This is a genomic window from Mycobacterium paraffinicum (assembly GCF_025822865.1).
GTDB lineage: Bacteria > Actinomycetota > Actinomycetes > Mycobacteriales > Mycobacteriaceae > Mycobacterium > Mycobacterium paraffinicum.
On record NZ_JACKUR010000016.1, the window covers coordinates 281,181 to 393,038 of the forward strand.

Here is a 111,858-nt window from a genome sequence, read left to right on the forward strand (position 1 = left end):
GTGACCGCACCGCGCCTGGTCAGCTTTCGCAGTTCCTCCAGCGCCGGGCTACCCCGCAGTTCCGCCTTGTGCCGCGAGGCGAATTCGTCGAATCGTTCGGGCCGGTGCTGATACCACTCGCGCAGGTCCTTCGATGGTGCGACGTCCTTGCACCAGGTACCCACCCGCGGGTCCTCCTTGCGCACTCCGCGCGGCCAGACGCGGTCGACCAGCACGCGCTGACCCTCGTCTGGGGTGACGTCTTCGTAGACTCGCGCCACCCGGATCCGACTCTTGGCGCTCATACTCGCCAGCGTAGCGACGAGGGGTTTGTCGGTGACCCGGTTTACAATCGAACGTATGTTCGAATACTTGGTGGAGCTTGACCCCGCGGCAGACGAATCGGCGCTGATAGAGCGCATCGCAGAGCTGGAGACGGTCAAGAGCGCGGCCGCCGCGGGCCAGGCCCGGGCGACTGCCGCCCTGGACGCGGCTCGTCGCACCTCCGAAGCGGCCGCGGGGGTCCCAGCCGCGCGGCGCGGACGCGGCGTGGCCGGCGAGGTCGCGCTGGCGCGACGCGATTCCCCCTCGCGGGGCGGCCGGCATCTCGGCTTCGCCAAGGCCCTCGTGCACGAGATGCCGCACACGCTGGCGGCGCTGGCATGCGGGGCGCTCTCGGAGTGGCGCGCGACGCTGATCGTGCGAGAGAGCGCCTGCCTGGACATCGAGGATCGCCGCGCGTTGGACGCCGAACTGTGCGCCGACCCGGCGAGCCTGGCCGGCATGGGCGACGCGCGAGTGGCCGCGGCCGCGAAAGCGGTCGCCTACCGGTTGGATCCACACGCCGCCGTCGAGCGGGCGGCCAAGGCCGAGCAGGAACGCACGGTCACAATTCGGCCGGCACCCGACACGATGACCTACCTCACCGCGTTACTCCCTGTGGCCCAGGGTGTTTCGGTGTACGCAGCGCTGCGGCGCGAAGCGGATACCCGCGGCGACGGGCGCTCACGCGGACAGGTGATGGCCGACACCTTGGTCGAGAGGGTCACCGGCCGCAGCGCCACGATCCCCACTCCGATCGCGGTCAACTTGGTGCTATCGGACGAGACGCTGCTCGGGGGCGACGATGCTCCGGCCGACATCTCCGGCTACGGTCCCATCCCAGCCGCGGTCGCCCGCTCGATGGTCAGCAGGGCTGTCACCGACCGACGCTCGCGCGCGACGCTGCGCAGGCTTTATGCGCATCCCCGGGCCGGGGCGCTGGTGGCGATGGAGTCGCGGGCACGCATCTTTCCTCGTGGGCTGGCCGAATTCATCGGGTTACGCGATCAGCGTTGCCGCACTCCGTATTGTGACGCGCCGGTCAGGCACCGCGACCACGCACAGCCGTGGGCCGACGGCGGCCCGACCACCGCGGACAACGGTCTGGGACTCTGCGAAAGCTGCAACTACACCAAGGAAGCCGCGGGCTGGCGGGTCAGCACCGTGATCGACGAAAACCACACCCATAGAGCACTATTCACGACGCCGGCCGGCAAGACCTACCGATCGACGGCCCCGCCGCGCGCCCCCGCGATCACGGTCAGCAAGGTGGAAATCCGTATCGGGGTATCACTCGCGCGACATGCGGCCTAGGTCCCTTGGTCGGTGAACCGCGAGACATCGATGACTTCACCGCGATTGATGCTGACCCAATCGCGCCCGCCGAGGTAGGGACGCAGACTTCGACCGATCAGCTCGACATCGGCCGCGGACTTGGGCCGCTGCAGCTCGTACACATGGGGCAACTCGGCCATGCCGGTGACGACATTCCACAGCGTCAAAGCCTTTGGCCCGGTTGGCGGATCCACCAGGACCGGACCAAACAGGCATTGTCCCAACAGGAACAGGGTCGGCACCCCGTAGCCGCCGGCATCGATCACCCGTTGGTGGTCCCGGTGTATCTCGTCGTGTGTGGTCGGATCGCTCAGCGCCGCATCGAAAACCGATGTCTCGACGCCGATGTCGCTCAGCAAGCGCCGGGCGACCGCGGGATCGTGCGGCTTGCCGCCGAGCGTGTGCAGTTCATGTCCGATGGCGGCGTACCAGCGATCCAGCAGCGACATGTCCGTTCGGCGCAGTAGTGCCCCGATGCGCATCAATGACCATCCATAGGACCACTCCCGCTCCCACGGGTGCTTCTGGCCCTCTGACCGGTTGACCTCCTCGAGGCTGAAGAATCGCCAGTCGACGGTAATGCCCAGTTGCTCGCGAACGTCGCGGATCCATAACGAGGTTTGGTAGGCGAATGGGCACATCGGGTCGAAATGGAAATCCACCACAATGCTCATCTCGGACCCGTTCCGCCGCTCAGTAGTGATAGGTGTCCGACGGCGCGGGGGAATGATCCCGTTCTTCGTCGTCGAAGTCCGACGATTCTATGTCGTAGGCGCGAGCCAGCTCGAGGATCTTGGTGGCCCTGGCAATCCGCGGCAGGTCGGAGCCGTTGCGGATCTCTCCCCCGTCGCGTTCGAATTCGGCGAAAAACTCCTTGGCCCAGGAAATTTCGTCCTGCGACGGCGACAGGCCCTCGTTCACCACGCCGCATTGGTCCGGGGTCAGGCAGATTTTGCCCGTCATCCCGAACTCCACGGAGACGGCGGTGGCTTCGATGAGTTTCAAAGCGTTGGAGCCGATCGTGGGTCCGTCGATCGCGCTGGGCAGGCTGGCCGCCTTGGCGGCGATGGTGAAGCGCGACCGGGCGTACGCCAGCGTGCCTGGGTCTTCCCCGAAACCGGTATCGCGGCGGAAATCACCGATGCCGAAGGCGAGCCGGAAGGTGCCCTTCGCCGCGGCTATTTCGGTGATGCGTTCCAGACCGCGCGCCGTTTCCACCAGCGCCACGATCGGCACGTTCGGCAGCCGTTGCGCGGTCTCGGTGACGTGGTCGACCGATTCGACCATCGCCAGCATCACCCCGCCGACCGGTGTGCTGGCCAGCGCGGCGAGGTCGTCCGCCCACCACGGGGTGCCGAAGCCATTGATGCGGACCCAGTCGGTGTTACCGGCGCCCAGCCAACTCACCACGTTGTCGCGGGCGGTGTGCTTGTCTTTCGGCGCGACGGCGTCCTCGATGTCGAGTACGACGATGTCGGCCCGCGAGTGCACCGCGGACTGGAACCGGTCGGCGTGGGCACCGTTCACCAGCAGCCAACTCCGGGCCAGCACGGGATCGATGCGGTAGCCGATGACGTCGTCGGGCTCCGTCGCGCTGCTATTGACCTGGTCGTACATATTTAGCTGATCAGCCGTCTTTCGTATCGCCAACGTGGGGTTAGTGCCTTAACCGTAGCGATATCCCCAAAAGCGCGGTTGGGCATGCCCCGGGAAAGCCGAGACGCGCGAGACCCATAGCCCTGGCGGGCCCAATGGCCAAGGCCGCCCGGGCGGTGAGAATCCCCGCCCGGGCGGCCTTACCTATGATTTCGCCTGATCGGCTAGTTGATGCCGACGACCTCTTGCGCGATCGCGGCAACACGCGTCTGTGCGGCCGACACGACCCGCTGGCGGTTCTTGTTCGCCTCTTCGTAGGCGATGATCGCCCGTACGTCGCTCGGGTTGGTGAGATCCTTCACCTCGGCGACGGCCTCGCTGACGTTGAGCTCGTCGTAGTTGGCGATGGGCAGCTCGTCGGCGTCGAGCACCCCCACTGCGGCGCGTGCCGCGTGCAGGGCGTCGGCGGTCTGCCGGGCCCCCTCGTTGCGGGTGACCTTCTCGGCCGCCTCGAGAGCGGCGTTCCGCGACGCAGCGAGCGCACGGGTCGCCACGTCACCGGCGTACGCGCCCCGGCTTACCAGCTCGTTGAACGTCGGCCGGGCCGAGCGCAGCGCATCCGCGGCCCTGTCCACACCCCGGACCGACCACTCCACCGGCAGGTTCACCAGTTTCACCGCGGTCCCGGCCGCCGCCTGCAGCGGAGTCCGGCGCAACGCGGCGGGGCCGCCCAGAGCATCCTCGGCAAGCACGGTCGTCAGCCAGTCGACGGTCGCCGAATGCGCCGTGATCAGCCGCGTCGCCAGGCTCTCGATTTCGGGAAGCTCGGCCGCGACGGCCAGAGCTTTGAGGTAGCGGGCGCGGTCCAGCAACTGGTCCTCCAGCGCCAGGTCACCCAGAAGCGCCTCGTCGAACGGCTGGGCCTGTTCGGTCAGGGCCTTGACCGCCGCAGCGGCGCGGCCCAGGAAGGGGCCGAGAATGTCCGGGACGCCGCCGAGCTCACGAATCGCCTTCTCTATCGCCTCGGATCGCTCGCGCGCGTTCGACGCGTTCTGCGTCAGCTCGCGCTCGACCGCCTCGGTACGCGCTTGTGCGATGCGGGTTTCGGCGACCTGGATCTCCGTGTTGGTCAGCTGGTGGAGCGCACGCAACTGCGCCAGCACCGTCGTCTTGTCCGATGAAGTCATCGAAAAATTCGCCTCCTGCGTTGATTATTTGGATCGGCACGAAAGCGCCTCTGTTGCGGCTACCCATTCGGGCGCCGGCAGATAACATCGGCCTCCGCCATGTGATCCAGATCGCTTTCGCGGCGAGCTCATCCCGGCGGAGCAAACAAGTCGATGTCCCTAAAGAGTTTCACGCCCGCCCTGCGGGGTAGCCATGCCTTGCCACGCCGCCGCTTCGGTGCAGCGTCGCTTTCCGCGAGGACTAGAGCACCCTGGTCCTTCAACTGTGCCTCGGCACCCTTCAGGGCTACGACCGAGGCAAACCACTAGGAGTACACATGCGTAGGACTATTGCGATCGTTTCGGCCACCGGGGCGCTGTTGTTCGGTGGGGCAGGCGTCGCCAATGCCGCCGGGCCAACCACCCCCGCGCCGACGTCCACCACAACGACGTTGGCGGACAACGACAACAACAACGGCCAACACAACGACAAGACGGGGCTGTGGGGCCTGCTCGGCCTCCTCGGCCTGGGCGGACTCGCCGGACTGAAGCGCCGCAAGGACGCGGTCACCGGCACCGGCGTCGGACCGGCCGCCACCGGCGACCGTCGCGTTTAGTTCATTGGCTCGGCTTCAGATCCCCGTCAGGCGCAGCGCCTGGCGGGGATCTGGCTCGGCGCCCGAACAGAAAAAGGCTTGTGCTTCAAACGATTCCCTGGGCCACCCGCGCCCGCGTGGCCTCGTTTAGGGGCTTGTACAGCGGGTATGCCTCGTCAAGCCGCACACAGCCCATAGTGCGAGTCCCAATTCCCCGAGAGAACAGTGAGGTATGGCGATGGCCGACATGATTGTCCAATCGCCCGACGAAGTCGTCGCATTTTTGAAAGCGCAGCACAACCTCATCGAGGACATGTTCGACGAGGTGCTGCACGCGTCAGATCCGCAGGCGCGCGAGAAGCCGTTCTCGACGCTGCGTCAGCTGTTGGCCGTCCACGAGACAGCCGAGGAAATGGTGGTACACCCGCGCGTGCGCCGCGAGGCCGACGCCGGTGACGCGATCGTCGACGCCCGGCTCAAGGAAGAACACGACGCCAAGGAACTGCTGTCGCGCATCGAGAAGCTCGACGTCACCTCGAGGGAGTTCATCGACGAGGTCACCAAGCTTCGGGAAGCCGTGCTCGACCACGCCAAGCAGGAGGAGAGCGAAGAGTTCCCCGTGCTGCAACGCGAGGTCGACGACGCCGACCTCAAGCGGATGGGTGCGGCAGTGCGGGCGGCCCAGGCCATCGCGCCCACCCACCCGCATCCCGGCGTGGAATCGGCCAAGCTGAACTTCGCTCTGGGACCGTTCGCGTCGATGCTCGATCGCGCCCGCGACCTCATCGGGCAGGCCCTGGGCTCGTAGGACTACTTCCGTAGGCTCGTTGAGGTGAGTGTCGCCCGGGATCTGACCGTTGCTCTACAAGACCGGTTCTTCCGCGAACTGCCGGAAATGGCTATCCGCTGGAAAGCTGAGGCGCCCGCCGATTTGCGGCTGCTTGCCCTCAACGAGCGGCTTGCCGCCGAACTCAGCCTGGACTCCGGCTGGCTGCGCAGTTCCGATGGGATGCGATTCCTGGTGGGCGACTTGGTCCCCAGCACCGCCGTTCCGGTGGCCCAGGCCTATGCAGGGCATCAGTTCGGCGGCTTCGTCCCCCGGCTTGGGGACGGACGCGCACTGCTGCTCGGGGAGCTCGTCGGCGACGACGGGCACCTGCGCGACGTCCACCTGAAAGGCTCGGGGCCGACGCCGTTCGCCCGCGGCGGGGACGGCCTGGCGGCCGTCGGGCCCATGCTGCGCGAGTACATCGTCAGCGAAGCGATGCATGCGCTCGGGGTGCCGACGACGCGATCGCTGGCCGTGGTGGGTACCGGCCGCCCGGTGCTGCGTGAGGCGGAGCTGCCCGGGGCCGTGCTGGCCCGCGTGGCCAGCAGCCACCTACGGGTGGGCAGCTTCCAGTTCGCCGCGTCCACCGGCGACGCGGGCCTGCTGCGCCGCCTCGCCGACCATGCGATCGCCCGCCACCACCCCGAGGCCGCGGACGCCGAACGCCCCTACCTCGCGTTGTTCGAAGGGGTGGTCGCCGTGCAGGCATCGCTCATCGCGCACTGGATGCTGATCGGATTCGTCCACGGGGTGATGAACACCGACAACATGACGATCTCCGGCGAGACGATCGACTACGGACCGTGCGCCTTCATGGAGGCCTACGACCCCGACACTGTCTTCAGCTCGATCGACTTCTGGGGCCGCTACGCGTACGGCAACCAACCCCTCGTCGCCGGCTGGAACCTCGCCCGTTTCGCCGAGACGCTGCTTCCGCTGCTGTCCGACGATCCCGACGAGGGGGTCGCGCTCGCGGAGAATTCGTTCGGGGTCTTCCAGCGCGAGTACGACGCCGTGTGGTCGTCCGGGATGCGCGCCAAATTGGGATTGCCTGCGGACGTCGATGCCCAAGAGCTGAAGGCACTTTGCGACGAGCTGCTCGCCTTGCTCAAGGACAGCCACGTCGACTACACCTCGTTTTTCCGCCACCTCGGCCGCGCGGCGCGAGGCGATGCCGAACCCGCGCGCGGCTTGTTCATCGACCTCGCCGGGTTCGACGCGTGGCTGTCGCGGTGGCAAACCCTGCGGCCCGACGCCGACGCCATGGATCGGGCCAACCCGATCTACATTCCGCGCAACCATCTGGTCGAGGAAGCTCTGGCGGCCGCCACGGCGGGCGATCTCCAGCCGCTCGACCAGCTGCTCGCCGCGGTCACCGCGCCCTACGACGAGCGAGCGGGCCTGGAACGTTACGCCAATCCGGCCCCCGAGGACTTCGGTAAGTACCAAACATTCTGCGGCACTTAGCTTTACGCGAGCTTAGCGAATTCAGCCTGCAGCTCGTCGAGACGGCGAAGGGTTTCGTCGCGAGGCTCGGTGGGCAGTTCCACCAGCAGGTGCTGCAACCCGAGAGCGCGGTAGCCCTCCAGATCTTCTGCCGTCGGCGCGCCGCCGTGAAAGCTGATCACCGGCACGTCGTGACCGGCCAGGTCGCGCAGTTGCTCCAATTGCGGCGCCAGGGCCCGCGCCGACGGTGTCATCGACAGCCAGTCGGCGCGCAGCCTGGCGATGCGTTTGAAGCCGGCCGGTCCGCCGCCGAAGTACAGCGGCGGGTAGGGCTTCTGCATCGGCTTGGGCCAACTGTAGATGGGGCCGAAGTTTACGAATTCGCCGTGAAATTCCGCTGTTTCGTGTGTCCAGATCTCGACCATCGCGTCCAGTCGTTCGTCTACCACTCGTCCGCGGACCCCGGGATCGACACCGTGGTTGGCGATCTCTTCGCGCAGCCAGCCCACACCGACACCGAACCGGAATCGTCCTCGCGACACCAGATCCAGCGACGCCACTTCTTTGGCCGTGTGAATCGGATCGCGCTGGGGCACCAGCGCGATACCGGTGCCCAGGACCAGCCGTTCGGTGACGGCGGCCGCGGCGGTCAACGCCACAAACGGATCAAGGGTGCGGTAGTACTTCGGCGGGATCGGACCGCCCGCCGGGTAGGGGGTTACGTCGCCCGCCGGGATGTGGGTGTGCTCTGCGAGGAACAGCGACTCGAATCCACGCTGCTCGAGCGCCTGCCCCAGCTCCATCGGGCCAATGCCCTCATCGGTTACGAATGTCAGTACACCTACGCCCATGGTCTCAGTCAACCGCATCGGGCTCGTTCCGGCGACCGCGTGACTGCGATCGGGCCGCGCCCCAGAGCCCCACACCGATGCCGATGACGGCGCCGCCCAAGCCGATGATCCGTTGCGAGGGCTTCAGCTCGTCATGGACGCTGATGCCGCCGAGCAGGTCGGCCGCGTCGGCACCGCCGGATGCCAGGAACCAGCCGCGGGTGTTCTTGCCGCGCAACGCCGCCGTCGCGAGCATGCCACCGATCAGCGCGTCGCGATATCCCATGGACCGCAACAACAGTCGGGCCGTTGGCGGCGGCTCCCCGGGATCTCCCCAGAACCGGTTCGCGGTCAAGGGGTCGACGAGGAACCACACGCCGGAGGTGAGTCGGATGCTGCCCGCGAGAAGTGCCGCTCGGTCGATTGACATGCTCGGCAGCCTAGGAGCAAACCGCGCTCCCGCGCACGGCTTCGCCCCAAGAGCCCGTCACGGGGCGGGGCACGCGTGGGCGATTTGTATGGAGGCCGGCCACAATGCCGCGGTCAAACCGAAGGCCACGGCGTCGGCTCCGGTCGGGAACACGGCCTCCACCCGAGTCTGGATCAATCGAGCCTCTTCGCCGTGAAAAAGCGTCCACACGAACCCGATACACAAGTACGGGATCGCCAGCCACAACGCCAGTTCGATCAGTGCGCCGACCCTGACTTGGTAGCGCATCGCGCGCCGAACTACGTCCATCACCGCACACTCCTAGGTTCCCACCGGGTCAGTCCAGCGCGGGATCGGTCAGCCCGCACAGCTTGCACAGGGTGGCGAGGCCGTCGGGCGTGCCGGGCCAGTGCTTGGCAAGCACGCCGGGTCCCGCTGTGCGGCTGATCCAGCGCAGCACCAGACCAACGATGATCACGTCGTCGGCGAATCCGATGACCGGGATGGCGTCGGGTATCAGGTCGATGGGCGACACGACAAAGGCGATCAGTGCCACCAATGCAATCCGGATCCGCCACGGCAGGTCGGTATCGGCGGCGAGGCGCTTCAGCAGCCGGAGCACGTCGGGCAGGAGGCGCACCAGGTCCTGCATTTTGGCCTCGGGTCGCATCAGCCAGAAGGTGACAGCGAGGATCAGCCAGATCACCGCGAACGCAACCAGGATGCCGACCGCGATCATCCACCAGTCAGGCCACACCGTGTTCATCTTGGTCGATCGGGCTCGGGCATGCCAGCGCCGGCGGGTTCCTTTAAGCAGCCCCTGGCGGCGGAAATGGAATCCAGGGAATCGTCCAGATAGCGGACGGAGGTGGCGGTGGCTCGGTCGTCGGTTCCCCGATGTGCTGGGGGCAGTACGCGTTCACCGCGCTGATCGTGAAGTGGGTCGCGTCCGCCACCGTGAAGCCATTCTCCGACGACACGCTCTGGATGACCGCGGCTTCGGAGTGACCCTGGTCCATCAGCTCGCAGGCCTTCCTGCCGACCTGAACGGCAACGGCGCCGTTCTTGTAGGGAACGCCGGCCTGATCAAGCGCCGTCAAGAAGTTCGCATCGGGGTTGCCGGCCGGTTCGGCCTGCGCGGGCGTGGCCGCGCCGATCGCGACGGCGAAGCTCGCAAGCACGAGGGGCATCCGCACCGCTTGATCCTCGTACAGCTGGCGCGAATTGTCCTGTCGGCCCGCGCGAACTCGGCTTAGTGTGGTTGGCGGGATGAAGGACGAGTGCCAATGAACATCGACGACGAAACCGTCACGACGCTGGAAGACCTCAGGGGCGATCTGGCGCAGCGGTACAAGCGGACGGCGAGCGGTGGAAGCTCCGTCGACAGCGCGATCGTCGACGCCGACATGGCGGCCCTCGACCGCGACGGCTACGTCATTTGGAAAGACCTGCTCACACCGGAGCAGTGCCAGCAGATCCGCGAGGTCGTGCGCCCGTGGCTGGGGCACACCGGGCGCAACTCCTTCGAGGGGCGGCGCACCCAGCGCATCTACAGCCTGCTGAGCCGGACGCGGGTGTGCGACGGGATCGTCGCCCATCCGCGGGTACTGGCGGTGCTCGATCGGCTGCTGATGCCCAACTACCTGCTTTCGGCATTGCAGGCCATCAACATTCAGCCCGGGGAGGCCGCCCAGCTGGCTCACCACGACGACGGGTTCTACCCGGTCCCGCGTCCGCGAGAACCCTTGGCGGCGGCGACGATCTGGGCCATCGACGACTTCACCGCCGACAACGGGGCCACGGTCCTCTACCCCGGCAGCCACCGTTGGGGCAAGCGCCGCCCGGGTCCCGGTGACCAGGCCGTGCCGGTCGTCATGCCCGCCGGCTCGTGCGTCTTCTTCGTGGGCACCCTGTGGCACGGCGGGGGCGCCAACAACACCGGCCACGACCGCCTTGCCGTCACCGCCCAGTACTGCCAACCGTGGCTGCGACCAATGGAAGCCTTCACGCTGTCGATATCGCGCGACATCGCCCGTTCGGTCTCCGACGACATTCGCCGCATGCTCGGCTACAGCATCCACCCGCCGTTCGTCGGCGCGGTCGACGGTCTGCACCCGCTCCGCTTGTTGGAAGCCGCGCAGGATTCGTAGGTCTTAGTTTGGTGTTCCGCTGACACCCGCCCACCGCGCGGTGGCGACGGGCGTGGACTGTTGCGGGCTGCCCACTTCGATCGCCTGGCTGCGGCTCAGCGCGATGGCGGCGGCCCCCATGCCCCAGACGGCGACCGCCAAGGCCAGCGCCGTCGAGCGGCCCACCGCCAGGTGCTCACCTAGCACCCCGACGCCGAGCACGACCGCGACAACCGGCTCACCGACCAACATGATCGGCACCGACGCCTGCAACGCGCCGGCGTGAAAGGCCGAGTTCTGCACGGCCGTTACCGCGACCGCCAGGCCGACCAAGACGTACGGCGCGGGCACGGTGAGGAGTGCGTGCCAGCCGCCGACGGCGTAGCGGTGGGTGCAGATCTTCGTCAGGACGGCGATCATGCCGAGCAGGACCGCGACGGCCACGCCCAGCAGCATGGCGCGCATGCGACCCGCGGCGCGGCCGGCTGCCGTCACGCAAACCACCAGCAACGGCAGCGTCACCAACAACGCCAGTGTCCACGCCGGTACCGCAGGGCGGACTTGGCCTTCGCGCGGCTGGCCGACGAGCACAAAAACCGTCAGCGCGCCCGTCAACAGCGTCGCCCAGCCCCACTGGACCGCACTGATGCGCTGGTGGCAGAGCCGCGCGCTCAAGGGCAACGCGAACAACAGCGACGAGACCAGCAGCGGCTGGATGAGCAGCAGGGATCCATGCGCCAGCGCCACCGCCTGAAACACGTAGCCGGCGACGGCGGCGATGGTGCCCGCCCACCACAGCGGTCGCGTCGCAAGGGTCGTCACCATCGTTCCCGACATGCCCTCATCAGCCGGAACGTCCTGGGCGGCTCGCTGCCGAACAACAATGCCCACCGCGGTCCAGAACGCCGAAAGCAATGCCGAAAAGATTGCGACCGCGTGCGATTCCACCCACCCCATGCCCGTGCGGATACCCCGGACGTCCGCGCGGCTAACTGGGCTCGGCACGAACGCGCAGCGGTTCGCGCGGTGGGTTTGTTTGTGACTCACCACACATTTATGCTGACGGTGTATTCCAGGTCACAACTTGGTAGGAGCTTTAATGGCCGCTGCCCATGGCTCGAGCAAGCACGTTGTCGTCGCACCGCGTCCCAGCGGGGTGGTCCATTCGCACCGGATACTGCTGGCCGTGTTCGTGGTCATGGCCCTCATCGCTGCGATCACCGGCATCGTCGTCGCCGCGTCGACGGGGCACACCACTGCCGCGCTCGTTATCGCCCTGGTGGCCGGCGGGTGGTTTTCCGCCGCCCTCTGCTAGGGGTAGGCAGTCGAAAAGTTTTGTCCCGACATGGAGGCCGCGTTCGACCGCTGGGCCAACACCTGAGGGTCAACTGGCGACTGCGCCGGGGCAGTACTTGATTCGGCCCAGGTCCACCCACATGTTGGCCCGCTTGGCGGCTTGATCCGGGTTCAGCCCGGTCACGCTCTGGTTGTTCGCCTGTTGCATCGCGCCGACGATCTGCGCGCGCGACCAGCCCTGCGCCATGGCATTGCACATGGTCTGTTCGGTCTGCATCTCGTAGAAGGGCCAGTCCGGCGGGAAGCCGATCGGGTCAGCGTGGGCCGTGGCAAAGGCGCCCGGCATTGCAGCCGGAGCGATCAACGCGATGACGAATGTCAGGGCGAGAAGCAGCTTTCTCGTGACTGATAGTGAGAGCGACTGTTGCACGGGAACTTCTCCTCGACTCGGCGCCTCGATGATCTGGAGGTCGACATGCTATGACCCCGCCTACCAATGGTAGGGCCTCGGCATCGTCCACCGTTCGAGATGTCAGGTTCATCTATGATCCAAAGCGCCTTCTGGCGAGGGCTCGAGTACGACGGCACGGGCCGACATGAGGAGAATCAACATTGAGAGCCCTCGTTGCGGGCGCCGCCGGGTTCTTGGGGTCGCACCTCTGCGACCGTCTTCGCCACGACGGCATCGAGGTCGTCGGGCTCGACAACTTCTGCACCGGTGGTCGCGAGAACTTAAGGCAACTCGAGGGAGACCCGGGCTTTTCTTTTGTCGAGCACGACATCACCCGGCCGGTAGGCGTGGCCGTCGCCCGTCCGGTGGATGTCATCTTCAACTTGGCATGCCCTGGGTCGCCGCGCGCCTACCAGCGGGACCCCTTGTTCACCCTGGAGACCAACTACGTCGGTACGAGGAACCTGCTGGAACTGGCACGCGAGGAGCGGGCGACGATTCTCCAAGCTTCCACCAGTGAGGTTTACGGGGATCCCCTCGTCCACCCCCAAGCCGAGAGCTACCGGGGCAATGTCAATTGCTTCGGCGTGCGGAGCTGCTACGAAGAAGGCAAGCGGATCTCGGAAACTCTGATGCTCGAGTATGGCCGTCGCTACGACGTACGAATAAAGGTTGTCCGCATATTCAATACCTACGGTCCGAGAATGGACATGGAGGATGGTCGAATCATCCCCTCGTTCATCGTCCAGGCGCTGCGGGGGCAACCGATCACCGTGTTCGGGGACGGCAGCCAGACCCGCTCTTTCTGCTATGTCGACGATCTCATCGAGGGTCTTGTGCGGATGGCCGCGAGCGAACCCTCGTTCACGGGCCCCGTCAACCTCGGCAGTCCGACCGAACTCACCGTTCTCGAGACGGCGAGCATTATCGGCGAGATAACCGGGTCGGCCTCGGAAACCGTGTTTCGGCCCCTGCCGCCGGATGACCCCAAGAGGCGCAAACCGGATATCAGCCTCGCCGAGTCCACGCTCGCCTGGAGGCCACGGGTCCCTTTCGAAGAGGGCGCCGCGCGAACTGTCGAATACTTCAAAGGAATGATCGGATGAGCCCGTCAGGGAGCACCCACACGCAACGGACTCGCCCGTCGACCACGATTGACGAATGAGGGTCATGGCTCATCAAGGCTCACGACCGCGCTGCACACTCAGGTCACCCGACGTTGGGCTGCGGCAATGAGATTCGTGCTGGCAACCTTGGGGACTCGGGGTGATATCGAGCCGTGCGCGGCCATCGGTCGAGAACTGCAGCGTAGAGGTCACGATGTACGAATGGCGGTGCCCCCGAACTACATCGGCTTCATCGAGTCGGCGGGTCTTGCCGCGGTCGCACACGGCCCGGATCAGGTCCGGCAGAACAGCGATCTCGAACGCAAATACGGGACGATGCCGAGCCCCGTCCTCATGGCGTGGGAGATTTTCCGGGATCTCACTCGACTCTGGCCGGAGCTGGGTACGGCGCTCACGTCGCTTGCCGACGGGGCCGACCTGCTATTGACGGACGCAAGCGAGCAAGGGCTGGCCGCCAATGTTGCGGAATACTATGACATTCCGCAGGCTGCGGTGCACATCTACCCGATCCCACCGGGTACGCATTCACGAATAACCAGTGACGCTGAAGACGTCCAGCGCCGGACACTGGGCCTGCCAGAGGAAATGGGACCATCGACGCGACAACCGCTGGAGCTCCAGGCATACGACGAACTCTTCTTTCCCGGGCTGGCAGCCGAATGGGCGGAACACGGCCTGCGACGACCTTTCGTTGGCGGGCTGACCCTGGAGCTGCCGACGCAGGTCGACGACGAGGTCTCGTCGTGGATTGCGGCGGGAACGCCGCCGATCTACTTCGGCTTCGGCAGCAGTGCACGAGTCGCATCTCCCGGCGACGTGATCACGATGATCAGCGCGGCGTGTGCGCAGCTCGGCGAGCGCGCGTTGATTTGCAGCGGCGTGAGTGACCTCAACAAGCTCCGGGATTCCGCCCACGTAAAGGTTGTGAGCGCGGTGAACCACTCGGCCGTCTTTCCCTTTTGCCGCGCGGTGGTCCACCACGGTGGCCCCGGCACCACGTTCGCCGGCATCCGGGCCGGAGTTCCCACGTTGGCCCTTGCCGTCTCGGTGGATCAACCGATGTGGGCGGCCGCGGTCAATCAACTCGAAGTAGGCATCGGACGGCGCTTCGACGAAACCACCCTGCATTCGCTGGTCGCGGATTTGCGGTCCATCCTCACTCCGCACTGCGTCACGCGAACCCAAGAGGTCGCCGCCCAGATGTCGACGCCCGCGGAAAGCGCCTCCACCGCAGCCGATCTCCTCGAAGACGCTGTCCGTGTCGGCCCGCTGGCAAATCGACAAACGCCGCCGACCGCGGACTAACCGGCGCCCACCACTTGGTCACCGCGGCTGTCAGTGCTCGGCGACCGAGTGGCGAAGTTGCGCGGCCGAGACGCTTCGATACGACGGCAAGTCAAAGTCGGGCAAGGCGCAGATGTCAGCCGAATCCCGGACCCGCTCCAACCAGTAACTCTGATCAGCGGCCGATGTGCAGGCGTAGATCTTCATATACGTGGCCGCGAACGGGAACAAGACGCCATTGCCAACGGCCTGCCAGACGGCTGCGGCCACCCCGGGGGTTTCGACGCCTCGGTAGTCGTCGATCGCAATCAAGCCACGCTCAGCCGTGTGGGTCGCGGCGAGGTTGATGTCGTTAGCGACGCACTGGTAGCTGTGACAACCGTCGATGTGGATGAAGCGGAGCACCCGTTCTCCGAGGTCGAGCTCTGACGATTCGCAGACTTCAAGCGTTGGCCGGCGATGGTGGAAACGATCCCAGTTGGCCAGGAACTGCTTCTGGTCAAGACCCGAATACTGCTGGCGTGGGACCAGTGACATGTCTGCGTGATCCATCACGGCGTCGAACAAATCGCAGATCACCAGTTCTTCATCATCGCGAAGGCCGTAACCCATCAGGATGGCGGACTTGCCTTGATACGTGCCGATCTCCAGCATGTCGCCCGTTATGCCTTCGGCAGTCTGGCGGGAGAGCAGATTGCTGAATAGCGAGACATCGGCCTCGAAGAACCAGCCGTCGACGTTTTCCATCTGCTCGGCATAGAGGGTCCAGGCGGCGTCGGTCATGAGGCGCTCTCGTGCATGAACTCCTCCGGGGAGGTCAGTAGTGGCCGTTCGAAATGTGCGCCGTATGGATCCTGACCCACACCCCACAGAAGCTTAGGGCGTCAGTCGCATCACATCGAGCGCAATTGTCCGCGAGCGGCGATCGTGCATGGCCTCAAGCGCCGCCGCGTCCGCCAGCGGGCGTTGGCCGCTTCATCGGTGTCTTTGGTCCTTCGGCTTGCATCGCTTCGGCCCTGACAATCGCGGCCGCCTTGGACGATCCTGCCGATGGGTACGCAGCCGATCAGAAACGAGCCGAAATGTGGGAGCCACCACGTGGCGCGATCTTGGTGGGCGTTGACGGCTCGGTAGCGGCGCTGGGCGCCGTCCGGTGGGCGGCCCGCGATGCCGCGCTGCGGAATGCGCCACTGGCCCTGGTGCATGTCGTCGACGCCCCCTTACCGGGGTGGTTCCAGGTCACCGCCCGGACGGACTTCAGGCCATGGCGTGGGCGGCGGGCACGCGGACTCATCAAGTCGGCGATCAAGGTCGCCGAAGAGAACGCTGGCGAGTGCGGCCCGGTGAAGATCGAGGGCAAGGTGCTTTATTCATCCGCCGTCCCGACGCTGGTTGCCCTCTCCAAACAGCTGGAGATGGTTGTGGTGGGCGATCGGGGACGTGGCGGTGTCTTGGCCCGCGGCTCGCTTGGCTCCGTGAGTTCGAAATTGGTTTATCAGGCGCACTGTCCAGTCGCCGTGATTTCCGACGAGCACGCGCAGGTCGGCAAGGCGCACGCGCCGGTGCTGGTCGGCATCGACGGCTCGCCGGCGTCGGAGGCAGCGACTGCGATCGCATTCGAGGAAGCGTCACGACGGCGTGTGGGCCTGATGGCTTTACACGCCTGGGCTGATCCCCGGGCGTCCACCTCCAGAACGGTGTTCCAGGACGCCAAATGGGACGCCCAGCTATCCGAGGAGGAAGAGGTGCTGGCCGAACGGCTGGCGGGTTGGCATGACCGCTATCCCGACGTGGGGGTCCACCGCAGGGTCGAGATTGGCGAGCCGGTGCGCTGGCTGCTCGAGGCGTCCGAGAAGGCGCAACTGCTTGTGGTCGGCAGCCACGGCCGTGGCGCGCTCGCCGGCAGGGTGCTGGGCTCGGTCGGTGCGTCGGTGGTCAACAGGGCCAAGATTCCAGTGATCGTGGCGCGATAGACACTGGCAGTCTGACCAACCCATTCTCAGTGGAGCGAGCGGTGAGGACTCATCCCAGTTGATGCCCTTCGAGCGGCGGGGTGCCGTGGTGGCCGGATTGCTCGCAGTGTGTCTTGTGCTGGTGCAGTGCACAGCGGCGCAGCCACCGCCGGCGACGGCACCATCGGGGTCTGCGACACCGCCGCCGTCGGCCGCGTCGCCCAGTGCGCCGTCAACCCCTCCCGGTGACAGCGTGGAGTCGGTCACTGCCGCCGAACTCGGCGAGAGCTGGCGACCGGGTTGCCCGGTCGAGCCGGAGCAGCTGCGACGGGTCAACGTCGACCACATCGGTTTCGACGGCCAGATGCACCGCGGTGAGCTGATCGTGCATCAAGACCTGGCGCCGGAGGTCATCGCGATCTTCGAGCGGCTGCACCGGCTTGGTTACCCAGTCGAGAAGATCCGCACGGTCGACCACTACCCGGGCGCCGACGACGAGTTATCCATGGAGGACAACAACACTTCGGCGTTCAACTGCCGACGCATCCCCGGAACCAACGAATGGTCTCCGCACGCCTACGGTCGGGCTATCGATCTCAATCCGCTCATCAACCCGTGTCTTTACGCGACCGGGTATTTCGAACCGCGGAACGCGGCCGCCTACCTGGACCGCAGCCGCAGCGACCCGGGACTCTTACACGACGGCGACCCAGCTGTGCGCGCCTTCACAGAGCGTGGCTGGCGGTGGGGCGGCGAGTGGACGGGCCCCCTCGACTATCAACACTTCGAGCGGCCTTAGAGACGGAGGGCCTGTGCCGTCGCGGTTGCGACCTCACCTCGCAGATTCGACATCGGCGGACTGCCCCGGGTGTGGATCGAGTTCGAGAGCAGGACGACGTAGGTATCTGAGCGTGGGTCCATCCAGACCGATGTTCCGGTGAAGCCCGTGTGGCCGAAGCTACCGATGGGGAAGATCGCGCCTCGCGGCGTGGACTGGCCCGTATCGATGTCCCAGCCAAAGCCGCGCAGGTTCTGCCCCGCGATCGCGGGATAGCGCGGAGCGAGCAGCGGATATGTTTTGTTCGGCCGCTTTGCGACGGCTTCTCGGGCCGCATCGTTGGCCGCCTTGAGTTGCGTCAGCGTATGTCCCGGCTGCTGCGGACTCGTCATCAGCTCGAGAGTTGTTTGCGCCAAAGGAAATTGGCTGGGCCGGCCCGCGAGCCGGTCCAGTAATGCCTGCGAAAACATGCTGACATCGTGAGCCGTCGAGAACACGCCGGCATGCCCGGCCACTCCACCCATGCGCCGCGCCGTCGTGTCCTGCACGGTGCCCCGAAGCAGGTGATCGAGATCGGGATTCTTAGCCGGGTCGGCTCTGCCCTCTTCGTCACGTGCCGTCGGTGCGATGCGCGGCAAGAGCCCGGTGCTCCATGTGCCCGCGGGACACACGTCCGGCGTCCGGTCTTGCGGCGCGGGAGCCCAGGCGAGCGCTGCTCCCAACGTCGCGTGCGAACCACACGCTTGCGCGGGTGGAAGGTAGCGGGTGTCTGCCATGCCGAGCGGCTCGAACACGTGTCGCTGAACGTATGCGTCCAGGGATTCACCGGTGACCTTTTCGATCAGCGCGCCAAGCAGGATGAAGTTGATATCGGAGTACCGGAAGCCGCCACCGGGAGCCGACTCCAGCGGCGTGGTGAGCGCACGATGAAGCCCCTCCCCTTTGTCGGCATGGTCGAGTCCCCACGGGTCCCCCAGGTTGACGTCCCCGGTTTCGCCGGAGGTGTGCGTAAGGAGCATCCGAACGGTCACCTGTGCGCGGCGCGGATCGTTCGCGGTGTTGAAGTCGGGCAGGTAGTGCTGCACGAGATCGTCGAACGCAACCGTGCCCTGCTCGTAGAGCTGCATGACGGCAGTCGCGGTTGCGAGGCTCTTCGTCAACGACGCCAGGTCGAAGATCGTGTCCTCGGTCATCGGCTCCGCGGGGGCGGGCGAGCCGTCCAGTCCGGGTTCGCCTGCAAGCTTGCGCGAACCGAAGGCCTGGTGGAATACGACCTTGCCACCGTGCCCGACGACAACCACCGCGCCCGGCAGCTTGTTCGACGCAATCGCATCGTTGATCAGCTTGGAGACCTTCGCGAAATCAACTGCGGGAACCGGGCCGGGCGGTTTGACGACTGTCGCGACATCCGGTCTGGGAGCGGGGGCGCTTGCACCCAACACCGGGCGTCCCGCGTCGCCACCCGAGCAAGCCGTGGTTATCGCAAGGATGGCGGTCCCGGCGGCAATGGCGGTTCGCATCGCACCGCGGTAGCCCGCGGCGACCCGTCGATTCATGGTGGAGCTCATCTCGTTACTGCGATCTTGTTTTCGGATCTCGACGGCGTCAAGAGAGGACGACGAAACGCATCCCGCGCCCCCGCATCAAGCCCGTATCGTGAGGGCGGTGTGCGAGCCTGCGCCCGGCCGGCCCCATGAATCGCCAGCCGTTGTCAACCGCCGCCAGCTCTTGGGGGTGGCCGGCAGCGTGGGGCTGGGGTCCCTGATCGGCCGCAAGCCACGTTCGGTCCCGCCTCCGACGTCGACGACCAGCGTCAGCCTCACCGCGACCACTTCGGCGTTGTCGCTGTGCCGAGACGCCTGGGGCGCGCGACCGGCCCGCCCCGGGGGGAAGCGCCACACCATCACGCGGATGACCCTTCACCACGAGGCTGTCGTCCTTGGCGACAACCGCAACGCCCCAGCGCACCTTCGGCAGGATCAGCGGTACCACCAGGATCAGCACGGGTGGATCGACATCGCCTATCACGTCGGCGTCGACCGCAACGGCAACATCTACGAACTCCGGAGCACCGAGATCGCGGGCGACACCGCGACCGACTACGACACAACGGGTCACTTCCTGGTCCTCTGCGAAGGAGACTTCGATCAAGAGCCTGTATCGGAGGCCCAGCTTCAGGGGGCAGCTCGCGCGTTCGCTTGGGCCGCCCAGAATTTCCGCATAGTGAGCGCCACGTTGGCGGGCCACCGCGACTTGGCCCAGACGTCTTGCCCTGGCGCAAACCTGTACGCCCACCTCTCCTCGGGCGACCTGAAACGCCGCATCGACGATCTGCTGGCCGCGGGCGGAGTGGACCTCCAGCGCTTCTGTGGATCCGACGCGGCCGCGCGAGTCGCCGCAATCGAGGCGGGCGACTGACCAGCGCTCACCGCCGTGGTCCCGGCTTGTCCGGCGGCAATCGACCGCAGCCGGAATTTTTACAAGCGCGGTTGTGTAAAGGCAGGTACCAGGTATAGAATTCTGGGGCGTTACTACCCCAATTCGGCTGGACGTAGGCGTCCGGAATTGGGTCTAAGTCGGTCAGGACGTGGGCGTCCGCGGCACATATGGCCGATGTTCAAGTCCTTTCAGAGCCAGAAGGCCCCCATGGAACAACTGTGTGACGACCTAACCCGATTCGCTATCCAGGTGCGCCAGATCGGATATTCGGTCAACGGCGGCGTTGGAGAGCGGGAATGCCTGGATCTCAGCGCACGCATGCTCGCCGCGGTCAAGCAGGCTCAGGCCAGGACCGCTCAACTACAAGCGAATTGATCCCGAGCGTGAGGTGTGCAGCCCGGGTGGGCCACCTCATGCAGGACGTCGTCACCGGACGTTATCCGGAGCCGCCGGGGTCGTGGAAGTCGTTGGGGTCGTGGGAGTCGTTGGGGTCGTAGAAGCCGTTGGACTCACGGGGCTCGTTGAAGTCGCAGGACTCGTCGAGGTCGCGGAGCTGGTAGGCCGCACCGGGCTGGTAGGGCTGGTAGGGCTCGTAAGGCTCGTAGGGCTGGTAGGAGTCGTGGGACTTGTCGGGCTCGTGGGAGTCGTGGGCGTGGTACTCGCAAGGCCTGGGCCTTCGCCGCACCAGTCCGCCACATCTTTCGGGTATTGCTCGAGCGGTGGAGGACACCGCTGCCCCGGCGGGAAATTGGCGCCGGCATTGAGCAAATCGCAGGGCACGTAGACCTGCTTGCCCTTGGGAGTGTTGGTCAGACACTTCGTCGGCGGCTCGCCGTGGGCCTGGACGGGAATGATGGCCGCCGCCACCACCGCGCCGAGCGCCCAAGCAAGACGGCGGTAGGTCATGAGAGCTCCTCGTGATGCGGTGTCGGCGTGCACAACGGGATATCGCCGTCGTATGACGCTACAACCGGCCCGCGGCGAATGTCGCTGCCTGGTTTGTCATTCCCGACTGAATGTACTGACCATGCGGTGCCATGCTCACACCGCGCGTGCAAATCGGATCCCCGGGCATACACATGTCGATCGTTTTCGCGGCGTATAGCGGGCCAATGGTGGGAAGCGCGCCGGCCGCCATTGTCCGCGCGAATGTGCCCGATGCCGACGGATTTCCGAAGACAGCGACGGCGGCGACATGATTGGCGACATCGGCTGGCATCTGCGTGGTGATGACGTCGACCACGGCCGCACCCTGGGAGTATCCACCGAGGACCACCCTGGTGTTGGGACAGTTTGCCGCCATGGACTGGACATGAGCGCTCGCGTCATTGGCACCGGCAGCGATGGAACTACGGAAATTGTTGGTGGCGGGATAGTTGACCGGATAGACGCTGACAGTCCGCCGTCCTACTCGCGAACGCAACGAATCGACAAATGACTGTCCGACTCCCCCGACGCCAGGGGGCTCGGTGGTGCCCCGGGCGAACACCACGTCGACGTCGGAGCAGGGAGCCGCGGTGGCGGATGGCAGGGACGAGGCGGCGGTCAGCGACGCCCACGCTGCAACGACAGCCGCGCCGAGCAGACCAGAAATCGGACGTGCGGTCACGGCTTGCATGTCATGTTGTCGCTTCGAAGTCGATTTCGGAGCGACTCCGTGGGCCGCCTTGACGGCCCGGACGCGCCGGTCCGACGATGAAAGCTCATGGTGGTTGCCCTTGGTGTAGTCGCCGCCCGGTTGGCAGCTCTCCTACGTAGGAGCAACGACGCCGGTCCCAGGGGACACTTTTTTCGCCGCCTACGACGGGGCGACGTCAGCGCGCGAAAGTTGGGTGGACGCCGAAGATTGCTTGCCGTCCAGGCCGATACAGCAACATCAGTGGCCGGGCCTTGGTGGCGCTGACCAGCTAGTTCTGGTGGAGCTGCCGGGAATCGCAGACGCCTCAAAATCGCGCTGACCCGCAGGAATGCGGAATTTCGATACATGAAACGACGCGAAAGTGCGCGAATGACCTGCGCGCACCGGCGCCTATGCGGCGCCGAAGGCAAAAGCCGTTGTCGAATCGTAGGTCTGGCCCGGGTTGAGGGCGGTGGTCGGGAAGTTCGGGTGATTCGGCGAGTCGGGGTAGTGCTGAGTCTCCATCGTGAATCCCGCGCCCTGCCGGTAGATGTGGCCGCTGGTGCCCGTGAACGCCCCCTCGACGAAGTTGGATGTGTAGAACTGCACACCGGGCTCGGTTGTGGAGACAGTCAGGGTGCGCCCCGTCTGCGGGTCCTCGGCCCTGGCCGCTTGCACCAGCCCGGTGTTGTTGCCGCGGTTGATCACCCAGTTGTGGTCGTAACCGTGGGCCAGCAACAGCTGCGGGTCATTGGCGGTGATATGCGCGCCGATCGCGGTCGGTGATGTGAAATCGAACGGGGTGCCCTTCACCGGGGCGATCTGCCCGGTCGGGATCTGTGTGGGGTCGGTTGGCGTGTAGTTGTCGGCATGGATGGTGACCTTCTGGTCGTAGACGTTGAGCGTGTCCTCACCTGCCAGGTTGAAGTAGCTGTGATTGGTCAGGTTGATCACGGTCGGCGCATCGGTGGTCGCGTGGTAGTTGATGCGCAGTTCGTTCTTCTGGTTCAGGCTGTAGGTGACGGTTGTCATCAGCGTCCCGGGATAGCCCATTTCGCCTGCGGGACTTATATATTGGAGCTTCAGGCCCACGCTGTCGCTATCGTTCTGCTGGCCGGACTGCCATACCTTGGTTTCAAAGCCCGCGGTGCCGCCATGCAGGCTGTTGCCGTTATTGTTGATCGGCAAGTGATACTCGTTGCCGTTCAGCGAGAAAGCCCCCCTGGCGATCCGGTTGCCATAGCGGCCGATGATCGCGCCAAAATAGGTCTTGGCTGATCCCGTGTTGTTCAAGTAGCCGTCCAGGGTCGGAAAGCCCAGCACCACATTCCCGACATGTCCGGCGCGGTCGGGGACCTCAATCGACTGAATGATGCCGCCGTAGGTCAGGATTCGCACGCGCATGCCGTGCCCGCTGGTCAGCGTGTGACGACTCACCGGCGTGTCGCCCAGCTGGCCGAACGGCTCGCTGGTGATTGACGGCGGTTCTGCCGGTACCGATGCATTGCCGCTGTCCGTGGTGGAGCTGCATGCCGTCAAGCCCGCTACACCGGCGATAGGGATCAGTTGAAGTAATCGTCTGCCGCGCATCGGCGCTCCTCGCACTCGTACCGAACTACCTGCGGCGCGGTATTGCCGCCTGTGCTGAGTAAAGGATCGTCCATTCGGAGCAAAGGGTCGAAGCATTCGATCCAGACAAACGAAAGGACCGCCGAGCGGCGGCCCTTTCCAGTGGAGCTGCCGGGAATCGAACCCGGGTCCTACGGCATTCCCTCAAGACTTCTCCGTGCGCAGTTCGCTATGCCTCTACTCGGATCTCCTGGTCACGCGAACCAGCCAGGATGACGATCCCAGTCGCTGTTGGTGTCCCGATGAGTCCCGCGACCGAACTCATCGGTTGATCCCTCTAGCTGACGCCAGGGTCCGGGTCGAGGGCTTTCCCGGTCTGACGGACTAGCTGTCGCTTAGGCAGCGAGAGCGTAGTCGCGCTGATGTGAATCGGCGCTTATATGGTTGCAACGACGCTTACGGTGGTCTCTTGCCTGCACCGGCACGCTTCCCTTGATTCGATGCGCGAAGTCGAAACCGTTCAGCCCCTCGCATCCCCGCCGATTTTCGGCAGGACAATCTATGGTACGCCGTAATCAACGCGCGGCAACGGAGTTGTGTTCCGGTCCGCCGCTGCGATCAGATGACGAAGTTCAGCCGCTCGACGACCTGGGCGGCCACATCCTTGTCGCCGCCGAGGTCTATGTCCTGCGACCGGGACGGGCACATCGGCCGCCCGCCGGCGAGCCGGGTGAACTGCAGCCCGTCCAGCCGGATCGTCACCGTCGGCTCCTGGCCTGCGAAGTCGTCGACCAGTTGGGCGCGGCCATCGACGCTGACACGGATGTTGCGGGAAAGCGGGCCGGTCAGCTCGAACAGGACCCGCGAACCCTCTGGCGCTTTGGCCCGCTTGCCCACCACGTAGCCCATCGTGCCGGCGATCTCGTCGAGGGAGAGCTCCGACGCGGCCCCGACAAGCTGGTCGTCCGACGGCGGCCGCCGCAGCGCCTCGCGGATGTCCTGCTCGTGCATCCAGCAGTCGAACACCCGGACCCGCATGAAACGCCCGTAACTCTCCGGACCCACCGGCGTCAACGTCACGGCGTCCCACTCCTCGGCGGACATGCCCGTCAGCGCCTTGCGCCGGTCGTCGGTGATGCCCTTGAACTGGTTGAGCACGTCCTCGCCGGATTCGGCCGCCAGGTGACGCACCCAGCACTCGTTCATCACGCCGATGTCGTTGTGGACATGCTCGAGCGCCGAGACGTCGATCTCGGGTTGGGGCGCCGGCACGCCGGCGAGGAACGACTCGGTACCGATCATGTGCGCCACCAACGCCTTGACGTCCCAACCCGGCAGCGGGCTGGCCGCCTTCCATTCCGCTTCCGGCAACCCGTCCAGCAGGGCGGTGATGTCGTCCCACACCGCGAACAGACCGGCGAGCACTTCGGACTTGTCGAGCTTGGTGACGGGGCGATCGGCCATGGTCGGATAGTAAGCCGATGGGTTACCTCATCGACAGGCGCAGCCGTCAGCTGGCCGCGATCATGGCCACGGATCCCATGGCCATCACCATGCCGAACCCCTGCCAGCGGGTCAGTCGCTCGCGCAGCACGACCATCGCCAGTACGACCGTGGCCGCCGGGTAAAGCGAGATCATGATGCTGGCCAGCGACAGCAACCACGTGTGCAGCGCCAGCAGCATTGTCACGTTGGCGCAGATGTCCAGCACCGCCACGGCCCAGGCCAGCTTCAGCGGCTTCCCGCGCGGCGCCCGCAGGTTCTTGCTGGCCGCGGCCATCACGAAGATCACGACGGTGGCCGAGAGCCGGGCGAATACCAGCGGCCAAAGTTTGCAGGCGTGCGGCGCCTGATGGAGAAAGACCAGGTTCAGCCCCATCGCCGAGCCGGCCAGCAGCGTGAGCCACGCCACCTTCGGGGTGAATCGATACGGCGTGACACCTTGGGACGTGGCCTCTCGGCTCACCAGCATGACCGCGATGAGAGCCAGCACGACGCCCACCGAGGCCCCCGGGCCCGGCCGCTCCCCCAGCGCCACACCGACCGCCACCGGCACGGCGGCGTTGAGGACCGCCGCCAACGGTGAGACGACCGAGATGGGGCCTGCGCCCAGCGCGGCGAAGAACGCCCACATGCCGACGGCCATTCCGACGCCGTAGAGGCAGCCCCAGAAGACGGCACCGCCCGATATCGGCCCGCCCACGGCGAGCGCCAGCGCGCCCAGCAAGATTGTCTCGATCGGATAGACCACCAGCATCACGCGCAGCGCGGCTACCCGTCGAGCGGCTACACCGCCCACAAAGTCGCTGACGCCGTACGTAACGGCCGACAGCTGGGCGTAAGCGGCCCCGATCAGTTCATGCCCTTGGCTCGGCGACCCAATTCACGGACCACTTCGCGCTGGGCATCGCGGCGGGCCATGTCCTGACGTTTGTCGTGCGCTCGCTTGCCGCGCGCTAACGCGAGCTCGACCTTGACCTTTCCTTCGGAGAAATACAGAGACATCGGCACGAGGGCGAGGTTACCATCTCGTATCTTCCCGACCAGGCGGTCGATTTGTGCCCTATGTAACAACAACTTTCGATTGCGACGGGGCTCATGGTTGGTCCAGCTACCGTGCTGATACTCCGGAATGTGCAAGTTGCGCAACCACACTTCGCCGTCGTCGACGGTTGCGAACGCGTCGGCCAGCGAAGCATGGCCCTCGCGCAGGCTTTTCACCTCTGTACCCTGCAAAGCCACTCCGGCCTCGAACTCCTCGAGGATCGAATAGTTATGCCGTGCTTTGCGATTGGTGGCAATGATCTGTTTGCTGCCGCGCTTGCCGCCCGCCGCCTTGGCCCGGCCGGGATCTTTGGCCACAGCTACCGCCGGATGTAAAGGCGCAGCGTCGCGTAGGCGGTCAGGCCGGCCATCGACACGCCGAGCAGGAACAACCACGGCGCGATGTAGAGGATGTCGGCATAGTCGACCTTCGCGATCAAATGAGCTTGGTAGAACTGGCTTAGCGCGTTGTCCAGGAACCACGCCCGCACCAGGACCAGGCCGACGACCGCGATGGCCACACCGATCGCCGCGGCCAGCATCGCCTCCACCAAGAAGGGCAGCTGGGTGTACCAGCGGCTGGCGCCGACCAGCCGCATGATCCCGATTTCGGTGCGTCGCGTGTACGCGGCGACTTGGACCATGTTGGCAATCAGCAGGATTGCCCCGACGGCCTGCACCAGGGCGACGGCGAACGCGGCGTTCCGCAAACCGTCCAGAACGGCGAACAGCCGGTCGATCAAATCCTTTTCGTTGAGGATGCTGCGCACGCCGGGCTGACCCTGCATCGCCGCATCGAACTCCGAATGTTGTTCGGGGTTGTTGAGCTTGACGATGAACGAGGCGGGAAACGATTCCTTGCCGGCCACGTCCTTGAACTCCGGGAACTTCTTGATCGCGTCGTTGTAGGCGTCCGGCCGGTTGACAAAGCGCACCGATTTGACGTCTTGCCGAGCATCGATCTTGTCCCGCAGCGCTTTACACGGGCCGGACGCGCACGTCGCGTCGTTGGCGGAGATGTCGTCGGTGAGAAACACCTGTGTCTCGACCCGGTCGAGATAGATCTCTCGCGAGTTGTCGGCCAACCGGACCACCAGCAGACCCCCGCCGAACAGGCCGATGGAGATGGCCGTCGTGAGGATCATGGCGGCCGTCATCGTGACGTTGCGACGCAGCCCAGTCAGGACCTCGTTGAATAGGAACCCAAAGCGCACTTAGCGGTCCATCCCGTAGATGCCGCGCTGCTCGTCACGGACCAGGCGTCCCAGAGACAGCTCCACGACGCGCTGACGCATCGAGTCGACGATGTGGTGGTCGTGGGTCGCCATCAGCACCGTCGTGCCCGTGCGATTGATCCGCTCCAACAGATCCATGATGTCCTTACTGGTATCCGGGTCGAGGTTGCCGGTCGGCTCGTCGGCCAGCAGCACCAGGGGCCGGTTGACGTAGGCGCGCGCGATCGCCACGCGTTGCTGCTCGCCACCGGACAACTCGTGTGGCAGTCGGTTGGCTTTGCCGGACAGGCCGACGGTTTCGAGCACCTCGGGCACCACGCGGTTGATCGCGTCCGTCCGTTTGCCGATCACCTCCAGCGCAAAGGCGACGTTCTCGTAGACAGTCTTCTGCTGCAACAGGCGAAAGTCCTGGAAGACCGTTCCGATCACCTGACGCAGCTTTGGCACGTGACGACCGCGCAGCTTGTTGACGTGGAACTTCGACACCCTGATGTCACCGGTGGTCGGGTTCTCCTCGCCGAGCAGCAGCCGCATGAACGTCGACTTGCCGGAGCCCGACGGGCCGATCAGGAAGACGAATTCACCCTTGTCGATTTTGACGTTGACGTCCTCCAACGCCGGACGCGCCGACGCTTTGTACTTCTTACTGACATGGTCCAGGGTGATCATCACGGCACGCCAGTGTAGCCGTGAATTTCGCTGGCGAGCCAAGTCAACTGGCTGGCGGCGGTGAACTAGGCGCCGGTCCGGGTCCCGGCTGCGGTAGCTGAGGCGGCGGTGTGGTGGCGCTCGTGCTGGGTGGGCAGAAGGGCGGCGGCAGCAGGCAAGGCAGCTGCGGCAGCTGCACCGGGGGCGTCGTCGTGGTCGTCGTCACCGGCGGTGGGGGCGGTGGTGGCGGCGGTGTGCTCGTCGGGGTCGGCGTGTACGTGGCGGTGGGCGGCTGCTGCACACGGCTGCGCGGCACCCAGGTGTAGTTGGGGTCGGGCACGAAACCGGGCGGCACCACTTGCTGCGCCGGTGGCTTGGGCGCCGGTTCCGGACGGTAGGTGTCGTAGACCCACCACACGACGAAAAAAGCGACGATCAACACCAAGGTCGACGTGCGAACTCGCCCGCCGAACATGTATTGCGGCCAGCGACGGTCCGCATCGGAGTCCTCGCTGCGCTTCTCGAAGATGCTCAGGGTGAACTTCAACGCTTCTGCACCGCACCTTGCACGTCATTGTCGATTCGCTCTTCGGCGGCCTGGGCGGCCGGGACCGACGGGTCTTCCACCAGGCCCACCGTTGCGTCCGCCGCGGTCACGATGCCGACGCGGGCCAGCGCCCGAATGACCAGGACACGCAGTTGCCTGCCCGCCTCGAACTGCTTCCCGGGCAGGGTCCGGGCCACCAGTCGCAGGGTGACGGTGTCGACTTCGATGCTCTCCACGCCCATCACGGTGGGGGCGTCCAAAAGCAGGTCCCCCAGCAGCGGGTTGTCCATGGCACGATCGCATTCCTGGTGCAACACCTCGTTGACCCGGTTCAGGTCGGCGTTCGTGGACACCGGGATGTCCACCACCGCGCGCGCCCAGTCCTTGGACAGGTTGACCACCTTGACGATCTGCCCGTTCGGGATGGTCAACACCTCGCCGTCCGGCGAGCGCAGCCGGGTCACCCGCAGCGTCACGTTCTCGACGGTTCCGCTGGCTTCCGTCGCGGAAACGACGGTAAGCGTGACCAGGTCTCCGAAGCCGTACTGCCGCTCGGCCAGGATGAAGAAACCCGACAGCAGGTCTCTCACCAGCTGCTGCGCGCCGAAACCCAGCGCGGCGCCGACCACGGTGGCCGGCGCGACCAGCCCCCCCACCGAGAACTGCAGCACGTCGGCGATCTGCATCATCACCCAGATGCCGATGAGCACCACCGACACCCAGGAGATCACCGACGCCATAGCCTGGCGATGCTTCGAGGCTTCCGAGCGGACCAGCGCGTCGCTCTCGGCGAAGCCCAGGTTGAGCTGACGGGTCACCTGCTGCGCGACCCAGTTGACGAACCGGGCGGCCAACACCGCCACGATCAGCACCATCACGATCCGTAGACCGCGGGTGATGATCCATTGCCCGACGTCACCACGCCAGAAGTCGTGCCAGCCCAGCGCCTTTATCGACGCGGTCGAGGCGAGAAGAGTTGTGTTAGTCGTCATCTTTTCGGTTGCGCCACCGGATTCCCGCTTCCAGGAACCCGTCGATGTCTCCGTCCAGGACGGCCGCCGGATTGCCGACCTCGTACTCGGTCCGCAGATCCTTGACCATCTGATACGGGTGCAGGACGTAGGAGCGCATCTGGTTGCCCCACGAACTGCCGCCTTCGCCTTTCAATGCGTCCAGCTCCGCGCGTTCTTCGGAACGCTTGCGCTCCAACAACTTTGCTTGCAGCACGCGCATCGCCGAGATCTTGTTCTGCAGTTGCGATTTTTCGTTCTGGCAAGTCACGACGATACCCGTTGGGATGTGGGTTAAACGAACCGCCGAGTCGGTGGTGTTCACGGATTGGCCGCCCGGACCGCTGGAGCGGTAAACATCCACGCGCACATCGCCTTCCGGAATGTCGATGTGGTCGGTGGTATCCACCACCGGAAGAACCTCGACTTCGGCGAACGACGTCTGACGTCGACTTTGGTTGTCAAACGGGCTGATCCGCACCAACCTGTGGGTGCCCTGCTCGACGGACAACGTGCCGTAGGCAAACGGAGCGTGCACCGCGAAGGTCGCGCTCTTGATGCCCGCCTCCTCGGCATAGGAGGTGTCGAACACTTCGACCGGGTACTTGTGCTGCTCGGCCCACCGGATATACATCCGCATCAGCATCTCGGCCCAGTCGGCGGCGTCCACCCCGCCGGCGCCGGATCGGATGGTGACCAGCGCCTCACGCTCGTCGTACTCCCCCGAGAGCAGGGTGCGCACCTCGGTGGCCTCTATATCGGCGCGCAGCGCCTTCAGCTCGGCGTCCGCCTCGGCAAGCGCGTCCGCCGCACCCTCCTCGGTCGCCAGCTCGTAGAGCACCGGCAGGTCGTCGAGGCGTCCGCGTAACTCCTCGATCCGGCGCAGCTCCCCTTGGGCGTGTGACAACTCACTGGTCACCCGCTGCGCGCGGGCCTGGTCATCCCACAATTGCGGATCGGACGCCTCGTGTTCGAGCTTCTCGATGCGGCCGCGCAGACCGTCCACATCGAGCACCCGCTCCACCGTGGTCAGGGTGGAGTCAAGGGCGGCGATGTCGGCTTGACGGTCGGGTTCCACAGCGGACAACGTTACCGGGACCCGCCAAGCGCATCGGCTCCCGGCGAGTGCTCAGGCCACGACCAGCGGTCATGCGTTTAGCATCGAGTCACGATCATGTGCACCCCGCGCTGCGCGCCGACAGTCCCCCGCGCGCTAACCGGGCACGAATAGAAGGTCGAGTATGCGCCCATATCACGTTGCAATCGTCGGCTCCGGACCGTCGGGATTCTTCGCCGCGTCATCCTTGCTGAAGGCGGCCGATGCGTCCGAGGACATCGAGGTAGCCGTCGACATGCTGGAGATGCTGCCCACCCCGTGGGGGCTGGTGCGCTCCGGCGTGGCTCCCGACCACCCGAAGATCAAGTCGATCAGCAAGCAGTTCGAGAAGACCGCCGAAGATCCCCGCTTCCGGTTCTTCGGCAACGTGGTGGTCGGTGAACACGTGCAGTCCAGTGAGCTGGCCGAACGCTACGACGCCGTGGTGTATGCCGTCGGGGCGCAGTCCGACCGCGCGCTCAACATCCCCGGCGAGGACCTGCCGGGCAGTGTCGCCGCCGTCGACTTCGTGGGCTGGTACAACGCGCATCCCAACTTCGAGGAGGCGACGCCCGACCTCTCGGGCGCCCGCGCCGTGGTCGTCGGCAACGGCAATGTGGCGCTCGACGTGGCGCGCATCCTGGTCACCGATCCCGACGTGTTGGGCGTCACCGACATCGCCGATCACGCGCTCGAGTCGCTGCGGCCGTGCGGCGTCGAGGAAGTGGTGGTCCTCGGCCGGCGCGGCCCCCTGCAGACCGCCTTCACCACGCTCGAGCTGCGTGAGCTGGGCGACCTCGAAGGGGTTGACGTGATCGTCGACCCCGCCCAGCTGGAGGGAATCACCGACGAGGACGCCGCCGCGGTCGGCAAAACGGCCAAGCAGAACATCAACGTGCTCCGTGGCTATGCACAGCGCGACCCGCGCCCCGGGCACCGCCGGATCGTGCTCCGATTCATGACCTCGCCGATCGAGATCAAGGGCGAGGACAAGGTGGAACGCATCGTGCTCGGCCGCAACGAATTGGTGACCGACGAGAACGGGCGGGTGTCGGCCAAGGACACCGGCGAGCGCGAGGAGCTGCCGGTTCAGCTGGTGGTGCGGTCGGTCGGCTACCGCGGTGTGCCGACCCCGGGGCTGCCGTTCGACGAGAAGAGCGCGACGATCCCCAATACCGCGGGCCGGGTGGAGGGCAGCCGCAACGAATATGTCGTCGGTTGGATCAAGCGCGGGCCGACCGGTGTCATCGGCACCAATAAAAAGGACTCCCAGGACACCGTCGACACCCTGCTCGCCGATCTGGACCGCGCGAAAGAAGAAGGTCTGGCCGAGTTCCCCGAGGACCACACCGAAAAGCTGGCCGAGTGGCTCACCTCACGCCAGCCCAAGCTGGTGACCTCGGCGCACTGGGAGATCATCGACCGCCATGAGCGTGCGGCCGGCGAGCCGCATGGGCGCCCCCGCGTCAAGCTGCCCAACCTGGCCGAGATGCTGCGGATCAGTCACGGTTGATCAGGAGGCGACGGTGGCGAGCAGCTCCGGCGCGTCGAGCCCGGTCAGCCGGCGGTGCATGGCCCAGGCAATCCTGGCGGCCTGAACCTTCGCCCGGTCCGCGGCCGGTCCGCCGTACATGTCGTCGACCGTGTCGTGCCAGATGGTGAGCCAACGCAGGAAGTGGCGGTTGGACAGCGGGGTCCGGCGGTGAATGTCGCGGTGCGGCTGCAGCGCACTACCGCGGTAGCGTCCCGCGCGAAAGAGCACCGTCTCCCAGAAATCGCACATCGTCGGAATGTGTGAGTCCAACCCGACGGCGCGCAGTTCGGCGAACGGCTCCGCCAAAACCTCGTCGTTCAGCGCCCTTCCGTAAAAGCGGCGCAGCAACGCCTCAACGTCGGCGCGGTCGATCAGATCCGCCCTCGTTTCAGCCATCGCCACACCCTGGGTTCGTCACAGGTTGCTGCACCGGATCGCCAGCACGGAATGCGCCGCGTTGCTGGCCTGCTCAGCGGTATGACAGTCGGTGACCAGCAACTGGCCCGCTTCGGGATGGGCGCGGATGTACTGCTCCACACTGCCCCGCACGATCGCGGACTCGACCCGGACGCCGGGATACAGCCGCGTCCATCGCGCGAGCCGTCGACTCAATTGCGCTTGCGCCGAACGCGTTCCGTCGCCGGCATCGTGCGCGTCCTCACCCTGGCACACCCAGAGCGCGCGCAGTGTGGCCGCTCGCAGCCTCGCCTCTTCGAACGCGTGCGGCAGCACCATGCCATTGCCGGCGTCGACCACGACGCTGCCGACCTTCGGGGTTGCCGACCGCCTCGCCGGCTCATGGATCACGGCCACCGGGCACTGGGCCAAGCGGGCCAAGGAGATTGCGACGGAGGTTTCGCCATGACAGGCATGGTTGAGTCCAATCGAACCGATACACATCATGGCCGCCGACCTCGACTCCTCGATCAGCTTGGTCAGCGGCCTCCCGCAAACAATCTCGGTTTCGACCTTGACGGGAACGCCGGTGGCGTCGACGGACCGACGGGCGTCGGCCAGCGCCGTCCGCGCGGCGGCTAGACGCGTCTCGCAGGCCTGTGCCGTGGAGGCCTCCTGCGGATCGACGACACAGACCAATCGCATCGGGATGTCCCGACTGGCCACCTCATCGACCGCCCACAGAGCCGCCTGCCTCGCCGCCCTCGACCCGTCCACGCCTACGACGATTGCCGGACCCGGATAGCTATTGCTCATCGCGGTCTCCTCTGCTGAGCTGTACGCGGGGAACCTTCACGTCGCTCAGCCACGACGGTATGACCGGGAATGCCTCTGTCCCAGGGGCATTGGTCCCGAAATCGAGGCCATTGGCCCCTAGGGACCGGCGAAGGCGATGTTGGCCTTCCCCGGCACGACAACCGAATACAAGCTTGAAGACTGGAGACTCGCAGATGGCCGCTCAACAGACCGCTCGACAGGCATCCTCGCAGCCCCTGGTAGGCAAAGGCTGGATTCAGGGCGTCGCCCTGGTGATGATCTTCGGCTTCCTGGTCATGGGCATCCTGGCCTACCGCACGTACTCGGCGTCGATGCCAATGCCGGACAAGGTCGTCAATGAGTCGGGCCAGCTGCTGTTCACCGGCGACGACATCACCCGGGGGCAGGAGCTCTACCAGACGCGCGGCCTCATGGAATACGGCTCGGTGCTGGGGCATGGCGCGTACCTGGGACCCGACTACACCGCGGAATACCTGCGGATGGCGACGCAGGACGTCGGCGATCAGCTGCGGGCGCAGGGGCTGGCCGATCCGCGTGACCGGGTGGTCACCGAATTCCGCACCAACCGCTACAACGGCACCACCAAGACATTGGTGTTCACCGACCGGCAGGCCGCGGCGTTCGACCACATTCAGCGTCACTACGCCGCCTTTTTCGGCGAGAATTCGACCAAATACGGGCTGCTGCCCCAGACGATCACGGACAAGGCGCAGATTCACGATCTGACCGCGTTCTTCGCGTGGACGGCCTGGGCGGGCGCGGCCGAACGCCCCGGCCACAAGTACAGCTACACCAACAACTGGCCGGCCGAATCGCGCGTCGACAACGGGCCCACCGCGCCGGTGATCGTGTGGTCGGCACTGTCGCTGATTGCGTTGTTGGGCGGGATCGGCGTCATGTTCGCGGTCTACGGGCGGTGGAGCCAGAAGGTCGGCTGGCACGGCGCGGAGTCGTCCACGCTTTCCTTCCGCCAACCCGGCGAAGTCAGCCTGACACCCGCGCAGCGCGCCACGATCTGGTTCTTCGCAATCGTGTCGGTGTTGTTCCTGGCTCAGACGCTCCTGGGCGCGGCGGCCGAGCACTACCGGGCCGACTTGTCGAACTTTTTCGGGCTGGATCTGGCCCGCGTGCTGCCGTACAACCTGGCCCGCACCTGGCATGTGCAACTGTCACTGTTCTGGACCGCGGCGGCGTTCCTGGCCGGCGGCATCTTCCTGGTGCCGTTCATCGCCCGCCGCGAGCCGCGCCGTCAGGGCTTGCTGGCCTACGTGTTGCTGGGCGGGGTCGCGGTGGTGGTGTTCGGATCGCTGATCTGCGAGGCACTCTCCATCTACGGAGTGATCCCGCATGGGCTGCTGTCCCAGCAGTGGGAGTATCTCGACCTGCCGCGGCTGTTTCAGATCCTGCTGATCATCGGCATGTTCGTGTGGATTGCGATCATCTTCCGGGGCATGCGTGCCCGGCTCAAAGGCGAATCGAAGATGAACATGCCGTGGTTGTTCTTCTTCTCCGGGCTGGCGATCCCGGCGTTCTACACCGTCGGGCTATTGGCCAGCAGCGGCACGCATTACACCGTCGCCGAATTCTGGCGGTTCTGGGTGGTGCACCTGTGGGTCGAGGACTTCCTCGAGCTGTTCACCACGGTGATGGTGGCCTACATGTTCGTGTTGCTCGGCGTGGTGCGCGAGCGGATCGCGCTGGGCGTGATCTTCCTTGACGTCATCCTGTACTCCGCGGGCGGGGTCATCGGCACCATGCACCACCTGTACTTCTCGGGAACCCCGGTGGAACACATGGCGCTGGGCGCGTTCTTCTCGGCGGCCGAGGTCATTCCGTTGACCTTCCTCACCGTCGAGGCGTGGGCATTCCTGCAGCTGGGTTCGCGGCAGCAGTCCGGCGACGCCAAGCCCTTCCCGCATCGCTGGGCGGTCATGTTTCTGGTCGCCGTCGGATTCTGGAACTTCCTGGGGGCTGGCATCTTTGGCTTCCTGATCAACCTGCCGATCGTGTCCTACTACCAGATCGGCACCGCACTGACCGCCAACCATGCCCACGGCGCGATGATGGGGGTCTACGGCATGCTCGCCGTCGGCCTGGCCATGTTCGCGTTCCGCTACGTGATCCCGGCCGACAAGTGGCCGGAGAAGCTGGCGCGAACCTCGTTCTGGTGCATGAACATTGGTCTCGCGTGGATGGTGTTCGTGACTCTGCTGCCGCTGGGCGTGCTGCAGCTCTACCACTCGGTCAACGACGGCTACTTCGAAGCGCGCTCCCTGGGCTACATCACCAGGCCCGGCAACGCCGTCCTGGAATGGCTCCGGCTGCCCGGCGACGTCATCCTGATCGTCGGCGGCGTGCTGCCGTTCGTTTGGATCGCGTGGACCGCCTTGCGGAATTTCCGGACGGGTTCAACGGTGCAGGAGTTGCCCGAACATCCGCTGTACGTCGAAGTCCCGACCGAGCCGGAGACCGGTGCCGCGGTGTCGGCGAAGGACTGACCGGTGACTCAGCCGGCTGCCTCCGTATGGCTGATCGCCGGGTATTCCCTTGCCCTACTGGCCATCGGGTGGAGTTTCGACTCGATGGCCCGACGGGCGTCGGCGCGCGCGGCCCGTTGGCGCACAGGCCAATTCACCTACCGGCCCGACCATGACGCCTGGGTGTGTCCACAGGACCACTGGCTGTGGCCGACTTCGTTCGATCCGCGGCACCGGGTCATGCGATATCGCGCCCAACCGGTGGTGTGCAACAGCTGTCCCGTCAAATCCAGCTGCACGACGTCCGATCACGGCCGGGAGATCAGCCGCGAGGTGGACCCATGGCCGCACTCGGATGCTGGGCGGTTCCACCGCGGGATCGCCTGCTGCGTGGCCGCCTTCGGAATCGTGTTGCCGCTGGCCATGTTGGTCGCCAACCACTCGGGTGCCGAGGTGTTGGTCTTGACCGGCACCATCGGGGTTGTCGCCCTGCTCGGCCTGCCGCTGGTCCGCCACTTGTGGAACACCCCGGCCAATGCGCCGGAGCACCTTCCGCACCGCACCGCGCTCGAGGACCAGGCGGCCGCCGCGGTAGACAGGTATTCCACTCGCTGGGGCGGCTGGGAAAGCAAGGAGGGCAAGCCAACATGACCACCGTTGTGATCGTCGTCGTCGCCGGGATTGTCGCGCTTGCCGTGCTCGCGAGGTGGTCGCTGGCCGTGCTGCGCGAGTACGAACGCGGAGTCGTCTTCCGGATGGGGCATGTGCGCCCGCTCTACGGTGCCGGGCTTCGTCTCCTTATCCCCTTTCTGGACAAGATGATCCGCGTCGACCAGCGGTTGGTGACGCTGACCATTCCCCCTCAGGAGGTGATCACCCGCGACAACGTGCCGGCCCGGGTCAACGCCGTCGTCATGTTCCAGGTGATGGAGCCGCTGAAAGCGATTCTGGCGGTGGAGAACTACGCAGTGGCCACCTCCCAGATCGCGCAGACCACGCTGCGTTCGCTGCTCGGCCGCGCCGACTTGGACACCCTGCTGGCACACCGGGAGGACCTCAACAGCGATCTGCGCACGATCATCGAGAAGCAGACCGAGCCGTGGGGCGTGCAGGTCCGCGTCGTGGAGATCAAAGACGTCGAGATTCCCGAGTCGATGCAGCGGGCGATGGCCCGCGAGGCCGAGGCCGAACGGGAACGCCGCGCGAAAGTCATCAACGCCCGCGGGGAACTGCAGGCCTCCGAGGAGCTGCGTGAAGCGGCGGAGACACTCTCGAAAAGCCCCGCCTCGCTGCAATTGCGTTATCTGCAAACGTTGTTGGAATTGGGCGCGGACCAGAATTCGACCGTCGTCTTCCCGCTGCCGGTTGACATCATCACGCCGTTCTTGCGGCATCCGGAGGCACTGCAGGGCATCGTCGACAACTTCAACAATCGCGGGTGAATCCCGCCGCCGCGGCGATTGCCTGAAGCGCGCCCCGGGAATCAGCGGGAACGCTATGCCCGGGGCATGCGCATCGCCGGTCAGCAGGCACCCCGGCCAGCGACCATCTCACACGCACCGCGCACATGCTCCGCCCGGGCGACGAGTTGACCGGATCGCGGACCGGCATGCCCGGCCTCCCGCGGGCACCGTGTGTCGCGCCTCGGAAGTCGTCCCGCGCTACGGCGTTCGGATCACGGTCATGGCGCGCCCGCCGGCGGCCGGCTGACGGGGCTACACCGGGGGCGGCTCGGGCGGGGCCAACCTCCAGTTGTCCGGATTCTTCGGCGAGTACACCACCGGAAACAACTGGCCCATGGTCGGCCATTGGTCGACGTCGACGGCCATCCGCTGATACACCGCGTGCTCGCTGACGGTCGGCCCGTTGATCACACCGGCGATCGTGACGAACTGTTCACCGGTGGCCTCCGGGCGCGGACTCACGCCGGTGACCAGCAACGTACCGTTCAGCACCTCGCCGCGCGGGCCGCGTGGCAGGAACCGCTGGGCAAGAGCAACCGCCAAGACGGCCACCAACAGGAACAGCACACCGAATTCCCACACGCCGCCATGGTAGGGCCGTGATAGGACTGCGTCATGAGCCGGGACGATCTGACGTTGGCGCTGACGCTGGCCGACCGCGCCGACACGCTGACGTCGGCGCGGTTCGGGGCGCTCGACCTGCGCGTTGACACCAAGCCGGACCTGACCCCGGTCACCGACGCCGATCGCGCGGTGGAGACCGAGCTGCGCGAGGCGCTGGGCCGCGAGCGGCCGCACGACAGCATCGTCGGCGAGGAGTTCGGCGGAACCACCACTTTCACCGGACGCCAGTGGATCATCGACCCCATAGACGGCACCAAGAACTTCGTGCGCGGGGTGCCGGTCTGGGCAAGTCTCATCGCGCTGCTCGAAGACGGTGTGCCCACGGTCGGCGTCGTCAGCGCCCCCGCCCTGCAGCGTCGGTGGTGGGCGGCGGGCGGCGACGGCGCCTTCGTCGCGGTCGACGACGCACCGCCCCGTCGGCTCGCGGTTTCCTCTGTGACACAACTCGATTCGGCCAGCCTGTCGTTTTCCAGCCTGTCCGGCTGGGCGCAGCGCGGCCTACGGGAACGCTTCATCTCGCTGACAGACGCCGTCTGGCGGGTGCGCGCCTTCGGCGACTTTCTCTCCTACTGCCTGGTGGCCGAAGGGGCGATCGACATCGCCACCGAACCCGAGGTGTCCGTCTGGGACCTCGCCGCCCTCGACATCCTGGTGCGCGAGGCGGGCGGGACGCTCACCGGCCTGGACGGCGTCGCGGGACCGCACAGCGGCAGCGCGGTGGCGACCAACGGGCCACTGCACGAGCTCGTGCTTCGCGGCCTCGATGCCGGCGGTCTGTGAATTAGTTAACAACTGTTCTCTGTGATCTTACTCCGGAGTAAGATAGGCTTATCCGCACTGCCCCAACTACTACAGGCTGCCGACATGACCGACACTGGTTCCGGTTCAAAACAGAGTTCGAAGTCCGCCCGCTCGCGTCGCAAACGAAATGACCAGCAGAGCGGGATCGGGCTGCGACCCCACAAGCGCACCGGCGTCGACATCGCCATCGCGCTGCTCACCCCGCTGATGGGCCAGGAATTCCTCGACAAGTACCGCCTGCGCGACCCTGTCAACCGGGGGCTGCAGTACGGCACCAAGACCGTCTTCTCCACCGCCGCCGCCGCCTCCCGCCAGTTCAAGCGGTTGCAGAATCTGCGCGGCGGACCGACCCGACTGAAGTCGAGCGGCAAGGACTACTTCGACCTGACGCCCGACGACGACCAGAAGATGATCGTCGAGACCCTCAGCGAATTCGCCGAGGAGATGCTGCGGCCCGCGGCGCACGACGCCGACGAGGCGGCGGCCTACCCGCCCGACCTGATCGCCAAGGCCGCCGAGTTGGGCATCACCGCGATCAACATCCCCGAGGACTTCGACGGCATCGCCGCCCACCGCTCGAGCGTGACCAACGTGCTGGTGGCCGAGGCGCTCGCCTACGGTGACATGGGTCTCGCGCTGCCGATCCTGGCCCCCGGGGGCGTGGCCGCCGCGCTGACCCACTGGGGCAGCGCGGACCAGCAGGCCACCTATCTGCACGAGTTCGCCGGCGAGAACGTTCCCCAGGCCTGCGTCGCGATCGCCGAGCCGCAACCGCTGTTCGACCCCACCCGCCTGAAGACCACCGCGGTGCGCACACCGAGCGGCTACCGCCTCGATGGCGTGAAGTCGTTGGTCCCGGCGGCGGCCGATGCCGAGTTGTTCATCGTCGGAGCGCAGCTCGACGGCAGGCCCGCCCTGTTCATCGTCGAGTCGTCGACGAATGGCCTTACCGTCAAGGCGGATCCGAGCATGGGTATCCGCGCGGCGGCCCTGGGCCACGTCGAGCTGTCCGGCGTCACGGTCCCGCTGAGCGCGCGGCTGGGCGAGGACGAGGCGACCGATGACGACTACTCGGAGGCCATCGCGCTGTCCCGCCTGGGCTGGGCGGCGCTGGCGGTGGGCACCTCGCACGCGGTGCTCGACTACGTCGTGCCCTACGTGAAGGAGCGCGAGGCCTTCGGCGAGCCGATCGCGCATCGTCAGGCCGTCGCGTTCATGTGCGCCAACATCGCGATCGAACTGGACGGACTGCGGTTGATCACCTGGCGCGGCGCGGCCCGTGCCGAACAGGGCCTGCCCTTCATTCGCGAGGCGGCGCTGGCCAAGCGGCTGGGCGCCGATAAGGGGATGCAGATCGGCCTGGACGGCGTGCAGCTGCTCGGTGGCCACGGCTTTACGAAGGAACACCCGGTCGAGCGTTGGTATCGCGACCTGCGGGCCATCGGCGTGGCCGAGGGCGTCGTCGTCATCTAACTCGTCATCCAACTCAAAGCTGAAAGACCAATCATGGCAATCAATCTGGAACTGCCCCGCAAGCTGCAAGCGGTGGCCGTCAAGACCCATCAGGGCGCCGCGGAGTTGATGCGGCCGATCGCGCGCAAGTACGACCTGAAGGAACACGCCTACCCGGTCGAACTCGACACGTTGTACAACCTGTTCGCGGGCGCGTCGGAATCCATCGAATTCGCCGGTGCCGACAACCTGGGCGACGAGAACCGGGACCGGGACCAGAATCACAACGGCGCCAACATGGCGGCGCTGCTGCAGACCCTGGAGGCTTGCTGGGGCGACGTCGCGATGATGCTGTCGGTCCCCTATCAGGGCTTGGGCAACGCGGCCATCTCCGCCGTGGCCACCGAAGAACAGCTGGAACGCCTGGGCAAGGTGTGGGCGGCGATGGCCATCACCGAACCGGGCTTCGGCTCCGACTCGGCGGCGGTGTCGACCACCGCGAAGCTGGACGGCGACGAGTACGTCATCAACGGCGAGAAGATCTATGTCACCGCCGGTTCGCGCGCCACCCACATCGTGGTGTGGGCCACGCTGGACAAGTCGCAGGGGCGCGCGGCGATCAAGTCGTTCATCGTCCCGCGCGAGCACCCCGGCGTCACGGTCGAACGGCTCGAACGCAAGCTCGGCATCAAGGGCTCCGACACCGCGGCGATCCGGTTCGACAACGTCCGCATCCCCAAGGAAAATCTGCTGGGAAACCCGGAAATCGAAGTCGGCAAGGGCTTTTCCGGCGTGATGGAGACCTTCGACAACACCCGGCCCATCGTGGCCGCCATGGCCATCGGGGTGGGTCGCGCCGCCCTGGAGGAGATCCGCAAGATCCTCACCGAGGCCGGGGTGGAGATTTCCTATGACAAACCGTCACACGCCCAGAGCGCGGCGGCCGCCGAGTTCCTGCGCATGGAGGCCGACTGGGAGGCCGCCTATCTGCTGGCGCTGCGGGCTGCGTGGCAGGCCGACAACAGGATCCCCAACTCCAAAGAGGCGTCGATGAGCAAGGCCAAGGCCGGCCGGATGGCCAGCGACGTCACCCTCAAAACCGTCGAATTGGCGGGCACCGCAGGCTATTCCGAGCAATCGATGCTGGAGAAGTGGGCGCGCGACTCCAAGATCCTGGACATCTTCGAGGGCACCCAGCAGATCCAGCAGTTGGTGGTCGCCCGCCGCCTGCTGGGGCTGTCGTCGGCCGAGCTCAAGTAGGCCCTGTAGACCCACCGTTTGCGCCGAACGTGCAATCACTGCGGAATTTCGGCGTGTTTTTCGCACTGGGTACACGTTCGGCGCGAACTACTCGGCGACCGCGTTCAGCTGCTCGCGCACGTCGCCGTCGAGTTCGATGGACGCGACGTCCAGGTTCTCCTCGAGATGTCGCACCGACGACGTTCCCGGGATCAGCAGCACGTTGGGCGCCAGGCTCAGCGTCCACGCCAACGCGACCTGCGCCGGCGTGCGCCCCAGCCGCTCGGCGGCGTCGACCACGAGTTGGTGAGTGAGTACCGGGTTGGGCCGCATGAATGCGGCCCCCAGGGGGAAGAACGGAACGAACGCGATCCCGCGCGCCGCGCACTCGGCGAGCACCGGCGCCGACTCACGCTGAACCAGATTGAACGCGTTTTGCACACAGGCGATTTCGGTGCGCTCGCACGCATGCAGTAGATGATCGCGGTTGACGTTGCTCAGCCCGATGCCGCCGATCAGACCCTCGTCGCGGGCCTCGATCATGACTGACAGCTGGTCGTCGAACAGCTGATCGGGCCCGTCGCTTTCGAACACGCGCAGGTTGACCGCGGCCAGCTGGTCGACACCGAGGGCACGCAGGTTCGTCTCGATGTCGCGGCGCAGGTCGGACGGCGCGTCCACCGGCAGCCAGCCGCCGCTGTCGTCGCGACGCCCGCCCACCTTGCTCACCAGCGCCAGGTTCTCCGGATAGGGATGCAACGCCTCGCGGATGAGCTCGTTGGCCACGTCGGGACCGTAGTACTGGGCGGTGTCGATGTGGTCGACGCCGAGTTCGACCGCCCGCCGCAGCACGGCCAGCGCCTCGTCGCGGTCCCGGGGCGGCCCGAACGCGTTCGGACCCGGCAACTGCATGGCGCCGAAGCCCACCCGGCAGACCGAAAAGCGACCGAGTGGAAAGGAATCCATACCGTGAGGTTAGCGTCGAGGCATGGACACGTTTCAAGCGCTGGTCGCTCGCGAGGATGGCGACCGGATAACCGCGTCGGTCGAGACTTTGAGCCAGTCGGACCTGCCGCCCGGTGAGGTGACGATCCGGGTGCTCTATTCGAGCGTCAACTACAAGGACGCGCTCGCGCTTACCCCCGGTGGCGGCGTGGTGCGCGGCTACCCCGTGGTGCCGGGTATCGACCTGACCGGCGAGGTCGTCGAGTCACAGTCACCCGAGTTCAGCGTCGGCGAGAAGGTGCTGGCCCACGGGTACCAGATCGGCACCGGCCACCACGGCGGCTACGCCGAATTGGCCAGGCTGCCGGCCGATCAGGTCGTCGCCCTCGGCGCGTTGAGCCCGCACGAGGGCGCCGCGATCGGCACCGCCGGCTTCACCGCCGCGATGAGCGTTCAGGCGCTGATCGATTGGGGCACCGAGCCCGGCGCCGGGTCGGTGGTTGTCACCGGCGCCTCCGGTGGTGTCGGCTCGGTCAGCGTGGACCTGTTGGCCGCCAAGGGCTATCGGGTGGTCGCCTCGACCGGCAAGGAGGGGGCGGCCGGGCTGCTGAAAGAGCTTGGCGCCGCAGAGGTTATCGGGCGGCTGCCGGAAGACCCCGACGCCAAACCTCGGCCGTTGGCCAAGGCGCGCTGGGCGGCCGCGGTGGACTGCGTCGGCGGTGCGACCCTGGCCGACGTGCTCAGCGCCGTCGACTACGGCGGTGCGGTGGCCTGTAGCGGCCTCACCGGTGGCCCGGGATTGAAGACCACCGTGATGCCGTTCATCCTGCGCGGCATTGCGCTGCTGGGGATGGATTCGGTGCAGATGCCGATCGGCCCACGCCGCAAACTGTGGGCGCTGCTGGGCGATTCGTTGCGGCCGCGCCATCTCGACGCCCTCACCAGCGACGTCGACATCAAAGATGTGCTCGATGTGCTGGATCAGGTGCGCGCCGGCAAGTTCACCGGGCGGGCGGTGGTGCGGGTCGCGGGCGGATTCTGAGTCGGCAGTAGGCTGACCGACCATGCGAGCTGCACGGGTGATTCGGCTGGACGGTCCGGACGCGATCGAGGTGGCGGAGGTCGACGAACCCTCGGGTGACGGCGTGGTCGTCGACGTGCACGCCGCCGGTGCCGCCTTCCCAGACGCCCTGCTGACCCGGGGTCTGTATCAGTACCGCCCCGAACCGCCGTTCGTGCTGGGAGCCGAGATCGCCGGTGTGGTGCGTTCGGCGCCGGATGGCGCACACGTGCAGGCCGGCGACCGGGTCGTCGGACTGACGATGCTGTCCGGCGGCATGGCCGAGGTCGCGATCCTGCAACCCGACCGGGTGTTCAAGCTCCCCGACAACGTGAGTTTCGAGGCGGGCGCCGGCCTGCTGTTCAACGACCTCACGGTGTACTTCGCCCTGACGGTGCGCGGCCGGCTGGCCCAGGGCGAGACCGTGCTGGTGCACGGCGCCGCCGGCGGCATCGGGACATCGACGCTGCGGCTCGCAGCGTTGCTCGGGGCGTCACGCACCATCGCGGTGGTCAGCACCGAGCAGAAGGCGGACGTCGCGACCGCCGCCGGGGCCACCGATGTGGTGCTGGCCGACGGGTTCAAGGACGCGGTCAAGGAGCTCACCGGCGGCCGCGGCGTCGACGTCGTGCTCGACCCGGTCGGCGGCGACCGGTTCACCGACTCGCTACGCTCGCTCGCCCCCGGCGGGCGGCTGCTGGTCGTCGGCTTCACGGGCGGCGAAATTCCCACCGTCAAGGTGAACCGGTTGCTGCTCAACAACATTGACGTGGTCGGCGTGGGCTGGGGCGCCTGGACGGCGACGCATCCGAACGCACTGGCCGAGCAGTGGGCGGGACTGGAGAAGTTGCTCGCCTCGGGTCAGTTGGCTCCGCCCAATCCGGAGGTCTATCCCCTGGACGACGCCGCCGCAGCGGTCGCGTCGCTGGAGAACCGCACCGCCAAAGGCAAGGTCGTGGTGCGCGTCCGCGACTGACGCGATGGGCGGTTGATCGGCGGTTGATCGGCGACACATAAACGTCAGTGAAGACACGCCGAAGCGGGTCGCAATGGATTATGTCTCGCGGACCGGCGACGGCCCTTGTGCGGCCCCGGAAACAAAAAGTAATGTCACTTTCAGTTTTATCCGCCGTCCGAGCCGGAGGTCAGCCATGGAATCCTTCGTCCACTTGCGAAAAGGGAGGACACCGCGCCGCCTGCACGCCGACCTCGACGGGCTCAAGGACGACGAGCTGGGCCGCGGCGGATTCACCGGCCGCACGGCGAACCTCTACCGCCGCCACGACCCCACCGCCTACCGGTCGGTCGGCCCGCTGCGCCCCGTCGACGTGCTGGCCGGCGAGCTGAAGCCCAGCGATGCCGCCGACGCCGGCGGCGGTCCCCTGCTGATGTTCAGCAACGCCGACTGCCGAATCCTGTTGAGCCGCCGCCACGAGCCGATGCCGTTCTACACCCGCCACGTCGACGGTGACCTGCTGTGCTTCGTCCACCAGGGCGCCGGCCTGTTCGAAACGGAGTTCGGGCCACTGCGCTACGCCGACGGCGACTGGGTCTACATCCCGAAGGCGTGCACCTGGCGGCAGGTGCCCGATAGCGAAACCACCCTGCTGATGGTCGAGGCGACCGACGAATTCCGGGTGCCGCCGGCCGGGCCGCTGGGCCGCCACTTCCCTTTCGACCCGTCGCAGATGACCATCCCGGACCCGGCACCCATCGAGGACGACGGCAGGGAAGAGTACGAGGTCCGGCTCATCCATGAAGGTGGCCCCACAACGCTTTTCTACCAACACAATCCGCTCGACATCGAAGGCTGGCGCGGCGACAACTTCCCGTTCACGTTCAACATCTCCGATTACAACGTGGTCACCTCCGACAGCGTCCACCTGCCGCCGACGGTCCACCTGTTCATGCAGGCCACCGGCGTCTACGTGATGAATTTCCTGCCGAAGCCCGCCGAAGGTGTCGCCGGCACCGAGCGCACACCGTGGTACCACCGCAACGTCGACTATGACGAGATCGCCTTCTTCCACGGCGGCTCGCTCTACGGCATCCCGATGCCGCCCGGTCTGATTTCCCATGCGCCGCAAGGCGTCCACCACGGCGCACCGGAGAAGGCGCGGGAGCGGGCGCGCCGCAAGTTCGACGATTACTCCCGCGTCGATTGGCAAGTGATCGCCGTCGATACCCGCCGACGCCTGACCCCCTCGCCCGAGGTGCTGGCCCACGACCTAGGACAACACTGACCATGACGACCCGCCACGAATACGAGCGAATCCCCTATCTTGTTGCCTTCCAGAACAATTCCGCCGTCCGAGACGTCTACGGCGGCCTGGCCGAGATCACCGTGCTGGAGAGCTACCTGCTCAGGCCGGTGGACAAGCCGTCGGACACCGTGCTGGTGTTCATGCACCCGATCGGCGGCGGGGCCTATCTGCCGATGATCAACGCGCTGGCCCGGGCAGGCCATCACGTCATCTACTGCAACAGCCGGTTCCGCGGCACCGACTCGGCGCTGCTGATGGAGAAGGTGGTCGAGGATCTCGGCGAGTGCATCAAGGACGCCAAGAAGCGGCTGGGTTACCAGAAGGTGGTGCTGGCCGGCTGGAGCGGCGGCGGCTCGCTGTCGGTGTTCTACCAGCAGCAGGCCCAGCACCCGACCATCACCTCGAGCCCGTCCGGCGATGGCCCCGACCTGACGGCCCTGGACCTGATCCCCGCCGACGGCATCATGCTGCTGGCGGCGCACATCAGCCGGCACGGCACGCTGACCGAATGGCTCGACGCCTCGATCCTCGACGAATCCGACCCCGCCAAGCGCGATCCCGAGCTGGATCTGTACAACCCGGACAACCCGAACCAGCCGCCCTACACCCAGGAATTCCTCGCCCGCTACCGCAACGCGCAGATCGAACGCAACCGGCGCATCACCGCGTGGGTCAAAGGCAAGCTCGCCGAACTGAAGGCCGCCGGACGCCCGGACGAGGAGTTCTGTTTCGTGGTGCACGGCACCATGGCCGACCCGCGTTGGCTGGACCCGACCGTCGATCCCAACGAACGCATCCCGGGAACCTGTTACCTGGGGGATCCTCAGGTGGTGAACATGAGCCCGGTCGGGCTGGCCCGCTTCTCCACGTTGCGCGGCTGGCTGTCGCAGTGGAGTTACGACGACGCCCGCGGCGACGGGGTGGCCTGCGGCGCCGACATCGCCGTCCCTGCGCTGGTCATCGGCAACCTGGCCGACGACGCCTGCACGCCCAGCCACACCCGGCGGCTCTTCAACGCGATCGGGCATCATGACAAGGAGATGCACGAAATCCCCGGCGCCACCCACTATTACGCGGGCCCCGATCAGCGCGACAAGCTGCGCGCGGCCGTCGACATCGTGACCGACTGGCTGGTCCGCCACGACTTCGCGGGGGCGCAGTGACACCCACCGGACCGCTGGACGGGGTCCGGGTGCTCGAGCTGGGCACGCTGATCGCGGGCCCCTTCGCCGGGCGACTGCTGGGCGACATGGGCGCCGACGTCATCAAGGTGGAACCCCCCGGCGCCCCGGACCCGTTGCGCACCTGGGGCCAGGCCGAGCTCGACGGGCAGCACGTCTTCTGGACGGTGCACGCGCGCAACAAGAGAGCGATAACCCTGGACCTGCGCCGGCCACGTGGCCGCGAACTGTTCTGCGACCTCGTCGAGAAGTCCGACATCATCGTGGAGAACTTCCGCCCGGGGACGTTGGAGAAATGGGGCCTGGGTTACGACGTGCTGAGCGCCCGCAACCCGGGCATCATCCTGGTTCGGGTGTCGGGCTACGGCCAGACCGGCCCCGACGCACACAAGGCCGGGTATGCCTCGGTGGCCGAGGCGGCCAGCGGGCTGCGCTATCTCAACGGTTTCCCGGGCGGCCCGCCGCCCAGGCTGGCGCTCTCGCTCGGCGACACCCTGGCCGGGATGTTCGGCGCCCAGGGTGCCATGGCCGCGCTGTATCGCCGCAGCATCACCGGGCAGGGCCAGGTGGTGGACGTCGCGCTGACCGAATCATGTTTGGCCGTCCAGGAATCCACCATCCCCGACTACGACGTCGGCGGCGTGGTGCGCGGGCCGTCGGGCACCCGGCTCGACGGCATCGCGCCGTCGAACATCTATCGCAGCGCCGACGGCTCGTGGGTGGTGATCGCCGCCAACCAGGACACCGTCTTCGCCCGGCTGTGCAAGGCGATGGGCCGCCCGGAGCTGGCCATCGACGACCGGTTCGCCACGCACGTTGCCCGCGGCCGCAATCAGGACGAACTCGACGAGATCATCGGCGCGTGGGCCGAACAACGCCAGCCGGGCGACATCATCGAAACCCTCAGCGCCGCAGGCGTGATCGCCGGGCCGATCAACACGGTCGCGGAGGTGGTCGACGACCCGCAGCTGCGGGCCCGCGGCATGCTGGTCGAACACTTCGACGAAAGGCTCGGGCGGGACGTTCTGGGGCCGGGCATCGTGCCGGTGCTGTCGGAATCGCCGGGCCGCGTGCGCAACGCCGGGCCCGCCCGTCCGGGCCAGCACAACGACGACGTCTACATCGCGCTGCTGGGCAAGACCGCGGCGGAGCTCGAGGAGCTGCGGGCCGAGGAGGTGCTGTGAACGCACACGTGGTCATTCGCGAGGTGGCGCTGCGCGACGGCCTGCAGATCGAAACGCCGATTCCGTTGTCGGCCAAGCTCGAACTGCTGGCCGCGATCGCTGCGACCGGGGTCCGCGAGGTGGAGGCCACGGCGTTCGTCTCGCCGTCGAAAGTGCCGTCGATGGCCGATGCCGCCGAGCTCGCCGCCCACCTGCACGACTACCCCGACATCGAGTTCTCCGCCCTGGTGGCCAGCCCGAACGGCGCCAAGCGGGCCGTCGCGGCGGGGCTGCGCTCGATCGAGTACGTGATCGCCGCCGACGACACGTTCAGCCAGGCGAACGTCGGGCGGACCAGCGCCGAGGCCACCAAGGCGATCGACGAGATCGTTGCGATCGCGCACCACGGCGACGTCACGGTCGAAGTGGTGATCGCGACCGCGTGGGACTCACCGTTCGAAGGCCCCACCCCGCCCGAGCGAGTGCTCGACATCGCCGCGGCCGCCCGCGAGCGCGGCGCCGACCGCCTGTCCATAGCCGACACGATCGGCACCACCACCCCGGGGCGCGTGAGTTCGCTTATCGCGCAACTGCGTCCGGTGATCGGCGACCTACCGCTGGGCGGACATTTCCACAACACCCGCGGCTCCGGGCTGGCCAGCGCCTACGCCGCGGTCAGCTCCGGGGTGACCCGGCTGGATTCCTCGGTCGGCGGGCTGGGCGGCTGCCCGTTCGCGCCGGGTGCCACCGGCAACATCGCCACCGAGGATCTCGTGTACCTGCTGCGCGACAGCGGCGTCGACGTCGACGTCGACCTGCAGGCCGCCATCGCCGCGGCGGACGTCGCCAAATCCGTTGTCGGCCACGATCTGCCGAGCGCCCTGCTGCGGGCAGGCGACCGGATGCGGACCTGATGCCCGCACCGGAGGCGCGCACCGCCAAGGGCCGCCAGACCAGGCAGGCCATCGAGCTGGCCGCCCGAAAGCTGTTCGCCGAGCGCGGCTTTCACGGGACCACGCTGGCCGACATCACGTCGGCGGCCGGCAAGTCGCCCGCCGTTTTCTACCGGTATTTCGCCGACAAGGAAGACCTGCTCGCCGCCCTCGCGGAGTCCTTCCTGCACGATGTCGTGACACCGTCGGGGTTGAGCCTCGACTTACCGGCCTCTCCGGAGGACGACGCCTTCTTCACCTCGGTGGTCACCGGGTACTGGAACATGTTCAAGCAGAACATCGGCATCATGATCGCCGTGGCCCAGCTGGCCGCCACCCAGCGACGCTTCGCGGCCGTCCAGAACGAATTCCGCCGCTTCGGCATGGACATCGTCGCCGCCTCGGTCCGCCGCGCCCAGGAGCAGGGCTACGGAACCGAGCTCGACCCGCAACACACCGCGGCGGCCATCGCCCTGCTGTTCGAGAACTTCACCACCGTCTTCGTCGGTCCTTCCAACCTGGGCATCAAGATCAGCGACAAGGACGCCATCGCCACCCTGTCGACGATCTGGAAGAAAACCCTGTACGGCGCTTGAGCCCCTTCAAAGGAGATAACCGTGGATTTCACACTCCCCGAACACCTTCCGGGTCTGCTCGCTCAGATGGACGAGTTCATCGAGGCGGAGATCAAACCGCTGGAGCGCGACCACATCCAGTACTTCGACAAGCGCCGCGAACATGCCCGCACCGACTGGGACAACGACGGCATCCCGACGCGCGAATGGGAGGATCTGCTCGCGGAGATGCGCCGGCGGGCCGACAAGGCGGGCTGGCTGCGGTACGGGCTGCCGGCGTCGCTGGGCGGCCGGGACGGCACCAACGTCGACATGGCCGTCATCCGGGAGCACCTGGCGCACAAGGGCCTCGGCCTGCACAACGACCTGCAGAATGAGTCCTCGATCGTCGGCAACTTCCCGCAGGTGATCATGATGGAGCGCTTCGGCACCGACGAGCAACGACGGCTCTGGTCCGAAGCGCTGATCACCGGGGAACGTTCGATGGCGTTCGGACTGACCGAGCCCCAGCACGGCTCGGACGCGACATGGCTGAAGACGCGCGCCCAGGCCGACGGCGATGGGTGGGTGATCAACGGCGCCAAGCGGTTCAACACCGGGGTCCACCGCGCGACCCACGACCTGGTGTTCGCGCGCACCTCCGGTGAGCCCGGCCAGGCGCGGGGCATCACGGCGTTCCTGGTGCCGACGGATGCGCCCGGGTTCACCGTCCCCTACTACTGGTGGACGTTCAACATGCCGACCGACCATGGCGAAGTTCAGTTGACCGACGTCCGGGTCCCCGCCGACGCGGTGCTCGGAGAGGTGGACCGCGGCCTGGAGGTCGCGCAGACGTTCCTGCACGAGAACAGGATTCGGCAGGCGGCCAGCAGCCTGGGCGCGGCCCAGTACTGCATCGACCGCGCCGCCGAATACGCCGGCAAACGGACCGTCTTCGGCAAGCCGCTTTCGGTCAACCAGGCCGTGCAGTGGCCGCTGGCCGAATTGCAAACCGAAGCCCAGATGGTGCGGCTGCTGGTGGCCTATGCCGCCTGGCATCTGGACCGGGACCACCACATGGAAGTGTCGGACAAGGTGTCGATGGCCAACTACCGCGCCAACCGACTCGTCTGCGACGCCGCCGACCGGGCCATGCAGGTCTTCGGTGGCCTCGGCTACAGCCGGCACGAGCCGTTCGAGCACATCTATCGCCACCACCGCCGCTACCGGATCACCGAGGGAGCGGAGGAGATCCAGATTCGCCGGGTGGCGCAGCGGCTGTTTAAGTTTGGCAAGTGACATCGACGGAGGAGTTGGCCCCCCAGATCGCCGCCGTGCTGGCGCCGCTCCTCGGTGCCGATGTGGCGATTGAGAACCTGCGCGTGCTGACCGGAGGCGCCAGCCGCTCCACGTGGGCGTTCACCGCCGTCGCCGGCGAGCGACGCCACGCGCTGATCCTGCGCACCGGCGCGCCAGACGACGTGCACGCCGGCATGGAGCTGGAGGCACGCGCCCAGGCCGCCGCCGCGGCGGCGGGCGCACCGGTCCCCCACGTGCTCATCGCCCACGATTCGCCTGCCGCACTGGGCAATCCGTTTCTGATCTGCGACGAGATCGCGGGCGAGACCATCGTCCGGCGCATTCAGCGTCAGCTCGAAGCCGCGGGCGGGCAAGCGGCCCGTGGGGAGCTGCTGCGGCAATGCGCGCAGGCCCTGGCCGCCATCCACCGCGCCGACCCGAGCATCCCCGGTCTCACGCGCGAGGACCCGCTCACGCAGTGGCGGGAGCGGCTCGACGCCATGGGTGACACCACGGCCACCTTCGAATGGGCGTTTCGCTGGCTGGGCGCCAACCGGCCCGAACCGTCGGCGGACGTTCTCGTGCACGGGGACTATCGGATGGGCAACCTCATCGTCGACGGGTCCCGCCTCGCCGCCGTCCTCGACTGGGAGCTGGTACACCGCGGCGACCCGTTTGACGATCTGGCCTGGTTCTGCATCCGCGCCTGGCGCTTCGGCGCCCCCGCCAGCCTCGGCGCCGGTGGCCTCGGCAGCGTCGAGAATTTCCTGCACGCCTACGAGCAGGCCGGCGGGACTAGCGTCGACCGGGTGGCGTTTCACTGGTGGCTGGTGCTGGCCACGCTGCGCTGGGGCGTCATCTGCCGCTACCAGGCGGAGCGGCATTTGAGCGGTCAGTTCCGCTCGGTGGAGCTGGCCACGATCGGCCGCCGCGTGTGCGAGACCGAATGGGACCTGCTCGACCTGCTCGAAGAGGTGCCGGAATGATCGGCCCGTACGGGCGCCCGCTCGCCGCCGAGCTGGTGGCCGCGGTGGCCGAATTCCTGGAGAACGACGTGCGGGCCGCGACCAGCGGGCAGGTCAACTTCCACGCCCGGGTGGCCGCCAACGCGCTGCGCATCGTCGAGCGCGAACTGCTCGACGAGAGCGAGGCCGAATCGCGCGAAGCGCTGGCCGACCTGGGATTCGCCGACGAGGAAGAGCTGGCCGCCGCGATACGCGCGGGCGAGCTGGACGGGCGGGCCCGGGAGGTCACCGCCTGCCTGCGCACGTTGGTGCGGCGCCGGGTGGCCGCCGCCCACCCCGGATACGACAGCGATTAGCTCGGCGACGATGCGGGCCGCGAAGCGGCGCGAGGAGGCGCCGGGCAATCAGAATAGGAGCGAGATCATGGCCGATGTGAGCGCGGAAATCGTTGCCGACGCGGCAGACCGCCTGTTCACGGCGATCGAAAAGGGTGACTCCGCGGCGGTTGACCGGATGTGGAGCGACGACATCGCGGTCTGGCGAGTCGGCGCGGGCCGCGATGACGGCAAGGCCCGCGCGCTTCGGGTCATCAACTGGTTCATCACCGCGACCACCGAGCGCCAATACGAAATCCTGGACCGGCGATTCTTCGAGGGCGGCTTCGTCCAGCAGCACATCCTGCACGCCACCGGCCATGCCGGCCAATCGATCTCGATGCGGGTGTGCATCGTGATCAGGGTGGCCGGCGACGGCCGGCTGGACCGGATCGACGAGTACTTCGACCCCGCCGAGATCGCGCCGTTGATGGACTAGGCGTTAGATTCGCAACGAGAGATGGGGGTGACGATGACGACTTTGGAAACACTTCTGAACGATCCCGACCTGGCCGGCGTGTGGAACCTCGTCCCCGACCGCTCGGAGGTCACCTTCAAGGTCGCAAACATGTGGGGCCTGCTGAAGGTCAAGGGCCGCTTCACCGAGTTCAGCGGCGACGGCCAACTGACGGCGAAGGGGGCGGTTTTCGGCCGCCTCGACATCCGCACCGCGTCCCTGGACACGGGGATAGGCCGTCGCGACAAGCACCTGCGCTCGCCCGACTTCTTCGACGTCGAGCGCTTCGGTGAGATCAGCATCGTCGTCACCGCCGTGCACCCGACCAAAGGCAAGGCCGCAGACCTCCGCGCCGACTTCACCATCAAGGGCATCACCGCGCCGCTGCCCCTGTCCGCCACGATCACCGAGCTCGACGACGGCTCGATCCGGATCGCCGGGGAAACCAAGGTGGATCGCACCCAGTTCGACCTGGGCTGGAACCGGCTCGGCATGATCGGCTCGACGGCGAAGGCGGCGGCCGAGGCCGTCTTCGTGCGGGCTGCCCAGTGAAGCCGGTGCGACACCAGTAGCATCTGCACCGTGTCCGACTCCAGCCCCGAATCCAGCGTTGCTCTGCGGATCCTGGTCTACAGCGATAACGCCAAGACCCGCGAACAAGTCATCCGGGCACTGGGCAAGCATCTGCATCCGGACCTGCCCGAGCTGACCTACCTCGAGGTGGCGACCGCCCCGATGGTGGTGCGCCAGATGGACGAGGGCGGCATCGACTTGGCCATTCTCGACGGGGAAGCCACGCCCACCGGCGGCATGGGAATCGCCAAACAACTCAAAGACGAACTCGCCACGTGCCCACCGATCCTGGTGCTCACCGGCCGCCCGGACGACGCCTGGCTGGCGAACTGGTCGCGGGCCGAAGCCGCGGTGCCGCATCCCCTCGATCCCATCGTGCTGGGCCGCACGGTGCTCGGGCTGCTCCGCACACCTACGCGCTAGCCCTTTCACCTGCGGTAACACAGCGAGCAGCACCCCGACGGCGGGTGCGAGACCGGCGTTGATACGCCGCCGGCCGACCGTGGCGGCGAGCCAACCGGTTGCGGCGACACAGAAAACGAGGCGAATAGCCCCACCCCGACAAAACACAGCCGTCTTCGCGACGCTATGTTGTGGAGGTCACTGTGGTGGCCCGCAGTCCGGGTACGTCACAGCAGCCCGGCCCCCGCCCGGCCGCCGCACCGGCGGCCCGTACGAGGAGATCTTGGAGCGAGTTGAACGTCTACATACCCATCTTGGTGCTCGGGGCGATAGCCGCGGCCTTCGCCGTGGGATCGGTGGTGATCGCGAGCCTGGCCGGCCCGACGCGTTACAACAAGTCGAAGATGGCGCCGTACGAGTGCGGCATCGAACCCACCGACAGTCCGGTCAGCGGCCCGCACGCGGCGGCCGGCCAGCGGTTCCCGGTGAAGTATTACCTGACCGCAATGCTTTTTATCGTCTTCGACATCGAAATCGTGTTCTTGTATCCATGGGCGGTCAGTTACGACGCGCTGGGAACGTTCGCGTTGGTCGAGATGGTGGTGTTCATGCTCACGGTCTTCGTGGCGTACGCCTATGTGTGGCGTCGCGGCGGCCTGACGTGGGATTGAGGTAGACGTGGGTCTCGAAGAACAGCTGCCCGGCGGGATTCTCCTGTCGACGGTCGAGAAGGTGGCCGGCTATGTGCGCAAGAACTCCTTGTGGCCGGCGACGTTCGGGTTGGCGTGCTGTGCCATCGAGATGATGGCAACCGCCGGGCCAAGATTCGACATCGCGCGGTTCGGCATGGAGCGATTCTCGGCGACGCCGCGGCAGGCCGACCTGATGATCGTCGCGGGCCGCGTGAGCCAGAAGATGGCGCCGGTGCTGCGCCAGATCTACGACCAGATGGGCGAGCCGAAGTGGGTGCTGGCCATGGGCGTGTGCGCGTCGTCCGGCGGGATGTTCAATAACTACGCGATCGTGCAGGGCGTGGACCACGTCGTGCCGGTGGACATCTACCTGCCCGGTTGCCCGCCGCGGCCGGAGATGCTGTTGCACGCAATCCTGAAGCTGCACGAGAAGATTCAGGAAATGCCGCTGGGCGTCAACCGCGAAGAAGCCATCGCCGAGGCCGAGCAGGCGGCGCTGGCGGCGCGGCCCACGATCGAGATGCGCGGACTGCTGCGATGAGCTCGCCCGACCAAGATCCCCAAGAGGCGATCAGCCAGGCCGACGAAGAAGTGATCGACGTGCGCCGCGGCATGTTCGGCGCCAAGGGTTCCGGTGACACGTCCGGCTACGGGCGCCTGGTCCGCGAGGTCATGCTTCCCGGCAGCAGCCCCCGACCCTACGGCCGCTACTTCGACGACGTGGTCGACACACTGGCCCAGGCGCTGAAAAGCGCGGACGTCGCATTCTCCGACGCGATAGAGAAAGTCGTGGTGTACCGCGACGAGCTGACCCTGCACGTGCGCCGCGAAGCGCTGCCCCGGGTCGCCCAGCATCTTCGCGATGAGCCGGGGCTGCGCTTCGAGATGTGTCTGGGTGTCAGCGGGGTGCACTACCCCCACGAGACCGGTCGCGAACTGCACGCGGTGTACCCGTTGCAGTCGATCACGCACAATCGCCGCGTCCGCCTGGAAGTGGCTGCGCCGGACAGCGATCCGCACATCCCCTCGCTGTACGGGATCTACCCGACCACCGACTGGCACGAGCGCGAAACCTACGACTTCTTCGGCATCATCTTCGACGGACACCCGTCGCTGACCCGCATCGAGATGCCCGACGACTGGCATGGCCATCCGCAACGCAAGGACTATCCCCTCGGCGGCATCCCGGTGGAATACAAGGGAGCCCAGATTCCCCCGCCCGACGAGCGGAGAGCGTACAACTGATGAGCACAATCACCGACTCGACGCGCGATGGCGGCACCCCGGAAGGCCCGGAGACCGTCCTGGTCGCCGGCGGACAGGACTGGGACCAGATCGTCGACGCCGCCCGCAAGGCGGACCCCGGCGAACGGATCGTCGTCAACATGGGTCCCCAGCACCCGTCCACCCACGGGGTGTTGCGGCTGATTCTGGAGATCGAAGGCGAAACGGTCACCGAGGTTCGCTGCGGAATCGGCTACCTGCACACCGGTATCGAGAAGAACCTCGAATATCGCTACTGGGCGCAGGGAGTCACCTTCGTAACCCGAATGGATTACCTGTCACCGTTTTTCAACGAGGTCGCGTACTGCCTGGGCGTGGAGAAACTGCTCGACATCACCGACCAGATACCCGAGCGGGTCAACGTCATCCGGGTGATGATGATGGAGCTCAACCGGATCTCCTCGCATCTGGTCGCACTGGCCACCGGCGGCATGGAATTGGGCGCGATGACCCCGATGTTCGTCGGTTTCCGCGGCCGCGAGATCGTGCTGACCCTGTTCGAGAAGATCTCCGGGTTGCGGATGAACAGCGCCTACATCCGCCCGGGTGGCGTGGCGCAGGATCTGCCGCCGGGCGCGGAGTCCGACATCGCCGAGGCCCTCGAGCCGCTGCGCCAGGTGCTGCGCGAAATGGGCGGTCTGCTCAACGAGAACGCCATCTGGAAGGCCCGCACCCAGGACATCGGCTACCTGGACCTGACCGGCTGCATGGCCCTCGGCATCACCGGACCGATCCTGCGCGCCACCGGGTTGCCGCACGATCTGCGCAAGAGCGAACCGTACTGCGGATATGAAAACTACGAATTCGACGTGATGACCGCCGACACATGTGATGCTTACGGGCGCTACATGATTCGCGTCAACGAGATGTGGGAGTCGATCAAGATCGTCGAGCAGTGTCTGGACAAGTTGAAGCCCGGCCCGACCATGATCGAGGACCGCAAGATCGCCTGGCCGGCCGACCTCAAGGTGGGCCCGGACGGGATGGGTAACTCGCAGGAGCACATCGCCAAGATCATGGGCGGCTCGATGGAGGCCTTGATCCACCACTTCAAGCTGGTCACCGAGGGCATCCGGGTTCCGGCGGGCCAGGTCTACACCGCGGTGGAGTCACCGCGCGGGGAGCTCGGCGTGCACATGGTCAGCGACGGCGGCACCCGCCCCTACCGCGTGCACTACCGGGACCCGTCGTTCACCAACCTGCAGTCGGTCGCCGCGATGTGCGAGGGCGGGATGGTGGCCGACCTGATCACCGCGGTCGCCAGCATCGACCCGGTCATGGGCGGGGTGGATCGGTGACCGGCCCGCAAGGACAGCCGGTGTTCATCCGGCTCGGGCCACCGCCCGAGGAACCCAACGCATTCGTGGTTGAGGGTGCGCCGCAATCGTATTCGGCGGAAGTGCGGGCGCGGCTGGAGGTCGACGCCAAGGAGATCATGGGCCGCTACCCCAATAAGCGCTCGGCGTTGCTGCCGTTGCTGCACCTGGTGCAGGCCGAGGACTCCTACCTGACCCCGGCCGGTTTGGAGTTCTGCGGTGAGCAGCTGGGCCTGACCGGCGCCGAGGTGTCGGCGGTGGCGAGCTTCTACACGATGTACCGCCGCGGACCCACCGGCGACTACCTGGTCGGTGTCTGCACCAACACGCTGTGCGCCATCATGGGCGGCGACGCCGTATTCGACGCCCTGCGGGAGCATTTGGGCATCGGCAACGACGAGACCACCCCCGACGGCTCCGTCACCCTGCAACACATCGAGTGCAACGCCGCGTGCGACTACGCGCCGGTGGTGATGGTCAACTGGGAGTTCTTCGACAATCAGACACCGGACTCGGCCCGCGAGCTCGTCGACTCCTTGCGCTCGGGCACGCCCAAGCCGCCCACCCGCGGTGCCCCGCTGTGTGCCTTCCGCGAGACGTCACGCATCCTGGCCGGCCTCCCCGACGAACGGCCCGACCAGGGCCAGGGCGGTGCGGGCGAGGCCACACTGGCGGGCCTGAAGGTGGCGAAGGAAAACGGCATGCAGGCGCCCACCCCGCCGGGAGGCCAGTCATGACCAGCTCTCAGGCCACGCCACTCACCCCGGTCATCAGCCGGTTCTGGGACGATCCCGAGTCATGGACCCTTGAGACCTACCGCCGTCACGACGGCTACGAGGGGATGAAGAAGGCGCTGGCCATGGCGCCCGACGACGTGATCGCCATGGTCAAGGACTCCGGGCTGCGCGGGCGCGGTGGTGCCGGCTTCTCGACCGGAACGAAGTGGTCGTTCATCCCGCAGGGCGACACCGGCGCGGCCGCCAAGCCGCACTACCTGGTGGTCAATGCCGACGAGTCGGAACCCGGTACGTGCAAAGACATTCCGTTGATGTTGGCGACGCCGCACGTGCTCATCGAGGGCGTCATCATCGCCGCCTACGCGATCCGGGCCAGCCATGCGTTCATCTACGTGCGCGGGGAGGTTCTGCCGGTGTTGCGCCGCCTGCAGAACGCGGTGGCCGAGGCTTACGCCGCCGGATATCTGGGCCGCGACATCAACGGCTCATGCTTCGACCTGGAGCTGGTGGTGCACGCGGGCGCCGGCGCCTACATCTGCGGCGAGGAAACCGCGCTGCTGGATTCGCTGGAAGGCCGGCGGGGCCAGCCGCGGCTCCGGCCGCCCTTCCCCGCTGTGGCGGGGCTCTACGGCTGCCCCACGGTGATCAACAACGTCGAGACGATCGCCAGCGTGCCAGCCATCATCGGAAACGGCGTCGACTGGTTCCGGTCGATGGGCACCGAGAAATCGCCTGGCTTCACGCTGTATTCGCTGTCCGGGCATGTCGCCCGGCCCGGCCAGTACGAGGCGCCGCTGGGTATCACGTTGCGCGAGTTGCTCGCCTACGCCGGCGGGGTGCGGGCCGGGCACCGGCTCAAGTTCTGGACGCCCGGCGGGTCGTCCACCCCGCTGCTCACCGACGAGCACCTCGACGTGCCGTTGGACTACGAGGGCGTCGGCGCGGTCGGCTCCATGCTGGGCACCAAGGCGCTGGAGATCTTCGACGAGACCACCTGCGTGGTGCGAGCGGTGCGCCGCTGGACGTACTTCTACAAGCACGAATCCTGCGGGAAGTGCACCCCCTGCCGGGAGGGCACCTTCTGGCTGGACCAGATCTACGAGCGGCTGGAAACCGGCAAGGGCACCCACGAGGACATCGACAAGCTGTTGGACATCTCCGACACCATCTTGGGAAAGTCCTTCTGCGCGTTGGGTGATGGCGCCGCCAGCCCGGTGATGTCGTCGATCAAGTACTTCCGCGACGAATACGTGGCGCACGTCGAAGACGGTGGCTGCCCGTTCGACCCCCGAGACTCCATGCTGAACGGAAAGGCTTGACGCTCTTATGACTCAGGCGGCGAAGACGGACACCGGTGACGAGGTGTGCCCGCCGGACATGGTGACGCTGACCATCGACGGCAACGAAATCAGCGTGCCAAAGGGCACATTGGTGATCCGCGCGGCCGAGCTGATGGGCATCCAGATCCCGCGGTTCTGCGACCACCCGCTGCTCGAGCCGGTCGGCGCGTGCCGCCAGTGCCTGGTTGAGGTTGAGGGGCAACGCAAGCCGATGGCGTCGTGCACCACCGTCGCCACCGATGACATGGTCGTGCGCACGCAGCTCACCTCGGAGGCCGCGGACAAAGCCCAGCACGGTGTGATGGAGCTGCTGCTCATCAACCACCCGCTGGACTGCCCGATGTGCGACAAGGGCGGCGAGTGCCCGCTGCAGAACCAGGCGATGTCCAACGGCCGCACCGATTCCCGCTTCACCGACGTCAAGCGCACCTTCGCCAAGCCGATCAACATCTCCGCCCAGGTGCTGCTGGATCGTGAGCGCTGCATCCTGTGCGCCCGCTGCACGCGGTTCTCCGAACAGATCGCCGGGGACATTTTCATCGACATGCAGGAGCGTGGCGCCCTGCAGCAGGTCGGCATCTACGCCAATGAGCCGTTCGACTCGTACTTCTCGGGCAACACGGTGCAGATCTGCCCGGTCGGCGCGCTGACCGGAACGGCCTACCGTTTCCGGGCCCGCCCCTTCGACCTGGTGTCCAGCCCCAGCGTCTGCGAACACTGCGCGTCCGGGTGCGCCCAGCGCACCGACCACCGCCGCGGCAAGGTATTGCGCCGGCTGGCCGGTGACGACCCGGAAGTCAACGAGGAGTGGAACTGCGACAAGGGGCGGTGGGCGTTCTCCTACGCGACCCAGCCGGACGTGATCGGCACTCCCCTGATTCGCGACGCGGACGGCACGCTGGTGCCCGCGTCGTGGTCGCACGCGATGGCGACGGCGATTCGGGGCCTGGACGCGGCCCGCGGGCGCACGGGTGTGCTGGTCGGTGGCCGGGCCACCCTGGAAGACGCCTACGCGTACTCCAAGTTCGCCCGAATCGTGTTGGACAGCAACGATATTGACTTCCGCGCCCGCCCGAACTCGGCCGAGGAGGCCGACTTCCTGGCGTCGCGCATCGCCGGCCGGCGCGACGTCAGCTACTCAGATCTGGAATCGGCGCCGGTGGTGGTGCTGGTGGGGTTCGAGCCCGAAGACGAGTCGCCCATCGTGTTCCTGCGGCTGCGCAAGGCCGCCCGCAAGCACCGGCTACCGGTGTACGCGGTGGCGCCGTTCGCCACCCGGGCGCTGGTGAAGATGTCCGGGCGGCTCATCAAAACCGCTCCGGGCGCCGAAGCGGCGGCGCTCGACGGGCTGGCCACCGGCGAGGTGGGCGAACTGCTGTCCACCGCCGGCGCGGTCATCATGGTCGGCGAACGCCTGGCCACCGTGCCCGGCGGATTGTCCGCCGCCGCCCGGCTCGCCGACGCCACCGGGGCCCGGCTGGCGTGGGTGCCACGCCGAGCCGGCGAGCGGGGAGCGCTGGAGGCCGGCGCGCTGCCCGCCCTGCTGCCGGGCGGCCGCCCCCTCGACGACGAGGCAGCCCGCGCGCAGATCGCCGCGGCATGGCACGTCTCCGAATTGCCTTCCGCCACAGGGCGTGACGTCGACGGAATCCTGGCCGCCGCCGCCGACGGGACGCTGGGCGCCCTGCTGGTCGGCGGGGTCGAACCCGACGACTTCGCCGACCCCGAAGCGGTGCTCGCCGCTCTTGACTCCGCCGGATTCGTGGTCAGCCTGGAGCTGCGGCGCAGCGCCGTCACCGACCGCGCCGACGTGGTGTTCCCCGTCGCGCCGACGACGCAGAAGGCCGGGGCCTTCGTCAACTGGGAGGGCCGCTACCGCCCGTTCGAACCGGCGCTGCGCTGGAGCAGCGAGCAAGCCAGCCAGTCCGACCACCAAGTGCTCGACGCGCTGGCCGAGGAGATGGGCGTCTATCTGGGGCTGTCGACCGCCGCGGCGGCCCGTGCCGAACTCGCCGCGCTGGGCACCTGGGACGGCAATTGGGCCGCAGGCCCGGCCGTCGCGGCCCCGGAGCCGGCGCAGGCCGGGTCCGGCGAGGCGGTGCTGACCGGCTGGCGGATGTTGCTGGACAACGGCCGAATGCAAGACGGTGAACCGCATCTGGCCGGGACCGCGCGCAAGCCCGCGGTGCGGCTGTCGGCCGACACGGCCGCCGAGATCGGCGCCGCCGACGGTGACGCGGTCACCGTCAGCACGCCGCGCGGATCGATCAGCCTGCCGCTGATCATCACCGACATGCCCGACCGGGTGGTGTGGCTCCCGCTGAACTCCCCGGGTTGCGCCGTCCACCGGCAGCTGGGCGTAACCCTGGGCAGCACAGTCAAAATCGGAGTGGGCTCATGACGACGACCTCCTTGACCGCCTTCGGGCACGACACCTGGTGGCTGGTGCTGGGCAAGGCGCTGGCCATCTTCGTGTTCCTCATGCTCAACGTGCTGGTCGCGATCCTGCTCGAGCGCAAGATTCTCGGCTGGATGCAGCTGCGGCCCGGACCGAACCGCGCGGGTCCGTGGGGTGTCCTGCAGAGCCTGGCCGACGGAATCAAGTTGGCGCTCAAGGAAACCATCACGCCGGGCGGCGTCGACAAGTTCGTCTACTTCGCGGCGCCGGTCATCTCCACCATTCCCGCGTTCACCGCCTTCGCGTTCATCCCGTTCGGGCCGGTGGTGTCGGTGTTCGGGCACCGCACACCGCTGCAGCTGACCGACCTCCCGGTGGCGGTGCTGTTCATCCTGGGGCTTTCGGCGATCGGCGTGTACGGCATCGTGCTGGGCGGCTGGGCGTCCGGCTCCACCTACCCGCTGCTGGGCGGGGTGCGCTCCACCGCGCAGGTCATCTCCTACGAGGTGGCGATGGGGCTGTCGTTCGCGGCGGTGTTCCTTTACGCCGGCACCATGTCGACGTCACAGATCGTCGCGGCGCAGGACCGGGTCTGGTACGTGTTCCTGCTGCTGCCGTCGTTCGTCATCTACCTGATCTCCATGGTCGGCGAAACCAACCGGGCGCCATTCGATTTGCCCGAGGCCGAGGGTGAGCTGGTCGCCGGATTCCACACCGAGTACTCGTCGCTGAAGTTCGCGATGTTCATGCTGGCCGAATACGTCAACATGATGACGGTTTCGTCGCTGGCCACCGTCCTGTTCTTCGGTGGCTGGCACGCACCATGGCCCATCAACATGTGGGCCGGCGCCAACACCGGGTGGTGGCCGCTGCTCTGGTTCACCGCCAAGATGTGGACGTTCCTGTTCGTCTACTTCTGGCTGCGGGCCTCCCTGCCCCGGCTGCGCTACGACCAGTTCATGGGGCTGGGCTGGAAGCTGCTGATCCCGGCCTCGCTCGTCTGGGTGTTGATCGCGGCGGTGATTCGCACCCTGCAGAACCAGGGGTACGCGCACTGGACGCCGGTGCTGGTCGCCTGCAGCATCGTGTTCGCGACGGCGCTGGTGCTGTTGTTGCGAAAACCGTTCGCCACGCCCGGTATTCGCGCGCTGGAGCGACAGCTCCGCCGCGAGGCCAAGCAACTCCCGGCCGGACAGGCCCCCACACCGGTATTCCCGACACCGCCGCTGCCGATGAAGTCCCTGGCGGCCGCGAGCAAGGAGAAAGCACGTGGCTAGAGTGTTTCGGCGGCCGTTAGCCGCCATTGCCGGATTCGGCGTGACGTTCGGCTCGATGTTCAAAAGGCACGTCACCGAGGAGTATCCGGAGAAGCCGGGTCCCGTCGCACCGCGCTATCACGGCCGTCACCAGCTCAACCGTTACCCCGACGGCCTGGAGAAATGCATCGGGTGCGAGCTGTGCGCCTGGGCGTGCCCGGCCGACGCGATCTACGTCGAGGGCGCGGACAACACCGAGGAACTTCGGTACTCGCCCGGGGAACGCTACGGCCGGGTCTATCAAATCAACTACCTGCGTTGCATCGGCTGCGGCCTGTGCATCGAGGCCTGCCCGACCCGGGCGCTGACGATGACCAACGACTACGAGATGGCCGACGACAACCGCGCCGACCTGATCTACGAAAAGGACCGGCTGCTGGCGCCGCTGCTGCAAGACATGCTCGCGCCGCCGCACCCCCGGGCGCCCGGCGCCACCGACAAGGATTACTACCAGGGCAACGTCACCGCGAACGGCCTGCGCGAAACCGAGAAGGCCGGGGAATCCCGGTGACTGGGGTAACGGGCCAGCTCCTGGCCTCCAATCTGGCTTCGGACACGATCGTCCGCACCTCCACCGGTGAGGCGGTGGCGTTCTGGGTGCTGGGAGCGCTGGCGCTGATCGGGGCGATCGGCGTGGTGCTGGCGGTCAACGCCGTGTACTCGGCGATGTTCCTGGCGATGACGATGATCATCCTCGCGGTGTTCTACATGATCCAGGACGCGCTGTTTCTGGGCGTCGTCCAGGTCGTGGTCTACACCGGCGCGGTGATGATGCTGTTCTTGTTCGTGCTGATGCTGATCGGCGTGGACTCCGCGGAATCCCTGAAGGAGACGCTGCACGGCCAGCGCATCGCCGCCGTCCTGGCCGGCGTCGGGTTCGGCGTTCTGCTGATCGCCGCCATCGGCGCCGCCGCGACCGGCGGCTTCGCCGGGCTGACCACCGCCAACGCGAACGGCAACGTGGAAGGGCTTGCCGCACTGATCTTCTCCCGGTATGTGTGGGCGTTCGAACTCACCAGCGCGTTGCTGATCACCGCGGCCGTCGGGGCGATGGTGCTGGCACACCGCGAGCCTTTCGAGCGCCGCAAGACCCAGCGGGAGCTCTCGCAGGAGAGATTCCAGGCCGGTCAACACCCCACCCCGATGCCCAGCCCCGGCGTCTACGCGCGCCACAACGCCGTCGACGTGGCCGCGCTGCTGCCGGACGGTTCGTACTCGGAGCTGTCGGTGTCGCCGATCCTGCGCAGCCGCGGCGCCGACGGCAAGGAAACTCCCTCCCGTCAGGCGAGCCCCTCCCTATCACAAGGCGGCACGTCATGAATCCGGCCAATTACCTCTACCTTTCGGCCCTGCTGTTCACCATCGGGGCCTCGGGTGTGCTGTTGCGACGCAACGCCATCGTGATGTTCATGTGCGTCGAGCTGATGCTGAACGCGGTCAACCTGGCGTTCGTCACGTTCGCGCGGATGCACGGCCACCTGGACGGGCAGATGATCGCGTTCTTCACGATGGTGGTGGCCGCGTGCGAGGTCGTCGTCGGCCTGGCGATCATCATGACGATTTTCCGTGCCCGCAAATCGGCGTCGGTCGACGACGCGAACCTACTCAAAGGCTGACATCGCCAATATGGGGCCAACATGACTCACTACACCTGGCTGCTGGTGGCACTGCCGCTGGCGGGTGCCGCGATCCTGTTGTTCGGCGGGCGACGCACCGACGCCTGGGGCCACTGGCTGGGCTGCGCCACCGCGCTCGCGGCGTTCGGCGTCGGCCTGAACCTGCTGAACGAATTGCTCGGCCGCGGCGCGGACGACCGCGTGATCCACCAGACGGTGTTCAGCTGGATCCCGGTCGGCCAACTGCAGGTGGACCTCGGCCTGCAGATCGACCAGCTCTCGGTGTGTTTCGTGCTGCTGATCTCGGGCGTCGGGTCGCTGATCCACATCTATTCGGTCGCCTACATGGCCGAGGACCCGGACCGCCGAAGGTTTTTCGGCTACCTCAACCTGTTCCTCGCCTCGATGCTGCTGCTGGTGGTCGCCGACAACTACGTGGTCCTCTACGTCGGCTGGGAAGGCGTGGGCCTGGCCTCCTACCTGCTGATCGGGTTCTGGTACCACAAGCCCACGGCCGCGACCGCCGCCAAGAAGGCGTTCGTGATGAACCGCGTCGGGGACGCCGGGCTGGCCCTGGGAATGTTCTTGATGTTCAGCACCTTCGGCACGCTGTCCTACGCCGGGGTGTTCGGCGGCGCACCCGCCGCCGGCCGCGGCGCGCTGACGGCGATGGGGTTGCTGTTGCTGTTGGGTGCCTGCGCCAAGTCGGCGCAGGTTCCGCTGCAGGCCTGGTTGGGTGACGCCATGGAGGGCCCCACGCCGGTGTCCGCGCTGATTCACGCCGCCACCATGGTGACCGCCGGCGTCTACCTCATCGTGCGGTCCAACCCGCTCTACAACCTGGCCCCCGATGCTCAGACCGCCGTCGTCGCCGTCGGCGCCGTCACGTTGCTGCTCGGGGCGTTCATCGGCTGTGCCAAGGACGACATCAAGCGTGCGCTGGCGGCATCCACCATGAGCCAGATCGGCTACATGGTGCTGGCCGCCGGATTGGGCCCCGCCGGGTACGCGTTCGCGATCATGCATCTGCTCACCCACGGCTTCTTCAAGGCGGGCTTGTTCCTCGGCTCCGGCGCGGTGATCCACGCGATGCACGAGGAACAGGACATGCGCCGCTACGGCGGCCTGCGCGCGGCGCTGCCGATCACCTTCGCCACCTTCGGCCTCGGGTATCTGGCGATCATCGGCGTGCCCCCGTTCGCGGGCTTCTTCTCCAAGGACGCCATCATCGAGGCGGCGCTGGGCGCCGGCGACGTTCGCGGTTATGTGCTGGGCGGGTCGGCGCTGCTGGGTGCGGGCGTCACCGCGTTCTACATGACTCGCGTCATGCTGATGACGTTCTTCGGCAAAAAGCGTTGGGCGCCAAACAGCCATCCGCACGAGGCGCCCGGCCTGATGACGTGGCCGATGATTCTGCTCGCCGTCGGCTCGGTGTTCTCCGGTGGCCTGCTGGCGTGGCGGGGCACCCTGCAACGCTGGCTCGAGCCGGTCGTCGGTAAGCACGAAGAGGTGACGCACGCCTTCCCCGCCTGGGTGAGCACCGCCCTGGCGCTGGGCGTGGTCATCGTCGGTATCGCGGTGGCCTACCGGTTGTACGCGAGCGCCGAAATTCCCAGGGTGGCACCGCTCGCGGTGTCACCGCTCACGACGGCCGCACGCAGGGACTTCTACGGCGACGCCTTCAATGAGGAGGTGTTCATGCGCCCCGGAGCGGAACTGACCGAAGCGCTCGTCGACGTCGACAACGCGGGGGTCGACGGTTCCGTCAACGCGCTCGCCGCGCTGGTAAGCCGAACTTCGAATCGCCTGCGGGGGCTGCAAACCGGCTTCGCCCGCAACTACGCATTGTCGATGCTCACGGGCGCGGTCCTGGTGGTCGCGCTGATCCTGGCGGTGAAACTGTGGTGAAAAATCTGCCCTGGCTGAGCATCCTGTGGCTGGTGCCGCTGGCCGGTTCGGTGCTCGTCATCCTGCTGCCGCCGGGACTGCGCCGGCTCGCCAAGTGGACCGGCCTGGTCTTCGGCGTCCTCACGCTGGCGGTCGCGGTCGTCATCACCCTCGGCTTCAGGTCCGGTGGCACCACTTACCAGTTCGTCGAAAGCCATTCCTGGATACCGGCGTTCGGCGCCACCTACTCGCTCGGCGTGGACGGCATCGCCGTGGTGCTGGTACTGCTCACCGCGGTGCTGATCCCGGTGCTGCAGGTGGCCGGCTGGAACGACGGAGGAGAACGCAGCCCTCGCGGCGTGCACGCCTATGTCGCGCTGACGCTGGCCATCGAGTCGATGGTGCTGATCTCGGTGGTCGCGCTGGACGTGTTGCTCTTCTACGTCTTCTTCGAGGCCATGCTCATCCCGATGTACTTCCTGATCGGGGGCTTCGGCGGTGGGGCCGGCAGGTCACGCGCGGCGGTGAAGTTCTTGCTGTACAACCTGTTCGGCGGGCTGATCATGCTGGCCGCGGTGATCGGGCTGTACGTGGTGACCGCGCAACACGGTACCGGCACCTTCGACTTCCGCGAGATCGTCGCCGGCGTCGCCTCCGGCCGCTACGGCGCCGACTCCGCGGTGTTCAAGGCGCTGTTCCTGGGCTTCATGTTCGCCTTTGCCATCAAAGCGCCGCTGTGGCCGTTCCACCGCTGGCTGCCCGACGCCGCGGTGGAGGCCACCCCGGCCACCGCGGTGCTGATGATGGCGGTGATGGACAAGGTCGGCACCTTCGGCATGCTGCGCTACTGCCTGCAGCTGTTCCCCGGCGCCTCAACCTATTTCCGCCCCCTGATCGTCGTGCTGGCCGTCATCGGTGTCATCTACGGCGCGGTCGTGGCCATCGGGCAGACCGACATCATGCGCCTGATCGCCTACACCTCCATCTCGCACTTCGGGTTCATCATTCTGGGCATCTTCGTGATGACCAGCCAGGGGCAGAGCGGCTCGACCCTCTACATGCTCAACCACGGCCTGTCCACCGCGGCGGTGTTCCTGATCGCGGGCTTCCTGATATCGCGGCACGGTAGCCGGAAGATCGCCGACTACGGCGGGGTGCAGAAGGTGGCGCCCATCCTGGCGGGGACGTTCCTCGTCTCGGCCATGGCCACCCTGTCGCTGCCCGGTCTGGCGCCGTTCATCAGCGAATTCCTGGTCCTGCTGGGCACTTTCAACCGGTACTGGCTGGCGGCCGCCTTCGGCGTCACCGCGCTGGTGTTGTCCGCCATCTACATGCTGTGGCTCTACCAGCGCATGATGACCGGACCGGTGGTCACCGGCAACGAGAAGATCAGCGACCTGCGGGCCCGCGAATTGCTCGTCGTCGCACCGTTGATCGCGCTGTTGTTCGTTCTCGGGATTTACCCGAAGCCGGTGCTGGACATCATCAACCCCGCCGTCGAGAACACCATGACCACCATCGGTCAGCATGATCCCGCGCCGAGCGTGCCGGCGGTCAACCGCGCACCCCGGACAGCCGAAGGACCGCGATAATGACCCTCCCCACCCCCAGCATCGAGTACTTCCTGCTCTGCCCGGCGCTCATCGTGTTCGGCGTCGCCGTGGTCGGCGTCCTCGCGGAAGCGTTCGTGCCCAGGCGGATTCGCTATGGCGCCCAGGTGACGCTGGCCCTGGCCGGTTTGGTGGCAGCCTTCGTCGCGGTGATCGCGGTGAGCCGCTCCGTCCCGGCCGCCGGCCGCGCGACGGTGCTGGGCGCGATGGCCGTCGACCGGCCGACCCTGTATCTGCAGGGCACGGTGCTGCTGGTCGCGGTGCTGGCGGTCATCTTCATCGCCGAACGCACCCAAGCCAAGGCGGACAGCAAGGTCGCCGCGGGGGTGGGCGCCGCCGGGCCGGTCGGCCTGGATTCCTTCACCCCGCAGGCGTCCGCGGTGCCGGGCAGCGACGCCGAGCGCGACGCGGAGCGGGCCGGGGCCGCGCAGACGGAGCTGTTCCCACTGGCGATGCTGTCCGTCGGCGGCATGATGGTCTTCCCCGCTTCCAACGACCTGTTGACGATGTTCGTTGCGCTGGAAGTTCTTTCGCTTCCGCTGTACCTGATGTGCGGCCTGGCCCGTCACCGGCGCCTGCTTTCGCAGGAGGCGGCGATGAAGTACTTCCTGTTGGGCGCCTTCTCGTCGGCGTTCTTTCTGTACGGCGTGGCGCTGCTGTACGGCGCGACCGGCACGCTGCTGCTGACCGGCATCCGGGACGCGCTGGCGGCACACGGGGACACCTCGATGGCGTTGGTGGGCGTCGCGCTGCTGTCCGTCGGCCTGCTGTTCAAAGTGGGTGCGGTTCCGTTCCATTCGTGGATCCCGGACGTCTACCAGGGCGCGCCCACACCCATCACCGGATTCATGGCGGCGGCCACCAAGGTCGCGGCCTTCGGCGCGCTGCTGCGGGTGGTCTACGTCGCGCTGCCGCCTCTACACGATCAATGGCGCCCGGTGCTGTGGACCATCTCGATCCTCACCATGGCGGTGGGCACCATCACCGCAGTGAACCAGACCGACGTCAAGCGGATGCTCGCCTACTCCTCGGTCGCCCACGTCGGGTTCATCCTCACCGGCGTCATCGCCGATAACCAGGCGGGCCTCTCGTCCACGCTGTTCTACCTGCTCGCCTACAGCTTCAGCACCGTCGGCGCGTTCGCCATCGTGAGCCTGATCCGCGACGCCGACGGCGTCGAGGACGCCACCCTGTCGCACTGGGCGGGACTCGGGCAGCGCTCACCGATTGTGGGCGTGATGTTTTCGATGTTCCTGCTGGCCTTCGCAGGCATCCCGCTGACGAGCGGGTTCGTCAGCAAGCTCGCCGTGTTCAAGGCCGCGGCGCAGGGCGGCGCGGCACCGCTGGTGATCATCGGCGTGGTGGCCAGTGGGATCGCCGCCTACTTCTACGTGCGGGTGATCGTTTCGATGTTCTTCACCGAGGCAACCGACGACACCCCCCACGTGGTGGCGCCGGGCATTTTGAGCAAGGCCGCGATCGCCGTGTGCGCCGTGATTACCGTGGCGCTGGGCATCTTCCCGCAGCCGGTGCTCGACCTCGCCGACCAGGCCGCCCAGCTGCTGCACTGAGATCAGCCGAGGAACGGCCGCACGGCCAGCACGTAAACGGCCAGGGCGGCCAGCGGCGCAGCCAGCGGCAACCACGGGAGCTGCAGCGGGAACGACGTCGCGACCAACCCGGCGAACGTGAACCCAACGGCGCCAACGGCTGTCGGCCAGCTGCCCAGCACCACACCGGCCGACCCGCCGACTGCGTGGCGGCACACCAGATAGGCGGCGGCGCTGAGCCCCGACAGCGCGACGAACACGAGCGGCGGGTCGGACAGCACGATGGTGACCACCGACAGCAGCACCGCAAGCGTTGCGGCCGGACGAAATGCCGTCCCCGCCACCACCGCGCCCAGGGCCGTTGCCCAAGCGGCCACGGCGTGTGCGTGCGTGCCCTCGGCGGCCAAGCCGACCATCAGCAGGCCGAACGCGATTGAGAACACCGGGGCCCACAGCCGCGGCGGTGCGACCTTCTCCTCGCTAGCCACCGAGCCGTCCCCGTACCCTGCGGCGGCGGTCCGGCAGCACACCCATGGACTGCTCGAGCCCGCTATCTCCTTGCCACGAAACGATGTCGACGCCGACCGTGGCCATGTCGCGATACATCGCGGAGCGCTGCAGCGTCCACATCCGGTCCACCAGGGGATCCTGCTCGCCCTCGAACGGGGAGCTGTCGAGGATGTCGACGGCGATGACGACGTGGCCGCGCTTGCGGAGATCGATCAACGCGAGCGCGAATTCGGTATCGAGCAGCGTGGAGAACGCGATGACGATCGCGCCGGCGGGAACGGCCGCGCGCGGCGCCAACGTGCCCGTTGTCTTCTCGAATCGATCGCCGGCGCCGAGCACCGTGTCCAGGACCCGATAGAACTGGCGCTGCCCGATGTCTGCGCCCAGCCAGCGCGGGCGGTTGCCGCCCAGGGCGACGATGCCGGCGCGGTCCCCGTGCCGCAGCGCGGTCTGTACGACCTGCGCGGCGCCGCGAACCACGCGCTCGGTGGCGCGGGTCGCCGGGCCCGCCGGTTGGCGATAGGTGTCGATCAGCACCACCACGTCGGCGGCGCGGTCGGTGAGGCGCTGAGTGACGTGTAGCTGGCCGCGGCGCGCGCTCACCGGCCAATTCACCGCGCGCAGTTGGTCTCCGGGCACGTAAGCACGAATGTCGGCGTATTCGACGCCGGGGCCGACGTGCCGAGTGAGGTGGGCGCCCAGGCGGTCGAGCAGCTCGGTCTGCGGGATGGGCGTCGACTGCGGGGGCGTCAGGGGAAAGACGATGACTTCGGCGGCGTCGACGGTCGCCGTCCCGTACAGCAGCCCGCCGCGCGCGACCGCGTCGACCCGGGCCCGGATGAAGTACCGGCCCCAGCGTTGCGCCGTTGCCGCAACCCGTTTGCTCCGGCGAAAGTCCGAGTCGAGAACTTCGAGCTGCATCCCCTCCACGGGCGGAACCGTGACCTCGACCGCCGAAAACCCCGTTGCCCCGCCCTCTTCCGTCGCCCAGATGCGCAGCTGCGCGCGGTCGTTCTCGAAGCACCGCTGCGCATCGGGATCGCCGTGCACGCGGACCGCCGGCACGGGTCGTTGCCAGCTGATCGAGCACAGCACGCCCAGCAGCGGCGCCGCGAACGCGATCAGCTGCCATCGGGCGCCGATCACCGCGACCGCGAGCGCCAACCCCGCGCAGCTGGCCAGCGCCCGCGTCAAGTGCGATGCGCGCCAGCGGAACTCAACCGGAGACTGGGTCACTTTTCCCCGTGGTCCGTGCGGGGCACCGGTAAGCGGCGCAACAACTCCCCGACCACGTCGGCGCCCTGGATCTTGCGCACCCACATCTCCGGGCGCAGGGTGATCCGGTGTGCGACCGCCGGGACGGCGAGCGCCTTGACGTCCTCGGGGATCACATAGTCCCGGCCGAGCAAGAGCGCGCGGGCGCGGGCGAGTTGAACCAGGTCGAGCTCGGCGCGTGGGCTGGCGCCCACCGCCACCTGCGGATGGTGGCGCGTGGCGTTGGCCAGCGACACCACGTAGTGCAACACGTCCTCGTGCACGGTCACCTGCTCGACCGATTCGCGCATCGCGAGCAGGTCGTGCGCGTCCACCACCTGATTGACGGTCGGTTCCACCGACCCGCGTTCGAGGCGCCGGCGCAACATCGCCGCCTCGTCGCGCTCGGACAGGTAGCGCAGTTCCAGGCGGATCGCGAACCGGTCGAGCTGCGCTTCCGGCAGCGGATAGGTGCCCTCGTACTCGATCGGATTGTCGGTCGCGAGAACGACGAAAGGCTTTGGCAGCTGATGTGTTTCGCCGTCGATGCTGACCTGACCTTCGGCCATCGCCTCGAGCAGTGCCGCCTGGGTCTTGGGCGGCGTTCGGTTGATCTCGTCGGCGAGCAACAGGTTGGTGAAGATGGGTCCCGCCCGGAACGCGAAGCGGCCTGACTGCATGTCGTAGATCGTCGAGCCGAGCAGGTCCGCGGGCAGCAGGTCCGGGGTGAACTGGACGCGGGTGAATTGCAGCCCCAGCGCCGCGGCGAACGACCTGGCGATCAGCGTCTTACCCAGGCCCGGCAGGTCCTCGATCAGAACGTGGCCGCGGGCGAGCACCGCGATGAGAATGAGGGTGAGCGCGGAGCGCTTGCCCACCACCACCCGCTCGATCTCGTCGAGCACCGCCTCGCAGTGCGCTGTGGTTGTTGCCGCCGGCAGCGTCATACCTGTTCCAACTTTCGCAGAATCTCTTCCAGCGTCGCACGGCCGGGACCGGGTCGCCGGTCGCCGGTCCGCGTGACGTTGTTCGGATTAACCCATTCCCACAGCTCGGCCCCGAAGAGCATTTGACCGCCCGCCTGATACGCCACGGGGTCTTTGGATCGACGCTGGCCGGTCGTCATCTCGTATCTGCGCGCCAGCATCGGGCGCAGGTGCCGGTCCCAGTCCACCCGGGTCGACTCCGACCACCGGATCGTCGTCTCGGTGTTGGAAAGCCAGCGGCGCAACGAATCCCCGAGATCGTCGGGATCCGCTTCGGGCTCGGGTCGCATTCCGCGTCCCAGGATGCGACGGACGGTGAGCAGCACCAGAGCCAGGGCACCACCCGCGGCGGCCAGCACCAATCGGCGGTCGTGCTGCATCAATGCCAGCAGCTCGATTCCGACGATGAGGCAGATACCCAGGGCCAGAGTCTTTTTCATACGGGACTCCGGGAGCCCAGCTCGTCGAGGACCAGCTGGAGGACGCGCACCGCCAGGTCGCGGTGCCCCTCGTTCATCACATGTGGACTGAATCGCGCCTCGGCGAACAGGTTCACCAGTTGCACGGCGTTATCGGCATGCAGCGCACGGTGTTCGACCGCCCGGGCCAACACCTCGGTCGGGGTGTCGAAGTCCTGCGGGGCTGCGCCGGGCACATGGGCGAGTTCGCGTTCCATTGCGGCATAACAGGCGATGATCGCCTCGCGCGGTTCCCGGCTGAGATCGGTCATCTCGGCCAGCCCACGTTCGGCGGCTCGCACCAGAGATTCCGAACGTGTTGGGAGCGCCGGGGATTCGGCATGATCATCGATGACGGCGCCCGGCGTCGCACCGCGCCACCGCCGGCGCGCCATGACGACCGTCCCCGTGACGATGATGAGCATCATCGGGACGGTGGCGGCGAGCAGGATGCCGAACATGTCGCCGTTCTGGGAATGCGGCCGCTGCGGCGCCGGGGCGTTGCCATGCTCCGCCGGCGGAGCGCCGGTCGTCTGTGGGGGTTGCGGCTGACCGACACCGTGCGGCGCCAACAGGCGGGATGCCACCATCACGATCAGCAGCCAGGCCACGATGACCGCCAGCGCGATCAGCACCACGCGCCAGCTCGGCCGGCCCCTGCCGGTGCCGAGCATCTCGGACAGCTGGCCCGCTTGCGGCGCCGCCGCGCGCGGGTCGCGTAACCGCGCGATGACCGCGATCGCCACCAGCGCGAGCGTCACGCCGAGGGCGGCCACCACGAATATCAGCGCCGCCCGGCTGCCGGCGGCCTCGCCGCGCTCCTCGTGGTGGGCGGCCGGCAGATAACCCCGCAGCGCGGCGGAGACGACGAGCAGCAGCACGATCAGGGCGACAACCCGCCCCGTGGGCTTGTCCATACCAGGCATTGGCACACCACTCGTCTGTTGCGGCACTGGCCTTGCCTCATCCTGGCACGTCAGGCCGCGGGTTATCCACAGTCGGGGGTTCATCCAGAAAACCGCGCCCGGATGCTCATTTCCGAACCTTTGTTCGATAGCGTTGCGTCGTGGGTCTACCGATGAGCGCCGAACAGGCACGAGAGCGGATCGGCGCCGCTCTTCACGCGATCGACGCCGCCCACGATGTGCTGCGGGAGACGTCATCCGATGTTGCGGCCCGACGTCGCCGATGTGCCGGTTCTTCGCGGACATCGCCGGCCCGCCCGACGGAAGCGGGTTCGTGCCGACGGTGCGGTCGGCGAGGACCACATCCGGGCGGTATGCGCGGCGGTGGATGTCCTGCCCTCCCGGTGGGACACTACGATTCGTGCCGCCATACCGCGATGTCGCAGCGTTCGACGATCGTGCCGCCGGCTACGACCGCGACTGGCGCGGGCGGCTGCATCACGAGATCGCCGACCGCACCGCGCAGCTGGCCGTGGCGACGGTCACCGCTCCCGAGTATGTGCTCGACGTGGGGTGCGGCACGGGTTACCTGCTGCAACGGCTGGCTCGCCGCTACCCGAAGGCCAAGCACCTCGCCGGGATCGATCCCGCCCCTCAAATGGTCGCCACCGCAACGGCCCTCGCGCGCGACCCGCGACTGAGCTTCACCCGCGGAGTGGCTGAGGAGCTCAACTATGCCGACCGCGCGTTCGACCTGGTGGTCAGCACCACGTCATTCGATCACTGGTCCAACCAACTCGCGGGCCTGTTGGAGTGCGCCCGGGTGCTGCGGCCCGGCGGAAGCCTGGTGCTCGTCGAGCAGTTTTCGCTGTGGCTGGTCCCGACCCTGGCCGTCGGCCGTCGCGGCAAGGCCCGCACCCGCCACCGCGCCGAGAAGCTGCTGCTGCAGGCGGGGTTCCAGTCCCCCAAATGGCAGCGGCTGCATGCCGTGATCATCAACGCGGTCACGGCGAAGACGCGGGCCTAGTCCGGCTCGAAGGGCCGGAAGCTGCCGTCGAGCACCTGCAGGTGGCCGATCGTGCGCCCGGTGACCTTCGCGGGATCGACCAGCGTCAATTCGACTGCCGCTCGGGCGAATTCGTCGGCGCCGGCGGTGTCGTCGAACTCGGGGGCATAGTAGGCCAGCCCCGGGGTGAGGATCGGTTTCGACGGTGACAGGGCATTGACCGCGATGTGGTGATCGGCGAGATCGTATGCCGCGCACTGGGTCAGATGCTCCAGCGCCGCCTTGGATCCGCCATAGCCGGGCAGCACGCCGCCGCCGCGGTCGGGGTACGGCCCGTCGCCGGGGATCCTCGACGCGACCGAGGTGACGTTGATGATCGATCCACCGCCCGCTTCGATCATGTCCGGGCTCACCAGCTGCATCAGCTCGTACGCGGCGAAGACCGCGATCTCGAAATGCCGGCGATACGCGGCGAGCGGAATGCTGACGAATCCCGGCCAGCCGGGTTTGGCGGCGCCGCTCGCCGGCTGGACGGACTTGGCGCGCGGTTCGGAGCCGGGCGCCGGGGGGCGTCCCGGCGCGGTGAAGGCCGCGTTGTTCACCAGGATCGTGATGGGTCCCAGGGCTTCTCGCGCCTTCGCCACCAGCCGGGCGATGTCCTCGCGGTCGGTCAGGTCGGCCCGGATCGCCACCGCCCGTCCGCCGGCCGCCTCGATGTCGGCGGCCGTCTCACCGATGGTGCCGGGCAACCGCTCGTCCCACACCTGCTCGGTGCGGCCCGCCACCGCGACGGCGGCGCCCTCCGCCGCGAGGGACAGCGCGATCGCGCGGCCCAGCCCGCGGCTGCCGCCGGTGACGATGGCGGCCCGCCCCGCCAGGCGCCCGGTCATCGCTTCACCCCGTGCACAACGATGGCGGTGGTCTGCTCCACCCACGCATCGTCGAGTTCGTCCTCCGGGCGCAGCAGCATGCGCAGCATCGTGGCTCCCCCGATCAACTCGATCAACCGGTCCGGGTCCACGTCGGGATGCGCTTCACCCCGGTCGACGGCGTCACTGAGCCGCACCCGCACCGTCGCGAACAGGTCCGCGAACCGCGACATCACCCGGGCGTTCAAGGCAGGATCGGCCGTCATGTCGGCTACCAGGCCCGGCAGGGCGGCGCGCACGACCGGGGTGGTGAAGACGTCGCGCGTGGCCTCGATCATCATGCGGATGTCGGCGGCGATGTTCCCGGCCGGCGCCTCCAGCGCGGTGGGCGCCACCGGGAAGGCCGCCTCGTGCACCAATTCGGCCTTGCTCGACCACCGGCGGTACAGGGCCGACTTCGTCGTTCCCGCGCGCTCGGCGACCGCCGCCAAGCTCAGATTTGAATAGCCCATTTGGACAAGCAGTTCCGCGGTGGCCGATAGGATGGCCGAGTCGATACGCGGGTCCCGCGGGCGGCCGGCACCGGGGGCCTTGTCAAGGGTGGACGGGTCTGCTTTCATATCGCTACCTACCGTATCGTAATTGCCGCGCCGAAGTCTCAAAGAGAATCAAGTCCCAAAGAATGGGAGGCACCCGTGGCCAACGAACCCGTGCTGGACAAGGTCGACCGGCTGCAGCGCTCCAGCCGAGACGTCACGACGCTGCCCGCCGTGATGTCGAAATGGCTGTCGACCGTCCTGCCCGCCGGAGCGATGCCGGAGGTGACGGTCGAGAGCGGTGTCGACTCCACGGGCATGTCGTCGGAGACCATCATCCTCTCCACTCGCTGGCAAGAGGGCGGGAAGCCCGTCGAGCAGAAACTCGTGACCAGGGTTGCGCCCGCCGCCGAAGACGTGCAGGTCTTCCCAACCTACCGGCTTGACCACCAATTCGAAGTCATCCGAAAGGTCGGCGAATTCACCGACGTACCCGTCCCGCCGGTGCGCTGGCTCGAGCCCACCGGCGAAGTGCTGGGCACCCCCTTCTTCGTGATGGATTACGTCGAGGGCGTGGTCCCGCCCGACGTCATGCCCTACACATTCGGCAACAATTGGTTCGCCGACGCCCCCGCCGAACGTCAGCGCGAGCTGCAGGACGCAACCGTTGGCGTGCTGGCCAAGTTGCATTCAATCCCCAACGCGGAGAAGACCTTCGGATTTCTCTCCGACGGCCAAGACGGCGACACCGCGCTGCGCCGGCACTTCAACTGGGTGCGGTCCTGGTACGACTTTTCGGTCCCCGACATCGGCCGCTCGCCACTGCTGGAACGAACCTTCACCTGGCTGGAGGACAACTGGCCGGCCGAATCGGCCGCGCGCGAGCCCGTGCTGCTCTGGGGCGACGCCCGGGTGGGCAACGTGCTGTACCGCGACTTCCAGCCGGTCGCGGTGCTGGACTGGGAGATGGTCACGCTCGGGCCCCGCGAGCTCGACGTGGCGTGGATGATCTACGCGCACATGGTGTTCCAAGAACTGACCGGCCTGGCGGGCCTGCCCGGCCTGCCGGAGGTGATGCGCGAGGACGACGTCCGCGCCACCTATCAGCGACTGACCGGCGTGGAAGTGGGTGACCTGCGCTGGTTTTACGTGTATTCGGGCGTCATGTGGGCCTGTGTGTTCATGCGCACCGGCGCGCGCCGGGTGCACTTCGGCGAAACCGAGAAACCCGACGACGTCGAGTCGCTGTTCTACCACGCCGGATTGATGAAACGTCTTATCGGAGAGGAGCAATAATGCTTGGCCCGCTCGACGAGTTCCCGGTACATCAGATTCCGCGGCCGATCGCCTGGCCGGGTCCGTCGGACCGCAACTTCTACGATCGCTCCTACTTCAACGCCCACGATCGCACCGGAGACATCTTCGTCATCAGCGGCATCGGCTACTACCCCAACCTGGGCGTCAAGGACGCGTTCTTCCTCGTCCGGCGCGGGGACACCCAGACCGCGGTGCATCTGTGTGACGCCATCGACCAGGATCGCCTCAACCAGAACGTCAACGGCTACCGGATCGAGGTCATCGAGCCGTTGCACAAGCTACGCCTGGTCCTCGACGAAACCGAGGGCATCGCAGCCGATCTCACCTGGGAGGGACTGTTCGACGTCGTGCAGGAGCAGCCGCACGTCCTGCGGTCCGGCAACCGGGTGACGCTGGACGCGCAGCGGTTCGCCCAGCTGGGCAGCTGGAGCGGCCGCATCGCCGTCGACGGCGAGGAGATTCCTGTCGACCCCGCGACCTGGCTCGGCAGCCGCGACCGGTCGTGGGGCATCCGGCCGATCGGCGAGCCCGAGCCGGCGGGCCGGCCCGCCGACCCGCCGTTCGAGGGCATGTGGTGGCTGTACGTGCCGATGGCGTTCGACGACTTCGGCATCGTGCTGATCATTCAGGAGGAGCCCAACGGCTTCCGTTCGCTCAACGACTGCACCCGCATCTGGCGCGACGGCCGCGTCGAGCAGCTGGGCTGGCCGCGGGTGAAGATCCACTACCGCTCCGGCACCCGCATCCCCACCGGAGCGACCATCGACGCCACCGCCCCCGACGGCACCGGGGTCCACTTCGACGTCGAGTCCAAGCTGCCGGTGCCCATCCACGTCGGCGGCGGCTATGGCGGCGACTCGGACTGGCTGCACGGCATGTGGAAGGGCGAGAAGTTCGTCGAGCGCCTGAGCTATGACATGACCGACCCGGCGATCGTCGCGCGGTCGGGTTTCGGCGTGATCGACCACGTCGGCCGGGCGGTGTGCCGCGACGGCGATCGCGAGCCGGTGGAGGGCTGGGGCCTTTACGAACACGGCGCGCTGGGCCGCCACGACCCCTCCGGGTTCTCCGACTGGCTCACCGTCGCCCCCTAGTCAGCCCGCGAACGTCGAGGAGTTCCGGGATTCTCGGGCCATCTCGCGCAACAAATCGACGTTCGCGGGTGTCGGGCAATTGCCCGACGAAATCGCGGAAATTGGGGTTGACTGGTGCGCGTGCCAAATCCGCCGTGGATTGTCGACGTTGTCGTGGTCGGCGCAGGCTTTGCCGGACTCGCCGCGGCGCGCGAGCTGGCCCGCCAGGGACACGACGTGGTCGTCTTCGAGGGCCGCGACCGCGTCGGCGGCCGGTCGTTCACCGGCAGCGTGGCGGGCTTACCCGCCGACCTGGGGGGCACGTTCGTCGGCCCGACCCAGGACGCGGTGCTGGCGCTGGCGGCCGAACTCGACGTCCCCACCATCCCGACCCACCACGACGGCAAGAATGTGATCCACTGGCGCGGCTGGACGCATTCCTATCGCGGCACCATCCCCAAGCTTTCGCTGACCGGGCTGCTCGATATCGGCCGGTTGCGTTGGCAATTCGACCGGATCGCCCGCAGCATCCCGCTGTCGGCCCCGTGGGACGCGCGCCGGGCGCACGAGCTCGACGGCGTGTCGCTCGGCGGCTGGCTGCGCTCGGTACACGCCACCGCGTCGTCGCACGACCTGCTGGCGATCGTGTCCCGGGTGACCTGGGGATGCGAACCCGACGACGTGTCGATGCTGCACGCGGCCCGGTACACGCACGCCGCCGGCGGGCTGGACCGCCTGCTCGACGTCGAAAACGGTGCCCAACAGGACCGTTTTCCGGGCGGCACCCAGCAGATCGCCGCGGCCGCGGCCGCCGAGCTGGGCACCCGGGTCGTGCTCAACGCGCCGGTCCGCCGCATCGACCGGCACGGCGCCGGGGTTACGGTCACCACCGACGTCGGCCAGGCGGAAGCCGGGTTCGTCGTCGTCGCGGTCCCGCCCGCCCACCGCGCAGCCATCGAATTCGCTCCCCCGCTGCCCGCCGAGTACCAACAGCTAGCCCAGCACTGGCCGCAGGGCCAGCTCAGCAAGGCCTATGCGGCTTATTCCACACCGTTTTGGCGAACCAACGGCTTCTCCGGCCAGGCGCTGTCCGACACGGGGCCGGTTTTCATCACCTTCGACGTCAGTCCGCACGCCGACGGGCCCGGCGTCCTGATGGGCTTCGTCGACGCGCGCACCTTCGACTCGCTCTCCCCCGAGCAGCGTCGCCATGACACGTTGCGCTGCTTTGCGACGCTGTTCGGTGACGATGCCCTCAAGCCGCTCGACTATGTCGATCATCGTTGGGGCGCAGAACAATTCGCGCCCGGCGGTCCCACCGCCGCGGTCCCGCCGGGCTCGTGGACACGGTTCGGGCCGTGGCTGCGGGAGCCGGTCGGCCCCATTCACTGGGCCGGCACCGAGACCGCGGACGAATGGACCGGGTTTCTCGACGGCGCCGTCAGGTCCGGCCAGCGGGCGGCCGCCGAGATCACCGCCTTGCTATGAACTGATCCGCACGTCCTGCGTCACCGACTCGGCGAGTGCCCGCAGGTGGCGGTTCACCTCGCGTGGGTGCTCCAGCATCGAGCAGTGGCCGCCGGGCAGCTCGACCAGGCCGACGACGTTGGGCGCCGTGCCCGCGATCCTGCGGGCCTGGCTGATCGGGGTCAGCCGGTCGCGTTCGCTACCGATGACCAGCGTCGGCACCGTCAAACCGTCCAGCTCCAGGTATCGCGACCCCAACGCGGCGACCAGCATCCTGGCGCAACCGGCGCGCCCGGCGGGCGATGTCTGTTCGAAGAACTGGTGGACGATCCTGGCGACGCTGGGGTCTGCTTCCCTGCCCACGGCCAGCATCCCGACCAGATAGCGGCTCGGGATGCGGGCCGCGGTGGGGATCGGGAACCCGCCGAACGCGTTGATCAGCGCGCGGCCGGCGGCCACTCGGGCCGGCGACAGCCCGCGCGGCACCGACAGCAGCTGCACCTTGCGGACCAGATCCCCTGTCGTGGTGTTGATCAGCGCGACGGCGTCGGCGCGCCGGCGAACCATGTGGCGGTAGCGCGCCGACCATGCGGCGATGGTGATGCCGCCCATGGAATGGCCGGCCAGCACGGCGCGCTCGTGCGGCGCCAGCGTCGCATCCAGCACCGAATTCAGGTCGGAAGCAAGGTGTTTCAGGCTGTACCCGTTACGCCGGGGCATGCCGCTGCGCCCATGGCCGCGGTGGTCGTAGGCGATCACCCGGTAGTCGTTGGCCAAATCCGCGATCTGGTAGGCCCAGGCGCGGATGGTGCATGTGATGCCGTGCATCAGGACAATCGGATAGCCGTCCGGCGGCCCGAACACCTCGGCGTGCAACCGGGTGCCGTCGGTCGCGTGGACGGCCACCGTCTGGCTCGGGGGCAGCACGTGGGGGTAGGGATCGGCTGCGTGACCCGATCGTCGAGCACTCATCGCCGCCTCCCCCTCCAACGCGGCCTCGTCGCCGCAGTTAAGGACTGGCGCAAGTTTATCCCTAAGGTCCGTTCGGATTCGGTAAATCCGGCAAACCGTTTCGATGTGAGACGCTAACACCCGTGTACCCGATGTCCCGTCGGGAATTCATCGCGGCCACCACGGGCGTGGTCGGCGGTGGGCTGGTGGCCGCCTGCGCGCCGCACCCTCCGCCGTCCGCGCGGCCGCCCCGACCGGAAACCCGGTCGGTGCTCGTCATCGGCGCCGGGATGGCCGGCCTGTCCGCCGCCCGCAGCCTCGCCGATGCGGGGTGGCCGGTTCGGGTGATCGAAGCCCGCGACCGCATCGGCGGCCGGGTGCACACCGACCGCGACTGGGGCGTACCGCTCGAGATGGGTGCGTCGTGGATCCACGGCACGGCGGACAACCCGCTGGTGCAGCTGGCGCGGCGAGCGGGGGCTCAGTTGGTCACGACCGACTATTACAGCTGGGCCAGGCTCGTGATCGATCCCAAACTTCCACCGCTCGAATACGACCCGACACTATGGCGCGTGTTCGTGGAGCGGGCGCGTTACCAAGTCGATGCCGGCAGCCTGGCGGCCGCCGTCAATGCCGCGGCGGGCGGCGAAGCGCTGTCCACCTCGGACCGCGCCCAGTTGGCCTTCTATCTCACCACCGAGATCGAGGACGAGTTCGCTGCCGACGCGGATCAGCTGTCCGCCATCACCTTTGACGAAGGCGACTACAGCGGCGGCGATCAGGCTGTCGTCACGAACGGCTACGACGCGATGCCGAAACTGCTCGCCGACGGGTTGCGGGTCGAGCTGAACACGCCGGTGACGGCGATCGCGCGACGCGACGATTCCGTCGTCGTCCGGACGAAAGATCGGACTTACCAGGGACCCGCCGCAATCGTCACCGTTCCGCTCGGCGTGCTGAAAGCCGGTGCCATCGCTTTCAATCCGCCCCTTCCCGCCCCGCACCGCCGCGCGGTCGATGTCCTGGGCTTCGGCGTGCTTTCGAAGAGTTTCTTCCGGTTCGACCGGCGCGGCTGGACGGTGGACAACGCCTTCTATCAATACCTCGCCGCCGACGGCGGCGCGTGGGCGCAGTGGTTCAGCCTCCCGGCGGCCGCGGGCCCAATCATATTGGCATTCAATGCCGGTGACCGCGGCCGCACCGTGGAGGCCTCCTCGGCCCGGGATTTGATGGCCACCGCGCTGCCGATCGCTCACCGGCTGTTCGGCGATGACGTCACCCCGTTCGAGGTCAAGACATCGGACTGGAGTGCCGACCCATATGCGCGCGGCGCCTACTCTTTTCACGCCCCCGGCTCCGGTCTGGAGGACCGGCGCCGGCTGCAGGAACCGATCAGCGACCGGCTCTATCTGGCGGGCGAAGCGGTCGGCGTCAACAATCCGGCCACGGTGCACGGCGCCATGGCCAGTGGCCGGTACGCCGCCGACCAGTTGATGCGCCGGCTGAGTCGTTAGGAAGCAAGCCCGCGGAGCCGCGTGGGCGCGTCACTCTGCGGTTCGTGCTGCCGGGCCGGGCCCGACACCAGTCTTCGGCGGGCCGATGTGACGCCTTCGATGTGCGCGAGGGCCGCAGGCACCGAGTCGGCCACGGGCAGGCCGAGTTCGGGCAGGACCCGCGCGAGCCGGCGCAGCGCCACGCCGCTGACGATGCAGCACCGCAGCCCGGCGTGCCGATGCTCCTCGCTGAGCACCAGCAGCGTTCGCAGGCCCGAGGCGGCAAGGAAGTCCAGGCCGGCGAGGTCGAGGACCAGCGGGGCCCTGAGCCGCGAAAAGCGGCGAATGGCCTCGGCGATGAGCGCGGCGTTGGATGCGTCGACCTCGCCTTCGAGGCGCAAGATGGTGGCCACACTACGGGCGTGAACATGAATTTGCGCTCCGGCGCAATCGATTTGGTAGCGGCTGCGGGGTTGTCCGAGCAGCCCGGGTGTATGTCGATCGGTTGTACGAAGATCGGTTGAAGCAGTCATGTTGAGTGCGCCCTTCAAGGGGATTGGAGTGAGCAGGGCGAGCGACGACGGTGTCCGAATGGGGCCCGTTGATAACGGCAGCTGGGGACTCAACCTGGCTACAGCCTACCGGCTAGAGCCGTCGCCCGTACGCACAAGCGACACTGCGGGCCCACCGGGGTAACCCGGAATCGGCGCTCGACCAGGCGGTTTCGCTTTGACTCCGGGTGCGAAAAACATCTTTCGGCGTGTTGGTCACAATGACATGACGCGAAGGCGACATGCGGTGGACGCGGTGGGCCTGACCTCGAGTTTAGCGGCGTAGCGTCATCACGGCCGGGGGGTCAGGTGCCGGAGCGTGGTGTGCGGGCTCTGGCCGTACGTCTGCCGGTACAGCACCGCGAACCGGCCGGTATGCGCGAACCCCCAGCGCTGGGCGATTTCCGTGACGGTGGTGTTGGACGGCGCCCCGGCCAACAGCTCTTGATGTGCGCGATTGAGGCGCACGCGGCGAATGTATTCCGTTGGGGTGCTGTCGAGTTGACGGCGGAACAGGTACTGCACCGCCCTGGGCGTCAAATGCACCGCGGCCGCGACGTCGTTGATGCTGACGTCCTCAGCGGCGTGCCGATGGATGAAAGACACGGCGTCCTTCAGCGTTTCGGGGAGCGCGGGCTCGTTGGCCAGGTCCTGCTCGGTGAGGTTGGACTGGTAGCACTCGAGCAGCGCGCCGGCCAGCAGCGGAGCGAGCCCCGCCACGATGACTGGCTGGTGGGCGGTGTCCGGGCCGGCCAGCGTCAAGGCCACGTGGTCCAGCGTCCGATGCCACGCCCGCACGGCCGCGCGCGAGCGCGGGCGCCAGTCCAGGAAGCGGATCTGCGGCGGTAACGGCGGGCGCCAATCCGCGGCGACCTTGTGCAGCACGTCCGAGGCGATGCTCACCACATCGAACCGCGCCCCGTTGCACTGCAGCACGCACGACATGTCATGGGCGACCAGTATCGGCAAGTCCACCGACGCCGGGGGACCACCCGCAACGCTCATCGACCCCGCGCGAGGCTGGATAACGGCGACCGTGTCGGAGGCCGGAATCTCCACCGCGACGCGACCCTGGATTGTCACCTCGTCGACCGTCAACGAACCCGCTTCGCAGCGATGATGGGAAACGGCCGAGCGGCCCGTAAGGCCGGTGATGCGCCAGCCGGGATGGTAGGCCCTGGCAAAGAATTGGCGCGCGGTCTGCGCATCGATGGTGCGGAACTCGTCGCGCCGAAGTGCCGAAACCGAGCCCCCCGCGCGCTCGACCCCGGCTTGGCCCGCTTCGGGCGGTCGGTCCACTGCACCGGCGAGCACGCCGGTGCCGGTGCTGTGGGTAGCGCTCGTAATGGTCGTCATGGTTGGTTTTCCCAAAGGGCCGTGCACGGTGTGCTCATTGCATCACCGGATACCCGATGACTGCAAGCGCGGCGGCGCCAGACACGGGCCCCGCACCTGGTGATAGACGTTCAGCGAGTCAAGGGCAATCCGGTCCCAGGCATAACGCGACAGCGCGCGGCTGCGACCCGCCGCACCCATGCTTTCGCACTGAAAACTCTGCGCCAGAAGGCTTCTCAAGGTAGCTGACAAGCTGCCGGGAGTTTCCGACGGGAGCAGCAGCCCGGTGACATTGTCGACCACGGCGTCCTTGAGCACCCCGACGCCGAAGGCCACCACCACCACGCCACTGGCCATCGCCTGTAGCACCGTTGTCGCGCGCGGTGGCTGGCGCGGCGTGCACGCGACCGCGTCCGCGGACCGCAGCAGCATCGGCAGTTCGTCGCCGGCGACGGTGCCCGCGAACCGGACCCGTTCGGCCACTCCCACCTTGGCGGCCTGCTGTTGCAGCCTGGATCGCGCCTCGTTGTGGTCGGGGTTGGTGGGCTCGGTCTCAGCGATCACCAGCTCGGTGGCCGGAACCCTGGGCAGCGCCTTGACGGCGATGTCGAAGCCGTTGCACGGCAAGGGGTTTGACGCGAGGCACAGGACGCGATGCAGGTCTGTGCGGGCCGATGCCGGGCCACGGGAGTTGTATCGCTCAACGTCGACCCCGCTCGTCAAAGCGGAAACCCGGGCCCGGCTGCGGCGCAGCCGGCTCAGGGCGTCGACGTCGTCGGCGCTCTCCCCCGTCACCCACGTCGCGCAGCGCGCCAGTAGCGGTTCTATACGAAGCCGTTCGCGCTCCGGCGGCGATTGCCCGGCGTTCCCGGGCCTGCAGGTGGCGGCCAGTCCAAGGAAACTCTGGACGGTCGGGACCTCTTGCCGCCGCGCGGCCAGTTGGGCGGCCAACCCGCCGAGCCAGCCGTACGCGTGCACGACGTCGGGCCGCTCGGCGTCCCACTGGCGCGCGAGCGCGCCCGCCCAGTCGCCGACGTACGGCAGCACCTCTGAGGCGCACGTTGCTGCGCGGGGCCCGACGGGTACTGCGACCGTGTGGTGGCCGTTGATGCTCGTTTCTGCACGTCGGCGGCCCGTGCGCCGGACGAATCGGGTGACCTCGTGCCCGCGTGCCGCAAGCGCGGCGGACAGTTGCCGGGGGTCGTCACCGACGACGTCGTCGCCGCTGACGATCGCAATCCTCATCTCGAGCTTCCCTTGGGTCGACTTGCCGGTTGCCTACCCCGCCCAAATCCGGGCGAAACGGGCGCGCGTCCCGGCCGCTTCGCCTGCCGCGCTTCCATTTCGCATTACGGATAACCGCGGCGCGGGCTGGACGAGAAACGCATCGCTCGCCGGACTGTGCCGCGGCGGCCGATTTGGAAGACTGGAGGGGTGGCGAGCGACGCGCATCGGCCCGTCGTCGAACTGGTGGTCCTGGTGGCGTCGGCGGGTGGCCTGGCCGCGCTCTCGACGGTTCTGAGTGATCTGCCGACCGACTTTCCGGCCGCCGTCGTGGTGCAGCAACACCTCGGCGACCACGACAGCGTCCTGCCGGCGGTCCTGCGCCGGCTGTCCGCGCAGCCGGTCGATTGGGCGTGCGACGGGCAGGTCCTAGGGCCGGGACAGGTGCTGGTATGTCCGCCGGGAAGCTACCTGGAACTGGCGCCGGGCGGCCGCTGTCGCCTGTTCGGGATCGAAGATTTCGGGGTGCGCCGCTTCGACGTCCTGCTGCGGTCGGTCGCGAAGTCGTACGGACCGCGCAGCGCGGCCGCGGTGTTGTCCGGGTCGGGGCAAGACGGGGCGGCGGGCACCGCCGCGCTGAGACGGGCCGGCGCCGTCGTCATTGCGGAGAGCCCCGACACCGCCCTGTACCCGTCGATGCCGATGGCGGCGGCGCGGGCCGGGGCCAACCTGGTGTTGCCGATTGACCAGATCGGCCGCGCCCTGGCCGGCATCGTCGAGGGCGCGCCGCTGCCCGGGCCACAGCCGGACAACGGCAATGGCGCTTGCCGGGAGCCGGTAGCGTGGGAAGCCGTCCCCCCGGGGGGCGCGGAACTGCCGCGCGATGAGGTCGTCAACACCGCGGCATGGCGCGGCGAACTCGCCGGACTGCGCGCCGCCGAACTGGGCGGCAGGCGCAGGGACCTATCGGCGGGATCGCGCGCCACCCCCCAAACGGTGGCAATGGCGCGGCGCCGGGCCGCCGAGTCGCGGCGGCGGGCGCAACTAGCCCACCAGGCGGCCGAGGAAGCGGCCGCGCGGTGGGGTGGCTAGCTCACCACCTCGATGAGTAGGAGCGCGCCCCCGACCGTTCCCTCACGTGAACGAAACGACGTGCAGGTGACGCGCACCCGGGCCGGCCGGCCGCGGCGGTTGACGGCGTCCACTTCGGTCACTCCGGCGCTGTCGGCGTCCACGAACGCGTCGCCGATGAGCGGCCGCACGCTGTCCAACGGCATCCCGATGTCCAGGGTGGTCAGCCTGGTTCCGATCGTTTCGTCCGACCGCAGCCCCCAAAGCTCTTCGCAGGCGCGGTTCCACAGAATGACCTTCATCTCGCGGTCCACCACAACCATTCCCATGTGGACCGAGTCGATCAGCGAATCCAGGAAATTCTTCGCCTCGTCCAGTTCGAGGCTGCGCTCCCGCAACATGTCATTGATGGTGTGCAGTTCGTCGTTCGTCGACTGCAGCTCCTCGTTCATCGTCTCGAGTTCTTCGTTGGTGGACTGCAGTTCCTCGTTCGTGGTCTCCAATTCCTCCACGGTGGACTGCAGTTCCTCGTTGGTGGTCTCCAGTTCCTCGTTGGTGGACTGCAACTCCTCGTAGGCCGCTTCCAGCTGGCGGTTGGTCTGGACCACCTTGTCCAGCAGGGCGCGGGTCGCGCTGACGTCGAAGAACACGATCGACACACCGAGCAGGCCATTCTCGGCGTCGACGAGCGGGTTGACGTGGATTTCGAACCACACCGTCTCGGCGCCGGGCCGCTGCCACTTGACGTCCTGGATTCGCGCCGACCGCCGCTCCACCTTCGCCTGCTCCAGGTAGGCGCGCAGCTCCACCGGGCGGTAGGACACCTCCAGGTCGCGCAGCAACCGGCCGATGTCACGTGCCGACAGCCCGAACAGGGACTCGGCCTGCTGGTTGATCATCGCGACGGTGTCCTCACCGGTGACCACGATCTGGGCCACCGGGCTGGCACGAAAAGCCAAGTCGCGCACCGTGGTCAAACTCGTCAGGTCCGCATCGCGTTCATAGAATGCCCCTGCCGGGTCGTAGCGCTCCACGCCGGCAAGGCCTCCGACCGCCTTTCGGAAGATTCGGTGCTTCAGGTTCAGCGGGGTGAACCGGTCGCCGTGGCTGAGCAGCATCTCGGCGTGCCCAAGGAACAGCGTTCCTTGCGGCGAAAGTGCAAAATGCAGGCGGCCCAACACGTTTCGCTGCGTCTCGGCGTTGAAGTACATCAAGGTGTTGCGACACACCAGCAGATCGACGCGGGAGATCGGCGCATCCTTGACCAGGTCGTTGCGGCCGAAGATCACCGCGCGGCGCAGATCCTTCTGAAAAACATAGCGGCCGTTGAACTTTTCGAAATAGCGCGTCAGCAACTCGACCGGCACCGACTCGACTGCCTTGGCGTCGTAGGACGCGGCGCGCGCCTCGGTCAGTGCGTCCTCGTCGATGTCGGTCGCGTAGATCTTGACCCGCTGCCGAAAAGCCTCGGGCCCCAGGTTCTCGGCCAGCAGGATGGCCAGCGTGTAAGCCTCCTCGCCGGTGGCACACCCCGCGCTCCACACCCGGATCGGATCGGCCGGACCGCGCTCTGCCAGCATCCGGGGAATGACTTCCACACCGATGTACTCCCAGGCCTCGGCATCACGGAAGAAGGCGGTGACGTTGATCAGGATGGTGTTGAAGAGCGCGGCGAATTCGTCGGAACTGGCTTGCAAGAAGTCGAGGTATTCCTCGAAGGAGGTGTAGCCCGCCTGGTCCATCCGGTGACGGACGCGGCGGATCAGGGACGTGCGCTTGTAGCCGGTGAAGTCGAAGCCGCGAGAATCCCGCATGTAGCGCAGGAGAGCCTCGAAACCCTCGTCAGTCGTGGCGTCCATTCCAGTCCCGTTCGCATCGAGCGTGGCCGAAGGACTTGCACATTACTCGCGGTCGTCAGAATCGATTCTCGCGACCGACCAGGGCCCACACGGTCTTGCCGGTTGGCGTGGGGGTGCTGCCCCACGTTCGGCACAGCGCGGAGACGATCGCCAGGCCGGACACCATCTCGGCGCCGCGATCGGCGTCTTCGTGCCGGCCGGGCAGGCGGGCGCTGCGATCCTCCACCGCGACGGTGACGTCGTCGGAAAAGCTTTCGACGATCAGTACCGGCATGCTGTCGGTGTGGTCGAGGACGTTTTCGACGAAGACGGTGGCCACCGTGGACGCGACCGGGATCGCGCTGCGGCATTCCCATTCGGTGAGCCAATCGGTAACTGCGGCACGGGCAAGGCCGAGGCTGCCGGGCGCGCGCGGAAGCTCGGTGCGGGCCCGCCGCCGGACGTGGATTGACCGGATGCGAGCGGCGTTCAGCGCCGACTCGCGACTGGGATGGACGGGCACATAGCGCGCCACGCCACCCGCTCTAATCGCCCGCCGCGCCGTCGGCTGCGAGCACACGAGCAGAATCGGGACGTCGGGCCAGATGCTGACGTGCCAGCGGGCGCTGGTGAAAACGGTCCAGGCCGAGGCTGTCGGTACGCAGAGCCGGTCGACATCGACAATCACCGCCCGGGGCTCGTCGAGGGCCGCCTTGATGACCGCGTCGCGGAGACCTCGATACGTGGAGCTGTCCAGCACGCCGTCCGCCACCAGGATCGGCACGTCCCGCTGCGCGTCGGTGTCGATACGGATGGCCGGCAACGGCTCAGTCTCCGGCATCACCGCCGCGTGGTGCGTTGGCCGACAACCGGTCGCTGAGCACTTCCAGTGCCCGCTCGGTTTCTTCGGCGAGGCCGGTGTAGCGCAGATTGAGCGGACCAGGCCCCGATTTCTCCGCCAGGCGCCGCGCCAACCGGGCCTTCTCCTGCAGGCTGCGCAGCGCCACCCACAGCGCGCCCTCGATTTCGTCGTCCCGCGCGGCGAGCAACGCGTCGGCTGTCCAGGCGTGACCCACCTGGCAGCGGAAGTTGCCCTCGCTGACGGACACCAGCGAGCCGTTGCAGTCCGGGCAGGTGTATCCCGACGCCGCGCCCAGGTCTCGGGTGTCCAAATCGGTCGAGAATCGCGTCATCATGGCAATGCGATTCTCAAGTTCCATGGCGGCGTCACGCTCCACGTTCGAGTCCTTGATGTCTTGTTGCGACAGCTCTTTGAGCACCGCGCCGATGTCCGCCGCCGCGGCCTCCCGATCCACGACGCCGGCCTCGCGGGCATTGGTCGGCAACGTGGCGAACAACGCGTCCTCGGCCGACTGACCGATGGTGATGCCACCGCGGGAGCGAATGGCACCCAGCCCCAACACGCCATCGTCGAGCACACCCGAGAGCAGGGCGCCGATGGCTCGGGGCCCGAATGCCAAGGCGACGGAACGGAACATCGCGTTGATCGCGGGCCGGTATCCGTTCTCGGTCGGCCCTTGCGACAGCATCACCCGGTGGTCGGCCACCAGCAGATGGCGATCGGGTGGGGCGACGTAGATGCGCGCCGGTTCGAGCCTCGCACCCTCTTCGGCCGTGACGGCCGGCAGCGGGCCGCTGCGGTCGACGATCCGGGCCAGGACGCTCGGTGCGCCGACGGGAATGTGCAGGGTGATCAGGTACGCGTATGGCAGATCCGGCGACAACCCCGCTGCCAGCCTCGACAGCGCTTCGACTCCCCCCGCGGAGGCGCCGATAGCCACCACGCCGCGAAGGTCGCAATTGTCGCTGGTCGCAGTAATCATCACCCCTCGACTACCCGCGTCAATGCGGGATAACCCACTTGACGACGGATAGCTGTCGACGAGGAAGGCATGGGTTTTCACCCGGGTGAAGGCGGGCATTCTGACCAGGACGTCAGGGTTGTCTCAGGTGAACAGGAGGGTGAACCATGCCGAACTCGTCGATCAAGAACGAGAAGTTGTACCAGGACCTGCGCAAGCAGGGCGACTCCAAGGAAAAGGCGGCCCGGATCTCCAACGCGGCGGCCGCGCGGGGCAAGTCCTCGGTCGGGCGCAAAGGCGGCAAGTCGGGGTCCTATCAGGACTGGACCGTGCCGCAGCTGAAGAAGCGCGCGAAAGAGCTTGGCATATCCGGGTATTCAAGTCTGACGAAAGACAAGCTGGTAGCCAAACTGCGGAATCACTGACCCGTGAGGCCAAGCCTGTCGACCAGCACCAGGAAGGCGACCGCGTAATCGTTGTCGGCGGTGCACGCCCTGATTCGTTCCCAGTCCAGCCGTTCGCGGACCGCGCGCACGGCGGGCAGTAGTTTGGCGAAGTCGCAATGGTGCTCGCCGAGGGAACGCAGCTGCTGGATCAGCACCATCGTGGGCGGCAGCACGGGCATCCTGATGGCCAGCACATCGTGCGGCACGGCGCAGTCCAGGACTGAGGCTTCCACGCGCACGCCGTTGACGCGGTGCAGTACGTCGACGACCGTATCGCCGGTACGCGCCTTGAAGAGCCAATCCTCCGGAGGACGCTCTACGACGAACCCGGCATCGCGCAGGGTGGCCACGGCATCGTCGACGTCGGCCTCGGCCACCACCAAGTCCACATCGTGCGTGGGCTCGGGCGCACCGTACGCCCACAACGCATAGCTGCCGGCCAGCGCGAACCGAGGGCCGTTCTCTTTGAGCGCCGATGCCGCACCGCGCAGCGCTTCCCGCAGCTGCGTGCTGGGCGCCGGGGCGCCGGCGCGGGCCTCGGTGGGTGCCATGGTGCATAGGTCATACCCCGCGAGCGGCCAGTGCAACCTGCGCGGACACGGCGCCAGAGTTGGTGAGCCCGTTTAACTTGCGGCCATTCGGGAAATCTGTCCGTTGTGTCAACCGCTTGGCCCCGCGCCTATGCTGCCGCCGCCGTCGTGGTCCCCGCTCACCATGAGCGGGGCGACACCGAATTCTGCCTCCTCACACCGGCGCGAACCCAGGCTCGGGCGCCACACGGGTGCGATCACCGCCTCAGGCAACTGGGGAGATCGGCGGCGGGTGATTTGGTGTGACGGCGGGTTTGGTCAGGCACTGGCTCGAGTCGGGACGGCTCGAGCTGCCACTGCCCGCATCCGGGCGCACCGCCGAACGCTGGCAACGCCTGGCGTCGCTGGCCGAGGAGAACATCGTGGCGGCCCGGGTCGCCGAAGCCCACGTGGACGCCGTCGCGATCCTTCACGAACTGGGCGGTAAACCCCCGGAATCCGGTCAGCTGTGGGGTGTTTGGGCGGCCGAAGCGCCGGACGCGGTGCTGACGGCCACCGACGTCAAGGGGGCGTTCACCCTGACGGGCACGAAGGTCTGGTGCTCGGGTGCAGGGTTTTGCACGCACGCGCTGGTGACCGCCCGCCTCGAAGACGGAACGCCGGGCCTGTTCGCCGTGCAGGTGACCGACGCAAGCGTCAAGCCGCTGCCCAGCACCTGGTGGAACGCCGGAATGGCGGGTAGCGACACCAGACCGGTGCAGTTCACCAACACCCACGCCGTCGCCGTGGGCGATCCCGGCGACTATCTGAACAGGCCCGGTTTCTGGCACGGCGCCATCGGTGTGGCAGCCTGTTGGCTCGGGGGGGCACGCAGGGTGGCCGATCCCCTATATCGTTGCGCCCGAAGCAAATCCGCGGACGCGTACTCGTTGGCGCACCTCGGCGCCGTGGACGCCGCGCTGGCCGCCAGCGACGCGATCCTGGCCGTGGCGGCCACACATGTCGACTCCGACCCGTTCGACCGGACGGGCACCGCGCAACTGCTGGCCCGCCGCGTCCGCACGGTCGTGGAACACGCCGTCGACGAAGCCATCACCCGCACCGGCCGCGCGCTGGGACCGGGCCCGCTCTGCCAGGACGGACGGCACGCCCAGCGGGTCGCCGACCTGACCATCTATATCCGGCAAAGCCACGCGGAACGCGATCTCGCCGAGCTCGGGCAGCTCGCGGGCCGCCAGGGTTGAGGGCGTCATGCGAACCGCGCCGATCAGCAACAGTGCCCGGTTCGTGGCCAAGCCGCTGACCCATGGCGGCACCCCGGCGCCGTTGTGGCTCGCCGCTTTTGAGCGCGGCCCCCTGCCGGCACTGGACCTGGCGGAGTGCCGGCGCCTGATCGTCGTGGCACCCCACCCGCACGACGAGACCCTCGGCCTGGGCGCGATGATCGCCCAACTCATCGCATCGGGCGTCGACGTCCGGGTGGTGTCGGTCAGCGACGGGGGTGCCGCCCAGCCCGGGACGCGGTCCGGCCGGATTCGTCTGTCGACGACCCGCCGATACGAACTCCGCAGGGCCACAGGCGTTTTGGGCGCACCTCCCCCGGTGCGCCTCGGATTGCCCGACGGCGAACTGGCCAACCACGAGGGTCGGCTCACCCGGGTCCTCGCGGACATCTTGGTCTCGGCCGGGCCCGGCGCCTGGTGCGCCGCCACCTGGCGTGGAGACGGGCATCCCGACTACGAAGCCGTGGGACGCGCCGCCGCGGCGGCATGCGCGCGCACCGGCGCCGCGCTGCTGGAATATCCGGTCTGGATGTGGCACTGGGCCAGCCCGGCCGACCCCGCGGTGCCGTGGGTCCGCGCCCGCTCGGTCCCTGCGCCCGGCTGGGCCATCAATCGCAAACGGCAAGCGGCGCAATGCTATCGGAGCCAGTTGCGGCCGGGCCGCAGCGAGGCTCCGCCCGTTTTGCCGCCGTTCGTCCTGCAGCGTCTGCTCACCGTCGGTGAGGTGGTCTTCCGGTGAGCACGCGGCGCTCCGGCGCACGCTGACCGTTGCCGGCGGGGGACTGCGCGGGCGGGAAAGTGGGTAGGAGAACCCCTATGCGTGTGGCGACCTTCAACATCCTGCACGGCCGCACCGTCGGTGACGGGGTCGAAGTTCAGCGGCTGCGTGACTGCGTGCGGCGCCTCGATCCGGACGTGCTGAGCCTGCAAGAGGTCGACTGTGACCAGCCGCGGTCCGATCGAGCCGACCTCACCGCCGTGGCGGCCGAGGCCATGGGCGCCGTGGAACACCGCTTCGTGGCGGCCATCTCCGGCACGCCCGGAGCGACGTGGATGGCCGCCACGGGCCGCGAGCAACCCGGCACCGCGGCCTACGGTATTGCCCTGCTGTCGCGATACCCGGTGGCCAGCTGGCAGGTGGTGCGGCTGCCCCGCGTTCCGATGCGCTTTCCGATGTATTTGCCCGGCCCCAACCGGGTGATGGTGGTCGACGAAGAGCCCAGGGCGGCGGTCATCGCGCAGCTGCACACCCCGATGGGCGGGCTGACGGTGGCCAACACCCACCTGTCCTTCGTGCCCGGCTGGAATCGGCGCCAGCTGCGCCGGCTGGTACACGACCTGCGCGGCTTTCCCGGTCCGAGGCTGCTGACCGGCGATCTCAACATGACACCCAAGGCCGTGCGCCGGTGGTCGGGCATGCGGGCGCTGGCCGCGGCCGCGACATTCCCCGCGGAGGCCCCCGACCGCCAGCTGGATCACATCCTGACCGACGATTGCGGCCTGCGCGGCAGCGCCGTCGAGGCCGGGCCCATGGCAATCTCCGACCATCGGCCGCTGGTGGTCGACCTCGAGCATGCGTGAGTAGCGCGGCGTCAGGCGTGGTGGTGGCCGGGCGAGCCCGTCGCGGTCAGCCGGCGCCGGACACGCTCGATCTCGATTATCGAGGGCAGCTCGTCGGTGACCCTGGTGATTTCCACCCCGACATCGACGTTGGTGATCGAACGACGCTGGACGACAAGCAGCTTCTCGGCGATGGTCGTGAGCTCGTCGTCGGACACCCGCCGCGGCATGAGCGCCAACAGCGGTGTGTAGCCGAGCGCGGGCGCGCCGCTCGGGTAGCCCGCGCGCAGAAACGCGACCACGCTCGCGACCCGGTCGCCCAAACTCATCTCGCACCTCGCTCACCCCCGGCCGGGGGTCCTAGCCAGGAATAACCGGGCGCGGCGGTTTGAAACACCGTCGGCACCGGCGCGCAAAAAAGGGGTCCGGCCCCCAATCGGGACCGGACCCCTTCACCACCGACTTACTGGTTTTCCTTCTGGCGCTGCTCGGCGGCCTCCGCGCCGGCCCGGGCGGATTCGGCCTCGGCCTCCTTCTTGCCCGCGTCGCGCTGAGCGTCGGCCTTGTCCTGCTGGGCCTGGCCCTCCTCGACCAGGTCGTTGCGACCGATGACGGTCCCGCCGACCTCCTTGACCTTGCCCTTCACGCCCTCGACGGCGCCGGTGACGGCCTCCTGCGGCCCGCTCTTGTCATCCCCCATGGGTCGACCTCCCTTCGGTTACTGTGCAACTCGCCTCTACGGCGTTCCCGTCGGCCGACCCGTCAAACGGCCCGGGCCATGTGCGCGCGATCACGGGAAGCGAGGCGCCGCCGAATTGGACCGTTTCAACCGCGATCGGATGGGTAGTAATCAGCGACCGACGAAAGAGGTGAGGCGTCTGACCACCATCGCCGTGATTGGAGCGACCGGTACGGCCGGATCCCGCGTCGTCGCCCGGCTCAAGGCCCGCGACGTCGCGGTCATCGAGGTTTCCCGCGCACGTGGCGTCGACCTGCTCGACGGGGAGAGCCTGTATCGGGCGCTCAACGGGGTCGACGTCGCAATCGACGTATCCAACCCCGTGGCGGACGACGGGCACCCCGACGTCGCCCACACGTTGGCGACCGCCTCCCGCAACGTCATGGGGGTGTGCGCCGCCCGGGGCGTCCAGCGTCTGGTGGTGTCGACGATGGCCGGCATCGACGATCCGGTGTTCGACGGGCTCGGATACTTCGAGGCCAAACGGGCGGCGAAAGAGATTCTGCTCGACGGTCCGGTCCCGACCACGGTCGTGAAGTCCACCCCGTGGTACGAATCCGCCACCGGCCCCGCGGGGCCGGTGAACTGTGCTGGGGACGAGGTGATCGTTGAGGACTGGTTGGTCCAGCCCATCGCCGCCGACACCGTCGCCGACGTACTCGTCGAGGCCGCCCTCGGCCAGACGCACACGCCGCGCATCGTCACCGGCCCGGACACCATCCGGCTGCCCGAACTGACCTCGAAAGTCCTTGCCCGGCAAGGCGACAGCCGTACCATTCGGGCGGTGCAGCCCCGCGTGCCCGCGCTCGCCACGGGAGCGTTGCTGGCCTGCGAACGTGCGGTGGTCGTCGGCCCCGACATCGAATCCTGGCTGAGTTCGCTGCCACCGGCGAGCACCGACGGCCACGCGAAGGACGGCGCGGACAACCCCGACGCGTCGGTGCAGAGGCCGGATTTCTCCCGGGTTTGAGTGCCAGCAAACGAAGAGATATCGGCGGCCTTGCGCATTCCCGTATCCGGCGACGGTATTGGGGTTATGGTCATCTCAGGTTGAATCCACAGCCGCCCTCATCAGAGCGGCCCGGGCACCGGTCGCTCGCAAACTCACCGCGATTGACGGGGCGACGACATGAACGCTCAACCGTACCGAGTCGAAAAGCGACTCCACTGCTATGAAATCGACTGCGCCGGAGTGCAACTGCACGTGCAGGCACAAGGCCTCGCCACCGTGCTCCGCGTCAGGGGCGAAATCGACGCGTCCAACGCCGACCTGCTCGCCCGAGCGATCCGCCGCTTCGTGCGGCTGCGGGGCCCGCTGATCCTGGATCTCAGCCGGGTGGATTACCTGGGCAGCGCCGGTCTCCGAGTGCTGCTGCTCGTCAAGGACGAGTGCGAGCTTGCTCGACTGCCGTACAGCGTGGTCGGCGGTGTCGCGCTGCGGCGGCTCACCCGCCTGGTCACCGGCCTCGGCCTGCCGTTGGTCGACTCGGTCACCGACGCCCTGCAGCTGATCCGAGGCGCCCCCCGCGCCGGGTGAACGCCGGGATGGGGGCCGATCTCAGGTCACGATTCCGTCACGATCTTTCTTACGATTGCTTAAGAACCGCCGGGTTTTCCGTAAGGATTCTCAGCATTTCCGAGCGGATTTGATTGTTTGCTTAGTGAACGGCCGCGTTCCGTGAGTCTACGGTCTTTCCGTTCGTCGTGAGCGAACACGACCACCTTTTACTTCCGCTACTTTGGATTTCGAGGATCGGGAGCCTCGGTCGAAGAAGTCAATTCGCAATTCTGAAGGACACACTGATCATGAAAATCAGCAGTATTGTCGCGCGCCGGCGTCTGGCCGGCATCAGTGCCGGCTGCCTGCTCGGGGGAATCACCATGGGTCTCGTCGGCGCCCCGTCGGCGGCCGCGGCGCCCGACTGCAGCCCCGGCGGTGTCAACGCCACGGTTTCGTCCGTGCAGGGCTCGGCTGAGCAATACCTGGCCGCGCACCCGGGCGCCAACCAGGTGGTCACCGCCGCCTACGGCCAGCCTCGACCGGAGGCCGAGTCGAACCTGCGGGGCTACTTCACGGCCCACCCGCAGGAGTACTACGACCTGCGTGGCATCCTGGCGCCGATCGGCGACACCGAACGGCAGTGCAATGTCAAGGCGCTGCCGCCGACCCTGGAATCTGCCTACCAGGAGTTCATGGCCGGCTGATTCCGCTGCGATACGGAGCCGACCCGCCACGACGCTGTGGCGGGTCGCTTCTTTGCAACGTGTGAGCGGCAGCCGCGGCGGGTAATTGTCCAGTCAGCGAACGTAACTGGAGGGACATGATGCGGCTGCGTCGCAGCGTTCTGAGCAACCCGGGCATCGCGCGCAAGCGTCGGGGCAAAGGCTTCGCGTATTACGGGCCCGATGGGGAACTCCTGTCGGACCCCGAAACCCTGCGGCGAATCAAGGATTTGGTCATTCCGCCGGCCTGGAAAAACGTGTGGATCTCGCCGCACCCCAACGGGCACATTCAGGCCGTCGGCGTCGACGCCGCCGCCAGTACCTCTACCACACCGCATGGCAGCAGGAACGCGCCGAGGAGAAGTTCGACCGGGTCCTGGAACTTTCCACCCGGTTGCCGCAGTGGCGCGCCGTCATCGCGAAAGACCTGACGCGCAGCGGGTTGACCCGCAGACGGGTGCTGGCGCTGGCGTTGCGCCTGCTGGATCGCGGGTATTTCCGCGCCGGCGGAGAGCAGTATGCCGAGGAGCACGAGTCGTATGGCCTGGCGACCCTGCTGTGCGATCACGTGGTGGTGCGGCGCGACGCGGTCGAATTCGACTTCCCCGCCAAGAGTGGCGTGCGGCGCACCGCGGAGATCGAGGACCCCGAAGTGGTCCGGGCCGTGCGCGCGCTGATGCGCCGGCCGAACCGTACCGAGCGGCTGCTGGTGTGCCGCACCGCATCCGGCTGGATAGATGTGCGATCCGACGACCTCAACGCCCGATTCAAGGAGCTCGTCGGTAACGAATACACCGTGAAGGACCTGAGGACCTGGCACGGGACGGTGTTGGCCGCCACGGCGTTCGCCGACGCCGACCCGGCCGTCTCCCGGCGGGTGGCCAAACGGGTGGAATCCGCCGTCATGAAGGAGGTCGCCGAGGAGCTGGGCAACACCCCGGCGGTGGCCCGCGGTTCCTACGTCGACCCACGCGTCGTGACCGGCTACGAGCAGGGGCTCACCATCGCCGCCGCGACGCGTCGCGCCGAACGCGCCCGGGACCCCGACGCCGCCCAGGAGATCCTCGACAAGGCCACCCGGATGCTGATCCGGCGGGTGGCGAAGGGCCACAGCGCGTCCGGATCGTCGGCGCTGCCCAAGAGCGCCTGACCCAATCGGGGCACTCATCTGCCTCGGAAACATAGCGCCGCAGGGCTTTGGACGAACGTGCGCGGGCCGTCGCGGGTGCCGCGCAAAAAGGGACGAATAACGGCAGCGATCGTGGGTATGCCCGTCGTGTGGGAAGTGCCCTGGCGGCCCAGTCGCGCCAGGTTGCGGTCGAAACAGACGGCCGCGGGCCATCGCAGCAAACCACGCACCACCGTGACTCCTGCGCTGTCCGGCGTACCAGCGAACCCCATCGGAAACCGTCTGTCTAGGAGGAACATCAATGGCCAAGCAAGAGGTCTCGGACTACCTATTGGAGCGATTGCGGGCATGGGGCGTCGAGCACGTGTTCGGCTACCCCGGCGACGGCATCAACGGGCTGCTCGCCGCGTGGGGTCGCGCAGACAACAAGCCGAAGTTCATCCAGTCGCGCCACGAGGAGATGAGCGCCTTCGAGGCGGTCGGCTACGCGAAATTCACCGGCCGGGTCGGCGTGTGCGTGGCCACGTCGGGGCCGGGAGCGATCCATCTGCTCAACGGCCTCTACGACGCCAAACTGGACCACGTCCCGGTGGTGGCCATCGTCGGGCAGACCAATCGCACCGCCATGGGCGGCAACTACCAGCAGGAGGTGGACCTGCTGAACCTGTTCAAGGACGTCGCCAGCGACTACGTCCAAATGGTCACCGTCCCAGAGCAATTGCCCAACGTGCTGGACCGCGCGATCCGGATCGCGATGACCCAGCGGGCACCCACGGCGTTGATCATCCCCAGCGACGTGCAGGAGCTGCCGTACTCGCCCCCCGAGCACGCGTTCAAGATGGTGCCCTCCAGCCTGGGCATCGAATACCCCGAGATCGCCCCCGATGACGGGGCCATCGCGCGCGCGGCCGAGATCCTCAATGCGGGCAAGAAGGTGGCCATCCTGACGGGCACCGGTGCGCGCGGGGCACACGAAGAGCTGGCCCAGGTCGCCGACCTCCTCGGGGCCGGGGCCGCCAAGGCGCTGCTGGGCAAGGACGTGCTCTCGGACGAATTGCCTTGGGTCACCGGCTCTATCGGCCTGCTGGGAACGCGGCCGAGCTACGAGCTGATGCGCGACTGCGACACGCTGCTCACGGTGGGTTCCAGCTTCCCCTACACGCAGTTCCTGCCCGAGTTCGGGCAGGCCCGGGCGGTCCAGATCGACGTCGACGGCCGGCTCATCGGGATGCGCTACCCCTACGAGGTCAACCTGGTCGCCGACGCGAAGACCGCGCTGCGGGCACTGATTCCGCACCTGCGCCGCAAAGAGGACCGAGCCTGGCGGGAAGAGATCGAGAAGAATGTGGCGCGCTGGTGGGAGACGATGGACAAGGAAGCGCACGTCAGCGCCGACCCCATCAACCCGATGCGCCTGTACTCCGAGCTCTCCCCCAAGCTGCCCGACAACGCCATCGTCACGGCCGACTCCGGTTCGGCGGCCAACTGGTATGCGCGCAATCTGCGCTTCCGCGGCAACATGCGGGGTTCGCTGTCCGGCACCCTTGCCACCATGGGACCGGGTGTGCCGTACGCGATCGGCGCCAAATTCGGCCACCCGCGCCGGCCCGTCATCGCATTCGTCGGCGACGGCGCCATGCAGATGAACGGCATGGCCGAGTTGATCACGATCAAGCGGTACTGGCAGGAGTGGGAGGATCCCCGGCTGATTGTCGCGATCCTGCACAACAACGACCTGAACCAGGTCACATGGGAAATGCGCGCCATGGCAGGATCACCGAAATTCCATGAATCGCAAGCACTTCCGGATGTCGACTTCGCCGCATTCGCGGCCGGCCTGGGGCTGAACGCTATGGCCATCAAGGACCCGGACCAGCTCGAGGGCGCGTGGGGCAACGCGTTGTCGGCCGACCGTCCCACCGTGCTGGATGTCCACACCGACCCCGACATGCCGCCCATCCCGCCGCATGCCACCTGGGATCAGTTCAAGGCGGCCACCACGGCGGTGCTGTCCGGCGACGAGGACCGCGTCGGCTTCGTCAAGGTCGGCCTGAAAACGAAGGTGCAGGAGTTCATGCCGCACAAGAAGGGGTGAGGCTACAGGCCCGTCAGCGGACGACCCCGGCTCGCGCGCTGCGCAGGTCGTCGACGAAGCGCCCGTAGGCCTCGTCGTGTCGATCGCTGCGGTCGCGCAACACCGCCGACGGGTGCACGGTCGCCACGACGGTCGGCTCCGGGGCCACATCGACGAGGGACGCGGGTAACCGCACTTGCCGGCCCCGCTGGGCGGACACCCGAAATTCGGCCCCCAGCAGGGATTGCGCGGCGGTCGCGCCGAGGCACACGATGACCTGCGGCCGCACCGCCTCGATCTCGGCGATGAGCCAGGGGCGGCAGGCGACCACCTCGGTGCGGCCGGGCTTTTGGTGGATCCGTCGTTTGCCGCCCTTGCGGGTGAATTTGAAGTGTTTGACCGCGTTCGTCACGTACGCCAGCCCCGGTTCGATCCCGGCGTCTTCGAGGGCCCGGTCGAGCAGCCGCCCGGCCGGCCCGACGAACGGCTCGCCCGCGAGGTCCTCCTGGTCGCCCGGCTGCTCGCCCACCAGCATGATGGGCGCTCCCGCGTTGCCGTTGCCGAACACGGTTTGGGTGGCGTCGGCGAAAAGCGGGCAGCCGCGGCAACATTCGGCCGCCGCTCGCAGCGAATCAAGTCCCCGCTGCTCGGGTAGGTAGCGGTCGGCGCCCGGTGCCTTGATCGCGGTCATGGTGCCCCCTTCAGCCGGGGCGGGGTGCCCCACTCCCCCTCGAGTGGGGCACCCCGTGAGTCGGTGCTAGCCCTTGCCGACAATGGCGTCGCGGGCCCGGTCCAGCATCGCCGCGAACGGTCCGGCGGCCAGGTTAGCCGTCTGCGACTCGACGCCGGCGTGTGGCCGGGTCGGCGCGATCGCCTCGGCGAGCTTGGCCGCGCGGCCCATCCGTTCGAGCTCCTCGCTGCTCAATTCCTGGCCCAGCTTGGAGAATTCGTCGTGCTCCTCGTGCTCGGCGTGCTCGACGACCGCGTCGCGCAGTTGCGTCAGCAGCCGGGTGAACTCCGCGCTGTCCACGTCGAGCTTTTCCAGCTTCTGCAGGACGGTCTTGGCCTCGTGTTCTTCGTGCAGTCGCTCGTCGACCACCGCGGCGCCGTCGGAGAGCTTCCGCTTGGCCCGGGGATGCACGATCTCCTCTTCGGCCGTTTCGTGAACGGCCAGCAGTCGCCGGAGTTCGACGAACGCCTTCTCGCGTTCTTTTCCGGAGGCCGCAAGTGTTTCGGCGAACAACGACTTGATCCGTTGGTGTTGACTGACGAGAAAGTCGACCACATCGGTGGGCGACTTGATGGCGCTCTGAGCCATAATGTCCTTCCCATTTCGGCTTGGCGCGCGGGCTGTTGCGCGCTTCTGATCGGCTACCCGACGAAATCCGGCACCAAACGGGTACGCCCGCCCACCAGTGGGTAGTTCCTCACCAAGTCGCGAAAAAGGGAGAACGCTTGTGGGAACCGGTGTCCGCAGCCGGGCGGCGATCCTCGGCGTGCTCGTCGTGGCGGCCGGCTGCGCGGCACCGGGAGCGTCGCTGGAAGGCGGGCCAGACGTCGCGCTCTGGTCGATCGCCTCGCCCCTGCGCGACCCGGTGTGGTCGTATCGGACGCACGCCCTCGTCGGGCTCACCGGCGATCACCGGCTGGCCGAGGTCACCGCCGGCGACCGCCCGGGCGAGGCCGGGACGCGGTTGTCGGAGCCCATGCCGGTCGGGCGCAATCTGCAGATCAGCCAGAAGGACGACCGGATCGTGTTCGTGCCGCAGCCCGAGCGCGGCAGGGTCGCCGAGGTCGACCTCCAAAATCTGCGCCAGGTCGGGGATTTCGATGCCGGACCCGCCCCGGCGTATCTGTCCGAGGATGCCGGGTTGCGGACTCTGCTGGCGCTGTCGTCGGACGGCACGTCGGTGACACCGGTGGACCAGTACGGCTCCCGGAGGCTGCCTACCGCCCCGATCGCCGGTGATCCCGCGGACACCATCGACGGCGCGAACCGCGGCCGCGAGATCGACTACCACGTGTACGCGCCGTCGGGAATCCGGCATTACCAGGGGTCTTCGTCGCCCGCCGAGGAGCGCGGCTCGCTGCGGATGAACGTCGCGGTCTCGGCGGGTGACGGCGCCGCGGTGACGCGCAGCTATGTGGCCGGCCGCGACGACAGCACGCTGTATGCCGTGGATTCGCGCCGCGGCGGCGAGGGCTTGACGGTGCTGGCCAGTTCCCGGCTCCCGTCCCCGATCCGCGAACTGGGCACCGACGACACCAGGATCTACGCGGCCACGGACCGCGAGGTGGTGGTGCTCGAGGCGGCCAGCTTCACCGGCTTCCCGGCGCGCACGATCCCGGTCATCCGCGTCATCGGCTACCGGGCGGGACTGCCGCAGGCGGCCCAGACGGCGCCCCTGTCCGGCATGGCGATCGGCCCGCATCGGGTGTACCTGACCTTGGCCGACGCGCCCTATGTGGTCAGCGTCGCCAAGCCGCGGCTGTGACGCGCCGCCGGATCGTCGGCTACATTGCGGGCAGGTGCGGCCGGTAAGGAGGCGCTGGCGTGACCGACCCGCAGGACTCGTACTGGCAGAACCCCTACACGTACGACCCGCTTGGCCGGGTCCCGCCCACCCCGCCCCCGATCGAGCCGCCGGTCTTCACGCCGCCGCCCGCACCGCCGCACCGCCCGCCCGTCAACGTGCTGGCGACGTTGTCGCTGGTGTTCGCATTCGTGTTCGCGCCCGTCGGAGCGATCCTGGGACACGCCGGGCTGGCGCAGATTCGCCGCACCGGCGAGCTCGGCCGCGACCGCGCCCGCGCCGGGCTGGCGCTGTCGTACGCGTTCATCGCCGTCACGGTGGTCGCCCTGATCGCGTGGGCCACGCTGGGCGGCGCCCCGTCCACCCAGACCGCGGCGCCGGCCACCACCCCCACCGGCGCGGCGACCCCGGCGCCGCCGGGACCGGTCGCACCCGATGGCCTGGCCGCGCTCCTGCCGGGCGCCGAAGCCCTCAAGAGCCTCACCACGGACGAGAACATCGAGGCCGGCCAGACGTGGGACAACATGGGTCGCTCCAGCGCGGAAGGGGCGATCGACCGGCCGGAATGTTGGGGCAGCGTCGCCCCCGGCACGCCGGACGCCTATAGCGGCGCCGGCGTCACGGGATACCGCGCGGCGGAGTTCCGGGACTCGCGCAGCTTTCTCAAGTCGACTCAGGTGATCGAGGCCGTGGTGGCCTTCCACGACCCGGCGGCGGCCAAGGCGCAGCAGGAGGCGTTGCTGTCGGGATGGCGCCGATGCGGCGGCTTGACCGTGACGCTGACACCGGCCAACGGGGAGGCGCTCCCGTTTGCGGTGGGCGAGCCCGCCGACGCCCCCAACGGAATCACCACGCTGGACCTCGCCCCCAGGGGCCTGCAGATCCGCTCGGCCCGGGCGATCGCGGCCAAGGCCAACGTCATCGTCGACCTGATGGTCTCCTGCAGCGGCACGACGGACAGCGGCCAACCGCGGCTGGCCGGGGTGGGCATCGCCAACTACGTGCTGGGCAAGATCCCTGGCTAGGGTGGGCACATGAAGTATCTCGAGGTCGACGGAGTGGGCCGGGTCAGCCGAATCGGCCTGGGCACCTGGCAGTTCGGGTCACGCGAGTGGGGCTACGGCGAGGGTTACGCCTCGGGCGCCGCGCGCGACATCGTGCGCCGCGCCCGCGCCCTGGGGGTGACGCTGTTCGACACCGCCGAGGTGTACGGGCTGGGCAAGAGCGAGCGGATCCTCGGCGAGGCGCTCGGCGACGAGCGTGCCGACGTCGCGGTGGCCAGCAAGATCATGCCGGTCGCGCCCTTTCCCGCCGTGATCAAGCAGCGCGAGCGGGCCAGCGCGCGGCGGCTGGGGCTGGACCGCATCCCGCTCTACCAGATCCACCAGTCCAACCCGCTGGTCCCCGACACGGTGATCATGCCGGGCATGCGAGACCTGCTCGACAGCGGCAAGATCGGCGCGGTCGGCGTGTCCAACTACTCGCTCGACCGGTGGCGCAAGGCCGACGCGGCGCTCGGGCGGCCGGTCATGAGCAATCAGGTGCACTTCTCGCTGGCCCACGCCGGGCCGCTGGAGGACCTGGTGCCCTTCGCCGAGCGGGAGAACCGGATCGTGATCGCCTACAGCCCGCTCGAACAGGGCCTGCTGGGAGGGAAATACGGCCTGGACAATCGTCCCGGGGGCATTCGGGCGCTGAACTCGCTGTTCGGCACCGAGAACCTGCGCCGCGTCGAGCCGCTGCTGCAGACGCTGCGCGACGTCGCCACCACGGTCGGCGCCCAGCCCGCTCAGGTGGCGCTGGCCTGGCTGATCAGTTATCCGGGCGTGGTCGCCATCCCCGGCGCGTCCAGCGTCGAGCAGCTCGAGTTCAACGTCGCCGCCGCCGACATCGAGCTGCCCCCGGATGCGCGCGAGGCGCTCACGGGGGCGGCCCGCGCCTTCCGGCCGACCTCGGCCGGGCGTTTCCTGACCGACCTGGTCCGCGAGAAGGTGGGCCGCTAGGACTGCGCGGAATCCGCGAACGCGGCGGGGCTGGCGGGCGCACCCCTGGCCACCACCACCGGCATCGAGGTCGCGGCGTTCGTGCGCAGGATCGTGTGCACCACGTCGATGAGGTCCTCGACCGGCATCAACTTGCCGGGCATGCAGCCGCGGGACGCCCACAGCGGCACGGCCTTCATGGCGAGGTCCATGTCCCAGCCGATGTTCATGCCCGTGGCCGCGTCCCCCTCGCCACCCGGGCATTCCCCCACGATGAAAGTGGTGAAGCCGATGTCGGGATGTTCGGCCCGCCACGCGTCGACCATGCGCTCGAGGGCCGCCTTGCTGACCCCGTACGCACCCAGGCCAGGCCACGGCGGCCCGAACGTGCCCGCGTCGGAGGACAGGTAGACCGCCTTGCCCGCGGAGACCGTCAGGTGCGGCACCGCCGCGGCCGTCACCAGCGCCGCGCCGATGACGTTGGTGTCGAAGATGCGCCGCCAGGTAGCTGCGTCGGTGTCGACCATGCGGACCAGTGGCCCGACGGCGGGGGTGTAGACGATGTTGTCGATGCTGCCCAGGGCGTCGGCGGCGGCGGCGATCGCGGAGCGGCACGACGCCTCGTCGGTGACATCGCATTCGATGGCGATTGCGCCCGGGCCGGCCTCTTTGGCCGCCGCCTCGATGCGCTCGCGGCGCCGGGCCAGCAGTGCGACCTGGTCGCCGCGCTGGGCGAGGCCGACGCCGATGCAGCGACCGAGTCCGCTCGAGGCGCCCACCACCACTGTCCTTGACATATTTGCCCTCTCTTGTAACGAGCTGCCGTCGGCAAAAACCTACCGGATATCACCCGTCACCGAGGGCTCGGCTACTTAGTTGCGAACGACGGTGTTCCGGTCCCCCAGCTTGGCCCGATACATGGCCGCGTCCGCCCGGGCGGTGATCGTGTCGACGGACTCGCCGGGTATGGCGAGCGTGGCGCCGATGCTCAGTGTCGCCGATAACCACTTCCCGGATACATCAATGGGTTCGGCGGCACGGCAGCGAATCTTCTCGGCGATCTGGGCGAGCTCGTCGACGCTGTGGATGTCGGGGAGCAGGACGAGGATCTCGTCGCCCCCCATCCGGCCCACCGTGTCGCTCCCGCGCACACTTCCACGGATCCTTGCGGCGAGGGTTGCCAGCACACAGTCACCCACGCCGTGGCCCCAGGTGTCGTTGATTTCCTTGAAGCGGTCGACGTCGCAGAACAAGACCCCGACGTACGTTCCGAGCGGCCGCGGCTTCTGCATCGCGGCCTCGAATCGGCTGATGGCCTCGGCCCGGTTCACCAGCCCGGTAAGGGCGTCGAACCGTGCCATCCGTTCCAGCCGCCGCTCCGCCTCTACCTGCTCGTCGATGATGCGCACCGCGGCGATCAGGCCGTCGGTGTTGCCCTCGCCGTCGACGTACGGTTTTCCGTGGCCCTCGACCCAGTGGTAGTTGCCGTGGGCGGAGCGCACGCGGAACCGCTGCAGAACCGATTCGCCGGCGGCGACCCGGCTTAGCGCGCCGATGACCGTCTCGAGGTCGCGCGGGTGGATGTGCCGGTCGAAATCCGAGCCGGTCCAGCCCTGCGGTGGCCGGCCCAACGCCGCCTCCACGGACGGCGAGACCCACGCGATCTCGCCGCCGCGCAGGTGCACGATGATGTCGACGGCGTTGTCCGCGAGGATGCGATAGCGCATCTCGGCGTCGGCGCGTGCCTTACTGACCAGCTCCTGCTCTATGAGCAGCCGCTGCTCGCGCTGGATGAAGAAGAACGCGATGGCCCCGACGATGGCGGTGCCCAGCAGGATCGAGAAGGTCCATTCCGCCTGCTCGCCCATCCCGAGTCGCAGGAAGATCGGCCGCGCCAGCGCAACGACGATCGGAAACCCGGCGAGGATTCCGGCCAGCCGAAGCAGTGACTTGCGGTCGGGCCGGGCGAGTAGCCAGGCGACCGGAGACCGGTCGGGGCGTGCCAGCGCCGTGGCGGCGACGAGCAGCAGTAGAGCCAAGGCGGTCATGAGCGCCTGGCCCGTCGATGGCGTATAGCCCACCAGCGCCAACGCGTTGAACAGGTAGGCCCCGAGCGTGACGAAGGAAATGGCCCCGCCGGCCGCCATGCAGGCGGGCCAGACCACGCGGGTCCAGCGATCCACCCGGATCAGTGCAACGGCGGCCGCCACGAGCGGCACCGATGACGCCGTCTGCGGGCTCGGGCGTCCCGGCCAGGTCTGTTGCGACGTGCGCACCGCGTCCCCGAACCACGCCAGGTCCAGGCCGGACGACGGCAAACCGGTGGCGTACTCGGCGACGGTGATGCCGGCAAGAGCGCCCACGCCCAGGGCCAGGCCACGCCCGGCCCACACGCGCCCCCGCGATGGATGGCCCGACTGCGCCAGGATCGCCATGCTCAGCGTTGCCAGCCACAAACCGGTCCACGGCATCATCTGCGGCCAGGTCGGATAGATCCGGGTCAACCTGTCGACACCGGTCGCCCAGCCCACCCAGGTGAGCACGGCGATGACAAACACCACCGCCACGACGATCCGTCTGCACCAGGCCACGTCGTTCAGGCATGCGTCGGGGCTCGGCCTCTCCATCGGCTGCCCCTTCCTTCCCCCGCGGCGCAACCGACAGTGTGCGGGAGTGGGAAACCGATGTCTGGGGGCAAAAGGTCATCAATCTCGGGGCGAAGGTCACCGATGCGCGTCAGCCTCCGTCGGGGGCTTGCAACACCACGGCGGTATGCGCGTCCACGGTGAGCTTCCCTCCCCCGGGCACCTCCTCCGCGGGCGTCTCCTCCTCGGGTCCGGTGAAGATCATGAGTTGCCACGCGGCACCGAATTCCTTTGGCGGCAAAGTGAATTCAATCGGCTCGTAGTGGGCGTTGAAGCACAACAGGAACGAGTCGTCGAGCACTCGTTGCCCCCGGGGGTCCCGGTCGGGGATGCCGTGCCCGTTGAGGAACACCGCGACGGATTTCGCGAACCCCGCGCCCCAGTCCTCCTCGGTCATCTCGGTTCCCTCCGGGGTGAACCAGGCGATGTCGGGCAGGCCGTCCTGGCCGCGGCGGCCCAGCGGCTTGCCGGAAAAGAACCGGCGCCTGCGGAACACCGAGTGGTTGGCCCGCAGCGCCGACACCACGCGGGTGAACTCCAGCAGGCCGTTATCCGCTTTTGCCCAGTCGATCCAGGTGAGCTCGTTGTCCTGGCAGTAGCCGTTGTTGTTGCCGTTCTGCGTGCGGCCCAACTCATCACCGTGGCAGATCATCGGCACACCCTGCGACAGCAACAGCGTGGTGAGGAAGTTGCGCTGTTGGCGGGCGCGCAGCGCGTTGACGCCCGGGTCGTCCGTCGGCCCCTCCGCGCCGCAGTTCCAGGATCGGTTGTGGCTTTCGCCGTCGTTGTTGTCCTCGCCGTTGGCCTCGTTGTGTTTCTCGTTGTAGGACACCAGGTCACGAAGCGTGAACCCGTCGTGGGCGATGACGAAGTTGATCGAGGCCACCGGCCGGCGCGCGGTGTGCTCGTACAGGTCGGCCGACCCGGACAGCCGGTAGGCGAACTCGTCGAGCGTCGACGGTTCGCCGCGCCAGAAGTCGCGGACGGCGTCGCGGTACTTGCCGTTCCATTCCGTCCATTGCGGCGGGAAGTTGCCGACCTGGTAGCCGCCCGGCCCGACGTCCCAGGGTTCGGCGATCAGCTTGACCTGGCTGACCGTCGGATCCTGTTGCACGAGTTCGAAAAACGCCGCCAGGCGGTCCACGTCGTAGAACTCCCGGGCCAGCGTGGCCGCCAGGTCGAACCGGAAGCCGTCGACGTGCATCTCGGTCACCCAGTAACGCAGCGAGTCCATGATCAGCTGCAGCGCGTGCGGGTGCCCGACGTTGAGGCTGTTGCCCGTGCCGGTGTAGTCCATGTAATAGCGCTTGTCATCTTCGACCAGCCGGTAGTAGGCGGCGTTGTCGATGCCCCGCATCGACAGTGTCGGGCCCATGTGGTTGCCCTCGGCCGTGTGGTTGTAGACGACGTCGAGGATGACCTCGATGCCGGCCTCGTGCAGGGTCCGCACCATCGCCTTGAACTCCTGCACCTGCCCGCCGGGGGACGTGGCGCTGGAGTACTTGAAGTCGGGCGCGAAGAACCCGATGGTGTTGTACCCCCAATAATTCGAGAGGCCCTTGTCCACCAGGGTCGAGTCGTTCGCGAAGTGGTGCACCGGCATCAGCTCGATGGCGGTGACGCCGAGGCTCTTGAGGTGCTCGATGATCACCGGGTGCGCCACGGCCGAATACGTGCCGCGCAGTTGTTCGGGGATGTCCGGGTGGGTTTGCGTGAGGCCCTTGACGTGTGCCTCGTAGATGACCGTGTCGGCGTACTGGTGGTCCGGCGGCCGGTCGTTGCCCCAGTCGAAGTAGGGGTTGATCACCACCGATTTCGGCATGAAGGCGGCCGAGTCGTCGTCGTTGCGGCTGTCGGGGTCGCCGAAGTTGTAGCTGAACAGGGCCTGGTCCCACTCGAACGAGCCGTCGATTGCCTTCGAATACGGGTCGACCAGCAGCTTGTTCGGGTTGCACCGCAAGCCGTTCTGCGGGTCGTACGGGCCGTACACCCGGTAGCCGTAGCGTTGGCCGGGTTCGATGTTGGGTATGTAGGCGTGCCAGACGAATCCGTCGACCTCGGGCAACGTGACGCGGCTCTCGTTTCCGTCGGCGTCGAACAGGCACAGCTCCACCCGCTCGGCCACTTCGCTGAACACGGCGAAATTGGTGCCCGCACCGTCGTAGGTGGCGCCTAGGGGGTAGGCGCGGCCCGGCCACACCTCTCCGGTGGGCGTGGGGGCGGAGGCTTCTGCGGATGTCATGGCGCTTTCAATACCCTAGCGGGGCCTCCCCCAAACGGTGAATCGGAGAGGCCTTGCCGCACAGCGGTTTTCAGGGCCTTAACATGACCTTTACCGCACCATCCTGCTTCTTCTGGAAGATGTCGTAGGCGTGCGGGGCCTGGTCGAGGGGCAGCACGTGCGACGCGAAGGTGTCGACGCCGAGCGGGTCGTCGTCGGTGAGCAGCGGCATGATGTCGTCCGCCCACCTCTTCACGTTCGCCTGGCCCATCCGCAGGGTCACCTGCTTGTCGAACAGGGTGAGCATCGGCAGCGGGTCGGCCATCCCGCCGTACACGCCGATCAGCGATATCGTGCCACCGCGGCGCACGATGTCGATGGCGGAGTACAGGGCGCTGAGCCGGTCCACGCCGGCGGTCTGCATGAGCCGCTTGCCAATGAAGTCCGGCAACATGCCGGTGGCCTGCTGGGCCAGTTTGGCCGCCGGGGAGCCGTGCGCTTCCATGCCCACCGCATCGATGACCGAGTCGGAGCCCCGCCCGTCGGTCAGGTCCCGGATCGCATCCCCGAGTGGCGAGTCGAGCCGGCCCAGGTCGATGGTGTGGATGCCGCGCTGCGCGGCACGCCCGAGGCGCTCGGCCACCAGGTCCACGGCGATCACCCGATAGCCGAGGTGATCGGCGATGCGCGCGGCCATATCGCCGATCGGGCCCAAGCCGAGCACGGTGACCGTGCCCCCGTCCGGGATGTCGGCGTAGGCCACCGCCTGCCAGGCCGTCGGCAGCACGTCGGACAGGTAGACGAACCGCGAATCCGGCGGCCCCACAGGGACTTTGATGTGGGTGAACTGAGCCTGCGGGACGCGCAACAGCTCGGCCTGGCCACCCGGGACCTCGCCGTAGAGCTCCGAGTAGCCGAACAGCGCGGCCCCCATGCCCTGGTCGCGCACCTGAGTGGTCTCGCATTGGGTGTAAAGCCGCTTGTCGCACATATAGCAACTGCCGCAAGAGATTTGGAAGGGGATGACGACCCGGTCCCCGACCCGCAGGTCGCCCGTCTCGCCCCCGACCTCGCGCACGATTCCCATGGGCTCGTGCCCAAGGATGTCCCCGGGCTTCATGAAGGCCCCAAGGATCTCATAGAGGTGCAGGTCGGACCCGCAGATGTTGGTCGACGTGACTTCGATGATGGCGTCGGTGGGTTGCTCGATCTTGGGGTCGGGCACCGACTCCACCCGCACGTCGCGCTTGCCGTGCCAAGTGACAGCCTTCATGCGGAAAGCACATACCCGTCTCGCAGCCCCCGAAACGCCGACCTAGCGGCACCGGCGTTTGAGCGGATGCTCGCTGTCGATCAACGATTTCGCGATGTCGATCAGCCTGGTGTTGGATTGCTGCGAGAGCCGGGTGAGGAGTTCGAACGCCTCGACGGCGTCCAGATTGAAGCGCTCCATGACGATTCCCTTGGCCTGCCCGATCATGTCCCGTGAAGCCAGGGCGCTGCGGAATTGGTCCTGGCGGCGCATGATTGACCACGCCAGAGCAATGTGCGTGGCGTAGACGGCGCCGAGCTCCACCGCGTCGTCGTGGAACGTATGCGGGGACTCGGCATAGAAGTTGAGCGCGGCCACGCTGCCGCGGTCCACGAACAACTCGAACGAGAGAATGGACCGGATCGGGGTCTCCTCGAGCGCATGCCGCCGATACCGCGGCCACCGTTGTTCTTCGGTGAGGTCCTCGACGTGCATCACATGGTGGCGCCAGGCCGCCTCCACGCACGGGCCCTCCCCGTAGCGGTTCTGGATAGCATCCAGCAGCATCGGGTAACGATGCGTGGCAGCCACGTTGGTGACCCCCTTGCCCCGCTCGGCCAGCGTGATCCCCGCGTACTGTGCGCCCGCCACATGCATGACGCCGTTGCCGATGAGTTCACTCAGCCCCGCCGCGGTATCGATCTCCTGGCCGTCGATGCCGGACACCATTTCCGCGAGCTGGGCGACGACCGCCGCACTGCCCTCTTGCATAGCATCCCCTTTGAAAGGTCTGCCCCTCCCCCTGCTGATCCCAGGGCGACGAATCGGGGCACACTTCTCTTCGAGAGCCACTGCCTCGTTTATCCAAGTGTTCTTGTGATGATCCCGGTGTCAACCCACCAAACGAAGTCTATGGGCCAAAAAGCGAAGCGCAGGCCGCGAGCGCCCGATTGCATGGCAGCTCCCTGGCGACCGCGAGAACTTACTGTGCAGCGGAAGTGCATGCACGTATTGCGTTGCTGTTAATCACTTTTGGGGCCCTCGCTGCGGTTGTTTTCGCGAACGGGCATCCGTCCTACACTCGGATTGGTGACCTCGATAGTGATCGTTGGCAGCGGCTTCACCGGATTCACCTGCGCGCACCGTCTGGCCCGCATCCTGCGGCGACGGCGCGTTCAGGCCGACATCACGATCGTCTCCCCGGTGGATTACATGCTGTACACGCCGTTGCTGCCCGACGTCGCCGGCGGGGTCGTCGATGCCCGGTTCGTGGCGATCCCCCTGGCGAACAGTCTCAAAGGCGTGGACGCGGTGCGCGGCCGCGTGGATGGTGTGGACTTCGCCCAGCGCACGCTGAGATGGTGTGATCCCGAAGAGCGCAGCCACACCATGGCCTGGGATCGGTTGGTGCTCACCCCGGGTTCGGTGACACGGCTTTTCGATGTGCCGGGCCTCGCGACGTGCGCGCGCGGGTTGAAGACCACCGCCGAAGCCCTCTACCTACGAGACCATTTCGTGGAGCAGCTCGAACTGGCCAACATCGAGGACGACCCGCAGGTGGCCCAGGCGCGGCGCACCGTCGTC

116 protein-coding genes, 1 other RNA gene and 1 pseudogene (2 of these 118 running past the window's edge) are annotated in these 111,858 nt (G+C 67.5%); 65 read left to right on the forward strand and 53 right to left on the reverse strand.

All coding sequences use genetic code 11. The annotated features are described in order from the left end of the window. A protein-coding gene (locus H7J89_RS06575) for a DUF488 domain-containing protein (protein WP_264038206.1) crosses the window boundary here: on the reverse strand, positions 1-284 show its 5' portion. The gene continues 73 nt to the left of window position 1, outside the view; only the first 284 of its 357 coding nucleotides appear in the window; it begins with the start codon at positions 282-284; its stop codon lies off the left edge, out of view. 55 nt (positions 285-339) lie between these two features. On the opposite strand from H7J89_RS06575, the gene H7J89_RS06580 reads away from it, so the two are divergent. Beyond that, positions 340-1,614, forward strand: coding sequence for an HNH endonuclease (locus tag H7J89_RS06580; RefSeq protein WP_264038214.1), 1,275 nt, complete (start codon positions 340-342; stop codon positions 1,612-1,614). On the opposite strand, the gene H7J89_RS06585 is transcribed toward H7J89_RS06580, so the two are convergent. From H7J89_RS06585 to H7J89_RS06595, 3 genes are all read right to left on the reverse strand, one after another. Beyond that, on the reverse strand, positions 1,611-2,309 hold the full coding sequence (locus H7J89_RS06585) for a mycothiol-dependent nitroreductase Rv2466c family protein (protein ID WP_264038223.1): 699 nt from the start codon (positions 2,307-2,309) through the stop codon (positions 1,611-1,613). The genes H7J89_RS06580 and H7J89_RS06585 overlap by 4 nt on opposite strands. A 19-nt stretch (positions 2,310-2,328) precedes the next feature. Further along, a complete protein-coding gene (locus tag H7J89_RS06590; RefSeq protein ID WP_264038230.1) occupies positions 2,329-3,252 on the reverse strand; it encodes an HpcH/HpaI aldolase/citrate lyase family protein in 924 nt (307 codons plus the stop codon). 203 nt (positions 3,253-3,455) lie between these two features. Next, positions 3,456-4,418: a ferritin-like domain-containing protein gene (locus H7J89_RS06595; RefSeq protein ID WP_264038237.1), complete on the reverse strand. Its 963-nt coding sequence runs from the start codon at positions 4,416-4,418 to the stop codon at positions 3,456-3,458. Between the two features lie 317 nt (positions 4,419-4,735). Between H7J89_RS06595 and H7J89_RS06600 the strand changes: the two genes are divergently transcribed. From H7J89_RS06600 to H7J89_RS06610, 3 genes are all read left to right on the forward strand, one after another. Continuing rightward, positions 4,736-5,014 (forward strand): WGxxGxxG family protein, encoded by a 279-nt coding sequence (locus H7J89_RS06600; protein WP_264038244.1) that lies wholly within the window; start codon positions 4,736-4,738, stop codon positions 5,012-5,014. A gap of 217 nt (positions 5,015-5,231) precedes the next feature. Beyond that, the gene (locus H7J89_RS06605) at positions 5,232-5,801 is read left to right on the forward strand and encodes a hemerythrin domain-containing protein (protein ID WP_264038252.1); all 570 of its coding nucleotides are present in this window, start codon (positions 5,232-5,234) and stop codon (positions 5,799-5,801) included. Positions 5,802-5,825: 24 nt separating this feature from the next. Continuing rightward, positions 5,826-7,289 (forward strand): protein adenylyltransferase SelO, encoded by a 1,464-nt coding sequence (locus tag H7J89_RS06610; RefSeq protein WP_264038259.1) that lies wholly within the window; start codon positions 5,826-5,828, stop codon positions 7,287-7,289. A 2-nt stretch (positions 7,290-7,291) separates the two neighbouring features. On the opposite strand, the gene H7J89_RS06615 is transcribed toward H7J89_RS06610, so the two are convergent. The 5 genes from H7J89_RS06615 to H7J89_RS06635 all read right to left on the reverse strand — a co-directional run bounded on the left by H7J89_RS06615 (position 7,292) and on the right by H7J89_RS06635 (position 9,718). Then, complete coding sequence (locus H7J89_RS06615) at positions 7,292-8,119, reverse strand: LLM class F420-dependent oxidoreductase (protein ID WP_264038266.1); 828 nt, start codon at positions 8,117-8,119, stop codon at positions 7,292-7,294. Positions 8,120-8,123: 4 nt separating this feature from the next. After that, positions 8,124-8,528: a DUF4267 domain-containing protein gene (locus H7J89_RS06620; protein ID WP_264038273.1), complete on the reverse strand. Its 405-nt coding sequence runs from the start codon at positions 8,526-8,528 to the stop codon at positions 8,124-8,126. 57 nt (positions 8,529-8,585) lie between these two features. After that, a complete protein-coding gene (locus H7J89_RS06625; RefSeq protein WP_264040199.1) occupies positions 8,586-8,837 on the reverse strand; it encodes a hypothetical protein in 252 nt (83 codons plus the stop codon). Positions 8,838-8,865: 28 nt separating this feature from the next. Beyond that, the gene (locus H7J89_RS06630; RefSeq protein ID WP_264038281.1) at positions 8,866-9,267 is read right to left on the reverse strand and encodes a YkvA family protein; all 402 of its coding nucleotides are present in this window, start codon (positions 9,265-9,267) and stop codon (positions 8,866-8,868) included. Positions 9,268-9,337: 70 nt separating this feature from the next. Beyond that, positions 9,338-9,718, reverse strand: coding sequence for a DUF732 domain-containing protein (locus tag H7J89_RS06635; RefSeq protein WP_264040208.1), 381 nt, complete (start codon positions 9,716-9,718; stop codon positions 9,338-9,340). 96 nt (positions 9,719-9,814) lie between these two features. On the opposite strand from H7J89_RS06635, the gene H7J89_RS06640 reads away from it, so the two are divergent. Further along, positions 9,815-10,678 carry a phytanoyl-CoA dioxygenase family protein gene (locus H7J89_RS06640; RefSeq protein ID WP_264038290.1) on the forward strand — a complete coding sequence of 288 codons (864 nt, stop codon included), beginning with the start codon at positions 9,815-9,817 and terminating at the stop codon, positions 10,676-10,678. Between the two features lie 3 nt (positions 10,679-10,681). On the opposite strand, the gene H7J89_RS06645 is transcribed toward H7J89_RS06640, so the two are convergent. Continuing rightward, positions 10,682-11,614, reverse strand: a complete 933-nt coding sequence (locus tag H7J89_RS06645; RefSeq protein WP_264038296.1) for a DMT family transporter — start codon at positions 11,612-11,614, stop codon at positions 10,682-10,684. Positions 11,615-11,756: 142 nt separating this feature from the next. On the opposite strand from H7J89_RS06645, the gene H7J89_RS06650 reads away from it, so the two are divergent. Beyond that, positions 11,757-11,972, forward strand: a complete 216-nt coding sequence (locus H7J89_RS06650) for a hypothetical protein (protein ID WP_264038305.1) — start codon at positions 11,757-11,759, stop codon at positions 11,970-11,972. 69 nt (positions 11,973-12,041) lie between these two features. Here the strand turns inward: H7J89_RS06650 and H7J89_RS06655 are convergent, their stop codons facing one another. Next, on the reverse strand, positions 12,042-12,383 hold the full coding sequence (locus H7J89_RS06655; RefSeq protein ID WP_264038312.1) for a hypothetical protein: 342 nt from the start codon (positions 12,381-12,383) through the stop codon (positions 12,042-12,044). 182 nt (positions 12,384-12,565) lie between these two features. Between H7J89_RS06655 and H7J89_RS06660 the strand changes: the two genes are divergently transcribed. Together H7J89_RS06660 and H7J89_RS06665 are read left to right on the forward strand one after the other, a co-directional pair. Then, on the forward strand, positions 12,566-13,510 hold the full coding sequence (locus H7J89_RS06660) for a UDP-glucuronic acid decarboxylase family protein (protein ID WP_264038320.1): 945 nt from the start codon (positions 12,566-12,568) through the stop codon (positions 13,508-13,510). 126 nt (positions 13,511-13,636) lie between these two features. Next, positions 13,637-14,836: a glycosyltransferase gene (locus tag H7J89_RS06665; RefSeq protein WP_264038328.1), complete on the forward strand. Its 1,200-nt coding sequence runs from the start codon at positions 13,637-13,639 to the stop codon at positions 14,834-14,836. 30 nt (positions 14,837-14,866) lie between these two features. Here the strand turns inward: H7J89_RS06665 and H7J89_RS06670 are convergent, their stop codons facing one another. Further along, on the reverse strand, positions 14,867-15,598 hold the full coding sequence (locus H7J89_RS06670; RefSeq protein ID WP_264038336.1) for a class I SAM-dependent methyltransferase: 732 nt from the start codon (positions 15,596-15,598) through the stop codon (positions 14,867-14,869). Positions 15,599-15,897: 299 nt separating this feature from the next. On the opposite strand from H7J89_RS06670, the gene H7J89_RS06675 reads away from it, so the two are divergent. Continuing rightward, on the forward strand, positions 15,898-16,788 hold the full coding sequence (locus H7J89_RS06675) for a universal stress protein (RefSeq protein ID WP_264038343.1): 891 nt from the start codon (positions 15,898-15,900) through the stop codon (positions 16,786-16,788). Between the two features lie 232 nt (positions 16,789-17,020). After that, positions 17,021-17,566 (forward strand): M15 family metallopeptidase, encoded by a 546-nt coding sequence (locus tag H7J89_RS06680; protein WP_504928404.1) that lies wholly within the window; start codon positions 17,021-17,023, stop codon positions 17,564-17,566. Here the strand turns inward: H7J89_RS06680 and H7J89_RS06685 are convergent. Beyond that, positions 17,563-19,101: a serine hydrolase domain-containing protein gene (locus H7J89_RS06685; RefSeq protein ID WP_264038359.1), complete on the reverse strand. Its 1,539-nt coding sequence runs from the start codon at positions 19,099-19,101 to the stop codon at positions 17,563-17,565. The two genes, H7J89_RS06680 and H7J89_RS06685, sit on opposite strands and share 4 nt — an antisense overlap. Positions 19,102-19,384: 283 nt before the next feature. Between H7J89_RS06685 and H7J89_RS06690 the strand changes: the two genes are divergently transcribed. Continuing rightward, complete coding sequence (locus tag H7J89_RS06690) at positions 19,385-19,963, forward strand: N-acetylmuramoyl-L-alanine amidase (protein ID WP_264040225.1); 579 nt, start codon at positions 19,385-19,387, stop codon at positions 19,961-19,963. 228 nt (positions 19,964-20,191) lie between these two features. Further along, positions 20,192-20,359 carry a hypothetical protein gene (locus H7J89_RS06695; protein WP_264038367.1) on the forward strand — a complete coding sequence of 56 codons (168 nt, stop codon included), beginning with the start codon at positions 20,192-20,194 and terminating at the stop codon, positions 20,357-20,359. 61 nt (positions 20,360-20,420) lie between these two features. On the opposite strand, the gene H7J89_RS06700 is transcribed toward H7J89_RS06695, so the two are convergent. From H7J89_RS06700 to prfB, 12 genes are all read right to left on the reverse strand, one after another. Further along, on the reverse strand, positions 20,421-20,669 hold the full coding sequence (locus H7J89_RS06700) for a hypothetical protein (protein WP_264038378.1): 249 nt from the start codon (positions 20,667-20,669) through the stop codon (positions 20,421-20,423). A gap of 279 nt (positions 20,670-20,948) precedes the next feature. Beyond that, positions 20,949-21,593: a cutinase family protein gene (locus H7J89_RS06705; protein ID WP_308205108.1), complete on the reverse strand. Its 645-nt coding sequence runs from the start codon at positions 21,591-21,593 to the stop codon at positions 20,949-20,951. Positions 21,594-22,013: 420 nt separating this feature from the next. Then, positions 22,014-23,192, reverse strand: a complete 1,179-nt coding sequence (locus tag H7J89_RS06710; protein ID WP_264038393.1) for an aldose epimerase family protein — start codon at positions 23,190-23,192, stop codon at positions 22,014-22,016. A gap of 139 nt (positions 23,193-23,331) precedes the next feature. Next, positions 23,332-23,699: a transfer-messenger RNA gene (gene ssrA, locus H7J89_RS06715) on the reverse strand. Between the two features lie 90 nt (positions 23,700-23,789). Next, a complete protein-coding gene (locus H7J89_RS06720) occupies positions 23,790-24,635 on the reverse strand; it encodes a maleylpyruvate isomerase family mycothiol-dependent enzyme (RefSeq protein WP_264038401.1) in 846 nt (281 codons plus the stop codon). Between the two features lie 46 nt (positions 24,636-24,681). Next, positions 24,682-25,527, reverse strand: coding sequence for an EamA family transporter (locus H7J89_RS06725; protein ID WP_345317416.1), 846 nt, complete (start codon positions 25,525-25,527; stop codon positions 24,682-24,684). After that, entirely contained in the window at positions 25,524-26,033 is a 510-nt protein-coding gene (gene smpB, locus H7J89_RS06730) for an SsrA-binding protein SmpB (RefSeq protein ID WP_066952192.1), read from the reverse strand. The genes H7J89_RS06725 and smpB overlap by 4 nt, the downstream gene beginning before the upstream one ends. Before the next feature lie 2 nt (positions 26,034-26,035). Then, the gene (ftsX, locus tag H7J89_RS06735) at positions 26,036-26,929 is read right to left on the reverse strand and encodes a permease-like cell division protein FtsX (protein ID WP_264038426.1); all 894 of its coding nucleotides are present in this window, start codon (positions 26,927-26,929) and stop codon (positions 26,036-26,038) included. Further along, entirely contained in the window at positions 26,930-27,619 is a 690-nt protein-coding gene (gene ftsE, locus H7J89_RS06740; RefSeq protein ID WP_066952188.1) for a cell division ATP-binding protein FtsE, read from the reverse strand. 43 nt (positions 27,620-27,662) lie between these two features. Beyond that, positions 27,663-28,145 carry an Rv3103c family proline-rich protein gene (locus H7J89_RS06745; protein WP_264038434.1) on the reverse strand — a complete coding sequence of 161 codons (483 nt, stop codon included), beginning with the start codon at positions 28,143-28,145 and terminating at the stop codon, positions 27,663-27,665. Continuing rightward, the gene (locus H7J89_RS06750) at positions 28,142-29,137 is read right to left on the reverse strand and encodes a mechanosensitive ion channel family protein (RefSeq protein WP_264038442.1); all 996 of its coding nucleotides are present in this window, start codon (positions 29,135-29,137) and stop codon (positions 28,142-28,144) included. Before H7J89_RS06750 ends, H7J89_RS06745 begins: the two co-directional genes overlap by 4 nt. Further along, positions 29,127-30,233: a peptide chain release factor 2 gene (prfB, locus tag H7J89_RS06755; protein WP_067946368.1), complete on the reverse strand. Its 1,107-nt coding sequence runs from the start codon at positions 30,231-30,233 to the stop codon at positions 29,127-29,129. Before prfB ends, H7J89_RS06750 begins: the two co-directional genes overlap by 11 nt. Positions 30,234-30,396: 163 nt before the next feature. Here prfB and H7J89_RS06760 point away from each other — a divergent pair, with 163 nt between their 5' ends. After that, complete coding sequence (locus H7J89_RS06760; RefSeq protein WP_264038465.1) at positions 30,397-31,764, forward strand: FAD-dependent oxidoreductase; 1,368 nt, start codon at positions 30,397-30,399, stop codon at positions 31,762-31,764. On the opposite strand, the gene H7J89_RS06765 is transcribed toward H7J89_RS06760, so the two are convergent. Both H7J89_RS06765 and H7J89_RS06770 read right to left on the reverse strand, forming a co-directional pair. After that, complete coding sequence (locus H7J89_RS06765) at positions 31,765-32,181, reverse strand: group III truncated hemoglobin (protein ID WP_264038476.1); 417 nt, start codon at positions 32,179-32,181, stop codon at positions 31,765-31,767. A gap of 18 nt (positions 32,182-32,199) precedes the next feature. After that, positions 32,200-32,997, reverse strand: coding sequence for a universal stress protein (locus H7J89_RS06770; protein WP_264038486.1), 798 nt, complete (start codon positions 32,995-32,997; stop codon positions 32,200-32,202). 194 nt (positions 32,998-33,191) lie between these two features. On the opposite strand from H7J89_RS06770, the gene H7J89_RS06775 reads away from it, so the two are divergent. From H7J89_RS06775 to H7J89_RS06785, 3 genes are read left to right on the forward strand one after another with little or no spacing between them, the layout of a single operon-like run. Further along, entirely contained in the window at positions 33,192-35,516 is a 2,325-nt protein-coding gene (locus tag H7J89_RS06775) for a nitric-oxide reductase large subunit (protein WP_264038510.1), read from the forward strand. A gap of 3 nt (positions 35,517-35,519) precedes the next feature. Next, positions 35,520-36,146 carry a hypothetical protein gene (locus H7J89_RS06780; protein WP_264038518.1) on the forward strand — a complete coding sequence of 209 codons (627 nt, stop codon included), beginning with the start codon at positions 35,520-35,522 and terminating at the stop codon, positions 36,144-36,146. Next, positions 36,143-36,937 (forward strand): slipin family protein, encoded by a 795-nt coding sequence (locus tag H7J89_RS06785; protein WP_264038525.1) that lies wholly within the window; start codon positions 36,143-36,145, stop codon positions 36,935-36,937. The genes H7J89_RS06780 and H7J89_RS06785 overlap by 4 nt, the downstream gene beginning before the upstream one ends. Positions 36,938-37,210: 273 nt before the next feature. On the opposite strand, the gene H7J89_RS06795 is transcribed toward H7J89_RS06785, so the two are convergent. Next, complete coding sequence (locus H7J89_RS06795) at positions 37,211-37,540, reverse strand: hypothetical protein (RefSeq protein ID WP_264038532.1); 330 nt, start codon at positions 37,538-37,540, stop codon at positions 37,211-37,213. A 33-nt stretch (positions 37,541-37,573) separates the two neighbouring features. Here H7J89_RS06795 and hisN point away from each other — a divergent pair, with 33 nt between their 5' ends. From hisN to H7J89_RS06810, 3 genes are all read left to right on the forward strand, one after another. Beyond that, positions 37,574-38,362: a histidinol-phosphatase gene (gene hisN / locus H7J89_RS06800; RefSeq protein WP_264038555.1), complete on the forward strand. Its 789-nt coding sequence runs from the start codon at positions 37,574-37,576 to the stop codon at positions 38,360-38,362. Positions 38,363-38,446: 84 nt separating this feature from the next. Beyond that, the gene (locus tag H7J89_RS06805; RefSeq protein WP_264038564.1) at positions 38,447-39,856 is read left to right on the forward strand and encodes an acyl-CoA dehydrogenase family protein; all 1,410 of its coding nucleotides are present in this window, start codon (positions 38,447-38,449) and stop codon (positions 39,854-39,856) included. Positions 39,857-39,889: 33 nt separating this feature from the next. Continuing rightward, entirely contained in the window at positions 39,890-41,095 is a 1,206-nt protein-coding gene (locus H7J89_RS06810; RefSeq protein ID WP_264038584.1) for an acyl-CoA dehydrogenase family protein, read from the forward strand. Between the two features lie 87 nt (positions 41,096-41,182). On the opposite strand, the gene H7J89_RS06815 is transcribed toward H7J89_RS06810, so the two are convergent. Continuing rightward, a complete protein-coding gene (locus tag H7J89_RS06815; protein WP_264038620.1) occupies positions 41,183-42,040 on the reverse strand; it encodes an oxidoreductase in 858 nt (285 codons plus the stop codon). 22 nt (positions 42,041-42,062) lie between these two features. On the opposite strand from H7J89_RS06815, the gene H7J89_RS06820 reads away from it, so the two are divergent. The 27 genes from H7J89_RS06820 to nuoN all read left to right on the forward strand — a co-directional run bounded on the left by H7J89_RS06820 (position 42,063) and on the right by nuoN (position 69,010). After that, complete coding sequence (locus tag H7J89_RS06820; RefSeq protein WP_264038628.1) at positions 42,063-43,061, forward strand: acrylyl-CoA reductase family protein; 999 nt, start codon at positions 42,063-42,065, stop codon at positions 43,059-43,061. Between the two features lie 22 nt (positions 43,062-43,083). Beyond that, positions 43,084-44,055, forward strand: coding sequence for an NADPH:quinone oxidoreductase family protein (locus H7J89_RS06825; protein ID WP_264038636.1), 972 nt, complete (start codon positions 43,084-43,086; stop codon positions 44,053-44,055). A gap of 175 nt (positions 44,056-44,230) precedes the next feature. Further along, positions 44,231-45,322, forward strand: a complete 1,092-nt coding sequence (locus H7J89_RS06830; protein ID WP_264038644.1) for a homogentisate 1,2-dioxygenase — start codon at positions 44,231-44,233, stop codon at positions 45,320-45,322. A 2-nt stretch (positions 45,323-45,324) separates the two neighbouring features. Next, on the forward strand, positions 45,325-46,506 hold the full coding sequence (locus H7J89_RS06835) for an alpha/beta hydrolase family protein (RefSeq protein ID WP_264038652.1): 1,182 nt from the start codon (positions 45,325-45,327) through the stop codon (positions 46,504-46,506). Beyond that, positions 46,503-47,708 carry a CaiB/BaiF CoA transferase family protein gene (locus tag H7J89_RS06840; protein WP_264038654.1) on the forward strand — a complete coding sequence of 402 codons (1,206 nt, stop codon included), beginning with the start codon at positions 46,503-46,505 and terminating at the stop codon, positions 47,706-47,708. Before H7J89_RS06835 ends, H7J89_RS06840 begins: the two co-directional genes overlap by 4 nt. Continuing rightward, a complete protein-coding gene (locus H7J89_RS06845; RefSeq protein WP_264038656.1) occupies positions 47,705-48,601 on the forward strand; it encodes a hydroxymethylglutaryl-CoA lyase in 897 nt (298 codons plus the stop codon). The genes H7J89_RS06840 and H7J89_RS06845 overlap by 4 nt, the downstream gene beginning before the upstream one ends. Beyond that, the gene (locus H7J89_RS06850) at positions 48,601-49,215 is read left to right on the forward strand and encodes a TetR/AcrR family transcriptional regulator (RefSeq protein WP_264038664.1); all 615 of its coding nucleotides are present in this window, start codon (positions 48,601-48,603) and stop codon (positions 49,213-49,215) included. Before H7J89_RS06845 ends, H7J89_RS06850 begins: the two co-directional genes overlap by 1 nt. Before the next feature lie 21 nt (positions 49,216-49,236). Then, positions 49,237-50,472, forward strand: coding sequence for an acyl-CoA dehydrogenase family protein (locus H7J89_RS06855; RefSeq protein WP_264038665.1), 1,236 nt, complete (start codon positions 49,237-49,239; stop codon positions 50,470-50,472). Then, positions 50,469-51,458, forward strand: a complete 990-nt coding sequence (locus H7J89_RS06860) for a phosphotransferase family protein (RefSeq protein WP_264038667.1) — start codon at positions 50,469-50,471, stop codon at positions 51,456-51,458. Before H7J89_RS06855 ends, H7J89_RS06860 begins: the two co-directional genes overlap by 4 nt. Beyond that, positions 51,455-51,793: a DUF6285 domain-containing protein gene (locus H7J89_RS06865; protein WP_264038668.1), complete on the forward strand. Its 339-nt coding sequence runs from the start codon at positions 51,455-51,457 to the stop codon at positions 51,791-51,793. Before H7J89_RS06860 ends, H7J89_RS06865 begins: the two co-directional genes overlap by 4 nt. A 67-nt stretch (positions 51,794-51,860) precedes the next feature. Beyond that, entirely contained in the window at positions 51,861-52,250 is a 390-nt protein-coding gene (locus H7J89_RS06870; RefSeq protein ID WP_264038669.1) for a nuclear transport factor 2 family protein, read from the forward strand. 33 nt (positions 52,251-52,283) lie between these two features. Further along, positions 52,284-52,820, forward strand: coding sequence for a YceI family protein (locus H7J89_RS06875; RefSeq protein WP_264038674.1), 537 nt, complete (start codon positions 52,284-52,286; stop codon positions 52,818-52,820). Between the two features lie 30 nt (positions 52,821-52,850). Further along, positions 52,851-53,264, forward strand: a complete 414-nt coding sequence (locus tag H7J89_RS06880; RefSeq protein WP_046185372.1) for an Rv3143 family two-component system response regulator — start codon at positions 52,851-52,853, stop codon at positions 53,262-53,264. Positions 53,265-53,536: 272 nt separating this feature from the next. After that, positions 53,537-53,914 carry an NADH-quinone oxidoreductase subunit A gene (locus H7J89_RS06885; protein WP_264038691.1) on the forward strand — a complete coding sequence of 126 codons (378 nt, stop codon included), beginning with the start codon at positions 53,537-53,539 and terminating at the stop codon, positions 53,912-53,914. A gap of 7 nt (positions 53,915-53,921) precedes the next feature. Next, positions 53,922-54,476 carry a NuoB/complex I 20 kDa subunit family protein gene (locus H7J89_RS06890; protein WP_066946610.1) on the forward strand — a complete coding sequence of 185 codons (555 nt, stop codon included), beginning with the start codon at positions 53,922-53,924 and terminating at the stop codon, positions 54,474-54,476. Beyond that, complete coding sequence (locus tag H7J89_RS06895; RefSeq protein ID WP_264038707.1) at positions 54,473-55,180, forward strand: NADH-quinone oxidoreductase subunit C; 708 nt, start codon at positions 54,473-54,475, stop codon at positions 55,178-55,180. Before H7J89_RS06890 ends, H7J89_RS06895 begins: the two co-directional genes overlap by 4 nt. Next, a complete protein-coding gene (gene nuoD / locus H7J89_RS06900; protein ID WP_264038715.1) occupies positions 55,180-56,517 on the forward strand; it encodes an NADH dehydrogenase (quinone) subunit D in 1,338 nt (445 codons plus the stop codon). Before H7J89_RS06895 ends, nuoD begins: the two co-directional genes overlap by 1 nt. Continuing rightward, a complete protein-coding gene (nuoE, locus tag H7J89_RS06905) occupies positions 56,514-57,272 on the forward strand; it encodes an NADH-quinone oxidoreductase subunit NuoE (protein WP_264038722.1) in 759 nt (252 codons plus the stop codon). Before nuoD ends, nuoE begins: the two co-directional genes overlap by 4 nt. Then, positions 57,269-58,591: an NADH-quinone oxidoreductase subunit NuoF gene (gene nuoF / locus H7J89_RS06910; RefSeq protein WP_264038731.1), complete on the forward strand. Its 1,323-nt coding sequence runs from the start codon at positions 57,269-57,271 to the stop codon at positions 58,589-58,591. The genes nuoE and nuoF overlap by 4 nt, the downstream gene beginning before the upstream one ends. A 7-nt stretch (positions 58,592-58,598) precedes the next feature. Further along, on the forward strand, positions 58,599-61,013 hold the full coding sequence (locus H7J89_RS06915) for an NADH-quinone oxidoreductase subunit G (RefSeq protein ID WP_264038739.1): 2,415 nt from the start codon (positions 58,599-58,601) through the stop codon (positions 61,011-61,013). An 11-nt stretch (positions 61,014-61,024) separates the two neighbouring features. Continuing rightward, positions 61,025-62,287: an NADH-quinone oxidoreductase subunit NuoH gene (gene nuoH, locus H7J89_RS06920; protein ID WP_264040248.1), complete on the forward strand. Its 1,263-nt coding sequence runs from the start codon at positions 61,025-61,027 to the stop codon at positions 62,285-62,287. Further along, complete coding sequence (gene nuoI, locus H7J89_RS06925; protein WP_264038746.1) at positions 62,280-62,837, forward strand: NADH-quinone oxidoreductase subunit NuoI; 558 nt, start codon at positions 62,280-62,282, stop codon at positions 62,835-62,837. The genes nuoH and nuoI overlap by 8 nt, the downstream gene beginning before the upstream one ends. A gap of 20 nt (positions 62,838-62,857) precedes the next feature. Further along, entirely contained in the window at positions 62,858-63,646 is a 789-nt protein-coding gene (locus tag H7J89_RS06930) for an NADH-quinone oxidoreductase subunit J (protein WP_264040257.1), read from the forward strand. Next, positions 63,643-63,942 (forward strand): NADH-quinone oxidoreductase subunit NuoK, encoded by a 300-nt coding sequence (gene nuoK, locus H7J89_RS06935; RefSeq protein WP_007168303.1) that lies wholly within the window; start codon positions 63,643-63,645, stop codon positions 63,940-63,942. The genes H7J89_RS06930 and nuoK overlap by 4 nt, the downstream gene beginning before the upstream one ends. A 21-nt stretch (positions 63,943-63,963) precedes the next feature. After that, a complete protein-coding gene (gene nuoL, locus H7J89_RS06940) occupies positions 63,964-65,850 on the forward strand; it encodes an NADH-quinone oxidoreductase subunit L (protein ID WP_264038753.1) in 1,887 nt (628 codons plus the stop codon). Beyond that, positions 65,847-67,421: an NADH-quinone oxidoreductase subunit M gene (locus tag H7J89_RS06945; protein WP_264038762.1), complete on the forward strand. Its 1,575-nt coding sequence runs from the start codon at positions 65,847-65,849 to the stop codon at positions 67,419-67,421. Before nuoL ends, H7J89_RS06945 begins: the two co-directional genes overlap by 4 nt. Beyond that, complete coding sequence (gene nuoN, locus H7J89_RS06950; RefSeq protein ID WP_264038770.1) at positions 67,421-69,010, forward strand: NADH-quinone oxidoreductase subunit NuoN; 1,590 nt, start codon at positions 67,421-67,423, stop codon at positions 69,008-69,010. The genes H7J89_RS06945 and nuoN overlap by 1 nt, the downstream gene beginning before the upstream one ends. Positions 69,011-69,012: 2 nt before the next feature. Here the strand turns inward: nuoN and H7J89_RS06955 are convergent, their stop codons facing one another. The 5 genes from H7J89_RS06955 to H7J89_RS06975 form a co-directional block, all read right to left on the reverse strand. After that, a complete protein-coding gene (locus H7J89_RS06955) occupies positions 69,013-69,405 on the reverse strand; it encodes a hypothetical protein (RefSeq protein WP_264040265.1) in 393 nt (130 codons plus the stop codon). A 64-nt stretch (positions 69,406-69,469) separates the two neighbouring features. Beyond that, positions 69,470-70,735, reverse strand: a complete 1,266-nt coding sequence (locus H7J89_RS06960) for a DUF58 domain-containing protein (RefSeq protein WP_264038781.1) — start codon at positions 70,733-70,735, stop codon at positions 69,470-69,472. Continuing rightward, complete coding sequence (locus H7J89_RS06965) at positions 70,732-71,700, reverse strand: AAA family ATPase (RefSeq protein WP_264038790.1); 969 nt, start codon at positions 71,698-71,700, stop codon at positions 70,732-70,734. Before H7J89_RS06965 ends, H7J89_RS06960 begins: the two co-directional genes overlap by 4 nt. After that, positions 71,697-72,179, reverse strand: coding sequence for a hypothetical protein (locus H7J89_RS06970; protein ID WP_264038796.1), 483 nt, complete (start codon positions 72,177-72,179; stop codon positions 71,697-71,699). The genes H7J89_RS06965 and H7J89_RS06970 overlap by 4 nt, the downstream gene beginning before the upstream one ends. After that, entirely contained in the window at positions 72,176-73,123 is a 948-nt protein-coding gene (locus H7J89_RS06975) for a DUF4129 domain-containing protein (RefSeq protein ID WP_264038802.1), read from the reverse strand. The genes H7J89_RS06970 and H7J89_RS06975 overlap by 4 nt, the downstream gene beginning before the upstream one ends. Positions 73,124-73,523: 400 nt before the next feature. Between H7J89_RS06975 and H7J89_RS06980 the strand changes: the two genes are divergently transcribed. After that, entirely contained in the window at positions 73,524-74,129 is a 606-nt protein-coding gene (locus H7J89_RS06980; protein ID WP_264038806.1) for a class I SAM-dependent methyltransferase, read from the forward strand. Here the strand turns inward: H7J89_RS06980 and H7J89_RS06985 are convergent. After that, complete coding sequence (locus H7J89_RS06985; RefSeq protein WP_264038815.1) at positions 74,126-74,998, reverse strand: SDR family NAD(P)-dependent oxidoreductase; 873 nt, start codon at positions 74,996-74,998, stop codon at positions 74,126-74,128. The genes H7J89_RS06980 and H7J89_RS06985 overlap by 4 nt on opposite strands. Then, positions 74,995-75,597 (reverse strand): TetR/AcrR family transcriptional regulator, encoded by a 603-nt coding sequence (locus H7J89_RS06990; protein WP_067208297.1) that lies wholly within the window; start codon positions 75,595-75,597, stop codon positions 74,995-74,997. Before H7J89_RS06990 ends, H7J89_RS06985 begins: the two co-directional genes overlap by 4 nt. Positions 75,598-75,672: 75 nt before the next feature. Here H7J89_RS06990 and H7J89_RS06995 point away from each other — a divergent pair, with 75 nt between their 5' ends. The 3 genes from H7J89_RS06995 (at position 75,673) to H7J89_RS07005 (ending at position 79,391) form a co-directional block, all read left to right on the forward strand. Further along, a complete protein-coding gene (locus tag H7J89_RS06995) occupies positions 75,673-76,809 on the forward strand; it encodes a phosphotransferase family protein (RefSeq protein ID WP_264038832.1) in 1,137 nt (378 codons plus the stop codon). Beyond that, positions 76,809-77,924, forward strand: coding sequence for an Rv3169 family protein (locus H7J89_RS07000; protein ID WP_264038840.1), 1,116 nt, complete (start codon positions 76,809-76,811; stop codon positions 77,922-77,924). The genes H7J89_RS06995 and H7J89_RS07000 overlap by 1 nt, the downstream gene beginning before the upstream one ends. 120 nt (positions 77,925-78,044) lie before the next feature. Beyond that, positions 78,045-79,391, forward strand: coding sequence for a flavin monoamine oxidase family protein (locus H7J89_RS07005; protein ID WP_264038847.1), 1,347 nt, complete (start codon positions 78,045-78,047; stop codon positions 79,389-79,391). Here H7J89_RS07005 and H7J89_RS07010 read toward each other — a convergent pair. Next, positions 79,386-80,342: an alpha/beta fold hydrolase gene (locus H7J89_RS07010; protein ID WP_264038855.1), complete on the reverse strand. Its 957-nt coding sequence runs from the start codon at positions 80,340-80,342 to the stop codon at positions 79,386-79,388. The genes H7J89_RS07005 and H7J89_RS07010 overlap by 6 nt on opposite strands. A gap of 122 nt (positions 80,343-80,464) precedes the next feature. Between H7J89_RS07010 and H7J89_RS07015 the strand changes: the two genes are divergently transcribed. Next, positions 80,465-81,835, forward strand: coding sequence for a flavin monoamine oxidase family protein (locus H7J89_RS07015; protein ID WP_264038865.1), 1,371 nt, complete (start codon positions 80,465-80,467; stop codon positions 81,833-81,835). On the opposite strand, the gene H7J89_RS07020 is transcribed toward H7J89_RS07015, so the two are convergent. The 3 genes from H7J89_RS07020 to H7J89_RS07030 all read right to left on the reverse strand — a co-directional run bounded on the left by H7J89_RS07020 (position 81,832) and on the right by H7J89_RS07030 (position 84,945). Continuing rightward, positions 81,832-82,227: an STAS domain-containing protein gene (locus tag H7J89_RS07020; RefSeq protein WP_264038872.1), complete on the reverse strand. Its 396-nt coding sequence runs from the start codon at positions 82,225-82,227 to the stop codon at positions 81,832-81,834. The genes H7J89_RS07015 and H7J89_RS07020 overlap by 4 nt on opposite strands. Positions 82,228-82,656: 429 nt before the next feature. Further along, the gene (locus H7J89_RS07025; RefSeq protein WP_264038879.1) at positions 82,657-83,721 is read right to left on the reverse strand and encodes a helix-turn-helix transcriptional regulator; all 1,065 of its coding nucleotides are present in this window, start codon (positions 83,719-83,721) and stop codon (positions 82,657-82,659) included. A gap of 42 nt (positions 83,722-83,763) precedes the next feature. Beyond that, on the reverse strand, positions 83,764-84,945 hold the full coding sequence (locus H7J89_RS07030) for a glycosyltransferase (protein WP_264038886.1): 1,182 nt from the start codon (positions 84,943-84,945) through the stop codon (positions 83,764-83,766). A 189-nt stretch (positions 84,946-85,134) separates the two neighbouring features. Between H7J89_RS07030 and H7J89_RS07035 the strand changes: the two genes are divergently transcribed. After that, positions 85,135-86,016, forward strand: coding sequence for a chemotaxis protein CheB (locus tag H7J89_RS07035; RefSeq protein ID WP_264038894.1), 882 nt, complete (start codon positions 85,135-85,137; stop codon positions 86,014-86,016). Here H7J89_RS07035 and H7J89_RS07040 read toward each other — a convergent pair. The 3 genes from H7J89_RS07040 to H7J89_RS07050 are packed head-to-tail and all read right to left on the reverse strand — an operon-like array spanning position 86,013 to position 89,677. Further along, on the reverse strand, positions 86,013-87,854 hold the full coding sequence (locus H7J89_RS07040) for a CheR family methyltransferase (protein ID WP_264038902.1): 1,842 nt from the start codon (positions 87,852-87,854) through the stop codon (positions 86,013-86,015). The genes H7J89_RS07035 and H7J89_RS07040 overlap by 4 nt on opposite strands. 55 nt (positions 87,855-87,909) lie before the next feature. After that, on the reverse strand, positions 87,910-88,674 hold the full coding sequence (locus tag H7J89_RS07045) for an STAS domain-containing protein (protein WP_264038909.1): 765 nt from the start codon (positions 88,672-88,674) through the stop codon (positions 87,910-87,912). Further along, positions 88,661-89,677 (reverse strand): chemotaxis protein CheB, encoded by a 1,017-nt coding sequence (locus H7J89_RS07050; protein WP_264038918.1) that lies wholly within the window; start codon positions 89,675-89,677, stop codon positions 88,661-88,663. Before H7J89_RS07050 ends, H7J89_RS07045 begins: the two co-directional genes overlap by 14 nt. A 146-nt stretch (positions 89,678-89,823) precedes the next feature. Here H7J89_RS07050 and H7J89_RS07055 point away from each other — a divergent pair, with 146 nt between their 5' ends. Then, positions 89,824-90,081 (forward strand): DUF7218 family protein, encoded by a 258-nt coding sequence (locus tag H7J89_RS07055; protein ID WP_067948177.1) that lies wholly within the window; start codon positions 89,824-89,826, stop codon positions 90,079-90,081. Here H7J89_RS07055 and H7J89_RS07060 read toward each other — a convergent pair. After that, the gene (locus tag H7J89_RS07060; RefSeq protein ID WP_264038936.1) at positions 90,075-90,653 is read right to left on the reverse strand and encodes a nucleotidyltransferase family protein; all 579 of its coding nucleotides are present in this window, start codon (positions 90,651-90,653) and stop codon (positions 90,075-90,077) included. The two genes, H7J89_RS07055 and H7J89_RS07060, sit on opposite strands and share 7 nt — an antisense overlap. A 281-nt stretch (positions 90,654-90,934) precedes the next feature. On the opposite strand from H7J89_RS07060, the gene H7J89_RS07065 reads away from it, so the two are divergent. The 3 genes from H7J89_RS07065 (at position 90,935) to H7J89_RS07075 (ending at position 93,496) form a co-directional block, all read left to right on the forward strand. After that, positions 90,935-91,876 carry an acyl-CoA dehydrogenase family protein gene (locus H7J89_RS07065; protein ID WP_264038942.1) on the forward strand — a complete coding sequence of 314 codons (942 nt, stop codon included), beginning with the start codon at positions 90,935-90,937 and terminating at the stop codon, positions 91,874-91,876. Positions 91,877-91,883: 7 nt separating this feature from the next. Further along, positions 91,884-92,654, forward strand: coding sequence for a PIG-L deacetylase family protein (locus H7J89_RS07070; protein ID WP_264038949.1), 771 nt, complete (start codon positions 91,884-91,886; stop codon positions 92,652-92,654). Between the two features lie 77 nt (positions 92,655-92,731). Beyond that, on the forward strand, positions 92,732-93,496 hold the full coding sequence (locus H7J89_RS07075; RefSeq protein WP_264038969.1) for an endonuclease/exonuclease/phosphatase family protein: 765 nt from the start codon (positions 92,732-92,734) through the stop codon (positions 93,494-93,496). Positions 93,497-93,507: 11 nt separating this feature from the next. Here the strand turns inward: H7J89_RS07075 and H7J89_RS07080 are convergent, their stop codons facing one another. After that, entirely contained in the window at positions 93,508-93,804 is a 297-nt protein-coding gene (locus H7J89_RS07080) for a DUF3349 domain-containing protein (protein ID WP_264038977.1), read from the reverse strand. Positions 93,805-93,938: 134 nt separating this feature from the next. Further along, complete coding sequence (gene mbp1, locus H7J89_RS07085) at positions 93,939-94,175, reverse strand: microaggregate-binding protein 1 (RefSeq protein WP_067208343.1); 237 nt, start codon at positions 94,173-94,175, stop codon at positions 93,939-93,941. Positions 94,176-94,344: 169 nt separating this feature from the next. Between mbp1 and H7J89_RS07090 the strand changes: the two genes are divergently transcribed. From H7J89_RS07090 to H7J89_RS07110, 5 genes and pseudogenes are all read left to right on the forward strand, one after another. Beyond that, positions 94,345-95,184 (forward strand): SDR family oxidoreductase, encoded by an 840-nt coding sequence (locus H7J89_RS07090; RefSeq protein ID WP_264038992.1) that lies wholly within the window; start codon positions 94,345-94,347, stop codon positions 95,182-95,184. A gap of 159 nt (positions 95,185-95,343) precedes the next feature. Next, a complete protein-coding gene (locus tag H7J89_RS07095) occupies positions 95,344-95,751 on the forward strand; it encodes an STAS domain-containing protein (protein ID WP_264039001.1) in 408 nt (135 codons plus the stop codon). A gap of 269 nt (positions 95,752-96,020) precedes the next feature. Next, positions 96,021-96,419 (forward strand): heme-binding protein, encoded by a 399-nt coding sequence (locus tag H7J89_RS07100; RefSeq protein WP_264039009.1) that lies wholly within the window; start codon positions 96,021-96,023, stop codon positions 96,417-96,419. A 119-nt stretch (positions 96,420-96,538) separates the two neighbouring features. Beyond that, positions 96,539-97,587 (forward strand): annotated as a pseudogene (locus tag H7J89_RS07105) (DNA topoisomerase IB). Positions 97,588-97,867: 280 nt separating this feature from the next. After that, complete coding sequence (locus H7J89_RS07110) at positions 97,868-99,661, forward strand: thiamine pyrophosphate-requiring protein (RefSeq protein ID WP_264039015.1); 1,794 nt, start codon at positions 97,868-97,870, stop codon at positions 99,659-99,661. A gap of 13 nt (positions 99,662-99,674) precedes the next feature. Here H7J89_RS07110 and H7J89_RS07115 read toward each other — a convergent pair whose 3' ends face one another. Together H7J89_RS07115 and H7J89_RS07120 are read right to left on the reverse strand one after the other, a co-directional pair. After that, a complete protein-coding gene (locus tag H7J89_RS07115; RefSeq protein WP_264039021.1) occupies positions 99,675-100,331 on the reverse strand; it encodes a UdgX family uracil-DNA binding protein in 657 nt (218 codons plus the stop codon). A gap of 66 nt (positions 100,332-100,397) precedes the next feature. Beyond that, positions 100,398-100,958, reverse strand: coding sequence for a hemerythrin domain-containing protein (locus H7J89_RS07120; protein ID WP_264039029.1), 561 nt, complete (start codon positions 100,956-100,958; stop codon positions 100,398-100,400). Between the two features lie 139 nt (positions 100,959-101,097). On the opposite strand from H7J89_RS07120, the gene H7J89_RS07125 reads away from it, so the two are divergent. From H7J89_RS07125 to H7J89_RS07135, 3 genes are read left to right on the forward strand one after another with little or no spacing between them, the layout of a single operon-like run. Further along, a complete protein-coding gene (locus H7J89_RS07125) occupies positions 101,098-102,135 on the forward strand; it encodes a hypothetical protein (RefSeq protein ID WP_264039036.1) in 1,038 nt (345 codons plus the stop codon). 59 nt (positions 102,136-102,194) lie between these two features. Next, the gene (locus H7J89_RS07130) at positions 102,195-103,199 is read left to right on the forward strand and encodes a sensor domain-containing protein (RefSeq protein WP_264039043.1); all 1,005 of its coding nucleotides are present in this window, start codon (positions 102,195-102,197) and stop codon (positions 103,197-103,199) included. A 9-nt stretch (positions 103,200-103,208) separates the two neighbouring features. After that, positions 103,209-104,177 carry an aldo/keto reductase gene (locus tag H7J89_RS07135; protein WP_264039050.1) on the forward strand — a complete coding sequence of 323 codons (969 nt, stop codon included), beginning with the start codon at positions 103,209-103,211 and terminating at the stop codon, positions 104,175-104,177. Here H7J89_RS07135 and H7J89_RS07140 read toward each other — a convergent pair. The 5 genes from H7J89_RS07140 to H7J89_RS07160 form a co-directional block, all read right to left on the reverse strand. Further along, entirely contained in the window at positions 104,174-104,941 is a 768-nt protein-coding gene (locus H7J89_RS07140) for an SDR family oxidoreductase (protein WP_264040273.1), read from the reverse strand. The genes H7J89_RS07135 and H7J89_RS07140 overlap by 4 nt on opposite strands. Positions 104,942-105,028: 87 nt before the next feature. Further along, a complete protein-coding gene (locus H7J89_RS07145; RefSeq protein ID WP_264039058.1) occupies positions 105,029-106,783 on the reverse strand; it encodes a sensor domain-containing diguanylate cyclase in 1,755 nt (584 codons plus the stop codon). Between the two features lie 109 nt (positions 106,784-106,892). Beyond that, positions 106,893-109,043 carry a glycogen debranching protein GlgX gene (glgX, locus tag H7J89_RS07150; RefSeq protein ID WP_264039066.1) on the reverse strand — a complete coding sequence of 717 codons (2,151 nt, stop codon included), beginning with the start codon at positions 109,041-109,043 and terminating at the stop codon, positions 106,893-106,895. Positions 109,044-109,113: 70 nt separating this feature from the next. Further along, a complete protein-coding gene (locus H7J89_RS07155; protein WP_264039074.1) occupies positions 109,114-110,295 on the reverse strand; it encodes a zinc-dependent alcohol dehydrogenase in 1,182 nt (393 codons plus the stop codon). A 42-nt stretch (positions 110,296-110,337) separates the two neighbouring features. Continuing rightward, on the reverse strand, positions 110,338-111,045 hold the full coding sequence (locus H7J89_RS07160; protein ID WP_264039082.1) for a GAF and ANTAR domain-containing protein: 708 nt from the start codon (positions 111,043-111,045) through the stop codon (positions 110,338-110,340). Positions 111,046-111,363: 318 nt separating this feature from the next. Here H7J89_RS07160 and H7J89_RS07165 point away from each other — a divergent pair, with 318 nt between their 5' ends. Beyond that, positions 111,364-111,858, forward strand: partial view of an NAD(P)/FAD-dependent oxidoreductase gene (locus H7J89_RS07165; protein ID WP_264039089.1) — the start only. It continues 816 nt past the right edge of the window; 495 of the gene's 1,311 nt are visible here — the first part of the coding sequence; its start codon is at positions 111,364-111,366; its stop codon lies beyond the right edge, outside the window.

Excerpts from the sequence above, each read along its gene's own strand:
- H7J89_RS06580 (WP_264038214.1), top strand. The coding sequence starts at position 340 with ATGTTCGAATACTTGGTGGAGCTTGACCCCGCGGCAGACGAATCGGCG.
- H7J89_RS06585 (WP_264038223.1), bottom strand. The coding sequence starts at position 2,309 with ATGAGCATTGTGGTGGATTTCCATTTCGACCCGATGTGCCCATTCGCC.
- H7J89_RS06590 (WP_264038230.1), bottom strand. The coding sequence starts at position 3,252 with ATGTACGACCAGGTCAATAGCAGCGCGACGGAGCCCGACGACGTCATC.
- H7J89_RS06595 (WP_264038237.1), bottom strand. The coding sequence starts at position 4,418 with ATGACTTCATCGGACAAGACGACGGTGCTGGCGCAGTTGCGTGCGCTC.
- H7J89_RS06600 (WP_264038244.1), top strand. The coding sequence starts at position 4,736 with ATGCGTAGGACTATTGCGATCGTTTCGGCCACCGGGGCGCTGTTGTTC.
- H7J89_RS06605 (WP_264038252.1), top strand. The coding sequence starts at position 5,232 with ATGGCCGACATGATTGTCCAATCGCCCGACGAAGTCGTCGCATTTTTG.
- H7J89_RS06615 (WP_264038266.1), bottom strand. The coding sequence starts at position 8,119 with ATGGGCGTAGGTGTACTGACATTCGTAACCGATGAGGGCATTGGCCCG.
- H7J89_RS06620 (WP_264038273.1), bottom strand. The coding sequence starts at position 8,528 with ATGTCAATCGACCGAGCGGCACTTCTCGCGGGCAGCATCCGACTCACC.
- H7J89_RS06625 (WP_264040199.1), bottom strand. The coding sequence starts at position 8,837 with ATGGACGTAGTTCGGCGCGCGATGCGCTACCAAGTCAGGGTCGGCGCA.
- H7J89_RS06630 (WP_264038281.1), bottom strand. The coding sequence starts at position 9,267 with ATGATCGCGGTCGGCATCCTGGTTGCGTTCGCGGTGATCTGGCTGATC.
- H7J89_RS06635 (WP_264040208.1), bottom strand. The coding sequence starts at position 9,718 with ATGCCCCTCGTGCTTGCGAGCTTCGCCGTCGCGATCGGCGCGGCCACG.
- H7J89_RS06640 (WP_264038290.1), top strand. The coding sequence starts at position 9,815 with ATGAACATCGACGACGAAACCGTCACGACGCTGGAAGACCTCAGGGGC.
- H7J89_RS06645 (WP_264038296.1), bottom strand. The coding sequence starts at position 11,614 with ATGGGGTGGGTGGAATCGCACGCGGTCGCAATCTTTTCGGCATTGCTT.
- H7J89_RS06650 (WP_264038305.1), top strand. The coding sequence starts at position 11,757 with ATGGCCGCTGCCCATGGCTCGAGCAAGCACGTTGTCGTCGCACCGCGT.
- H7J89_RS06665 (WP_264038328.1), top strand. The coding sequence starts at position 13,637 with ATGAGATTCGTGCTGGCAACCTTGGGGACTCGGGGTGATATCGAGCCG.
- H7J89_RS06670 (WP_264038336.1), bottom strand. The coding sequence starts at position 15,598 with ATGACCGACGCCGCCTGGACCCTCTATGCCGAGCAGATGGAAAACGTC.
- H7J89_RS06675 (WP_264038343.1), top strand. The coding sequence starts at position 15,898 with ATGTGGGAGCCACCACGTGGCGCGATCTTGGTGGGCGTTGACGGCTCG.
- H7J89_RS06685 (WP_264038359.1), bottom strand. The coding sequence starts at position 19,101 with ATGAATCGACGGGTCGCCGCGGGCTACCGCGGTGCGATGCGAACCGCC.
- H7J89_RS06695 (WP_264038367.1), top strand. The coding sequence starts at position 20,192 with ATGGAACAACTGTGTGACGACCTAACCCGATTCGCTATCCAGGTGCGC.
- H7J89_RS06710 (WP_264038393.1), bottom strand. The coding sequence starts at position 23,192 with ATGCGCGGCAGACGATTACTTCAACTGATCCCTATCGCCGGTGTAGCG.
- H7J89_RS06720 (WP_264038401.1), bottom strand. The coding sequence starts at position 24,635 with ATGGCCGATCGCCCCGTCACCAAGCTCGACAAGTCCGAAGTGCTCGCC.
- ftsE (WP_066952188.1), bottom strand. The coding sequence starts at position 27,619 with ATGATCACCCTGGACCATGTCAGTAAGAAGTACAAAGCGTCGGCGCGT.
- H7J89_RS06750 (WP_264038442.1), bottom strand. The coding sequence starts at position 29,137 with ATGACGACTAACACAACTCTTCTCGCCTCGACCGCGTCGATAAAGGCG.
- H7J89_RS06760 (WP_264038465.1), top strand. The coding sequence starts at position 30,397 with ATGCGCCCATATCACGTTGCAATCGTCGGCTCCGGACCGTCGGGATTC.
- H7J89_RS06765 (WP_264038476.1), bottom strand. The coding sequence starts at position 32,181 with ATGGCTGAAACGAGGGCGGATCTGATCGACCGCGCCGACGTTGAGGCG.
- H7J89_RS06770 (WP_264038486.1), bottom strand. The coding sequence starts at position 32,997 with ATGAGCAATAGCTATCCGGGTCCGGCAATCGTCGTAGGCGTGGACGGG.
- H7J89_RS06775 (WP_264038510.1), top strand. The coding sequence starts at position 33,192 with ATGGCCGCTCAACAGACCGCTCGACAGGCATCCTCGCAGCCCCTGGTA.
- H7J89_RS06785 (WP_264038525.1), top strand. The coding sequence starts at position 36,143 with ATGACCACCGTTGTGATCGTCGTCGTCGCCGGGATTGTCGCGCTTGCC.
- hisN (WP_264038555.1), top strand. The coding sequence starts at position 37,574 with ATGAGCCGGGACGATCTGACGTTGGCGCTGACGCTGGCCGACCGCGCC.
- H7J89_RS06805 (WP_264038564.1), top strand. The coding sequence starts at position 38,447 with ATGACCGACACTGGTTCCGGTTCAAAACAGAGTTCGAAGTCCGCCCGC.
- H7J89_RS06810 (WP_264038584.1), top strand. The coding sequence starts at position 39,890 with ATGGCAATCAATCTGGAACTGCCCCGCAAGCTGCAAGCGGTGGCCGTC.
- H7J89_RS06815 (WP_264038620.1), bottom strand. The coding sequence starts at position 42,040 with ATGGATTCCTTTCCACTCGGTCGCTTTTCGGTCTGCCGGGTGGGCTTC.
- H7J89_RS06820 (WP_264038628.1), top strand. The coding sequence starts at position 42,063 with ATGGACACGTTTCAAGCGCTGGTCGCTCGCGAGGATGGCGACCGGATA.
- H7J89_RS06825 (WP_264038636.1), top strand. The coding sequence starts at position 43,084 with ATGCGAGCTGCACGGGTGATTCGGCTGGACGGTCCGGACGCGATCGAG.
- H7J89_RS06830 (WP_264038644.1), top strand. The coding sequence starts at position 44,231 with ATGGAATCCTTCGTCCACTTGCGAAAAGGGAGGACACCGCGCCGCCTG.
- H7J89_RS06835 (WP_264038652.1), top strand. The coding sequence starts at position 45,325 with ATGACGACCCGCCACGAATACGAGCGAATCCCCTATCTTGTTGCCTTC.
- H7J89_RS06850 (WP_264038664.1), top strand. The coding sequence starts at position 48,601 with ATGCCCGCACCGGAGGCGCGCACCGCCAAGGGCCGCCAGACCAGGCAG.
- H7J89_RS06865 (WP_264038668.1), top strand. The coding sequence starts at position 51,455 with ATGATCGGCCCGTACGGGCGCCCGCTCGCCGCCGAGCTGGTGGCCGCG.
- H7J89_RS06870 (WP_264038669.1), top strand. The coding sequence starts at position 51,861 with ATGGCCGATGTGAGCGCGGAAATCGTTGCCGACGCGGCAGACCGCCTG.
- H7J89_RS06875 (WP_264038674.1), top strand. The coding sequence starts at position 52,284 with ATGACGACTTTGGAAACACTTCTGAACGATCCCGACCTGGCCGGCGTG.
- H7J89_RS06895 (WP_264038707.1), top strand. The coding sequence starts at position 54,473 with ATGAGCTCGCCCGACCAAGATCCCCAAGAGGCGATCAGCCAGGCCGAC.
- nuoD (WP_264038715.1), top strand. The coding sequence starts at position 55,180 with ATGAGCACAATCACCGACTCGACGCGCGATGGCGGCACCCCGGAAGGC.
- nuoF (WP_264038731.1), top strand. The coding sequence starts at position 57,269 with ATGACCAGCTCTCAGGCCACGCCACTCACCCCGGTCATCAGCCGGTTC.
- H7J89_RS06915 (WP_264038739.1), top strand. The coding sequence starts at position 58,599 with ATGACTCAGGCGGCGAAGACGGACACCGGTGACGAGGTGTGCCCGCCG.
- nuoK (WP_007168303.1), top strand. The coding sequence starts at position 63,643 with ATGAATCCGGCCAATTACCTCTACCTTTCGGCCCTGCTGTTCACCATC.
- nuoL (WP_264038753.1), top strand. The coding sequence starts at position 63,964 with ATGACTCACTACACCTGGCTGCTGGTGGCACTGCCGCTGGCGGGTGCC.
- nuoN (WP_264038770.1), top strand. The coding sequence starts at position 67,421 with ATGACCCTCCCCACCCCCAGCATCGAGTACTTCCTGCTCTGCCCGGCG.
- H7J89_RS06955 (WP_264040265.1), bottom strand. The coding sequence starts at position 69,405 with ATGGTCGGCTTGGCCGCCGAGGGCACGCACGCACACGCCGTGGCCGCT.
- H7J89_RS06965 (WP_264038790.1), bottom strand. The coding sequence starts at position 71,700 with ATGACGCTGCCGGCGGCAACAACCACAGCGCACTGCGAGGCGGTGCTC.
- H7J89_RS06970 (WP_264038796.1), bottom strand. The coding sequence starts at position 72,179 with ATGAAAAAGACTCTGGCCCTGGGTATCTGCCTCATCGTCGGAATCGAG.
- H7J89_RS06975 (WP_264038802.1), bottom strand. The coding sequence starts at position 73,123 with ATGCCTGGTATGGACAAGCCCACGGGGCGGGTTGTCGCCCTGATCGTG.
- H7J89_RS06985 (WP_264038815.1), bottom strand. The coding sequence starts at position 74,998 with ATGACCGGGCGCCTGGCGGGGCGGGCCGCCATCGTCACCGGCGGCAGC.
- H7J89_RS06990 (WP_067208297.1), bottom strand. The coding sequence starts at position 75,597 with ATGAAAGCAGACCCGTCCACCCTTGACAAGGCCCCCGGTGCCGGCCGC.
- H7J89_RS07000 (WP_264038840.1), top strand. The coding sequence starts at position 76,809 with ATGCTTGGCCCGCTCGACGAGTTCCCGGTACATCAGATTCCGCGGCCG.
- H7J89_RS07010 (WP_264038855.1), bottom strand. The coding sequence starts at position 80,342 with ATGAGTGCTCGACGATCGGGTCACGCAGCCGATCCCTACCCCCACGTG.
- H7J89_RS07025 (WP_264038879.1), bottom strand. The coding sequence starts at position 83,721 with ATGACGACCATTACGAGCGCTACCCACAGCACCGGCACCGGCGTGCTC.
- H7J89_RS07030 (WP_264038886.1), bottom strand. The coding sequence starts at position 84,945 with ATGAGGATTGCGATCGTCAGCGGCGACGACGTCGTCGGTGACGACCCC.
- H7J89_RS07040 (WP_264038902.1), bottom strand. The coding sequence starts at position 87,854 with ATGGACGCCACGACTGACGAGGGTTTCGAGGCTCTCCTGCGCTACATG.
- H7J89_RS07045 (WP_264038909.1), bottom strand. The coding sequence starts at position 88,674 with ATGCCGGAGACTGAGCCGTTGCCGGCCATCCGTATCGACACCGACGCG.
- H7J89_RS07050 (WP_264038918.1), bottom strand. The coding sequence starts at position 89,677 with ATGATTACTGCGACCAGCGACAATTGCGACCTTCGCGGCGTGGTGGCT.
- H7J89_RS07055 (WP_067948177.1), top strand. The coding sequence starts at position 89,824 with ATGCCGAACTCGTCGATCAAGAACGAGAAGTTGTACCAGGACCTGCGC.
- H7J89_RS07060 (WP_264038936.1), bottom strand. The coding sequence starts at position 90,653 with ATGGCACCCACCGAGGCCCGCGCCGGCGCCCCGGCGCCCAGCACGCAG.
- H7J89_RS07070 (WP_264038949.1), top strand. The coding sequence starts at position 91,884 with ATGCGAACCGCGCCGATCAGCAACAGTGCCCGGTTCGTGGCCAAGCCG.
- H7J89_RS07075 (WP_264038969.1), top strand. The coding sequence starts at position 92,732 with ATGCGTGTGGCGACCTTCAACATCCTGCACGGCCGCACCGTCGGTGAC.
- H7J89_RS07080 (WP_264038977.1), bottom strand. The coding sequence starts at position 93,804 with ATGAGTTTGGGCGACCGGGTCGCGAGCGTGGTCGCGTTTCTGCGCGCG.
- mbp1 (WP_067208343.1), bottom strand. The coding sequence starts at position 94,175 with ATGGGGGATGACAAGAGCGGGCCGCAGGAGGCCGTCACCGGCGCCGTC.
- H7J89_RS07095 (WP_264039001.1), top strand. The coding sequence starts at position 95,344 with ATGAACGCTCAACCGTACCGAGTCGAAAAGCGACTCCACTGCTATGAA.
- H7J89_RS07100 (WP_264039009.1), top strand. The coding sequence starts at position 96,021 with ATGAAAATCAGCAGTATTGTCGCGCGCCGGCGTCTGGCCGGCATCAGT.
- H7J89_RS07110 (WP_264039015.1), top strand. The coding sequence starts at position 97,868 with ATGGCCAAGCAAGAGGTCTCGGACTACCTATTGGAGCGATTGCGGGCA.
- H7J89_RS07115 (WP_264039021.1), bottom strand. The coding sequence starts at position 100,331 with ATGACCGCGATCAAGGCACCGGGCGCCGACCGCTACCTACCCGAGCAG.
- H7J89_RS07120 (WP_264039029.1), bottom strand. The coding sequence starts at position 100,958 with ATGGCTCAGAGCGCCATCAAGTCGCCCACCGATGTGGTCGACTTTCTC.
- H7J89_RS07135 (WP_264039050.1), top strand. The coding sequence starts at position 103,209 with ATGAAGTATCTCGAGGTCGACGGAGTGGGCCGGGTCAGCCGAATCGGC.
- H7J89_RS07145 (WP_264039058.1), bottom strand. The coding sequence starts at position 106,783 with ATGGAGAGGCCGAGCCCCGACGCATGCCTGAACGACGTGGCCTGGTGC.
- glgX (WP_264039066.1), bottom strand. The coding sequence starts at position 109,043 with ATGACATCCGCAGAAGCCTCCGCCCCCACGCCCACCGGAGAGGTGTGG.
- H7J89_RS07155 (WP_264039074.1), bottom strand. The coding sequence starts at position 110,295 with ATGAAGGCTGTCACTTGGCACGGCAAGCGCGACGTGCGGGTGGAGTCG.
- H7J89_RS07160 (WP_264039082.1), bottom strand. The coding sequence starts at position 111,045 with ATGCAAGAGGGCAGTGCGGCGGTCGTCGCCCAGCTCGCGGAAATGGTG.